The organism is Bradyrhizobium sp. HKCCYLRH3097, assembly GCF_051167875.1.
GTDB lineage: Bacteria > Pseudomonadota > Alphaproteobacteria > Rhizobiales > Xanthobacteraceae > Bradyrhizobium.
The window spans coordinates 57,672-172,034 of record NZ_JBNPTX010000010.1 but is presented as its reverse complement, the minus strand read 5'-3'; the positions used below and the strand labels follow the sequence as shown (position 1 = coordinate 172,034).

At 64.2% G+C, this 114,363-nt stretch carries 107 protein-coding genes (2 of these 107 running past the window's edge); 63 read left to right on the top strand and 44 right to left on the bottom strand.

Annotation, left to right across the window (positions count from 1 at the left end; translation table 11 throughout):
• The 17 genes from ACQR0U_RS23215 to ACQR0U_RS23135 all read left to right on the top strand — a co-directional run.
• A protein-coding gene (locus tag ACQR0U_RS23215; protein WP_434844921.1) for a hypothetical protein crosses the window boundary here: on the top strand, positions 1-524 show its 3' portion. 55 nt of this gene lie to the left of the window's left edge; the window shows 524 of its 579 coding nt (coding positions 56-579); its start codon lies beyond the left edge, outside the window; the stop codon is at positions 522-524.
• Positions 525-1,379: 855 nt separating this feature from the next.
• Positions 1,380-2,342: a DUF5309 domain-containing protein gene (locus ACQR0U_RS23210; protein ID WP_434844923.1), complete on the top strand. Its 963-nt coding sequence runs from the start codon at positions 1,380-1,382 to the stop codon at positions 2,340-2,342.
• Between the two features lie 67 nt (positions 2,343-2,409).
• A complete protein-coding gene (locus tag ACQR0U_RS23205; protein WP_434872275.1) occupies positions 2,410-2,772 on the top strand; it encodes a hypothetical protein in 363 nt (120 codons plus the stop codon).
• A 1-nt stretch (position 2,773) separates the two neighbouring features.
• Positions 2,774-3,085 (top strand): hypothetical protein, encoded by a 312-nt coding sequence (locus tag ACQR0U_RS23200; protein WP_434872274.1) that lies wholly within the window; start codon positions 2,774-2,776, stop codon positions 3,083-3,085.
• Entirely contained in the window at positions 3,085-3,423 is a 339-nt protein-coding gene (locus tag ACQR0U_RS23195) for a hypothetical protein (RefSeq protein ID WP_434872273.1), read from the top strand. The genes ACQR0U_RS23200 and ACQR0U_RS23195 overlap by 1 nt, the downstream gene beginning before the upstream one ends.
• Entirely contained in the window at positions 3,414-4,067 is a 654-nt protein-coding gene (locus ACQR0U_RS23190) for a phage adaptor protein (protein ID WP_434872272.1), read from the top strand. The genes ACQR0U_RS23195 and ACQR0U_RS23190 overlap by 10 nt, the downstream gene beginning before the upstream one ends.
• 25 nt (positions 4,068-4,092) lie before the next feature.
• On the top strand, positions 4,093-4,524 hold the full coding sequence (locus ACQR0U_RS23185) for a hypothetical protein (protein ID WP_434872271.1): 432 nt from the start codon (positions 4,093-4,095) through the stop codon (positions 4,522-4,524).
• 1 nt (position 4,525) lies between these two features.
• Positions 4,526-5,542: a hypothetical protein gene (locus ACQR0U_RS23180; protein ID WP_434872270.1), complete on the top strand. Its 1,017-nt coding sequence runs from the start codon at positions 4,526-4,528 to the stop codon at positions 5,540-5,542.
• Positions 5,542-6,153 (top strand): hypothetical protein, encoded by a 612-nt coding sequence (locus ACQR0U_RS23175; protein WP_434844930.1) that lies wholly within the window; start codon positions 5,542-5,544, stop codon positions 6,151-6,153. The genes ACQR0U_RS23180 and ACQR0U_RS23175 overlap by 1 nt, the downstream gene beginning before the upstream one ends.
• A gap of 143 nt (positions 6,154-6,296) precedes the next feature.
• The gene (locus ACQR0U_RS23170) at positions 6,297-7,769 is read left to right on the top strand and encodes a hypothetical protein (RefSeq protein WP_434844931.1); all 1,473 of its coding nucleotides are present in this window, start codon (positions 6,297-6,299) and stop codon (positions 7,767-7,769) included.
• Positions 7,766-8,077 carry a hypothetical protein gene (locus ACQR0U_RS23165; RefSeq protein WP_316180235.1) on the top strand — a complete coding sequence of 104 codons (312 nt, stop codon included), beginning with the start codon at positions 7,766-7,768 and terminating at the stop codon, positions 8,075-8,077. The genes ACQR0U_RS23170 and ACQR0U_RS23165 overlap by 4 nt, the downstream gene beginning before the upstream one ends.
• Entirely contained in the window at positions 8,061-8,486 is a 426-nt protein-coding gene (locus tag ACQR0U_RS23160; protein ID WP_315739059.1) for a hypothetical protein, read from the top strand. Before ACQR0U_RS23165 ends, ACQR0U_RS23160 begins: the two co-directional genes overlap by 17 nt.
• Positions 8,487-8,681: 195 nt before the next feature.
• Positions 8,682-9,536: a hypothetical protein gene (locus ACQR0U_RS23155; protein WP_315739058.1), complete on the top strand. Its 855-nt coding sequence runs from the start codon at positions 8,682-8,684 to the stop codon at positions 9,534-9,536.
• An 812-nt stretch (positions 9,537-10,348) separates the two neighbouring features.
• A complete protein-coding gene (locus tag ACQR0U_RS23150; RefSeq protein ID WP_434872269.1) occupies positions 10,349-11,215 on the top strand; it encodes a tail fiber domain-containing protein in 867 nt (288 codons plus the stop codon).
• Positions 11,216-11,316: 101 nt separating this feature from the next.
• Positions 11,317-12,402, top strand: a complete 1,086-nt coding sequence (locus tag ACQR0U_RS23145; RefSeq protein ID WP_434844934.1) for a hypothetical protein — start codon at positions 11,317-11,319, stop codon at positions 12,400-12,402.
• Positions 12,403-12,411: 9 nt separating this feature from the next.
• Positions 12,412-12,933 carry a hypothetical protein gene (locus ACQR0U_RS23140; protein ID WP_434872268.1) on the top strand — a complete coding sequence of 174 codons (522 nt, stop codon included), beginning with the start codon at positions 12,412-12,414 and terminating at the stop codon, positions 12,931-12,933.
• 257 nt (positions 12,934-13,190) lie between these two features.
• On the top strand, positions 13,191-14,165 hold the full coding sequence (locus ACQR0U_RS23135) for a phage tail protein (RefSeq protein WP_434872267.1): 975 nt from the start codon (positions 13,191-13,193) through the stop codon (positions 14,163-14,165).
• On the opposite strand, the gene ACQR0U_RS23130 is transcribed toward ACQR0U_RS23135, so the two are convergent.
• Positions 14,119-14,883 carry a methyltransferase domain-containing protein gene (locus ACQR0U_RS23130; RefSeq protein WP_434872266.1) on the bottom strand — a complete coding sequence of 255 codons (765 nt, stop codon included), beginning with the start codon at positions 14,881-14,883 and terminating at the stop codon, positions 14,119-14,121. The two genes, ACQR0U_RS23135 and ACQR0U_RS23130, sit on opposite strands and share 47 nt — an antisense overlap.
• Positions 14,884-14,975: 92 nt before the next feature.
• On the opposite strand from ACQR0U_RS23130, the gene ACQR0U_RS23125 reads away from it, so the two are divergent.
• From ACQR0U_RS23125 to ACQR0U_RS23100, 6 genes are all read left to right on the top strand, one after another.
• Positions 14,976-15,668, top strand: a complete 693-nt coding sequence (locus ACQR0U_RS23125; protein ID WP_434872265.1) for a hypothetical protein — start codon at positions 14,976-14,978, stop codon at positions 15,666-15,668.
• Positions 15,669-15,801: 133 nt separating this feature from the next.
• Positions 15,802-16,044, top strand: a complete 243-nt coding sequence (locus ACQR0U_RS23120) for a hypothetical protein (RefSeq protein WP_434872264.1) — start codon at positions 15,802-15,804, stop codon at positions 16,042-16,044.
• Position 16,045: 1 nt separating this feature from the next.
• The gene (locus ACQR0U_RS23115; RefSeq protein WP_315739049.1) at positions 16,046-16,429 is read left to right on the top strand and encodes a hypothetical protein; all 384 of its coding nucleotides are present in this window, start codon (positions 16,046-16,048) and stop codon (positions 16,427-16,429) included.
• Entirely contained in the window at positions 16,426-16,725 is a 300-nt protein-coding gene (locus ACQR0U_RS23110) for a hypothetical protein (protein WP_316216926.1), read from the top strand. Before ACQR0U_RS23115 ends, ACQR0U_RS23110 begins: the two co-directional genes overlap by 4 nt.
• Positions 16,726-16,729: 4 nt before the next feature.
• A complete protein-coding gene (locus ACQR0U_RS23105) occupies positions 16,730-17,191 on the top strand; it encodes a GNAT family N-acetyltransferase (RefSeq protein ID WP_315712959.1) in 462 nt (153 codons plus the stop codon).
• A 192-nt stretch (positions 17,192-17,383) separates the two neighbouring features.
• On the top strand, positions 17,384-18,646 hold the full coding sequence (locus tag ACQR0U_RS23100) for a CaiB/BaiF CoA transferase family protein (protein WP_434843995.1): 1,263 nt from the start codon (positions 17,384-17,386) through the stop codon (positions 18,644-18,646).
• 55 nt (positions 18,647-18,701) lie between these two features.
• On the opposite strand, the gene ACQR0U_RS23095 is transcribed toward ACQR0U_RS23100, so the two are convergent.
• Positions 18,702-19,430: a CBS domain-containing protein gene (locus tag ACQR0U_RS23095; protein ID WP_315753506.1), complete on the bottom strand. Its 729-nt coding sequence runs from the start codon at positions 19,428-19,430 to the stop codon at positions 18,702-18,704.
• Positions 19,431-19,592: 162 nt separating this feature from the next.
• Here ACQR0U_RS23095 and ACQR0U_RS23090 point away from each other — a divergent pair, with 162 nt between their 5' ends.
• Both ACQR0U_RS23090 and ACQR0U_RS23085 read left to right on the top strand, forming a co-directional pair.
• A complete protein-coding gene (locus ACQR0U_RS23090; RefSeq protein ID WP_434843994.1) occupies positions 19,593-19,955 on the top strand; it encodes a hypothetical protein in 363 nt (120 codons plus the stop codon).
• A 209-nt stretch (positions 19,956-20,164) separates the two neighbouring features.
• Entirely contained in the window at positions 20,165-21,838 is a 1,674-nt protein-coding gene (locus ACQR0U_RS23085; RefSeq protein ID WP_434844004.1) for a PHA/PHB synthase family protein, read from the top strand.
• 40 nt (positions 21,839-21,878) lie between these two features.
• Here ACQR0U_RS23085 and ACQR0U_RS23080 read toward each other — a convergent pair whose 3' ends face one another.
• A complete protein-coding gene (locus tag ACQR0U_RS23080; RefSeq protein WP_434843993.1) occupies positions 21,879-23,423 on the bottom strand; it encodes an AAA family ATPase in 1,545 nt (514 codons plus the stop codon).
• A 22-nt stretch (positions 23,424-23,445) separates the two neighbouring features.
• Positions 23,446-24,435, bottom strand: coding sequence for a zinc-dependent alcohol dehydrogenase family protein (locus ACQR0U_RS23075; protein ID WP_315825129.1), 990 nt, complete (start codon positions 24,433-24,435; stop codon positions 23,446-23,448).
• A 251-nt stretch (positions 24,436-24,686) separates the two neighbouring features.
• On the opposite strand from ACQR0U_RS23075, the gene ACQR0U_RS23070 reads away from it, so the two are divergent.
• Positions 24,687-27,380, top strand: coding sequence for a bifunctional acetate--CoA ligase family protein/GNAT family N-acetyltransferase (locus tag ACQR0U_RS23070; RefSeq protein WP_316169726.1), 2,694 nt, complete (start codon positions 24,687-24,689; stop codon positions 27,378-27,380).
• A 38-nt stretch (positions 27,381-27,418) separates the two neighbouring features.
• Here the strand turns inward: ACQR0U_RS23070 and ACQR0U_RS23065 are convergent, their stop codons facing one another.
• A complete protein-coding gene (locus ACQR0U_RS23065; RefSeq protein WP_315712946.1) occupies positions 27,419-27,925 on the bottom strand; it encodes a phage holin family protein in 507 nt (168 codons plus the stop codon).
• Positions 27,926-28,195, bottom strand: a complete 270-nt coding sequence (locus ACQR0U_RS23060; protein ID WP_316169725.1) for a hypothetical protein — start codon at positions 28,193-28,195, stop codon at positions 27,926-27,928.
• Between the two features lie 161 nt (positions 28,196-28,356).
• On the opposite strand from ACQR0U_RS23060, the gene ACQR0U_RS23055 reads away from it, so the two are divergent.
• The 3 genes from ACQR0U_RS23055 to ACQR0U_RS23045 are packed head-to-tail and all read left to right on the top strand — an operon-like array spanning position 28,357 to position 31,379.
• On the top strand, positions 28,357-29,493 hold the full coding sequence (locus tag ACQR0U_RS23055; RefSeq protein WP_316169724.1) for an MlaE family ABC transporter permease: 1,137 nt from the start codon (positions 28,357-28,359) through the stop codon (positions 29,491-29,493).
• A gap of 2 nt (positions 29,494-29,495) precedes the next feature.
• Entirely contained in the window at positions 29,496-30,275 is a 780-nt protein-coding gene (locus tag ACQR0U_RS23050) for an ABC transporter ATP-binding protein (RefSeq protein ID WP_315712944.1), read from the top strand.
• Between the two features lie 3 nt (positions 30,276-30,278).
• On the top strand, positions 30,279-31,379 hold the full coding sequence (locus ACQR0U_RS23045) for an ABC-type transport auxiliary lipoprotein family protein (protein ID WP_316201812.1): 1,101 nt from the start codon (positions 30,279-30,281) through the stop codon (positions 31,377-31,379).
• A 10-nt stretch (positions 31,380-31,389) separates the two neighbouring features.
• Here the strand turns inward: ACQR0U_RS23045 and ACQR0U_RS23040 are convergent, their stop codons facing one another.
• Positions 31,390-31,707, bottom strand: coding sequence for a c-type cytochrome (locus ACQR0U_RS23040; RefSeq protein ID WP_315712942.1), 318 nt, complete (start codon positions 31,705-31,707; stop codon positions 31,390-31,392).
• A gap of 138 nt (positions 31,708-31,845) precedes the next feature.
• On the opposite strand from ACQR0U_RS23040, the gene ACQR0U_RS23035 reads away from it, so the two are divergent.
• Complete coding sequence (locus ACQR0U_RS23035; protein WP_315712941.1) at positions 31,846-32,559, top strand: helix-turn-helix domain-containing protein; 714 nt, start codon at positions 31,846-31,848, stop codon at positions 32,557-32,559.
• Between the two features lie 570 nt (positions 32,560-33,129).
• Positions 33,130-33,861, top strand: a complete 732-nt coding sequence (locus tag ACQR0U_RS23030; RefSeq protein ID WP_315753521.1) for a Crp/Fnr family transcriptional regulator — start codon at positions 33,130-33,132, stop codon at positions 33,859-33,861.
• Between the two features lie 29 nt (positions 33,862-33,890).
• Here ACQR0U_RS23030 and ACQR0U_RS23025 read toward each other — a convergent pair whose 3' ends face one another.
• From ACQR0U_RS23025 to ACQR0U_RS23015, 3 genes are all read right to left on the bottom strand, one after another.
• Positions 33,891-34,085 (bottom strand): TRAP transporter large permease subunit, encoded by a 195-nt coding sequence (locus tag ACQR0U_RS23025; RefSeq protein ID WP_434872263.1) that lies wholly within the window; start codon positions 34,083-34,085, stop codon positions 33,891-33,893.
• Between the two features lie 200 nt (positions 34,086-34,285).
• Complete coding sequence (locus ACQR0U_RS23020) at positions 34,286-35,284, bottom strand: TRAP transporter substrate-binding protein (RefSeq protein ID WP_316201813.1); 999 nt, start codon at positions 35,282-35,284, stop codon at positions 34,286-34,288.
• A 55-nt stretch (positions 35,285-35,339) separates the two neighbouring features.
• Complete coding sequence (locus tag ACQR0U_RS23015; RefSeq protein WP_315713634.1) at positions 35,340-36,026, bottom strand: GntR family transcriptional regulator; 687 nt, start codon at positions 36,024-36,026, stop codon at positions 35,340-35,342.
• Between the two features lie 361 nt (positions 36,027-36,387).
• On the opposite strand from ACQR0U_RS23015, the gene ACQR0U_RS23010 reads away from it, so the two are divergent.
• The 5 genes from ACQR0U_RS23010 to ACQR0U_RS22990 all read left to right on the top strand — a co-directional run bounded on the left by ACQR0U_RS23010 (position 36,388) and on the right by ACQR0U_RS22990 (position 44,212).
• Positions 36,388-38,475, top strand: coding sequence for a molybdopterin oxidoreductase family protein (locus ACQR0U_RS23010; protein ID WP_434843992.1), 2,088 nt, complete (start codon positions 36,388-36,390; stop codon positions 38,473-38,475).
• A 187-nt stretch (positions 38,476-38,662) separates the two neighbouring features.
• A complete protein-coding gene (locus ACQR0U_RS23005; RefSeq protein WP_315753528.1) occupies positions 38,663-38,929 on the top strand; it encodes a hypothetical protein in 267 nt (88 codons plus the stop codon).
• 268 nt (positions 38,930-39,197) lie between these two features.
• A complete protein-coding gene (locus ACQR0U_RS23000; RefSeq protein WP_434843991.1) occupies positions 39,198-42,623 on the top strand; it encodes an acyl-[ACP]--phospholipid O-acyltransferase in 3,426 nt (1,141 codons plus the stop codon).
• Entirely contained in the window at positions 42,623-43,360 is a 738-nt protein-coding gene (locus tag ACQR0U_RS22995) for an esterase/lipase family protein (RefSeq protein ID WP_315753624.1), read from the top strand. Before ACQR0U_RS23000 ends, ACQR0U_RS22995 begins: the two co-directional genes overlap by 1 nt.
• 72 nt (positions 43,361-43,432) lie before the next feature.
• Entirely contained in the window at positions 43,433-44,212 is a 780-nt protein-coding gene (locus tag ACQR0U_RS22990) for an enoyl-CoA hydratase/isomerase family protein (RefSeq protein ID WP_434843990.1), read from the top strand.
• 697 nt (positions 44,213-44,909) lie between these two features.
• Here the strand turns inward: ACQR0U_RS22990 and ACQR0U_RS22985 are convergent.
• Both ACQR0U_RS22985 and ACQR0U_RS22980 read right to left on the bottom strand, forming a co-directional pair.
• Positions 44,910-46,019 (bottom strand): DUF418 domain-containing protein, encoded by a 1,110-nt coding sequence (locus ACQR0U_RS22985; protein WP_315825119.1) that lies wholly within the window; start codon positions 46,017-46,019, stop codon positions 44,910-44,912.
• A 145-nt stretch (positions 46,020-46,164) separates the two neighbouring features.
• Positions 46,165-46,653, bottom strand: coding sequence for a hypothetical protein (locus tag ACQR0U_RS22980; RefSeq protein WP_434872262.1), 489 nt, complete (start codon positions 46,651-46,653; stop codon positions 46,165-46,167).
• A 159-nt stretch (positions 46,654-46,812) separates the two neighbouring features.
• On the opposite strand from ACQR0U_RS22980, the gene ACQR0U_RS22975 reads away from it, so the two are divergent.
• On the top strand, positions 46,813-47,685 hold the full coding sequence (locus tag ACQR0U_RS22975; RefSeq protein WP_434843989.1) for a GNAT family N-acetyltransferase: 873 nt from the start codon (positions 46,813-46,815) through the stop codon (positions 47,683-47,685).
• 1 nt (position 47,686) lies between these two features.
• Here ACQR0U_RS22975 and ACQR0U_RS22970 read toward each other — a convergent pair whose 3' ends face one another.
• The 5 genes from ACQR0U_RS22970 to ACQR0U_RS22950 form a co-directional block, all read right to left on the bottom strand.
• Positions 47,687-48,049 carry a VOC family protein gene (locus ACQR0U_RS22970; protein ID WP_316201819.1) on the bottom strand — a complete coding sequence of 121 codons (363 nt, stop codon included), beginning with the start codon at positions 48,047-48,049 and terminating at the stop codon, positions 47,687-47,689.
• 87 nt (positions 48,050-48,136) lie between these two features.
• Entirely contained in the window at positions 48,137-49,141 is a 1,005-nt protein-coding gene (locus ACQR0U_RS22965; RefSeq protein WP_315753542.1) for an SDR family oxidoreductase, read from the bottom strand.
• 206 nt (positions 49,142-49,347) lie between these two features.
• Positions 49,348-49,776, bottom strand: coding sequence for a GlcG/HbpS family heme-binding protein (locus tag ACQR0U_RS22960; RefSeq protein ID WP_315753544.1), 429 nt, complete (start codon positions 49,774-49,776; stop codon positions 49,348-49,350).
• A gap of 167 nt (positions 49,777-49,943) precedes the next feature.
• A complete protein-coding gene (locus ACQR0U_RS22955; protein WP_315753546.1) occupies positions 49,944-52,901 on the bottom strand; it encodes an FAD-binding and (Fe-S)-binding domain-containing protein in 2,958 nt (985 codons plus the stop codon).
• 113 nt (positions 52,902-53,014) lie between these two features.
• A complete protein-coding gene (locus tag ACQR0U_RS22950) occupies positions 53,015-53,773 on the bottom strand; it encodes a GntR family transcriptional regulator (protein WP_315825116.1) in 759 nt (252 codons plus the stop codon).
• Positions 53,774-53,900: 127 nt separating this feature from the next.
• Here ACQR0U_RS22950 and ACQR0U_RS22945 point away from each other — a divergent pair, with 127 nt between their 5' ends.
• The 6 genes from ACQR0U_RS22945 to ACQR0U_RS22920 all read left to right on the top strand — a co-directional run bounded on the left by ACQR0U_RS22945 (position 53,901) and on the right by ACQR0U_RS22920 (position 60,638).
• Positions 53,901-55,106, top strand: coding sequence for a pyridoxal-phosphate-dependent aminotransferase family protein (locus tag ACQR0U_RS22945; RefSeq protein ID WP_316186986.1), 1,206 nt, complete (start codon positions 53,901-53,903; stop codon positions 55,104-55,106).
• A gap of 208 nt (positions 55,107-55,314) precedes the next feature.
• Positions 55,315-56,508 (top strand): pyridoxal-phosphate-dependent aminotransferase family protein, encoded by a 1,194-nt coding sequence (locus ACQR0U_RS22940; protein WP_315753552.1) that lies wholly within the window; start codon positions 55,315-55,317, stop codon positions 56,506-56,508.
• A complete protein-coding gene (locus ACQR0U_RS22935; protein ID WP_315753554.1) occupies positions 56,508-57,305 on the top strand; it encodes an enoyl-CoA hydratase/isomerase family protein in 798 nt (265 codons plus the stop codon). Before ACQR0U_RS22940 ends, ACQR0U_RS22935 begins: the two co-directional genes overlap by 1 nt.
• 133 nt (positions 57,306-57,438) lie before the next feature.
• Positions 57,439-58,425 carry a tripartite tricarboxylate transporter substrate binding protein gene (locus tag ACQR0U_RS22930; RefSeq protein WP_315825115.1) on the top strand — a complete coding sequence of 329 codons (987 nt, stop codon included), beginning with the start codon at positions 57,439-57,441 and terminating at the stop codon, positions 58,423-58,425.
• A 30-nt stretch (positions 58,426-58,455) separates the two neighbouring features.
• Complete coding sequence (locus tag ACQR0U_RS22925; protein WP_315712922.1) at positions 58,456-58,998, top strand: tripartite tricarboxylate transporter TctB family protein; 543 nt, start codon at positions 58,456-58,458, stop codon at positions 58,996-58,998.
• A gap of 119 nt (positions 58,999-59,117) precedes the next feature.
• A complete protein-coding gene (locus tag ACQR0U_RS22920) occupies positions 59,118-60,638 on the top strand; it encodes a tripartite tricarboxylate transporter permease (protein WP_316183848.1) in 1,521 nt (506 codons plus the stop codon).
• A gap of 66 nt (positions 60,639-60,704) precedes the next feature.
• Here the strand turns inward: ACQR0U_RS22920 and ACQR0U_RS22915 are convergent, their stop codons facing one another.
• The 10 genes from ACQR0U_RS22915 to ACQR0U_RS22870 all read right to left on the bottom strand — a co-directional run bounded on the left by ACQR0U_RS22915 (position 60,705) and on the right by ACQR0U_RS22870 (position 74,853).
• On the bottom strand, positions 60,705-63,764 hold the full coding sequence (locus ACQR0U_RS22915; protein WP_434843988.1) for an autotransporter outer membrane beta-barrel domain-containing protein: 3,060 nt from the start codon (positions 63,762-63,764) through the stop codon (positions 60,705-60,707).
• 896 nt (positions 63,765-64,660) lie between these two features.
• On the bottom strand, positions 64,661-64,822 hold the full coding sequence (locus ACQR0U_RS22910) for a hypothetical protein (protein WP_315712919.1): 162 nt from the start codon (positions 64,820-64,822) through the stop codon (positions 64,661-64,663).
• A 167-nt stretch (positions 64,823-64,989) separates the two neighbouring features.
• Positions 64,990-66,180, bottom strand: coding sequence for a CaiB/BaiF CoA transferase family protein (locus tag ACQR0U_RS22905; protein WP_316191404.1), 1,191 nt, complete (start codon positions 66,178-66,180; stop codon positions 64,990-64,992).
• A gap of 136 nt (positions 66,181-66,316) precedes the next feature.
• Positions 66,317-67,537, bottom strand: coding sequence for a phenylacetate--CoA ligase family protein (locus tag ACQR0U_RS22900; RefSeq protein WP_316225787.1), 1,221 nt, complete (start codon positions 67,535-67,537; stop codon positions 66,317-66,319).
• A gap of 126 nt (positions 67,538-67,663) precedes the next feature.
• Entirely contained in the window at positions 67,664-68,500 is an 837-nt protein-coding gene (locus tag ACQR0U_RS22895; protein ID WP_315753566.1) for an ABC transporter ATP-binding protein, read from the bottom strand.
• Positions 68,501-68,666: 166 nt separating this feature from the next.
• Complete coding sequence (locus tag ACQR0U_RS22890; protein ID WP_315753568.1) at positions 68,667-69,953, bottom strand: ABC transporter substrate-binding protein; 1,287 nt, start codon at positions 69,951-69,953, stop codon at positions 68,667-68,669.
• 58 nt (positions 69,954-70,011) lie between these two features.
• Complete coding sequence (locus ACQR0U_RS22885) at positions 70,012-71,085, bottom strand: branched-chain amino acid ABC transporter permease (RefSeq protein WP_434843987.1); 1,074 nt, start codon at positions 71,083-71,085, stop codon at positions 70,012-70,014.
• Positions 71,086-71,088: 3 nt separating this feature from the next.
• Positions 71,089-71,982, bottom strand: coding sequence for a branched-chain amino acid ABC transporter permease (locus tag ACQR0U_RS22880; RefSeq protein ID WP_315712914.1), 894 nt, complete (start codon positions 71,980-71,982; stop codon positions 71,089-71,091).
• Positions 71,983-72,103: 121 nt separating this feature from the next.
• On the bottom strand, positions 72,104-74,035 hold the full coding sequence (locus ACQR0U_RS22875; protein WP_315712913.1) for a long-chain fatty acid--CoA ligase: 1,932 nt from the start codon (positions 74,033-74,035) through the stop codon (positions 72,104-72,106).
• Positions 74,032-74,853: an ABC transporter ATP-binding protein gene (locus tag ACQR0U_RS22870; protein ID WP_434843986.1), complete on the bottom strand. Its 822-nt coding sequence runs from the start codon at positions 74,851-74,853 to the stop codon at positions 74,032-74,034. Before ACQR0U_RS22870 ends, ACQR0U_RS22875 begins: the two co-directional genes overlap by 4 nt.
• A 327-nt stretch (positions 74,854-75,180) precedes the next feature.
• Between ACQR0U_RS22870 and ACQR0U_RS22865 the strand changes: the two genes are divergently transcribed.
• The 3 genes from ACQR0U_RS22865 (at position 75,181) to fcl (ending at position 78,007) form a co-directional block, all read left to right on the top strand.
• Positions 75,181-75,855 carry a Crp/Fnr family transcriptional regulator gene (locus ACQR0U_RS22865; RefSeq protein WP_434843985.1) on the top strand — a complete coding sequence of 225 codons (675 nt, stop codon included), beginning with the start codon at positions 75,181-75,183 and terminating at the stop codon, positions 75,853-75,855.
• Between the two features lie 132 nt (positions 75,856-75,987).
• Positions 75,988-77,070: a GDP-mannose 4,6-dehydratase gene (gene gmd / locus ACQR0U_RS22860; protein ID WP_315712910.1), complete on the top strand. Its 1,083-nt coding sequence runs from the start codon at positions 75,988-75,990 to the stop codon at positions 77,068-77,070.
• Positions 77,054-78,007 (top strand): GDP-L-fucose synthase, encoded by a 954-nt coding sequence (fcl, locus tag ACQR0U_RS22855; RefSeq protein WP_434843984.1) that lies wholly within the window; start codon positions 77,054-77,056, stop codon positions 78,005-78,007. Before gmd ends, fcl begins: the two co-directional genes overlap by 17 nt.
• Positions 78,008-78,137: 130 nt before the next feature.
• On the opposite strand, the gene ACQR0U_RS22850 is transcribed toward fcl, so the two are convergent.
• Complete coding sequence (locus ACQR0U_RS22850) at positions 78,138-78,980, bottom strand: uroporphyrinogen-III synthase (protein ID WP_434843983.1); 843 nt, start codon at positions 78,978-78,980, stop codon at positions 78,138-78,140.
• Positions 78,981-79,135: 155 nt separating this feature from the next.
• Between ACQR0U_RS22850 and purU the strand changes: the two genes are divergently transcribed.
• The gene (gene purU / locus ACQR0U_RS22845) at positions 79,136-79,999 is read left to right on the top strand and encodes a formyltetrahydrofolate deformylase (RefSeq protein ID WP_434843982.1); all 864 of its coding nucleotides are present in this window, start codon (positions 79,136-79,138) and stop codon (positions 79,997-79,999) included.
• A gap of 15 nt (positions 80,000-80,014) precedes the next feature.
• Here purU and ACQR0U_RS22840 read toward each other — a convergent pair whose 3' ends face one another.
• Positions 80,015-80,254, bottom strand: coding sequence for a hypothetical protein (locus tag ACQR0U_RS22840; protein WP_434843981.1), 240 nt, complete (start codon positions 80,252-80,254; stop codon positions 80,015-80,017).
• A gap of 344 nt (positions 80,255-80,598) precedes the next feature.
• On the opposite strand from ACQR0U_RS22840, the gene ACQR0U_RS22835 reads away from it, so the two are divergent.
• From ACQR0U_RS22835 to ACQR0U_RS22810, 6 genes are all read left to right on the top strand, one after another.
• Positions 80,599-81,777, top strand: a complete 1,179-nt coding sequence (locus tag ACQR0U_RS22835) for an ABC transporter substrate-binding protein (RefSeq protein WP_315753584.1) — start codon at positions 80,599-80,601, stop codon at positions 81,775-81,777.
• A gap of 244 nt (positions 81,778-82,021) precedes the next feature.
• On the top strand, positions 82,022-82,891 hold the full coding sequence (locus ACQR0U_RS22830) for a branched-chain amino acid ABC transporter permease (protein WP_315753586.1): 870 nt from the start codon (positions 82,022-82,024) through the stop codon (positions 82,889-82,891).
• 7 nt (positions 82,892-82,898) lie between these two features.
• Positions 82,899-83,936 carry a branched-chain amino acid ABC transporter permease gene (locus ACQR0U_RS22825; RefSeq protein WP_315712904.1) on the top strand — a complete coding sequence of 346 codons (1,038 nt, stop codon included), beginning with the start codon at positions 82,899-82,901 and terminating at the stop codon, positions 83,934-83,936.
• Positions 83,933-84,679, top strand: coding sequence for an ABC transporter ATP-binding protein (locus tag ACQR0U_RS22820; protein WP_315712902.1), 747 nt, complete (start codon positions 83,933-83,935; stop codon positions 84,677-84,679). Before ACQR0U_RS22825 ends, ACQR0U_RS22820 begins: the two co-directional genes overlap by 4 nt.
• Positions 84,679-85,395 carry an ABC transporter ATP-binding protein gene (locus ACQR0U_RS22815; protein ID WP_315712901.1) on the top strand — a complete coding sequence of 239 codons (717 nt, stop codon included), beginning with the start codon at positions 84,679-84,681 and terminating at the stop codon, positions 85,393-85,395. Before ACQR0U_RS22820 ends, ACQR0U_RS22815 begins: the two co-directional genes overlap by 1 nt.
• 448 nt (positions 85,396-85,843) lie before the next feature.
• Entirely contained in the window at positions 85,844-86,962 is a 1,119-nt protein-coding gene (locus tag ACQR0U_RS22810; RefSeq protein ID WP_434872261.1) for a cobalamin-independent methionine synthase II family protein, read from the top strand.
• A 42-nt stretch (positions 86,963-87,004) separates the two neighbouring features.
• Here ACQR0U_RS22810 and ACQR0U_RS22805 read toward each other — a convergent pair whose 3' ends face one another.
• The 4 genes from ACQR0U_RS22805 to ACQR0U_RS22790 all read right to left on the bottom strand — a co-directional run bounded on the left by ACQR0U_RS22805 (position 87,005) and on the right by ACQR0U_RS22790 (position 91,199).
• Positions 87,005-88,135 carry an acyltransferase family protein gene (locus tag ACQR0U_RS22805; protein WP_315753592.1) on the bottom strand — a complete coding sequence of 377 codons (1,131 nt, stop codon included), beginning with the start codon at positions 88,133-88,135 and terminating at the stop codon, positions 87,005-87,007.
• 85 nt (positions 88,136-88,220) lie between these two features.
• Complete coding sequence (locus ACQR0U_RS22800) at positions 88,221-88,913, bottom strand: SGNH/GDSL hydrolase family protein (RefSeq protein ID WP_316191402.1); 693 nt, start codon at positions 88,911-88,913, stop codon at positions 88,221-88,223.
• 57 nt (positions 88,914-88,970) lie between these two features.
• Positions 88,971-89,348, bottom strand: coding sequence for a DUF2147 domain-containing protein (locus tag ACQR0U_RS22795; protein ID WP_315712895.1), 378 nt, complete (start codon positions 89,346-89,348; stop codon positions 88,971-88,973).
• Between the two features lie 183 nt (positions 89,349-89,531).
• The gene (locus tag ACQR0U_RS22790) at positions 89,532-91,199 is read right to left on the bottom strand and encodes a caspase family protein (protein ID WP_434863253.1); all 1,668 of its coding nucleotides are present in this window, start codon (positions 91,197-91,199) and stop codon (positions 89,532-89,534) included.
• Between the two features lie 155 nt (positions 91,200-91,354).
• Here ACQR0U_RS22790 and ACQR0U_RS22785 point away from each other — a divergent pair, with 155 nt between their 5' ends.
• The 3 genes from ACQR0U_RS22785 to ahcY all read left to right on the top strand — a co-directional run bounded on the left by ACQR0U_RS22785 (position 91,355) and on the right by ahcY (position 95,501).
• The gene (locus ACQR0U_RS22785) at positions 91,355-92,704 is read left to right on the top strand and encodes a hypothetical protein (RefSeq protein ID WP_172112675.1); all 1,350 of its coding nucleotides are present in this window, start codon (positions 91,355-91,357) and stop codon (positions 92,702-92,704) included.
• A gap of 57 nt (positions 92,705-92,761) precedes the next feature.
• Positions 92,762-93,958, top strand: coding sequence for a methionine adenosyltransferase (gene metK, locus ACQR0U_RS22780; protein ID WP_315712890.1), 1,197 nt, complete (start codon positions 92,762-92,764; stop codon positions 93,956-93,958).
• A 121-nt stretch (positions 93,959-94,079) separates the two neighbouring features.
• Entirely contained in the window at positions 94,080-95,501 is a 1,422-nt protein-coding gene (gene ahcY, locus ACQR0U_RS22775; RefSeq protein ID WP_315712889.1) for an adenosylhomocysteinase, read from the top strand.
• A 282-nt stretch (positions 95,502-95,783) separates the two neighbouring features.
• Here the strand turns inward: ahcY and ACQR0U_RS22770 are convergent, their stop codons facing one another.
• Positions 95,784-96,806, bottom strand: a complete 1,023-nt coding sequence (locus ACQR0U_RS22770) for a hypothetical protein (RefSeq protein WP_434843978.1) — start codon at positions 96,804-96,806, stop codon at positions 95,784-95,786.
• A gap of 294 nt (positions 96,807-97,100) precedes the next feature.
• Here ACQR0U_RS22770 and ACQR0U_RS22765 point away from each other — a divergent pair, with 294 nt between their 5' ends.
• A complete protein-coding gene (locus tag ACQR0U_RS22765; RefSeq protein ID WP_315753598.1) occupies positions 97,101-97,280 on the top strand; it encodes a hypothetical protein in 180 nt (59 codons plus the stop codon).
• A 9-nt stretch (positions 97,281-97,289) separates the two neighbouring features.
• Here the strand turns inward: ACQR0U_RS22765 and ACQR0U_RS22760 are convergent, their stop codons facing one another.
• The 4 genes from ACQR0U_RS22760 to ACQR0U_RS22745 all read right to left on the bottom strand — a co-directional run bounded on the left by ACQR0U_RS22760 (position 97,290) and on the right by ACQR0U_RS22745 (position 101,519).
• Positions 97,290-97,865 (bottom strand): cytochrome b/b6 domain-containing protein, encoded by a 576-nt coding sequence (locus tag ACQR0U_RS22760; protein WP_434841808.1) that lies wholly within the window; start codon positions 97,863-97,865, stop codon positions 97,290-97,292.
• 47 nt (positions 97,866-97,912) lie between these two features.
• The gene (locus tag ACQR0U_RS22755; protein ID WP_316173051.1) at positions 97,913-98,191 is read right to left on the bottom strand and encodes a PepSY domain-containing protein; all 279 of its coding nucleotides are present in this window, start codon (positions 98,189-98,191) and stop codon (positions 97,913-97,915) included.
• 267 nt (positions 98,192-98,458) lie between these two features.
• Entirely contained in the window at positions 98,459-100,927 is a 2,469-nt protein-coding gene (locus ACQR0U_RS22750; protein WP_434872260.1) for a TonB-dependent receptor, read from the bottom strand.
• A 211-nt stretch (positions 100,928-101,138) separates the two neighbouring features.
• On the bottom strand, positions 101,139-101,519 hold the full coding sequence (locus ACQR0U_RS22745) for a hypothetical protein (RefSeq protein ID WP_315768748.1): 381 nt from the start codon (positions 101,517-101,519) through the stop codon (positions 101,139-101,141).
• A gap of 466 nt (positions 101,520-101,985) precedes the next feature.
• Here ACQR0U_RS22745 and ACQR0U_RS22740 point away from each other — a divergent pair, with 466 nt between their 5' ends.
• Positions 101,986-102,477 (top strand): AAA family ATPase, encoded by a 492-nt coding sequence (locus ACQR0U_RS22740; RefSeq protein WP_316192907.1) that lies wholly within the window; start codon positions 101,986-101,988, stop codon positions 102,475-102,477.
• Positions 102,478-102,588: 111 nt separating this feature from the next.
• Here ACQR0U_RS22740 and ACQR0U_RS22735 read toward each other — a convergent pair whose 3' ends face one another.
• Together ACQR0U_RS22735 and ACQR0U_RS22730 are read right to left on the bottom strand one after the other, a co-directional pair.
• The gene (locus ACQR0U_RS22735) at positions 102,589-102,843 is read right to left on the bottom strand and encodes a hypothetical protein (protein ID WP_315825097.1); all 255 of its coding nucleotides are present in this window, start codon (positions 102,841-102,843) and stop codon (positions 102,589-102,591) included.
• Between the two features lie 92 nt (positions 102,844-102,935).
• Positions 102,936-104,621, bottom strand: coding sequence for a methyl-accepting chemotaxis protein (locus ACQR0U_RS22730; protein ID WP_315712876.1), 1,686 nt, complete (start codon positions 104,619-104,621; stop codon positions 102,936-102,938).
• Positions 104,622-105,091: 470 nt separating this feature from the next.
• Between ACQR0U_RS22730 and ACQR0U_RS22725 the strand changes: the two genes are divergently transcribed.
• On the top strand, positions 105,092-106,084 hold the full coding sequence (locus tag ACQR0U_RS22725; protein WP_315713629.1) for a helix-turn-helix transcriptional regulator: 993 nt from the start codon (positions 105,092-105,094) through the stop codon (positions 106,082-106,084).
• 118 nt (positions 106,085-106,202) lie between these two features.
• On the opposite strand, the gene ACQR0U_RS22720 is transcribed toward ACQR0U_RS22725, so the two are convergent.
• The gene (locus ACQR0U_RS22720) at positions 106,203-106,934 is read right to left on the bottom strand and encodes an alanyl-tRNA editing protein (RefSeq protein WP_315712875.1); all 732 of its coding nucleotides are present in this window, start codon (positions 106,932-106,934) and stop codon (positions 106,203-106,205) included.
• Positions 106,935-107,109: 175 nt separating this feature from the next.
• On the bottom strand, positions 107,110-107,835 hold the full coding sequence (locus tag ACQR0U_RS22715; protein ID WP_316192908.1) for a hypothetical protein: 726 nt from the start codon (positions 107,833-107,835) through the stop codon (positions 107,110-107,112).
• 60 nt (positions 107,836-107,895) lie between these two features.
• Between ACQR0U_RS22715 and ACQR0U_RS22710 the strand changes: the two genes are divergently transcribed.
• Positions 107,896-109,446: a flavin-containing monooxygenase gene (locus ACQR0U_RS22710; RefSeq protein ID WP_410052253.1), complete on the top strand. Its 1,551-nt coding sequence runs from the start codon at positions 107,896-107,898 to the stop codon at positions 109,444-109,446.
• Positions 109,447-109,619: 173 nt separating this feature from the next.
• Here ACQR0U_RS22710 and ACQR0U_RS22705 read toward each other — a convergent pair whose 3' ends face one another.
• Positions 109,620-110,072, bottom strand: a complete 453-nt coding sequence (locus ACQR0U_RS22705; RefSeq protein ID WP_434844003.1) for a MarR family winged helix-turn-helix transcriptional regulator — start codon at positions 110,070-110,072, stop codon at positions 109,620-109,622.
• Between the two features lie 100 nt (positions 110,073-110,172).
• Between ACQR0U_RS22705 and ACQR0U_RS22700 the strand changes: the two genes are divergently transcribed.
• The 3 genes from ACQR0U_RS22700 to ACQR0U_RS22690 all read left to right on the top strand — a co-directional run bounded on the left by ACQR0U_RS22700 (position 110,173) and on the right by ACQR0U_RS22690 (position 113,431).
• Positions 110,173-112,095, top strand: a complete 1,923-nt coding sequence (locus ACQR0U_RS22700; RefSeq protein ID WP_434843976.1) for an FAD-binding monooxygenase — start codon at positions 110,173-110,175, stop codon at positions 112,093-112,095.
• Between the two features lie 136 nt (positions 112,096-112,231).
• On the top strand, positions 112,232-112,477 hold the full coding sequence (locus ACQR0U_RS22695; RefSeq protein WP_315712872.1) for a PilZ domain-containing protein: 246 nt from the start codon (positions 112,232-112,234) through the stop codon (positions 112,475-112,477).
• Positions 112,478-112,561: 84 nt separating this feature from the next.
• Positions 112,562-113,431, top strand: coding sequence for a tetratricopeptide repeat protein (locus tag ACQR0U_RS22690; RefSeq protein ID WP_316183838.1), 870 nt, complete (start codon positions 112,562-112,564; stop codon positions 113,429-113,431).
• A gap of 132 nt (positions 113,432-113,563) precedes the next feature.
• Here ACQR0U_RS22690 and ACQR0U_RS22685 read toward each other — a convergent pair whose 3' ends face one another.
• Positions 113,564-114,363 carry the 3' portion of an AAA family ATPase gene (locus ACQR0U_RS22685; protein WP_315712868.1) on the bottom strand. It continues 469 nt past the right edge of the window, so 800 of the gene's 1,269 nt are visible here — the last part of the coding sequence; its start codon lies beyond the right edge, outside the window; the stop codon is at positions 113,564-113,566.

Here is a 114,363-nt window from a genome sequence, read left to right as displayed (position 1 = left end):
CCAAAATGAGGGATAGAGCTGCATTAGACTCCATGCCGATTGTGTCGGATCCCAACTATTCAGGCCAGTTGCGAGGGTACCGCCAGCAGTGGACTGTACCAAGTGTCGAGGACCTCGCTCGAAACCGGCCGCCCCGCTATCTTCCCGGCGATGATCCGGCCGGGGACAATCCCACCAATTCGCCTTGGCTGCCGAACTATCGAAGGGAGACGCCGCGCTCACTTGATCCACAGTCGTCATTGCCTGAATCGATGTTCTCTCCGTGGGCCTGGCCTGCTTCGTCATCGGCCCTGAAAGCACTGATGGCGCATGCCGCGCTTGGCGACGCGTCGGGAGCAAGCGGCGTAGCCGGACGAGGCTCAGGCGCGTTGGCCTCGCGCCCCAGGGGGCCGGCTGTTCTGTTCGGCCTCGGCGCTTCGTCGCAGGCGCCCAGCTACGGCGAACAGACCCGAGGCGGCGGTCTGCTCGGCTTGCTGGCCGAGCTCATGGCTGCCAATCCCGACGATCGATCGTCCCGAAGGTGAAATCGAGGGGCGATGTCGGATGCAATCGCGCTCTGGCATCTTGGCGATCGCACGCCGGTCGCTCGCACTGGCCTTGGTCCTGGGCGTTGCCATTGTTGCAGGAAGCGGCGACGCGCAGCAACGAGACGGCGCCTGGGACCTTTATCATCTCGCCGTGATTTATTGCCGTGGACCGTTGCACCGCCCACTGGCCCAGGGCCCTGACAAGCGGATCGTATGTTTCGAGGCTGGGTAGTCAGGAATCCCTACGATCAGTTCGGTGTCGATCCGAAGATCGCTTGGAGCCTCAACCCCAGGTACAACATCTTCTTCAAGGCGAAGATCATCTACGAAGCCTATCCCGAAAGTCAGGACGAGTTCGACGCGCTCGTCGCACGGCATCGTATCGGGCAGCTGATCCATGATCGGATCAGGCGGCGATCAACTGATCAACAAGAATACAGCTCGCAACGATCACCCATTGACACGTCGGGCAAATCACCGTCATAAAGGCAACATCACAGGACTTACACGAGCCCGCGCCGGACACACCGCCGCGGGCTTTTTCGTGAGCCATCACGTCGTCCGGCTCTCGACACATGGACCATGCTGTTGAACGTCACCGCGCCAAACGAGGTGAGGTCATGACAGTCGGTCCTGCCGACCCCGTTCGCAACGGGCGCCACGGCATCGGTATCTCGTATGAGCCGAACCGAGAGTGATCTCTCGCGCCATCGTGCCGGCGGGACCTGAACGCCTCAGACCATCTTCAGAACTGCGCAGCGTCGATCGGCGCAACGCACGGTCGTGACCTCCAAGCGGCGGCACGATCTCGGCGAAGGCCGCGCGCCGTGCAAGCAACACGAGGGATCATCGATGACCACACCCACGTCCACTTTCGTCACCTACCAGGCGGTCGGCAACCGCGAAGATCTCAGCGATATGATCTATCGCATCGACCCGGTCGACACGCCGTTCATGAGCGGCGTCGACAAGGAAAAGGCGACGGCCGTCAATCACGAATGGCAGACCCAGGCGCTGGCGCCGGCGGATGGCAGCAACGCCCAGCTCGAAGGCGACGACCCCAACACCAACGTGACCACGCCGACTGTTCGCCTCGGCAACCAGTGCCAGATCTCCTACAAGGTCGCGCGCGTCTCCGGCACCCAGCAGGCGGTCGACCATGCCGGCCGCGACAACGAGCTCGCCTATCAGGAAATGCTGAAGGGCCTCGAGCTCAAGCGCGATCTCGAGACCATTCTTTGCGGTACGAACCAGGCCAAGCTGATCGGCAACACGACGACGCCGCGCAAGACGGCTTCGATCCTGTCATGGATCGTCTCCAACACGTCGAAGGGCAGCGCCGGCGGCGCGGCCGATCCGGCCGCGGCCGACGGCTCGGGCACGCGCACCGACGGCACTCAGATCGCCTTCACCGAGGCGCGGCTGAAGACGGTGCTGTCGTCGATCTGGATCAACGGCGGCAAGCCGGGCACGATCCTGACCGGTGCGTTCAACAAGCAGGTGTTCTCGACCTTCACCGGCCGCTCGACCGCGATCGAAGAGGCCAAATCGAAGAAGATCGTCGCCTCGGTCGATGCCTACGAATCCGATTTCGGCAAGCTCAAGGTGGTCGCCAGCCGCTTCCAGCGGCCGCGTGACGTGCTCGTGCTCGAAATGGACAAGTGGGCCGTGGCCTATCTCAACGGCCGCAACATGATCTCCATCCCGCTCGCCAAGACCGGCGATTCCGACCGGCGCCAGATCCTCGCCGAATACGCGCTGGTCGCGCGCAACGAGAAGGCCAGCGGCGGCATCTTCGACAACACCACCGCATAGTCCGATCTTTCACCACCCTGACCCGCAGGCGGCTCTCGGGCCGCCTGTTTCTTTTGGAGGTTCATTCATGCCGCTTCCCGGCAATCGTCCCCTGAACACGGCCGATCTGACGGCCTACACGCCTTCCTGCGGCGCGAGTCCCGTCGCCGCCTATGTCCGTGCGCCCTTCCGCGGCCGGCTGCTCAAGGTGGCCGGCATTCTCGGCGGTGCCATCACCACGGCCGACGGCACCGTCACCGTGACGGTGAACGGGACGTCGGTCGCAAGCTTCACGGTGCCGCAATCAGGCTCCGCGGCGGGGCAGCTGTTCTCGGTGGTGCCGGCGTCGCCGGTCTACCTCAACGAAGACGATGTCGTTGCACTGACACCCTCCGGTGCGTCGGGCACATCAGTGCCGATGTATTTTTCGCTTGCAGTCAGGGGAGCCTGAGATGTCGTTCTTTCCCAAACAGCCATCATCCCGGATCGGCGGCACGCAGACCATCGCCTTTGATGGCAGCGTCGGGGCCACCAACAAGTTCGGTCCGGGCACGTTCCAGCTTCGACTCGCCGCGAGCTCGGCCTGCTGCTACCGGATCGGCGACGGCGCCCAGACGGCGACCACGGCCGACGTCTTTCTCCCCGCCAACGTGGTCGAATACGTCACCGTCACTCCCGGACAGAACATCGCGGCCATCAAGGCCGCCAGCAACGGCCTGGTCACGGCGACGGCCGGCACGCTGTGGATCACGGAGCTGTCGTGATGGATGGGCTGACCATTCGCCCGCATCTCGACCGCGATGGCTCCGGTCTCGTGATCGAGCATCTCCAGGATGTCGCGCCCATCCTGGACTGGAACAGCGAAGCGCGCCGCGACGAGCAGCACAGCGACTGGGGCCGCCACGTCGCGCGCATTCCGAACGTCATCTACGTCAAATGGCTGAACGAGGAATATGCCAGGGGCAACACCCGGCTTCGCCTGTTCACGCCCGAGTTCGACGCGATCGTGCAGACGAAGCTGAATGATCCCGATTGGGCCTATCTGCGCACCGACACGCCTGCGCTGCTGAGCGGATGGAGGGCGAAGCCGTCATGCCGTTGATCTCGAACTATTCATCGTTGCAGTCCGCAGTGACCGAATACCTGGCGCGCGACCAGGACACCACCTTGGTAGCTCGGATACCGAGCTTCATCCAGCTGGCCGAGGCCAAGTTCAACCGGCAGCTGTTCGTGCGGCAGATGGAACAGCGGGCGATTGCGGTCGTCGATCTCGGCGCCAGCGAGCCGGAGTTCATCGCGTTGCCGTCCGACTTTCAGTCGATGCGGCGGATACGGCTGACCAGCGTGCGCGGCCAGCCTGCGCTGGAGTTCAGGTCCGGCGTGCAACTCGACGAGTATCGCTTTCGTGTCTCGGACGTCGCGGGCCAGCCGCGCTACTTCTCGGTCTTCGGCGACCAGATCGAGCTCGCGCCGCGGCCTGACGCGGCCTACACGATCGAGATGGTCTACCGACGGACCATCCCGCCGCTGGCATCGAACGATTCGAACTGGCTGCTCACGCTGGCACCCGATCTCTATCTCTACGGCGCTCTGCTGGAGTCGGCGCCGTATCTCAAAGAGGACGGACGGATTCAGACCTGGGGCCTCGGCTTCACCAGCGCTCTCGCCGATCTCAATGCTCTCGGCCTGACGTCGACCTTCAACGCCGGTCCGATGACGATGCGGCTCTCCGGCCAGGCCGTCTGAGACACCGTCCAACACAGAGGATCACATGGCTGCCTTCAACAAGTTCAATTGCTTCGTCCAGGACGTCGCGCATGCCCTGCACGACATGCTCACGGGAACGTCGCATGTCTACAGGATCTATCTCACCAGCACGGCGCCGGTCGCGACCAATACGGTCTACAACACGCCCGCCGACCTGACGACCGGGAATGGCTACACGGCAGGTGGCGTCTCGATCGGCACGATCACCGGCGGGCAGACCTCCGGCACCTTCCGATTCATCGGCGGCAGCGACCCGTCGTGGACCGCGGCCGGCGGCTCGATCGGGCCCTTTCAGTACGCCGTACTCTACAACGCGACATCGGCCACCAAGCCGCTGATCGGCTGGTGGGACTACGGCACCTCCGTCACCCTGACCAACGGCAACACGTTCACGGTCGACCTCGACCAGGTGAACGGCATCCTGACGATCACCTGACATGGCAGCTTTTCTCGACATCTGCAGGTTCCTGCCCACAACCGGCGGCACGACGGACTGGACCTATGCCGCCGCCGTCCAGGGCTATCAGAGCCCGGCCGCGGCCGGCGCGGTCAATGGCCGGCTGTACAAATACAGGGCCGAGAGTGCCGACCTGACGCAATGGGAAGTTGGCGAGGGCGCCTACGCCTCGTCGACCGGCACATTGGCTCGGACGACGATCCTGTTCACCTCGGCCGGCACGACGGCGAAGGTCAATTTTTCCGCTGCGCCGCAAGTCGCGATCGTCGCGCTGAAGGAGGATCTCGTTTCGATCGAGGAGGCCAACGTCTTCACCAGCACGCAGCAGGCGCAGGCGCGGAGCAATATCGCCGCGGCTGCAGGCCCCGGCAACTGGACGCGCTCCGTCCTGACGTCAGGATCCGGCACCTACACCCTCAAAGCCGGATGCAAGGCGCTGCTGGTCCGGATGGTTGGCGGCGGGGGCGGTGGGGGTGGCGGTGGCACGACGGGAGCGACATTTGGCGGTGTCGGCGGCGACACAACGTTCGGCTCGTCGTTCCTGACCGCCTCGGGAGGAGCAAACGGCGGCCCGTACGGCAACGCTTACGCGAGTGGTGGCGGTGCGGCGGGCGGTGATCTCAATATCAGAGGGAGTCACAGCACGCCGACCGATGGTGCGGGCGGTTCGACAGGCGCGGCGCTTCAAGGAAGGAATGGCGCCAACTCTGCATTCGGCGGCTGCGGAGCAGGCGGATGGATTGGCTCTGCAGGAAGTGCCGCGGCGACAAATAGCGGCAGCGGCGGCGGAGGAGGCGGAGGCACTGACGGCGGTTCGGGCGGGCGCGGTGCTGCCGGCGGTGGCGCCGGAGGGTACGTGGAGAAGTACATTGCTGCTCCGGCCGCGACATACGCGTATTCGGTCGGCGCAGCGGGCAGCGGCGGTTCTGCGGGGGCGAACGGCACGACTGGCGGCGCCGGTGGCTCCGGCATCATCATCATCGACGAGTACTACTGATGTCACTGCTCGGATTCGACGCCGTCGGTAGTCTGGCGATCGCGCAACTCCCGCGCGGCTCCGCAACGAATACGATCTTCCTCGCGAGTCCGGCCGCCGTCACGCTTGCAGGTCGAACAACCAGCTTCCAATCTGCGCTCACTCAGATCACCGCGGCGCTCGTCTATGCCGGCGGCTCGGCGGTTGCGCGCATCGGTCTTCTCAGTGCGCAGAACGGCTGGCTGACGGCGGGCACCACGGTCCTGTATTCGTTCGGTGCTTTCGCCGCCCGCGGCGATTTCGTCGCGGCGGGGAACTCCATCACGACGGTCGGCAAGATGCAGGCCGCGGGGCGGACTCATATCGTCAGCGGCCAATCATCGGCCTTCGTCGGCGCAATGACCGGCGACAAGTCCTCATATCAGCTCGTCGGATACGACGTCGGCTACGGTCGCGGCTTCGAGGCCTGGTATCCTCTCGGCACCGGGACAATCGGCTGGAGCGGCAGCAACGCTCCTGAGCAGTCCTGGTCGCCGCAGCCAAGTATAGCCGACCATTGGCTGGGTGTCCCGGCATTGTCATTTTCGTGGAATGCGGTGCCTCCATCGACGCCGCCCTGGACGAGCGATTGATGTCCTCGTCGTGGCCATCATCTGTTCGAGCCTGATGCGCGCGGCCGTTTGAAGGCCCGGGCACCATCGACGTTGTCGATCTTTTCTGTTTCCTCTTGACCGCGGCGGAGGTCCGCCGGCGGCAATCGATGATTGGAGGTGACATGCCTCTTCTTGCCTTTGGCGAATATCGGCCCGACGTGAGCGACTACGAAGGTCAGGCTACCCGGAACATCCAGAACGTCGTGCCGCGTGGCGACGGCTATGGCCCCTTTCCGTCCTTCTCGGCCTACACATCCGCTCTGCCTGACCCGTGCCGCGGTGCGTTCTACGCCTTGAAATCGGACGGCACCGTCGTGACATTCGCCGCGACCGCGACGAAGCTCTACCGCCTCAACAACACGGACTTCACCTGGCTGGATGTCTCGAGGGGCGGCGCCAGCTATTCGCAGCTCTCCGCGGCAGCGCAGTGGCAGTTCGCACAGACCGGCAATCTCGTGTTCGCCACGCAGGCGAATGCGCTACTGCAGGTGTTCGATCTGACGTCGTCGACCGCGTTCGACAATGCCCTGGGCTCGCCGCCGCAGGCCGCCTATATCAGCGTGGTCGGACGCTTCCTGGTGCTCTCCGGCCTGCTGTCGACGCCCTATCGCATCCAATGGTCGGGTCTCAACAACTTCAATTCGGCGACGTCCTGGGATGGCCTGACGGCAGGGTCCGATCATCAGGACTTTCCGGACGGCGGCATCGTCCGCGGCGTTGCCGGCGGGGAAGCCGGGATCATCTTCCAGGATCAGGCGATCCGGCGCATGTCCTACGTCCCGGGATCGCCGATCATCTTCCAGATCGATCGCATCACCCAGGACAAGGGTCTCTATGCGCCGTACTCGATCATCCGTGCCGGCGAGCGGATCTTCTTCTATGCCGGCCAGGGCTTTCACAAGATCGAGCCCGGCGGCCTGCCGCAGCCGATCGGCCGCGAGAAGGTCGACCGCACATTCCTTGCCGATCTCGACAAGGGCAATCTGCAATTGCTGATCGGGGCGGCAGATCCGCGCTCGACGCGGGTGTTCTGGTCCTACAGGTCGATTTCCGGCGCGATCGGCACCTATGACAAGCTGTTGGGCTACGATTTCCTGCTCGACCGCTTCTTTTCGATCGCGGCAACCGGCGAATACCTGCTCGGCATGTCGCAGACGGGCCTCACGCTCGAGAATCTCGACAGCATCTCGTCGTCGATCGACGCGATGACCTTGAGCCTCGACGCCTACGCGACGGCCGTCCAGCCGGAGATCGCGCAGTTCTCCGCAAATCATGTGCTGGGCTTCTTCCGTGGCAACAATCTCGAGGCGACGATGGAGAGCGCAGAGCAGGGCACCGACGACAGCCGGATCATGATCCGTGGCTTTCGGCCGGTCACCGACGCGACGACGCTGTTCGGATCGGTCTCCTCGCGCGACAGGCCATCGGCGGCCGCCGCCGCAGGGGTAGAGGTGTCGGTCAACACGCGGACGGGTCGCTGCGACCTTCGCAAGGACACGCGCTATGCCCGCTTCAAGGTCCGGATTCCGGCCGACGCGTCATGGAGCTTCTGTGCAGGCGTTGTGCCTGACCTCACCCCGAGCGGCACGCTATGACAGCCTATGTTCCTGGTATCACCGAGACCGATCTCAAGAAGATCATCCTGGCGCTGCAGCAGCTCGCCGCCGGGCGATCCAACGCTGTCGGCAGCGTCACCCTATTGCCGGGGGGCGCGACCACCGTGGTTGCCGACATGAACTGCTCTGCCGCGTCGACCCCGATTCTGACGGCGGCGAGCCCCGGCGCCGCGGTGGAGCTCGGCAACGGCACCATCCATGTCAGCGCCGTGACCAACGGATCGTTCACGCTCACGCACGCCAACAGCGCGGCGGCGCGGACGTTTCTCTATGCATTGCTCGGCTGAACTCGCCTGCGTCGATCCCGGTCAGGTTGGACTTATCTGGCCCAAGGTCGCGCCGCGGCTGCGGCGGGCGATCCTGCGGACCGGTCTGTCTGCCTTCGCCGATGTGGAGCGCGACGTTCTCGACGGCCGCGCGCTGTTGTGGCTGGCGCTGAGCCAGGAGGGCGACATAATCGCGATCGATGCGGTGGCCACGACACGGCTCGAACTGACGGACGCCGGCAAAGTGTGCGTCATCGTCGCCTGTGAGGGCAGGGGGCGATACCGTTGGCTCCCGCTGATCGGCGGCATCGAAACTTACGCGAAGACAGAAAGCTGTCGCGGCATGCGCATCTACGGCCGTAAAGGCTGGCTGCGCGCGCTCGCCGACTATCGGCACACGCATGTGATTATCCAGAAGGAGTTGAGGTGACAATCAGCGTTGATGGTCTCGATAGCGCTTTTCATACGCTGATCAGACAAGATGATCCTATCACGGATAAAATCAGCTCTGCCCCCGGCACGCGCAAAGGCGACCTTTGCACTTGACAGGATGTTCTTGATATGTTCCTTTTTAATTCAGAGGGCATGTTGCGTCCCCAAATTGCGCAGTTGCCGGACAAAACGCATGTTTTATCAGACAAGTGCAGATCGCACCAAAACAGCAAGAGTCTTAGCAGGCTTTGTGCAGTCGGGAGCAAAAGCCGCTCTCGTGGCGCTGGCACTCACGATGAGAATGGACTCGACTCGTGCCGAGCAGATTGACTTCAGCCCTTATCGCGCTGCTGCAGAATACTGCGCTCGCGAAGTCGCGGGTCCGCTGGCACTTTCGCCGGATCAGCGGATTCTTTGCTTTGACGGCCATCTCTATGCCCATCAGGATCTGTCGCTCGTCGACGAATTGCAAGTCGGCGGACTAGTCGTTATCCGCAGTTTTGGTGGTGACGACGTTGCAATGATGGAGCTTGCGGAGCGCCTACGTGGTCGGAATGCGACCGTCGTAGTTCGTAGCTACTGCTTGCTTGGGTGCGCCAGTTATATCGTGGTTGCCTCCGGGATGACGATTATACTGAAAGATGCGTTGGTTGCATGGGGACCTTTGGTGGTGGACGGATTCTGCTTAGGTCTTCGGAATGCACTCGACGAAGGTTTGCCACGCCTTGACATCGGCCCCTGTGGGAAACCGCTTCTGCGGACGCCAGGTCCAATCTATGAACTGAGGCTGGGATTCATGAGCGTACGGCGCGTCAATGATAATTTCGAGGAACCGCCGGAGAGTACATTTATCAGGAGAGCTCTAAGGAATATCGATTGGAAAAGGGCGACCGAGACAACTGGTCTGATGTGGACGTGGCATCCTCGCTATCAACAAAGTTCAGTCAAGACCAAGATCGTTTACGAACGCTATCCCGATAGCCAGGAGGAAGTTGCGGCTCTTGCCGAGCGATTGCGGCTCCGTGCTCGAGTTGTTTACGATCCATGAGGGCTATTTCCGAAATGTCAGCCGAGCTGTTCTGACACCCGAAAAAGCCTTGATAGTTGACGGCGCGCTGACGTGGCGCGCTTTTTTTTACCTCGGGGAATGAAGATATGGTGGGAAATCCAAGAGAGAAATCAAGTGATTGGCCAAATATAGTGCGTGAGGGGATCGAGCCAGAAGTATTGCGTGTGCCTGATTGGAGACGTTATCTTGATGGCAGAGATTATACCCGTCCTTTCCAGGGTATTCCGCTGCCAGGGTCGAGGACGCCAAGCTCGCCACCAAGATTGCCCTCCTGGTTCGAAGATCCATCACAGCCGGGCCTGCCGCCATCGTTGAAATATCCGGCACCCGGCAATCCTAGCCCGGGTTTTCCTCCTATTCCGGCACCAGTTCCCGCACCGTCACCCATCCCTGGAAGGCCGATCCGCGACTGGCTGTTTGATTATCTGCTCGGAAACAATCTTCTGGACCAACGGCCATTTCAGCAGACCTCACAGTCGGCATTGAGAAAAGATGCCAGTCGCACCGGACTTGATCCGGACATGAGACTTGCTGCCGCACAGCAGGCCGATCAGGGTCATCCGACCCGCGCATCGCAAACGGGTTCAAGCGAAGAACCATCGAAGCCGCAGAAGCGCTTCTTGAGATCGCGCGTTGAGTAACGTTGATCTGCACGAGGACGACTGAACTCTCCGTGTGCCGCTGCCTCCTCCGGACGGATCGCAGACTTGCTCACGGCGACGCCTTGTTCGAGGACTGCGATCTTGCAGTTGCGCAAACTCTTAGCATTGTCAAATCAAGGAACGTGCCCAATGGGCGGACAATCATCCAGCACCCAGACTCAACAATCCCAGACGCAGCCGTGGCAGCCGGCGCAGCCGATGTTGCAGAACATCCTGTCTCAGGTCGGCAACGGCCTGAACAATACCGTGCTGACCAGCGCCGAGACCGGCGCGCTCGATACGCTCAAGCAGAATGCGGCGTTGGGCAATCCCTATGCCGGCGGTATCGGGGCCTATGCGCAGTCGCTGCTCAATGGCGGCAACGCACAGGCGCAGGCGCCGGCTGCCCAGGCCAATCTGCAGACGTTGCAGGGCCAGCTAACGCCCTACGCCAATGGCAGCATGATCGGCAACAATCCTGCGCTGGCGGCGCAACTGGCGCAGCTCCAGAACGACGTCGGCACCTCCATCAACGGCCAGTTCGCGGCCGCCGGACGCGATTTCAGCGGCGCCAACCAGATGGCGTATGGCCGCGGCGTGGCGGCGGCGGAAGCGCCTGTGATCGCGGCTCAGTACAACCAGGACGTCCAGAACCAGCTGAGCGCGGCCAATGCGTTGTACGGTGCCGGCAACACGACGGCCAACATGCTGGGCGGCATGCAGCAGCAGTACCTCACCAATCAGGGGCAGGGGCTGACGGCGTCACAGGCCGCGCTAGATGCGCAGAATTATGGAGCCAATGCCACGTTGGCGGAGGAGGCGCAGCGCCGCGGCATCCCGGTGCAGGCGCTCGGACTGCTGGCGCAGATCGGAACGCCGATCGCACAGCTCGGTCAGCAGACCAACGGCACCATGACGGGAACACAGGAGATGTCCGGTGCCGACCAGTTTGCGAAGATCGCCGGCGGCATCGGCAGTCTTCTACAGCCGTTCAGCGGCGCGTTCGGCAAGAAGTAGTTCGGTGCAGCGTCTCGAGGGAGTGGTCGTGAATGTCAGATGAATCAGAGCATCTCGTGACGGGTGCAGCATTCGAGCTGGAGAATGCCGGCTATCGGCCGATGCCGGATCCGGAGGAGCGGCCGGAGCGCGAGGCGCTCGGCGGCGACGTTGCGTCGCTGCGCGACGCTGCCGAGCAGCGCACCGATCCCCGTCCGCCGGTGATGGTCCGGGAGTATGTCGACGAAGCCGGCAACCTGGTCGATCGCGGCGAGTCGGTCACGCTCGAACGCGCGGCGCGTGATCACGCGCGCGTCCGGGCCGCTGAGGTGGGTGAGGCATCTCGCGGGACGCCGGATTCCGATTCGAGCGACCACTTGGGTTCGCCGGCAAATGGTGAGCCCGACGGTTTCGAGCCGGCTTCAGGCGAAGCCGAGTCCACTGCCGAGACCGGCTCGACGCAGCACGATGCTTCGTCGCGGCTTGCGCCGGAGTTGGAGAGAGCCCTGCAGCATCCGCAGGTGCTGCAGGCGATCGAGGAGAAGATCGGCGAAGCAGAGCAGGCCCGCCAATCCTACCGAGAAGGCCTGGCATCGGCCGTCCAGATTGCCCAGGCGAGCTTCCTCAGCCAGTTTCCTGAATTTGCCGGCATGCCCGCGGAGCAGGTCCCCGCCGCGCTCGAACGGATGTCGCGCGAGGATCCCGGAAGGTTCGGGCGCATCCAGGCGGCTGTCGCGATGTCGGATCAGTTGCTGGCACAGCAGGCCGAGGCGCAGCGCCAGCACGCCGAATTGGCTCAGCGGAGCTTCCAGTCCTTCGCGCAGGAGCAGGACGACCAGCTCGAGGGCATGCTGAAGAGCGAGCCGCGCGCCATGCGCCAGGCCGTTGCCGCAGAGATCGTGGCGTCGGCAAATGAGAGCGGGATCCCGGCGTCCGAACTCAACCGGCTGTTCCAGACCGAGCCGTTGATGCGCCACGCCACGTTCCAGCGGATGATGTACGACGCGGCGCGATATCGCCTGATGATGCGGGCAAAGGACGCTGCGGTGACGAAGGCTGTCCCGCCCGTGGTGCGGCCGGGGGTCTCAGTCTCGTCGGGGGAGCGGGGACGGACGGATCTGCGGGCGCTCAACGCCCGCTTGACATCGTCGGGTGATCTCAAGGACGCGGTCGCCCTCTATCAGGCCCGCATGTCCAGACGGCCGTGAGGCCGGTCGATGACAAACCCCGTTCTGGCTGCGCTTGCCGAGGCGCGCAGGCAGCGCGCTCCGCTGTTCGCACGCTGGTGTGAGCGGGAGCACGAGACGTTCTGCCCGGCCTCGCCGGCGGCGGTCGCCCGCTTTGCCAGAGAACACGCCGGCCTGGGTGTCGAGCAGGTCTGGGAGGCGATTCTCGACGTCTCCAGAACTCACGCCTCGTTGGGGCTGGCTGATCCCACAGCGGCAGAGCCGGTCGCGATCGTCGTCGACGACATCGCCAACCTATCGCCCCCGCAATCCTGGCCGGGTCCCTGGAAGGAGCGCTTCAGGCTTTTGCCGCACGATCTGAAGCGCTTCATCGCGGACCACGAGACGAGGCGCGAAAAGAGCCTGAGACGCACACAGAACGCCCTGGCGCATACGAACAAGATGCTCGCACGCCTCCGATCGGCGGAGCGTACGATGAAGGAGGATCAGACCGATGAAGCAGAATCGCAGCAATCCGACCATCGAAGAGAGGATTCAGGAGCTTCGGGGTGAGATCGAGCGTGCCGTGCAGACTCGCGTGGACGCGATCGCAAGAGAGAGCCCCGGAGTGCCCAAGGGGGTGATCCGCAATCTGCTGATCGCCAGGGCGCCGTCCTGTGCCTGTGAGCAATATCTGACGCTACGGCGAGAAACTTAGCCATGCACGCGTGATCGATCATCGGGCACGAGCCACGATGCGCCCGCATCGACGAGCCAGAACTAGGTCCCCGGCAGCCCCGCGCGGCTGCCATTTTCATGTGAGGAGCAGAATGACACTCTATCGATGGTCGCAGACCGCCTCGGCCGATGCCACGGCCGATCCGACGATCAACTGGTCCGAAGGACAGGTCCCGTCGAGCATCAACGACTCCGCTCGGGCCATGATGGCCGCGACCGCAAAATATCGCGACGACATCGCGGGGGCGATCGCAACGAGCGGCACGAGCACAGCCTATACCGTAACGAGCAATCAGCAATTCGATTCGTTGCCGCATCTCAACGGCCAGATCATCGCGTTCACGCCGCACGTCACCAATACTGGCACGTGCACTCTAAACGTCGATAGTCTTGGTGCGAAAGCACTAAGGTCCGCCCCAAATATCGAGCTGCCAGCCGGCACAATCATCCAGGGCACTCCATATGTGGCCGCTTACAACAATAGCGATGGCGCCTTTTATCTGCATGGGTTCTTCGGCAACCCTTACAATGTTCCGATCGGAGCGAGTCTAGAGTTTTGGGGGGCTACCGCGCCGAACAGCTCGTTCGTTTTTCCGTATGGGCAACCGATTAGCCGCACGGCTTATTCCGTCTTATTTGCACTTATGGGGACTACGTTTGGAACGGGGGACGGATCAACCACATTTAATCTTCCCGATCTTCGAGGGCGCGTGACCGCTTGCGTGGACAACATGGGCGGAACGACGGCCAATCGTCTAGTAAGTGGCGGGCTTGCTAGCGTACGCCACAGCATTGGTGGATTTGGTGGCGAAGACGCGCACGTCCTCGTTACTAGTGAGATGCCGAGCCATGCTCACGGAGTGAACGATCCCGGCCATAGTCATACCGTTCAGAGTTACGCGCCTGGTGGAAATGTCAACGCTGTTGCGGGCAATTTCGCAAGTTTGGCTACTTTGACCACAAGTTCTGCGCTTAGCGGAATTAGCATTCAGAACGCCGGTGGTGGAGCGGCACACAACATCATGCAGCCAACGATTTTGTGCAATCGTATCCTGCGGGTGATTTAGTCGTACGCCAGACGATGCCTGCCCGCTTTTGGCATATAAAGGAAGTTATTGGCTTAAGTATCGGCGCACTGACAATTCGCGAGAATGAACGCAGTCGCGGCGAACACGATAGTCTGTGGAGCATGAAATCGTGCTCGGTAGCAACTGGATTGCTGCCGAAGGCGCTGGTCCACCATCGTTTGAGATCAGCCGGCGAATGGTAGAAAACGTCCGTTTCGAGCTGGTTGAGCATAAAGTCTGCCCACTCACGGGCAGATTTGCCCTCGCGATAGTAGCCGAATCCTAACCGATGACAGATCACAAGATAGGCTTTGGCTAGGTCTCGATACATTCGGTGCACGAAATAAACACCTACATGACCTTCAAACCACACCGCTTTCGATGGGAACAGAGCGATAAACACCCCACCCGGTTTCAGCACGCGTGCGATCTCCGACAAGGCGGCTGGCGGATCAGCCACGTGTTCGAAAACTTGGTTCGAAATCACCACGTCGAAAAACGCATCCTCGAACTGGATATGCGTCCCATCAAGTGGCTGAAAATGGCTGGGACGTTCCGAGGCAGGAGCATCACGGTCGACTCCGAAAAACTCATACCCCATCGACCGGCCAAAGGTCACGACCTCTCCGCGACCACAGCCGTAATCCAGGACTTTCGGGTTAGCGGCTCCCGAGGCTGAGACGGCGCGATCAAACACATAACGATAATTCGGATTCATAGGCCTCATCTCAAAGCTGCAGCGAGTATCGGAAGACAATCACGCGACCCCTTCAATCGCAAGATTATCCAACCATATTTTTCGGACCTCAGATGCCCGACGTCAGAACGCTAATCCCGATGAACGCCAAAAAATGGCAAGTCGCAAGGCTCACCCGCAACATCGATGCCGTAGCCCAACGCCTCATTGTGGCCAAGCCCCGATATCAGGCCGTGACCAAGCGTACCGGCGTCCCCTGGCCGATCATCGCCGTCATCCACGAGCGCGAATCGTCGCAGAGCTGGTCCCGGTCGCTGGCACAGGGGGATCCCTGGGACCGAGTGTCGGTCCACGTGCCTGCGGGACGAGGACCATTCGCCTCCTGGGAGGACGCCGCGGTGGACGCGCTCGTCAACTGCGCGCCGCACGCGGCGCGGTGGCGGGACTGGTCGATTGGCGGCGCCCTGACGCTTCTCGAGCAGTATAATGGGCTCGGTTATGCGCGCCGGGGCGTGCCGTCTCCCTATGTCTGGGCCGGAACCGATCAATATCGTGCCGGCAAGTATGTCCGTGACGGAGTCTACGATCCCCAGGCGGTCGACCGGCAGCCGGGGTGCGCCGGGCTGCTCAAGGCCATGATGCAGATCGATGCGACCATCAGCTTCCCGACCGGCCTTGTGGAGACGGGGTGGCCGCCCGACACGGGGCCTCCGGCGCCAACTCCCGCATCCATCAGGCATCCGGCAAAGGGCTCCATTGGGGCCCTTTTTGCTGCCCTGGTGAAGCGCCTTCTCGGCAATCGCTGACCGCCGGAACGTCCTGCTTCTTGCCGGCGTACCAACGGGCGTCGGTCTCGGGCAAAACACAACGATCTGCAGCGCACCGAGCGCGGCTCGTGAGAGCCGGCGGCGCGTCTGCGCTTTTTGGAAAGGATTCATCATGTGGACGAAAGTCAAGGCCGCGTGCCGTCATTCGCTGACGATCGCCTGGGGTTACGCGCTGGCTGTCATCGGGTTTCTGTTGTCGATCGTCGACAACGTCAGCGACGCGCTTGGAGACCCAAGCCTGAAGGATCAGATCAGCGCCGCCGTGGGCGATGCCCGCGCCGTGGGCCGGATTTTTCTCGCGATCTCGCTGATCACGATTCTCGCACGGCTGCGCTCGCTCAAGAGGGCGTCGTGACATGTGGATGAGCATTCTGGGCTTTCTGGGCGGGCCCGTGATCAAGGGGCTGATCGACGCCTACCAGGCGAAGCTGAGGGCGGGCAACGCGGATGCCAAGATCGCGGCAGACCTCGCGGCGACGGAGATCGCCGCGCAGGTCTCCGAAAGCGACGCGCAACTTCGGCTGCGTGCGGCGGAAATCGGCTGCTGGTACGAGCCGGACAAGCTGATCGGCTACTGCGTCTCGATCTACTTTGCCAAGCTGCTGGTGTGGGACAAGGTGCTCGGGCTCGGCTCGACGGATCCGCTCGCGGGCTTCGCGTCGACGACCGCGAATCTCGTCATCTCCTTCTATTTTGCCAAGCGCGGCTTCGAAAACGTAGCGAGGATCATCAGGCGATGAACATCACCCATGACGAAATCACGGCCGTCGTCGCCGAGACCCTGGCCAAGCAGAGCCAGCTTCAGCGCGACGAGATCGATGCTGTCGTGATGAGGGCGATCGCGACCATTCTCACCTCCTTCGGTATCGAGGAGGAGGATCGGAAGGAGCTGAGAGCCGATTTCCAGCACCTGCGGCGCTGGCGCAAGAGCGTGGAGCAGGCTCAGAGCTATACGTTCAAGGCGGTCATCACGGTCATCGCGACCGGTCTGATCGGTGCGATCTGGCTCGGCATCAAAGTCGTGCTCGGAAGGTGATGCCGTGCCAGCCAGGATCTCACGGCGAGGCCGCCGCTTCCGCATCAGGGAGGTCGACGCTTGCGAGCCTGACGTCCTCGACACCTTGAAGGAGCTCCATGCGCGCACATTCCTCGATTGCGCGCCTCTGCCCGATTTCGAAAGCGGACAATGGTGGATATCGACCGAGCTCGGACGGCCCGTCGCCTTTGCCGGAATGGTGCCGTCATCCCTCGGCAAAGGCATAGCCTATCTTTCGAGGGTTGGTGTTCTCCAAGAGCGCTGTGGTTACGGCCTGCAGCGGCGGCTGATGCGTGCGATCGAGCTGCGCGCGCGTCGCTCGGGCCTGGATTGCATCGTTTCGGACACGACCTGCAACATCGTCTCCGCGAACAATTTCATTCGGTGCGGATATGTGTTGTTCCAACCGGGCCGGCCCTGGGCCTGGGGGAACTCGCTCTATTGGCGCAAGATGATCGGGCGGTGAGCTGTCGACCGACGCCTCATGCAGATCGCGTTGCGCTGCAGCAGAATTAGGCCGGCCCGACAGCTCCGACCCGGGCTTTTTTTGCAGCTGCCGTTGAGCTAACCATGCGTTGTCGGACGTTGGAGACAAGCCGCGCCCGGCAGTGAATGGAAGATCGCTTCAGACGATCAAAGCAGCGGGAAGGACTCTGGGATGCCGGCCGAGGTCACCCTGCCAGAGCGTGCGCCACGGCCGCCTGACGCGCCAACCGCGCTGGCGGGTCTGCTGGTGATCGACTTCACACGTGTCGTCGCAGGCCCGGCGTGCACACAGACGCTGGCCGATTTCGGCGCCGAGGTGATCAAGATCGAGCAGCCGCTCACGGGAGACGATACCCGCGCATACGAGCACGCCGAGCTCGGCGGAGAGAGCGCGGCGTTCCTCAGCCTCAACCGGAACAAGCGCGGCATGGTATTGGATCTCACGGTACCGCAGGCCAGAGACGTCGCGCGCGCGCTGATCGCCAAGGCCGACATCGTCGTGGAGAATTTCTCGTCGTCCGTCATGGAGAGGTTCGGGCTGGACTATCAGACGCTGTCCAGCACCAATCCCGGGCTGATCTATTGCTCGATCTCGGCCTACGGACGCTCCGGTCCATTCGCGTGGCGATCAGGGTTCGATCCAATCACCCAGGCGGAAAGTGGGTTCATGTCCCTCAACGGTTTCGCCGACGGTCCGCCGGTGCGGACCGGTCCTCCGATCGTTGATCTGGCCACCGGCATGTCCGCCTGCAATGCCATCCTGCTGGCACTTGCCGCCCGGCAGCGGCTCGGTCGCGGGCAGCACGTCGAGGTGGCGCTGTTCGACATCGCCTTGGCGATGACGGGCTTCTCCGGAATGGCGTATTTGATGAGCGGCGTGAACCCCACGCGAACGGGCAATTCGCCGAACGACTCTCCGACGGTCGGCGTCTTTGAAGCGTCAGATGGTCCGCTCTACATCGCATGTGCCAACGATCGACTCTACCGCCGGTTGGCAACGGAGGTACTTGGTCGTCCGGATCTCCTGAGCGATCCTCGCTTTGCCACGCGAAGAGCGAGATGGGTCAACCGTGCGCAACTGCGCGGCCTCATCGCCGACATCCTTGCCGCGGAACGGATGGATGTCTGGATATCTCGGATGAACCAGGCTGGAGTTCCGGTTGGACACGTTCGAACGGTCGAGCAGGCGTTCAACGCTGCCGAGGTCCGGATGCGCGACCGCACCTGTCGTATTCCGCACCCGACGGCAGGCTCGATACCCAACGTCGAGCCGGCAATCACCATGGAGCTCACACCGACGGTCGAGCCGACGGCGGCGCCGCGGCTGGGAGAGCATACGGCCGCAATTCTGCGCGACAGGCTTCGGTACACCGAGCAGGAGATCGAAGCCCTGCGTCAGGTAGGGGCGTTCGGACGCAACGATCCGGGAACCTAAGGCATCGTCACTGGTGCCGGACGCGGAAAAAGAGCGGCAGCGTCCTCAGCAGCCATCAGCCGGCTTTGGCCATCTCATCGTCTTCCGGCGAGTTCAGATACATGCCCGACATGGTGTCGACCCAGCACAGATGATCATGCACCTTCTTGACGCCAGAGATGTTCTCGGTGGCAACGATTGCCGCCTGCCGCGACCGCTCTTCGGTAATGACGCCGCTCAGATGAACGATGCCGTCCTTAACGATGACGGACAATCCGAACGGGCACCAGTCGTTCTTCTCGAGGGCGTCGATCACGCGGTTGCGGATGTGATCGTCGTCGGCCGTTGGATCCGGAACCTGCCGCCCGAGCGCGGCGACCGCTTGCAGCAGGTTCGCACGTGACACGATGCCGATCACCCGATCTCCCTTGACCACGGGCAATCGCTTCACATGGTTCTTTTCCATCAGTTCCACGATCTCAGCCAGCGCGGCGTCTTCGGTGATCGTCAAGGGAGACTTGGTCATCACCTCTGACACTTTGCGACCATGCTCGTGGACGAAGTCGGCGGCCGACTTTCCGGGCCCGAGAATGAATCGCAGCCAACGGCCGCGCTTTCGCCCAGTGCCGATCTCCGTTCGGCGAATGAAATCGCCTTCCGAGACGACGCCCACCAGCTTTCCGCCGGGGTCGACCACTGGAAGGCCGCTGACGTGCCGTTGAAGCATGATATTTGCCGCATCCACGATGGAAGTGTCAGGGGTGACAGTGATGACGGGACGGGTCATGATCTGATGGGCGCGCATGGCGAACTCCAATGTCAAAAGCTGAGAAAAAGTAACCCGCTGCGACGGTCTTGAATTGACGCAGGTCAAAGGAGATGCCGCCGCCATCATTGACGCAGCTCAAGGTCTTGGCGTTGAATCGCAGCTATAAGGCATTCTGATCCAGCGAGAGGAGAGGTGCCCATGTCCGAGTTCTCCGGGACCAAGATTCTGGCCGACGAAACGGCCGAACTGTCCGAACGTGTCGCTCTCTCTAACAAGCACGCACTTGAGCTGCTAGTTGGTTCGCAGCAGATCGTCATGGAGGAGATTCTGTTTGCCAGCAACGAAGTGCTGGATCGCGCGCGCACGGAGACGCATCTGCTGGCCGAGTTCGTGTCGAAGCTGGCTGGCGTGCATTCCGTGATGGGAATCCAGGCGATGGTTCAGGAATGTGGACGGCATCAGATTGATTTCGTCAGGCGGGATTGCGATCGACTCTTCAAGCACGGGCAACGCCTGATTGATGCCAGCGTGAATCTTATGGGGCAACGGTGGCGAAACTGAAGAGTGCGGGTGTGTCGCGTCTCGAGGCGCGGGAGCGTGAAAGAACAACCGACAACGACCGGAGCAAGGCCGTTGTCTCCGTAGAGACCTCTTTGAAGCCGGCGGGGGGGCTCGCTGCATCGAACGCAAGGTCGCTCTGTCAGGAAGCCGACGCGGGCTCCGGGGCATTTCGGCGCGAGGACCACGAGCTGGACAAGGCGTTCAGCGCGATGCTGGCTCGACTCACCGCGGGGATATCGCCGGCTGCACTGTCGATGGCGTATCTGGATTGGGTGTGCCATCTGGCGGCTGCGCCTCAGCGTCAAATCGAGATCGTCCGAGACGCCTGGAACGGCGCGAAGCTGGTTGCCGAACGGTCATTGCATTTTGCGGATCCCAATCGCGGTCCTTGGGATCTGATCAGGCCGCAGGCCAACGATCATCGCTTTTCCAAGCCGCAATGGACGGCCCAACCGTTCAACTTGTTCGCCCAGGCGTTCCTGCTCGGAGAAGATTGGTGGCACAAGGCGACGACCGGCATTCGTGGTGTCGACCCGGCCAACGAAGCCGTCGTCGACTTTTCAATTCGTCAACTGCTCGACATTTTAGCGCCATCGAACTTTGCAGCGACCAACCCGGAAGTTCTGGAAAGGACGTTTCAAAGCGGTGGCGAGAACCTGATCTTCGGCTGGCAGAACTGGCTCGCCGATATCATGCAGGTGATGCAGCCGGGTAAGATATCGAGCAATGGCGAGTTCGTCGTCGGCAAGACTGTCGCGACCGCACCGGGCAAGGTTGTGCTTCGCAATCAGTTGATTGAGCTGATTCAATACATGCCGACGACCGAGAAGGTGCGACCAGAGCCGGTCCTGATCGTACCGGCTTGGATCATGAAATATTACATCTTGGATCTGTCGCCGCACAATTCGCTGGTCCGATACCTGACCGACCAGGGCTTTACGGTTTTCATGATCTCCTGGCGAAACCCCGGAGCGGAAGACCGGGATCTTGCGTTTGACGACTACCGCTCGCTGGGCGTCATGGCTGCCCTGGACATGATCGGAACGATCATTCCGAATACGCTGGTTCATGCCGCAGGCTATTGTCTCGGGGGGACACTTCTTTCGATCACGGCGGCAGCCATGGCACGGGATGGTGACCAGCGTCTGAAGACAATCACGCTGTTTGCGGCCCAGACCGATTTCACGGAAGCGGGAGAGCTGACGCTCTTCATCAATGAAAGCCAGGTCGCCTTTCTCGAAGACATGATGTGGGAGCGTGGATATCTCGATACCACCCAGATGGCGGGCGCATTTCAATTGCTGCGCTCCAACGATCTGATCTGGTCTCGTGTCTCGCGTGACTATCTTCTCGGCGAGCGCGCAAACCCGAGCGACTTGATGGCATGGAACGCAGATGCGACGCGGCTGCCGTATCGGATGCACTCCGAATATCTGCGCAAGCTCTTCCTGAACAACGATCTCGCCGAGGGGCGGTATCGGGTCGAGGGGAAGCCTGTTTCGCTCTCCGATATCCACACGCCGATGTTCGTCGTCGGGACGTTGCGTGATCACGTTGCGCCTTGGAAATCGACGTACAAGGTCCATTACGAGGTTGATGCTGACGTCACTTTCGTGCTCGCGAGCGGCGGCCACAATGCCGGCATCGTGTCGCCGCCGGGCGAGCAGGGGCGCTCCCATCAGATGCGGACCAAGGCTGCCGACGCTCCTTATCTCGGGCCGGACGAGTGGCAGAGCAGCTCTCCAAAGCTGGAGGGATCGTGGTGGCCGGCCTGGACAGCATGGCTCGGACAGCAGTCGGGAGCGCCGGGCGCGCCGCCGCAAGTCGGGACAGATCGTTCGAATGATCTTGGAGACGCGCCGGGCGACTACGTGCATACGTGATCGCCGCATGTTGCGGCCAAGGAGCACCATCCCGTCGGACTTAGGCGCTGGCCCGGAGCAATGAAAGGCTTCGGTCCAATGTCGTCTCAGCCGTGCCTGACGCATCGACCTGGAGCCAATCGAGACCGCCGATATCGTAGTGTTCCTGATCCTCGGCAACCCCGACCGTTGCATCGGACGCATCGGCGACTCGATGGTGAATCCGCTCCTGCCGGCTGCGCAAATCTGCAACGAGGAAGAGGCCGGCAAAGGGCACCTTCAGCCGTTTCGCGAGATCATGGATCTTCTGCCGTTCATCCGAACGTGCAAACACGGCGTCGACGATCACCGTGAAACCTTGTGAGAGCACGCGGCTGGCCCGCGTCGTCAACTCTCGATAGACTCGTGCACTCGATTCCGGCGTATAGGCCTCAGCTGGGAGGCGTTCGGTTTCCTTCACGCCAGACAGTTGCTTGCGCAACACGTCGCTGCGCAACACGATTGCTCCCGGTGGAGGAACCAAGAGAGGAGCGAGAGCCCGGGCGAGCGCAGATTTCCCCGTTCCCGACAGGCCTCCGACCGCGATCATCCTCGGCTCCGCCGGCCGAATCAGGCTGCGCGCAAGTTGAAAGTAGCTCTCTGCGGTCTCGATCGTTGCGGAGCGATCTGCGTCCGAGTGTTCAGCATCAAGGCGGTCGAACCTTGCGACAAAGACTTGTGCACGGATGGCGGCCCGGATCGCCATGAACAGAGGCAGAGCAGCCAATCCTCCGGTCTGGTCGGGCGCCGCGGTCGAGAGGTAGCGGTTCAGGAGGTGGCTTGCAGCGACCGGCTGCGCGAAGTGCAAGAGGTCCATCAGTGGAAAGGCGAGGTCGTACAGGACGTCGATCGTGGCTATTCGGTCGTCGAACTCGATGGCGTCGAACAGCACCGGCTTGTCGTCAATGAGGACAATGTTGGCCAGATGGAGGTCGCCATGGCAGCGTTTCACGTGCCCGTCCTTTGCACGTTGCTCGAGCAGGGGGCGGAGCCGCGCGAAGGCCGAGTGGCAAAGGACGCGGAGTTCTTCGACCTCCGTTTCGCCAAATCGCGAGACTGTCCGAAAGCTGGCGACGAATGCGTCGATCCAGATTGGAATGGAGTCCGTCCACAGATTGGAGGAGCTCCGAACGGCGACTGCATGCGACGCTGCGATCGTCTCTGCCAGACGCTCGCCCAATCCGACGTCCAACTGCTGGCGGCGAGAAAGATGATCAAGCGTCTGGCTGTCATCGAAGCGACGCATCTCGACGGCATATTCGACCGGAGTGCCGGATCCACCGACATCGAATGACCCGTCTGGCGCCTTGGTGATGGCGACGACACGCAGATAGATGTCCGGAGCAAACGGGTGATTGATCTCCATTTCCTTTACGCACGCGGCCTTGCGCCGATCGAGCGTCGAATAGTCCAGAAATGGCAGCCGAACGGCGCGCTTGATCTTCAGAGCGCGGTCGCCGATCAGAAACACGGAAGCCGCGTGCGTGTCGATCCGGCGGACACCTGGATGTCGGGCGGTATTGCCCAAGAAGGAGAAGACCAGTTCCTGATCGGATGGTGATGCCATGGGCGGTCTTGCCACGTTCAATTCAAAAGTCCGGGATGAGCACCGCCGCGCCGACGACGTCACCCCGCCTCAGGCGGGCCAGAACGTCATTTGCGTCGGACAGCGGATAGGGCGTCGTATGGGTCCGTATTTGAGCCTGCTGCGCGACTCGCAGGAAATCGAGACCGTCTTGCCGCGTCAGGTTGGCGACGGACACCACCTGGCGTTCTCCCCAGAGGAGGGAATACGGGAACGTCGGAATGTCGCTCATATGGATACCTGCGCAGACCACCCGGCCGCCCTTCCGAACAGCCCGCAGAGCGGCCGGAACAAGCTCGCCAGCCGGCGCGTAGATGACGGCCGCGTCCAGAGCAACATCGGGACGCTGGCCCGCCGCTCCGGCCCATGTGGCGCCAAGTTGGCGCGCCAAATCCTGCGCAGCCTCGTCGTGCTCGCGGGTGAACGCATAGATCTGGCGCCCCTGCCAGCGGGCCACCTGGGCAACGATGTGACCGGCCGCGCCGAATCCGTAGATGCCAAGCCTCTCGGCGTTCCCTGCCATGACCAGGGATCGCCAGCCGATCAGGCCGGCGCACAACAGCGGTGCGGTGGCGATGTCGTCCTCCAGACCTCCGAGCGGGAACGCATAATTTGCGTCGACGACGGTGTGGGTCGCATAGCCGCCATCGCGCGTATAGCCGGTAAACGTCGGCTGGTCGCAGAGATTTTCCATACCAAGTGCGCAGAACGTGCAGTGGCCGCATGTATGCCCCAGCCATGGAATTCCGACCCGCTCGCCGAGCCTGTGCGTCGTCACACCAGGACCAATCTGATCGACATGACCGACGATCTCGTGTCCGGGGATGATCGGATACCGGATGTCGGGAAGCTCACCGTCGAACACATGCAGGTCAGTGCGACACACACCGCATGCCCTGACCTTGACGCGGATCTCACCGGGACCAGGATCGGGGTCCGCGAGTGTCTCGGGCTGCAGAGGCGCTCCAGGCTTTCGCAGAACCATCGCTCGCATCGGAGATGCCTCCCGGACGAATTTGCAGGGTAATAAGATAATCAGCCCGGCAATCGTTTGATGCTCATCAAGGACTTGGTTCGAATACTGCGGCCTACCGAGCAGAGCCGGCAGGTGCGGTCGGGGAACGGAGCGGTATTGCATCCGTCACTATGCTGGGATGATAAGTCGCGCTAGACCCGCTGCGGATTGAAACTAAGATCAATCTCCGGGATTCACCCGCCTTTCACCAACTGATGTTGGACGTGCAAATGTCGACCTACCGATTGCGGAACCTGCTTTTGCCTCGCTCCATCGCTCTGATCGGAGGGAGTCCGCGACCGAACTCGGTAGGGAAGGCCATTCTCGACAATATCGTCAAGGCGCGGTTCGAGGGCAAGCTTGGCCTGGTCAATTCCCGCTATCGGGAAATATCCAACATCGCAGCCGTTGGCAGTCTCGCCGAATTGGCGTTTGTGCCGGAACTTGTGGTGATCACGACGCCACCCCCTTCGATCCCGGATCTCATTCATCGCGCAGGCGCGTTGGGGACGGCAGGGGCTCTGATCATTACCTCGGGTCTCGGGCATGGAGAGGGGTCGCTCGCTGACCAGGCCGAGAAGGCAGCGCAGAAATACGGCATGCGTCTCATTGGGCCGAACTGTCTCGGCATCATGATGCCGACCATCAAGCTCAATGCGAGCTTTTCGGCGCACATGCCGGTTGCAGGCAGCCTGGCGCTCATTTCACAGTCCGGCGCTATCGCGGCGGGGATGGTAGATTGGGCTGCTCAGCGCGGTGTTGGGTTTTCTGGAATCGTCTCGATCGGCGATCAGTTGGACGTCGATCTCGCAGATCTACTGGACCACTTCGCGCTGGACGGTGGGACCCGCGCGATCCTGCTCTACATCGAAGCCGTCAAGGACGCTCGAAAGTTCATGTCCGCGGCGCGAGCGGCGGCAAGGGTCAAGCCGGTTGTGGTTGTGAAATCGGGCCGCGGTGCCGTCGGTGCGCAAGCTGCGGCGACACATACGGGCGCGCTGGCGGGAGCGGATGCCGTCTACGATGCGGCTTTTCGCCGGGCCGGCGTTCTGCGGGTCTCCGATCTGCGCGAGTTGTTCGACTGCGCCGAAACGCTGGGGCGGGTGGAGTCGCCCATGGGCAAGAGGCTCGCCATTCTCACGAATGGCGGCGGGATCGGCGTGCTCGCCGTGGATCGACTGGTCGAGCTCGGAGGCGTGCCTGCCGCACTTTCGCCGGTCATCCACGACAAACTCGACGCCATCCTGCCGCCGACCTGGTCCGGATCCAACCCGGTCGACATTGTCGGCGATGCCGACGCCGCACGCTACACGCTCGCGCTCGAGGCGCTGCTCGCCGATCGAGCGAACGATGCAATTCTCGTCATGAACGTTCAGACCGCGATTGCATCCGCGAGCGCCATTGCCACGGCTGTCACCGAGTTCGTCAGTACCTATCGAAAGCAACACCGGCGCTGGGCAAAGCCGGTTCTGGCGGCATGGGTCGGTGCGGAGCAGTCGGTCATCGAGACCTTGAGCGGGGCAGGAATTCCGAACTACCCAACGGAGGATGATGCCGTTCGCGGCTTCATGCATCTCGTTCGTCATCGGGAGGTGGTCGAATCGCTTGCCGCTGTGCCGCCGGCCATGCCGAGCTCTTTTGCGCCCGACGTCGAGGCAGCCCGCAGAATTGTAGCGACAGCCCTCGCCGACGGGCGGACCTGGCTCGATCCGGTCGAGATCAGTCGCCTGCTGGAGGCCTATGATATTGCGATGGTGCCGACGTTCGCTGCGTCCTCGGTCGACGAGGCGGTCGGATATGCGGAGCAGTTGTTCGCTCAAGGCACAACTGTCGTGCTCAAGATCTTGTCGAGAGATATCATTCACAAATCCGACGTCGGCGGTGTCGTGCTCAATCTCACTACGGCCGAGGCCGTGCGTAACGCCGCGAACGAGATCATGGCCCGCGCGAAGGCCGTTCGGCCCGACGCACGGATTTCCGGCGTGATCGTGCAAGCCATGATCGTCCGCGCCAAGGCGAGGGAGCTGATCATGGGCATTGCCGACGATCCGACCTTTGGAACCGTGATCGTGTTCGGCAGGGGCGGTACCGCCGTCGAGATCATCAACGACAAGGCGCTCGGTCTGCCTCCGCTCGATCTCCATCTGGCGCGAAACCTCATCGAGCGGACGCGCGTCTCACGATTGCTGCGCGCCTATCGTGATGTCCCAGCGGTCAAGCCCGATGCAGTCGCACTGGTGCTGGTCAAGCTTGCGCAGCTTGCAGCAGACGTTCCGGAGATTCGCGAACTCGATATCAATCCGCTGCTCGCCGACGAGAGCGGCGTCATGGCCGTCGATGCGCGCGTCGCCGTCGGCAGGGTTCCGCCGAAATTCAAAGGCTCTGGTCCGTCGAATTTCGCCGTTCGGCCCTATCCGAGCCAATGGGAACGGCATCTCCAGGTCAAGGACGGCTGGCGGATCCTTGCGCGGCCGATCCGACCCGAGGATGAGCCAACCATTCATGAGTTCCTCAAGCATGTCACTGCGGAAGACCTGCGTCTTCGATTCTTTGCTCCAATGAAGGAGTTCACGCACGAGTTCATCGCGCGCCTGACGCAGCTCGACTATGCGCGCGCGATGGCTTTTGTGGCTCTCGATGAAGCGACAAACGAACTGGTCGGCGTCGTGAGGATTCACTCCGACTCGGTCTACGAGAGCGGGGAATACGCGATCCTGTTGCGGTCGGATCTCAAGGGACGCGGACTCGGCTGGGCATTGATGCAGCTGATCATCGAATACGCCAAGTCGGAGGGCCTGAAGATGATCTCCGGCGACGTCCTGCAGGAGAATGTCGTCATGCTGGAGATGTGTAGGAATCTCGGTTTCGAGGTCAAAACCGATCCAACCGAGCGCGACCTTTGCAATGTCAAACTCAGGCTCTAAGCTCAGATCTTCGGTGTCCTCTCACCCGGTCCATCGGTTCAGGTCGGATGGTGGTCGTCATTGGACGGCGGACTCGCCGCCTCGCCTTCGGAAGCGCCATGCGAGCGGAGAGTTCTGATGATCATCGTCGCAATGGGAACGATGAGCAGCGGAATGAGGCTGTTGAGCGGATGGTTGACCACGCTCGAGATTCGGGACTGCAAAGCTCGTGCTTCCAATTGCAGCGAGTCCATCGCCGAGGAGTGAATCTCGTTGGCTAGTTCGAGTTCCCGGCCGGACGGTGCACGGGATGCGATGATCAGCAGGATCGCCGCAATCGCGATATTGCAGGCTCCGAGTGCCGCGGCTGCCACGACCGCGGAGGTGACCTGGACCAATGCAAGATAAGCCGCCAGCTCGAACATCAGGAGGCCAAAGACGGCGATCAGCGCCGCAAAGGCCCGGAGGCCAAGCCCGACGAGCAAGTGCCGAAGCCTGATGTCGGCAATGACCCGGTCCGTCCGCCAGAGAAGGCGTAAATGTTTAACGACATTTTCGGTATCCACTTAAGTTCTCCGCAGCAGGAGGCCAACGGCAAGCCCGAGGGCGAAGGCCGAAGCCGTCGCCACGATCGGACGATCCCTGATCATTCGTTCCACCTGAACGTCTGTCTCGCTTAGACGCATGTCTAGCGCCTCGATCGCTGCAGCGAGCATTCCGGCGGCTGGTTGCGCGTCCGGGTTGTCACGCGGCGTACCCGCGCCCCGCAACAGCTGGCTTAGCTCTCGCGTCAGGCTCTCCAGCTCGGTCCGGAGGGTCGTCGGGTCGATGGCCATGTTTTGTCCTTGCGTCAAAATCACTGTAGAACGTAGCTCGGCACGATGCTTGATTTCGCTCAACCCGTTGCGCTGACGGGATTGACGCAGATCAAGCGAGGCAGATCGGCGCGATTTAGGAACGGGTGTGCCTCGGCACGCCGACTGAGGGAGACATCCAATTGCGTGCTCATCCGGGACTGACCGCGGCGACGACGGAGGATGTGCTCGAGCTTCGTCCGAGCGGATCATGGGTGTCCCTGAACGTGGCAGAGCTCGAGAGCTTGACCAGCTCTGTCGGCAACAGCATCAACAGCGCGACCGCCGTGAAGCTCGATCTTGGGGCCGTCAGCGAAATCGATACCGTCGGTGCTTGGTTGCTTGAGAAGCTCGGCCGCCGGGCTGCTGCGGGCGATCGTCGGGTCGAGATGATCGGGGTAGCAGAAAACTACATCGGCCTCGTCGAGGAGGTCCGGCAGGTCAATCGACGAGTCGTCGAGCCGGCACCGAGACTGAACCCGATCCTCGCCAAACTCACCGACCTCGGTCGTTCGAGTCTGGGGGCCGCCCAGGACATCAAGGTGTTTCTGGACATGTTGGCCGCGCTGTTCTTTGCGCTGCTGCGCACGCTGCGCCGGCCTCAATCTCTGCGCGTGACCTCCCTCGTCTATCAGATGTACCGCATCGGGTGGCAGGCCATTCCAATCGTGGTGTTGATCACATTCCTGATCGGCGCCATCATCGCCCAGCAGGGGATCTTCCATTTTCGACGTTTCGGTGCCGAGTCTTACGTCGTCGACATGGTCGGAATTCTGGTCCTGCGCGAGCTTGGCGTTCTGATCGTCGCGATCATGGTGGCAGGGCGGTCGGGAAGCGCCTACACGGCCGAGCTTGGATCGATGAAGATGCGCGAGGAGATCGACGCGCTGGTGACGATGGGACTTGATCCTGTCGAGGTGCTGATTCTGCCCCGTATCGTTGCGTTGATCTTGACCTTGCCAATTCTCGCCTTCATCGGCTCGATGGCTGGCCTGTATGGAGGAGGGCTGGTGGCCCAGCTCTATGGCGGCATGGGACCGGCAATCTTCATCGCCCGGCTACACGATGCCATCTCGGTGACGCACTTCGAAGTGGGAATATTGAAGGCGCCGTTCATGGCCCTGGTGATCGGCATTGTTGCCTGCAGTGAGGGACTTCGTGTGAAAGGTAGTGCCGAATCGCTGGGGCAACAGACTACGACATCCGTGGTGAAATCCATTTTCCTGGTCATCGTGCTCGATGGTCTTTTCGCCGTGTTTTTTGCGTCCATTGGAATGTAGCGATGGATGATCTTGGCGTGTCCAGCGCGATCCGCGTGACCGATCTCGTTGTCGGGTTCGGCCGGCAGCTCGTTCTGAACAATCTTTCGCTCGACGTTCGTCGCGGTGAGATTCTCGGGTTGGTTGGCGCGTCAGGCGGCGGAAAATCCGTCCTGATGCGGACGATCATCGGACTCATTCCTCGGCGCAGCGGGACCATTGAGGTCATGGGGACAACCGTTGGGGGCGCCGAGGAGCGGACGACGCAGGCTGCAGCGAAGCGCTGGGGAATTCTGTTCCAGCAGGGTGCTCTGTTCTCGTCACTGACGGTCAAACAGAACGTACAGTTTCCGCTGCGCGAGAGCCTGCAGATGTCGCAGGAGTTGATGGATGAGATCGCGATAGCCAAGCTCGAAATGGTCGGCCTTCGCGCAGAGGACGGTGATAAATTCCCAGCCGAGCTATCCGGCGGCATGACGAAGCGCGCCGCGCTGGCGCGCGCCCTCGCTCTCGATCCGGCGATCGTATTTCTTGATGAGCCGACCTCCGGCCTCGATCCGATCTCCGCCGGCGACTTCGACGCCCTGATCAAGACGCTCCAGCTGACGTTGGGATTGACGGTGTTCATGGTGACCCATGACCTCGCCAGCCTCAACACGGTCTGCGACCGTGTCGCTGCGTTGGCCGATGGCAGGATCGTGGCGATTGGTCCTATGAGCGACCTCCTCCGATCAGAACATCCATGGGTCAAAGCCTATTTTCACGGCAAGCGATCCCAGATGCTGCAACCAAAAGCGAGTTGAAAGATGGAAACCCGTGCGCCCTTCGCTGTAATCGGCGGCTTCGTGCTGGCGGCCATCGTCGCGATCTTTGGCTTCGTTTACTGGCTCAACAACACCGGAGGACTCGGGCCTCGCACGACCTATCACGTGCAGTTCGAGGGCTCGGTGCCCGGCCTGCTGGTCGGGGCTGCCGTTCTGTTCAACGGAATCCGGGTCGGCGAGGTGACTGAGCTCGGTCTGGCGCCGAACGATCCGCGTCGGGTCAACGCAACGATTTCCGTGGCGTCGACGACCCCGGTGCGCTCCGACACCAAAGTAGGGTTGGAATTTCAGGGGCTGACCGGAGTGCCGGTGATCGCGCTGGAGGGCGGCGCGTCTGCAGGAGCGGCGAGTGCCGTATCGACCTTGATTGCAGAACCAGGCGCCGGACAAAGCATGACGCAGGCCGCCCGGGACGCCCTGCGGCGTGTCGACGCAGTTCTTGCGGAGAATGCCGGGCCGCTCAAAGATACGATCGCCAACCTCAAGACATTCTCGGACGGCCTCGCGCGGAATACCGGCAAGCTCGATGGAATCGTCTCGGGTCTGGAGAAAATGACGGGAGGCGGTGCTCCAGCACAGAAAGTCACCTATGATCTGAGCGCGCCAAGAGAACTGGGGCCGGTCAACAAGACCATCAAGGGTCAGCTCTCGATACCTGAGCCCACGGCCGTGGCGATGCTGCAGACTCAGCGCATGCTGTTCACGCCCACAAAGGACTACCCCGGGTTCGGTGATTTCCTGTGGGCTGACAGCATCCCCAAGTTGTTGCAATCACGTCTGATCGATGCCTTCGAGAACTACGATGTGGCCCACGCTCCGCTGCGGACATCCGATCTGGGCCAGCCGGATTTTCAGCTGCTGATCGATGTCCGCCGTTTCCGGATCAATGGCGATACCGCCGCGGTGGAAATTGGCCTGTCGGCTCGCCTCGTCGACAAGAACGGCAAGGCCATCGCGTCTCGGCTGTTTGACGAAAGCCAGCCCGTTGCCCGGCTTGATCCTGCTGATGCCGTGTCCGCCTTCGATGAGGCCTTCGGCCGGATTGCCAAATCGATTCTGACCTGGACGATACAGGCGCTCTGAATCGATCGGGCTATTCCAAGCTCTTCAAATACGAGAGCAGATCGTGGATCTGCGGCGGCGCAAGCTGGAATTGGGGCATGGCCGGGTGACCAGTCATGATCCCCTCCGCGAGCGCTTCGCCCAAAGATTCGATCGGGTAGCGGAGATGGAGGCTTCGGAACGGAGGAGCCGGTTCGAACGGGCTATCTCCCGTTCGACCAATGGCGTGACATCGTGCGCAGTGGGCCTTCGCGAAAGCCTGTCCGCGTTGCTGCGCCGTCGACGCCGCGTATGACGGGGTCGCTAACGCAATCGCGGCGAGAAGGTGGCACAGAACAAGCCGCTGCATTCACGATATCCATTGGTTGGGAGTGGCGGCCACGATAGGGCCCGGATTGTTGGTTCGTTTGATTTGAATCAATCGGAACTTCGAGCGTCCGTTAGAATGCAATCATTCTCTTTGCGCTTGGCCCACCGGAGCCCCCGTATGAAGACGTCTCTTGTTGCAATCGATTTCCACGGGCAGGCCTGTGCCGATTGTGCCGTGCGGGGATTCAGTGTCTGTGCGTCGCTCGACCAGTTCGAAATGCGCGAATTCGAGCACCTCAGCCGCCGAGCGCATTTTGCGACCTGCGAGACGGTTTTCGCGCAGGAAGACACGTCGTCCTGCTTCTACAATTTATTGGATGGGGTCATGAGGCTCTACAAGCTTCTCCCCGACGGACGCAGGCAGATCGTCGGATTTGCGCTCCCCGGTGACTTCGTCGGCATGACGACGGAGGAACGGCACGGATTTTCGGCTGACGCGATTGGTCCCGTCACCGTCTGCCAGTTCGCGAAGGGACCGTTCGGACGCTTTGCCGAGGACAAGCCGAATCTGCTGCGCCGGATGAACGAACTGGCCGTGCAGGAGCTGAATCAGGCGCGTGATCACATGGTACTTCTTGGGCGCCGATCAGCCGAGGAGAAGGTCGCGACATTCCTCGTTGGCTGGAGGGATCGGCTGGTGGAGCTTCGGGGACCCTCTAACATGGTACCGTTGCCGATGAGTCGGCAGGATATCGCCGACTATCTCGGGCTCACCATCGAGACCGTCAGTCGAACGTTCACGAAGCTCGAACGGGAGGGCATCATCGCGATCCTGCCCGGGGGCGTCTCGCTTCGGGACTCGGCGCGAGCCGAAGCAATGGCTGCTGCCTGACATCGTTGGCGAAATCCGCATTGCATTGATCTGGATCAAGGACTGTCGCGCAGCCGGTAGGGAACTGTGTCTCAAACTCGAACAGGGGAGAGAGACATGCCGCTCGACGCTATGATCGTCAGCTTTGCAGTTGTGGGGGTTTTTGTCGGGTTCGCTGCGGTCCTGCTTTGGGCTGATTCACAGACAAGGCATCGGGTGTGAGGTACAGGCTGCCCTTGGACTGCGGCATCTTGCGCTCAGAAGAGTAGCGCTGCTGGTCCGACGGGGCGGCTGGACGACGCTCACGCGTTGCACAATGTATGCCGGCCCCGTCTCGGCGGCGGAAACGCCCCCGGCGTCGATTGGCACTGGCTTCGCCGTTGAGCGTTCGCCGCATTTTCCTGGACAATCCGCCGATCTGCCGTATTCCGAGGTGCAATGAAATCGAGGATCGGTGGTCGCAAGTCCGAGGGATCGTCTTTGCTGGTGGCTGTAGGCGTGTCCATAGTCCCCTGACATTTGCGGGGCCTTGGCCACCGGCTTTGGACCTCTCCCTTGGGCGGCGGTATTCGGACGCCTGGGAGATGCGGTGTGGCTGAGGAAAAGCGGGCGAGCGTCCGACCTACCAACAACGGCAAGCTGTCGGTGCTGCGTCAGCACCCGATTTTTTGTGAACTCGAGGCTGATGCGGTCGATCAGCTCTGCCGCTACGCCAAGCCGACATCGCTCAAGCGCGGTGCAACCATCTTCTCAAAAGGCGATCCCGGCTCGAGCTTGTATGCCGTGATCAGTGGCACCGTCAAAATCAGTGTCTCGTCGCCCGACGGTCGCAATGCAATCCTGAACCTGATCAGCGCCGGCGAGATATTCGGCGAAGTCGCCGTGCTCGACGGACGAGAACGTACAGCCGATGCAACGGCCAATACGAACTGCGAGATCCTGGTCATCGATCGGCGCGAATTCCTGCCGTTCGTAAAGAGCCAGCCGGTGCTGGCAATGAAGTTCATCGAGCTGCTTTGCGATCGGCTGCGCTGGACCAGCGACCAGGTCGAGCAGGTCATCCTTCAGGATCTTCCCCGCCGCCTTGCCAGTGCGCTGCTCGGCCTGACCGACAAGCGCAAGCTGGATGCCGCGAGCCGCACCATAGCCATCACGCAGCAGGAGATCAGCGAAATGGTCGGCATGACGCGGGAGAGCATCAACAAGCAGTTGCGTGCATGGGCCGCGCGGGACTGGGTCCGCCTCGAGCACGGGGCGATCGTGCTTCTGAACCCCGAGCCGCTACGCGGATTGGCGGAGGCTGGTCAAGACGAAGACGAGTAGGGGCGGCGCGGCAGTTTCCGGCGTCCTACCTAGCCGATGATGGCCGGACCCGCTGGCCGTGGGGGATGGCCCTCACGATAGGCGATCACGATGCAGAGCAGGATCAGCGAGAGGCCGAGCAGTGGCCCCGGGAATACACCCGCCATGAACAGTGCGCTGATCGAGATCGTTCCGCCGGGCGCGAGCGCGTGAAGGACGGCGTTATGGCTTGGTGGCACCAGCACAACAGGACGGCCATCGCTTCGGGCCAGGAAGCGGCGCCGTTCTGGACGTAGCGGGTGAAGACCGCCCAAGGGATGACGGCTGAGATCAGCACGAGCGCCGTTACGCCCACGATGACGCAAGCGGGATACAGTGCATCGATCGCCCGGCGATAGAGTCCGGCCATCGTAAGCCTCCTGATCGTCCGAACCGAGCATGCGGTCTATGCGATGTCCTGAATGCGCTTGATCATTTCTTGGTACTTCGGACCGTATTTGTCCCAGACCGGCTTCACGGCCTTCTGGAACGGCGCCTTGTCGGCGATTTCGACGATCTCGGAGCCACCGGCCTTGGCCTTCTCAATCGCTTCCCGCTCGTAGGCCTTCCAGAGTTCGCGCTCCTCCATCTGCGCTTCGCGCGCGAACTTCTTGATCAAGGTCTGGTCGTCGGTCGACAGGTTTGCCCAGGACCGCTTCGAGAACACGAGGATTTCCGGAATGACGAGATGCTGGGTGAGCGAATAGTACTTCGCGGCCGTATAATGATTGCTGGAGACGTAGCTCGGCGGATTGTTTTCGGCCCCGTCGATCACGCCGGTCTGCAGCGCGCTGAAGACCTGATCGTAGCCCATCGCGACGCCGTTGCCGCCGAGCGCGTTCATCATGTCGATGAAGATGGGATTGCCGATCACGCGGATCTTGAGCCCCTTGACGTCCTCGACCGTCCTGATGGGCTTCTTGGTGTTGTAGATGCTGCGCGCGCCAGAATTCATCCAGCAGAGTGCGACGAGATTTGCGCTGGCATTGGCGCTGACGCGGTCCAGAAGGTCCTGACCGATCGGACCGTCCATCATCTTTTCAGAATGTTCGATGCTCTTGAACAGGAATGGCATGTTGACGACGTTGACGTCGTCGACGATCGGACCGAGCGCGCCGGCGCTGACCCGCAGTATCTGGATCGCCCCGATCTGGGTCTGCTCGATAGTCTCTTTCTCGCCGCCGAGCTGAGCGGCGGGATACATCTGGATCGACAGCCTGCCGTTGGTTGCCGCTGCAAGCTTCTTGCCGAGGTTTTCTGTTGCTGCAACCGTCGGATAACCCGGCGGCTGAACGTCGGATGCCTTGAACACCGCCTTCGATTGCGCAAGGGCGGCCGAGATCGGCGGCAGCGTTGCAACGCCCGCAAAGCCCACGCTCAGTCTGATGAAATCGCGTCTTTTCATGGCGTCTCTCCGACGGAATGATCGTGTCGCCGCAAGGTTCGATGCGATCATCTCGTTAGCCTGGTTGATCGAAATACTCTGGATTCTTGGTCTGAATTTCAGAGATGTCGTCGAGCAGGCGTTCCAGATGACTCGCCATGGCAGCCCTGGCACGATCCGGATCGCGCCGTTCGATGGCCTGGAGAATTGGTTCGTGCTCTGCGATCACTTCGGCCATCCGTCCGATCTGCGGCAGGGTCAGTCGACGATAGCGGTCGACGTGAACCTTGACCTGAACGATCAGCTTCCAGATCCCGGGATAGCCGGCGACCTCGGCGATGCCAGCGTGAAACATCTCGTCCGCCTGGTGGAAGGCTTCGCGATCCTTTGCGGCGCAGGCCTCGCGCTGACGTTCGAGGGTCGCATGCAGGTTGAGCAACTGGCTCGATGTCGCATGCTCGGCCGCCATCCGTGCGGTCGTCTCCTCGAGAGACTTTCGGATGATGATGGTCTCGGGGAGTGCTGCGACCGGAATGCGCGAGACGAAGATGCCGGACTGCGGAAAGATCTCGACCAGCCCTTCGTCCGCGAGTTTCAGAATGGCCTCGCGGACCGGTGTCCTGCTGACGCCATAGGCCGTCGCGATCTGCGCTTCCGAAATCGGTTCGCCCGGCAGGCGCACGAGCGACACGAGTTCCGACCTGAGATCGGTGTAGATGCGTGACGCTGCTGTCGCGCCGCGGGGGCGACCATTGCGGCGCATGCGGGCGACCACGGGCCGTGGCGCTGCGGCCAATTTCCTCGGGGGTCGACCGGACATCTTCGTTTCCTCAGCTGATATATTAATATATGAAACTGGCTTTGCAATCGAAATTGCCGTCAGCTGAGGACTCGTGATGGTGCACTGCGCTGTACGCAGGCAGCAACCACGAGCACGCAACAGAGCCTATCGTCTTTTCTTGCTGTCTTCATCTCGCCCCTAACGCCGGATCGGCCGTTGTCGGCGGCGACTTGTCCACATCCAGAAGCAAATCTGCGGTGGAGCAGACATGCACGAATCTCGTTCGTGCGAATGCCTCGCGAATGCTCTCGGCGGATGCATTCTTTGATGCTACCAATCGGGCATGAACCAGCAGACTCGGGTCGATATCCGCCATTCTACCTGCCCGCACGATTGTCCGTCGGCCTGCGCGCTCGACGTCGAAGTGCTCGATCGGAAGACGATCGGCCGCGTTCGCGGCTCGAAACGGCAGACCTATACGGCTGGCGTGGTTTGCGCCAAGGTCGCGAGATATGCCGAGCGGATTCATCATCCTGAAAGGCTGATGCATCCGATGCGTCGCATCGGTCCGAAGGGCTCAGGGCAATTCGCACGCATGTCCTGGGACGAGGCATTGGACGAGATCGCGGAGCGGTTTCTCCAGGCGGAGCGCGACTTTGGCGCTCAGTCGGTCTGGCCGTATTATTACGCGGGCACGATGGGGCTCGTGATGCGCGATGGCCTCAACCGTCTCACCCATGTGAAGAAGTATTCGCGGTTCTACTCGACGATCTGCGCCAATGTCGCGCGTATCGGCTTTGCCATCGGCACTGGGAAGATCGCCGGCGTCGATCCGCGGGAGATGGCGCTTTCGGACCTGGTCGTGATCTGGGGCACGAACCCGGTGAACACGCAGGTCAATGTCATGACTCATGCCGCGCGCGCCCGAAAAGAGCGGGCCGCCAAGATCGCGGCGATCGATGTCTACGACAATGAGACGATGAAGCAGGCCGACATCAAGATCATCCTGCGCCCGGGCACAGACGGCGCCTTTGCCTGCGGCGTGATGCACGTGCTGTTTCGCGATGGCTTTGCCGACCGCGCCTATATGGAGACGTACACGGATTGTCCTGCGGAACTCGAAGCGCATCTGCAGACGCGGACGCCGCAATGGGCATCGCAAATCTCCGGCGTTCCCGTGGCCGAGATCGAGGCGTTCGCCCGTCTGGTCGGAGAGACGAAGCGGACCTTCTTCCGACTGGGTTATGGCTTCACCCGCAGCAGGAACGGCGCGACGCAGATGCATGCGGCATCCTGCATTCCCGCGGTGACGGGCGCCTGGCAATACGAAGGAGGCGGTGCCTTCTTCAACAACGCGGCGCTGTGGCATTTCGACGAGTCCATCATCGAGGGCCACGACGCCGTGGATCATTCCACTCGCTTTCTCGATCAGTCCCAGATCGGGCGCATCCTAACGGGAGACGCGGTGGCCCTCTGTGGCGGCCCGCCAGTCAAGGCGATGCTGATCCAGAACACCAATCCGATGACGGTGGCACCCGAGCAGGAGCTGGTTCGCAACGGATTTGCGCGCGAAGACCTTTTCGTCGCCGTCCACGAGCAGTTCATGACCGAGACGGCGCAGATGGCGGACATCGTGCTGCCCGCCACGATGTTCATGGAGCATGACGATCTCTATTACGGCGGCGGCCATCAGCACATTTCGGTCGGACCGAAGCTGATCGACCCGCCCGGCGAGTGCCGGTCCAATCATGAGGTGCTGCAGGGCCTGGCGCGCCGGTTGCGGGCGGTGCATCCGGGCTTCGAGATGTCGCCGCGCGAGCTGATCGATGCGACGTTGAAGAAGAGCGGCCATGGCGATATCGCCGGGCTCGAGGCCGATGTCTGGCGTGACCTTCAGCCGGACTTTCGCACCTCGCACTATCTCGACGGTTTCGCGCACAGGGACGGTAAATTCCACTTCAAGGCCGACTGGGCTCATCCGCCATTCGGCCGCGTCATGGGCAATCCGGAGCGCATGCCGTCATTGCCCGACCATTGGGCGGTGACCGAAGAGGTCGATCAGCAGCATCCGTTCCGGCTTGCGACAAGTCCGGCTCGCTCGTTCCTCAACACCTCCTTCAACGAGACGCCATCGTCGCAGGCGCGGGAAGGGGGCCCCTCCGTCATGATCCATCCACTGGATGCAGCCCCGCTCGGCATTGTCGACGGCGACATCGTCACGCTCGGCAATGAGCGCGGACAGACCTCGCTTGCCGCCCGGCTGTTCGACGGAGTTCAACGCGGGGTGCTGATCGCCGAATCGATCCATCCCAATCGCGCCCATATCGGTGGACGGGGCATCAACGTGCTCACCGCAGCCGACACCGTCGCTCCGATCGGGGGCGCTGCCTTCCACGACAACAAGGTCTGGCTGCGCAAATCGGCGGGCTGACCAGCTCGGCAAAGCCGAGTTATCAACATCCCTTTTGATTCCAAGGCGTTATTCACCTCTCACGCCTATGAGCGGGCCGTTCACAGGATTATTTTACCTTTATCGGGCCTCTTGCATTCCCCGCTTGAGCGTCGCTCAAATTTGTTGTAAACATTTTGAGCAACGCTCAAAAAAGGGGAGAAGTCCCATGCAGGTTCTCAGCTCTCGCGCTCCGCAACTTTTTTCGATCAATCCCATGGTGATGCTGAACGGTCTGGCCCGGTCCGCGTCTCACCTTTTGACGGCGCGCGTCGAGCGCATCGCAAATGCCTGTGATGTTGCCGGTCTGCTCGCTGCGCGACGAGCGAGGCGGCTGGCCGGACAACGTCTTTTTCGTGCCGCCGGGCGCGAAGGGCGCCGGCTTCGCCGTGGCGGCCTATTCGGCTGCTTCCGCTACCTGAGCGAACTGACCTGACCTTGTCTCGAATCCCCATCTCAGGCGCAACGAAGCGGTCACCATGTCCTTGCGTTCCATACATCCCCTCCAGCTCCTACAGGTCTGGATAAGCCTTTTGCACACGACCTACGCGCTACTCTTCGTGCTGGTCGGCGACCAACAGCAGAACGCGAAACCGCATGACCGCGTCTAACGGGATGCATCACCGGCACCACTTCATTTCATCACCAACCCAGGCTCTTGCGGTCCTTGCGGCCAAGCCGCTGCAGCACACCAGGAATCGATCATGATCAAGCAGTTGATGTCGTCGCGTCGTTTTGCCCCGCTGTTCTGGGCCCAATTCTCCTCGGCGCTGAACGACAACGTTTTGAAGAATGCGTTGGTCATCATGCTGCTCTACGGCGCCGTGGCAACGCATGGCGACGCGCTTGTGACCGTGGCGGGCGCCGTCTTCATCTTCCCATTCTTCATCCTGTCCGGGCTCGGCGGCGAGCTGGCGGATCGATACGTCAAGGGAATCGTGGCGCGCCGGCTCAAGTTCGCGGAAATCTTTGCCGCAGGCTTCGCGGCGCTGGGCTTCTTTCTGCATTCGATCCCGCTTCTGTTCGTCGCCCTCGGCATGTTCGGTGTCATCGCCGCGCTGTTCGGCCCCGTGAAATACGCGATGCTGCCGGATCAACTGACGGTCGGTGAACTCGCTACTGGCAACGCGCTGGTAGAAGGTGCGACCTTCATGGCCATCCTGATCGGCACCATCGCCGGCGGCCAGCTCGTCTCCGGCTCGTCGCATATGGGATGGGTCGCTCTCGCCGTCATCGGCCTCGCGGTGATCTCCTGGGCTTCGGCGTCGCGCATTCCGCACACTTCGCCGTCGGCACCGGATCTGCGCATCACGGCCAACCCTTGGACATCGACCTCGCACCTTCTGAAGTCGTTGCATGCCATGCCCCGGCTGTGGGACGGCATGGTGATCGTGTCGTGGTTCTGGCTGGTCGGCGCCGTCGTGCTGTCGCTGCTGCCCGCGCTGGTCAAGGATGTCGTCGGCGGCACCGAGGGGGTGGTCACCTTGTGCCTCGCCGTCTTCGCGATCGGCATCGCCATCGGCTCGCTGTTCGCGGCGCATCTCAGCCACGTCAGGCCGAATCTCGCGCTGGTGCCGATCGGCGCAATCCTCATGGGCGTGCTCGGTCTCGATCTGTCCTGGACGATCGGGACGACAGCGACCGCGAAGGACCTCTCGCCGCTCGCCTTCGTCGGCTCCTGGGCGGGAGCGCGCATGCTGATTGATTTCGCGGTGTTCGCCTTTGGTGGCGGCCTGTTCGTGGTTCCTGCCTTCGCCGCGGTGCAGGCCTGGTCGGAGCCGACTGAGCGCGCCCGGGTCATCGCTGCCGGCAACGTGCTGCAGGCCGCCTTCATGGTGGTCGGCTCGCTGGGCGTGGCCGGTCTGCAGGCCGCAGGCGTCTCGATCGCCTGGATCTTCTTCGGTCTGGCTTTGGCGAGCTTCGGCGCCGTCTGGTTCGTGCTCAACAAATGGGGCAGGGAGGGCGTGCGCGACTTCGGCGCGATGCTGTTCCGCGCGCTGTTCCGCACTGAGGTGCGTGGGCTGGAGAACCTGCCGCCGGTCGGCACCCGCATGCTGATCGCGCCGAACCATGTCAGCCTGATCGACGGTCCGCTGCTCCACGCGGTGCTGCCGATCGATACCACCTTTGCCGTCGACACCGGGATCTCCAAGGCCTGGTGGGCGAAGATCTTCCTGAAACTGGTGAGCCACATCACGATCGACCCGACCAAGCCGCTCGGCGCGCGCGACCTGATCAAGCTGGTCGCCAGCCAGGAACCGGTGGTGATCTTCCCGGAGGGCCGCATCACGGTGTCGGGCTCGCTGATGAAGGTCTATGACGGCACCGCGATGATCGCCGACAAGGCCGATGCCGTCGTGGTGCCCGTCCGCATCGAGGGCGCGCAGCGCTCGCATCTCAGCTATCTCAAGGATGGCCAGATCAAGCGCTCGTGGTTTCCCAAGGTGACGGTGACGATCCTGCCGCCGGTGAAGCTCACCATCGATGCAGCTCTCAAGGGCAAGACCCGCCGCAACGCGGCTGGCGCTGCGCTGCAGGACGTGATGATCGAAGCCATGGTCAAGAACGCCATGCTGGATCGGACACTGTTCGAGGCGCTCGCCCATGCCCATCGCGACCACGACACCGGCAAGGTGATGATCGAGGATCCGCTCGGCACCAAGCTGACCTATCGCAAGCTGCTGCTTGGCTCGCAGGTGCTCAGCCGCAAGCTCGAGCAGGGCACGATGGTGGGCGAGAACATCGGCCTGTTGCTGCCGAACTCCGCCGGCGTCGCCGTGGTCTTCATGGCGCTGCAGTCGATCGGCCGCGTGCCGGCAATGCTGAATTTCTCTGCCGGCCCGGTGAACGTGCTGGCGGCGATGAAGGCGGCGCAGGTCACGACCGTTCTGACGTCGCGGGCCTTCATCGAGAAGGGCAAGCTCGACAAGCTGATCGCGGCGATCGAGGGGCAGGCCCGTCTGGTCTATCTCGAGGACGTCAAGGCCTCGGTCAGCCTGGCCGACAAGATCAAGGGAATGATCGACGGCACCAGGCCGCGCGTCGCCCGCAATGCCGACCACCCCGCCGTGATTCTGTTCACGTCCGGCTCCGAAGGCACGCCAAAGGGCGTCGTCCTGTCCCATCGCAACATTCTCGCGAACGCCGCCCAGGCATTGGCGAGGGTCGATGCCAACGCTAACGATCTTGTGTTCAATGTTTTGCCGGTGTTCCACTCCTTCGGCCTCACCGGCGGCATGATGATGCCCATGTTGGCGGGCATTCCGATCTATATGTACCCGTCGCCGCTGCATTACCGGATCGTGCCCGAACTGATCTATCAGACTGGCGCCACGATCTTGTTCGGCACCGACACCTTCCTGACTGGTTACGCACACTCCGCTCATGCCTATGATTTCCGCACGCTGCGGCTGGTCATCGCCGGCGCCGAGCCGGTCAAGGATCGGACACGGCAGATCTACATGGAGCGTTATGGCATCCGCCTGCTCGAAGGCTATGGCGTCACCGAGACCGCGCCGGTGCTGGCGATGAACACGCCGATGGCCAACCGGGTCGGCACCGTCGGGCGCCTGTCGCCGCTGATGGAGTACCGGCTCGACAAGGTGCCGGGCATCGAGGAGGGCGGGCGGCTTTCGGTCCGGGGGCCCAATGTCATGCTCGGCTATGTCAGGGCCGAAAATCCCGGCGTGCTCGAGGCGCTGCCGGAGGGCTGGCACGACACCGGCGACATCGTCACCATCGACGCGCAGGGCTTCATCACGATCAAGGGCCGCGCCAAGCGCTTTGCCAAGATCGCCGGTGAGATGGTGTCGCTGACGGTGGTCGAGCAGATCGCCGCGACCTTGTGGCCGCAGGCGGCTTCGGTCGCGGTGTCGATCCCCGATCAGCGCAAGGGCGAGCGCATCGTGCTGATCACGACGCAGAAGGATGCCGAACGCTCCGCGATGCAGCGCCAGGCCAAAGGCCAAGGTGCGCCGGAGCTTGCGGTGCCGGCCGTCGTGATGGTGGTCGACAAGATCCCGCTGCTCGGTTCCGGCAAGACCGACTATGTCGGCGCCAAGGCACTTGCCGAGGCGAGTGCGGCAACCGCTACGACGGAGCGTGAGCCGGAGGAGCGGGAAGTCGCGTGATCGCATCGCTGCGCCGGCGTTCTCAGCACAGTGGCCCCCGCGGCGCGGGGGTTGTGCTGCTGCATGGCATCGCCGGCCGATCATTGATGCTGCGTCCACTGGAAAAGCGGTTGCAGCGCGCAGGTTTTGCGACGCTGAACCTCGACTATGAAAGCCGCAAGAAACCGCTCGAGTTTCTTGCCGACGACATCCGCCCGGCGATCGCCGATTTCACAGCCAGGATCGACGGTCCGATCCACTTCGTCACCCACTCGATGGGCGGGCTGCTGGCACGGGTCGCGATTGCGAAGCATCGGCCGGCGCGGCTCGGCCGTGTCGTCATGTTGGGAACGCCCAATGGCGGCAGCGAGCTTGCCGACCGGCTGCAGAACGTCGGGCTCTATCGCGCTTATTTCGGTCCAGCCGGCCTGCAATTGGTGACCACGAAGGACGTCACGCTCGCCTCTCTGCCACCCGCCGACTACGAGATCGGCGTGATCGCCGGCAACCGCTTCCTCGATCCGATCGCCGGGCTGTTCCTGCTGCCGTGGCCGAACGACGGCCGCGTCTCCGTCGAGAGCTGCAAGCTCGCCGGGATGACGGACCACACCACCATCAAGGCGTCGCACATGGGCCTGCTGGTGCATCCGACGTCGTTCCGGCAGACCATCGCGTTCCTGCGCACTGGCCAGTTCGAGCCGGTGCGTCCGCTGCTGCACGGGGTCATCGCCGAGATCGGCCGCCGCGCGGCCTCTTGACGCAAGTTTTCCTTGCCCGCGGCAGCTATCCCGCGACAATCTCGCATCCGACATCAAGCGACAGGCAAGGCGATGACCGACGACAGCGTGATTCTCGACAAGCGCGGGCAGGCCCTCTGGATCACCATCAATCGTCCGGAGAAGCGCAACGCGCTGAATGGCGACGTGATCGCCGGGATCTCGCGCGGCTATCGCACGGCGCATGACGATCCCGAGGTGCGCGTGATCGTGCTGACCGGCGCAGGAGACAAGGCGTTCTGCGCCGGCGCCGACCTGCAGAACTCCGGCGCGGCCTTCGCGATGGATTTCTCCCGCCCGAATGTCGATTACGCGGACTTGCTCCGGCTGTCGCAGAATTCCACCAAGCCGGCGATTGCGCGCGTCGGCGGCGTCTGTATGGCCGGCGGCATGGGCTTGCTGTGCATGACCGACATGGCGGTCGCAGCCGATCACGTTGTCTTCGGCCTGCCGGAGGTGAAGGTCGGCGTGTTCCCGATGCAGGTCCTGAGCCTCTTGCAGAGTATCGCGCCGCCGCGTCTCGTCAACGAATGGGCGCTCACGGGCGAGCCGTTCGACGCCAAGACTGCACAGGCTGCCGGGCTGCTCAACCATGTCGTTCCCGCCGCCGAGCTCGACGGCAAGATCGACTGGCTGATCGGCCGTCTCGTCGACAAGTCGCCGACCGCCATCCGCCGCGGCAAATACGCCATGCGCGCCATCGCCTCGATGTCGTTCGACGAGTCCATCGCCTATCTCGAAAGCCAGATCGCGCTCCTGGCGATGACCGAGGACGCCAAGGAGGGCCTGAGGGCGTTTGCCGAGAAGCGCAAGCCGGTGTGGCCGGGGAAGTAGCTCGCTGCGGGTAGAGTGTGTGACGGCGGCTCTGTTGTTGCCGCTGTCATGCTCCGCGAAGGCGGAGCATCCAGTACGCCGAGGCCTCCCGGTTCGATGACTACGGCCTCTGGAATACTGGATAGCCGGCTTTCGCGGGCGATGACAGTGGAGGGGTGGAAAGGTTCTTTGCTCCAACAATATTTGTCCACATAGGGTGATACATGGATCCGCGATCTCGCGACGCTTCGCGTCCGAGTCTTGCGTCAGATTTCGCCCTCTGAACGAAGAGGGCGCAGGGAAGGCCGGGCGCTCGCCGCCCCCATGCCCGCCTGCAGGAAGAAAAGCAGGCGGCAGTGACCACAGGTTTGGCCGCAACTACCGGCCTTCCCTGCGCGACGGGCTTACGGCTTATACGTGATCTCCCTGGTGCGCCGGGCTTTCTGGCCACCATCCCCGCGCGAAGCAAAGCCTCGTCGCGAGTTGACATCAGCGTCGGGATGTCAGGACCACACGATTTCGCCGTCCGCCACGCCACCAGTCGTCTTGCGCAAACGCGCCTGATGCCGCGACGGCCATCGCATCACCGGCCCAACGCTTGTGACGATCGCGAGGCGCCCCTCTCGTAAGCCGCGACGCCGTGAAATGTGCAGCTGATTTGCCCGACAAGACAACACCCACCGGGGTGCGACATAGTAACCCGACGGGCAAAGTCGTGTCAGGAGTGCGGCCGAAGCCGCATCGGCTGCAGCTTGTTGTACATCAGGCTGCGCCACAGCCATTCGATGGGGCCGAACTGAAACAGCCTCAGCCAGCACCAGCTCGCGATCACCTGGAGCACATAGACGACCACGCCGATGCCAAGTGCGAGCGAGACGCTGAGCCGGCCGAACAGGCCGAGGCCATAGCCGTAGAACACGACGCCGAAGATGACGGACTGCATGAGATAGTTGGTGAAGGCCATCCGGCCGACGAGAGCCGCCCAGCCGAGCAGGCGGGCGCCCCAGATGGTGCTTGCAGCCGAAAGGATCAGCGCACCATAGGCAAGCGCCAGGCTCACAGTCGCAAGCGATGCGCCGGCGTCGATCGTGACAGCGAGTGCGGCCAGGGCCGTCAGCAGCAGCATGACGCGGTGATGCGGCATATCGCGCAGAAGGCCGGATCGCCAGATGACGATGCCGGCGAGGAAAAGTCCGAGCGTGCGCGGAAAGATCCACAAATGCAGCGGCGCGATGGCGCTGATTTCGGACAGCCGGAACACCAGGATCTGCGAGAAGTTGCCGTTGGCATAGATGCGATTGGCATCGACAACATGCTGCATCATCCAGGAGGAGCTTAGTAGCGGCAGCACGGGAATAAGCCAGCTGGTGAAGTACAGCCCGAGCAGGGTGAGGCTGCTCGCGATCACCAGCCAGCTTGGCGCGAACAGGAACGGCAGCACGAGCAGTCCGGCAAGCGCATATTCGGTCAGGATGTCACCATTCCACAGCAGCGTCAGGTGCAAAATGCCGATCGCGAGCAGGACGAGCAGCCGCCGGAGCAGCAGGGGGATACGTCGCTCCGGAGCGATCCGGTCGAACTGCATGGCCAGCCCGATGCCGAACAGCAGCGAGAACAGGGCAAGCGCCTTCATGGAGACGGCGCGCGCGAGACCATCTTCGATGGCGCGATTGAAGGGCGAGTCTCCGACGATGGCCCACAAAAGCTTGACCGTCTCCGGTGATGACGATCCGGCGAAGAAGGTCGTGCCCGCTTCGTGCGCTCTCGGCGTCGGCAGAAATTGCTGGAAGATCGAGATACGGAACTCAAATACGACGTTGATGGCCATGACGCCAAAGAGGGCGAGGCCCCGGAGGATGTCGATGGCTGGCAGCCGGTCGCCACCAGAGGCAGGCCCCGTCGGATTAGCTGATCCGATCGTCGCAGTCATAGGGCTGAGAACTCATAAGCAGGGAATGGACTGACTTCCGCGTTCACAGGCAGGCGTCATGATGGCTTGCTGTCACCTCTGTGATCGCTCCTGCATCGTCTGACTTCCAGGTCACGTCGATCGTCTGCACACAGGCTGGATTGCCCCATCGATAGAAATGGACATTGGCGGTCTCGGACGTTCGGCATGGTGCATGAATCTCTCCCAGCCGCACCACGATATGTCCGTCGCGGACGCAATCCGGGAACGGTTCGAATCCTTGCTTCAGCAGCGTTGCTGTCAACATCGCGGCTGGTGTTCCGGATGGGAATTCCGCCTGAAGGTGGCCGTGAGCCGTTTTCCGCTCTCCACTGATTTGAGCCAGGAGTCCGCAACGTCGTTCTCGAACATCGGAGGTGGCCGTGTATTCATGAACAGCGGCGAGGTGAGTATTGAAAGAAATAGAACGGCGGCCGGTGGATTGAAGATGGCGATGAAAGCTGACCCCGTCGCGAGCAATGCGGCACTGGCCATGAGGCCACGCAGCATCCATGTCAGCCACCGAGGGCGCATGCGATCGGTTTGTGCGTTTCGTCGTATCATGGGAGATGAACGTTAGCCCTGCGCAGCGTTGTGCGCAACGATCGCAATATTCCCGCCCAAGGGCATCTTTGTTGCTGCGAAGGACGGCAGTTGGCGCTAGCGTTGTGAGATGATGCAAAGTGGCCCAATTGCAACCGACGGCCTTCTCATCCGGCCGATGCGGCCGGAAGAGATTCCGCTGGCCATCGACTGGGCGGCGGCCGAGGGCTGGAATCCCGGCCTGTCCGACGCCGCGTGCTTTTCCGTGGTCGATCCGCAGGGATTTCTCATCGCCGAACGTGACGGTGTGCCGGTCGCGACGGTGTCCTGCGTCAACTACGACGAACGCTTCGCGTTTCTGGGCTTCTACATCGTACGTCCTGGTCTGCGCGGGCATGGCTACGGGCTGCGGCTCTGGCAGGCTGCGATGGGGCATGCGGGATCGCGTGTCGTCGGCCTCGACGGTGTCGTCGCGCAGCAGGACAATTATCGAAAGTCCGGCTTCAAATATGCCTATGCCAATGTCCGCTACGGCGGGAAGGCCGCTACGGTGCTGCCGGCTGCTGCGCGATCGGACTTCGTTGCGCTGAGCGACGTGCCGCTGGCCGATATCGAGGCCTCCGATGCGGCTGTGTTTCCGGCGCCGCGCCGCGCGTTCCTGCGGGCCTGGATCGGAGCCCCCGGCCATGTCGGCCGCGCTGTCATCCGCGATGGCGCGCTTGCCGCCTGGGGCGTGATCCGGCCATGCCGCACCGGCTCTAAGATCGGTCCGCTGGTCGCGCACAGCCGGGCCGATGCCGAGGCCATCGTCTCGGCGCTGCTGAGCGAGATCGGCGGCTCCGAGGTCTTCCTCGATGTGCCGGCGATCAACCCGGAGGCGGTGGCGCTGGCGGAGAGTCTCGGGCTGAAGCCGGTGTTCGAGACCGCGCGGATGTACACCGGCCCGATCGCGCCACTACGCATCGAGCGGCTGTTCGGCGTCACCACTTTCGAACTCGGCTAGCTCATTTGCCGAGCGGCCGCGCGAAGCTCAATTCGTGACCGTCGGGATCGGTGAGATGGAAGTAGCGCTCGCCCCATTCGGCGTCGCGCGGCGCGGTGGAGGGCGAGAAGCCGGCAGCCAGCGCCTTGGCGTAGACGGCGTCGACGTCCGAGACATGAAAGATGATGCGGCCCCACCAGCTCCACTGCTTGTCCTCCGGCGTGGCGATCAGGTTGAGATAGCCCGCGCCGACTCGGAAGGTCGTGAACGGGGTGTCGGCGCCGCCATACGGGATGTCGTCGAAGCCGAGCGCGCGATAGAAGGCGACCGCGCGGGCCATGTCATGGGTGGCAATGGTGATCGCGCTGATGCTTTCGATGGTCATGCAGGCGCTCCGGACGGGAATGGATAGCACGGAGCAGAAAAGCGCATCTCGCCGGTGTCACGCAAGCACCGCGTTGCAACGCGCGGCCTAGCGCCTCCCCCGCCGGCTCAGCGTCGCTCCCAGCGCAAAGAAGACAGCGGCCCCGATTGCGACGGTCGCGGCGCGGGCCACATCGCCGGGCACGAGCATCGCGTGCAGGGCCGCGCCACGGCTGAACGAGCCGCGGGTACGGTGCAGGCGTGTAACCGGGTGATCGAGATTGTCGGTGCGGTCGGGCACCAGCGGCACGTCGGTCTGCTGCCCGGCGATCGCCTTGGCGGCGAGGTAGCGGTCGAGCAAAGCCGGGGCGATGGCGTTGCCGAGGATGGTCAGCAGCGTCGGCCAGCCGATCCAATATTCGCGGAAGCCGCCATCGGCAACGCGATAGACGGCGTCAGCGATCACCTCAGGCTCCACCGGCCGGCCCATTGGCCGTGGCGTATGCGCAAGGTGCGCGCGAGCCCAGTCGAATTGCGGTGTGTTCACCGCGGGCAGATCGACGATGCAGAGCGTGATGCCTGAGCGCTCGTGCATCAGCTCGGCCCGCAGCGAGTCGGTGAAGCCCCGGATCGCATGTTTGGCGCCGCAATAGGCCGCCTGTAGCGGAATGCCGCGATAGGCGAGCGCCGAACCGATCTGGATGATGCGGCCTTCGCCGCGTCGGCGCATCGATCGCAGCGCCGCCATCGTGCCGTGCACGAAACCGAGATAGGTCACCTCGGTGACGCGGCGGAATTCCTCCGGTGTGATGTCGGCCACGGTCGAGAACACCGTTTCCATGGCGTCATTGATCCAGATGTCGACCGGACCCAGGCGCTGCTCGAGCCGCTCGGCAGCGTCGAACAGGGCCTGCGCATCGGCGACATCGACGGCCTCGTATTCGGCATGGGCAAACCGCGCCTGCAGCTCGCGCTGGACGTCGCGCAGCGCATGCTCATCGCGCGCGATCAGGCCGATGCGATCGCCGGCCTCGCCGAAGCGGTTCGCGATGGCACGGCCGACGCCGGCGGAGGCGCCAGTGATGATGATGGTGCGAGCTCGTCTGCGAGGCATGTCCGGTTCTCCACGCGCCCCGTCGTACAAACGTGCAGCAGCCGGCAATGTTTCGGGCCGGTCAAGCCGGCCGAATGAATTCTCCGTCAGCCGCGATCTGAGCCGTGGAATTCGACGCATGATCGATCAGGCTTCGAGAGGGCGGCCAGCCCCCTCGAGATTGTGGGACGGAAAAGCTCGCTGAGCTTTGCAGGTGCGACCGGAGCTCAGCCCGGATTGGCCTTGAGGCCGGCGGCCTCGATACCGGCGACGGCGCAGATCTCGTCATTGTCGGAGCTGTCGCCGGAGACGCCGACGGCGCCGACGAGCGTCGTGCCGTCCATGATCAGCACGCCGCCGGGCACCGGGACCATGCGGCCCTGGGCCAGCGTGTTCACGGCGTCGATGAAATAGGCCTGCTCCTGGGCGCGCTGGAACAGGGCGCGGGAGCCGAGGCCGAGCGCCAGCGCGCCATAAGCCTTGCCATGCGCGACCTCGGCCCGCATCAGGCTGGTGCCGTCCTGGGCGGCGGCCGCCTTCAGGCAGCCGCGGGCGTCGAGCACCATCACGGCGAGCGGCTTGAGCTTCTTCTCGATGCCCTTCGCGAGCGTGGCATCCAGAATCTTGCGAGCGGCGTCGAGCTTGAGATCGGCCATGTCGGTGTCCTTTGCGATTTGTGATGAAAAGTCGGCTCTATCATCCGTCATTGCGAGCGAAGCGAAGCAATCCAGGACGAAAGAAAAGGTCTGGATTGCTTCGTCGCTACGCTCCTCGCAATGACGAACATTGAGGTCGCGCTCCGCGGCGTCCGGTCTCTCGTGACCTACGTTGATGCTTGCGCCCGCTCCAGGCTCATCGCCAGGAGCTGCGCGGCGTGAACGGCACCGCGGGCGGCGCCGTCCTGGATCTGGTGGCGGCAGGAGGTGCCGTCGGCAACGATGAACGTTGCGGCGTCGGCGTTGCGCACGGCGGGCAGCAGCGACGCCTCCGCCATCTGCTGCGAGACCTCGTAGGTCTCCGCGCCATAGCCGAACGCGCCGGCCATGCCGCAGCAGGAGGATTCGATGGTCTCGACCGTGAGCTCCGGAATGAGTCGTAGCACCTGCTCGACAGGCTTGAAAGCGGCGAAGGATTTCTGATGGCAATGGCCGTGCAACAAGGCCTTACCGGGCAGGGGGGCGAGCGGCAGCGCCAGCCTGCCGCTCTCGGCCTCGCGCGCCAGAAACTCTTCCAGCAGCAGCGCGTGTGCGCTGATCGTTTTCGCGGTGGCGTCGTTGCGCAGCGACAGCAGTTCGTCGCGCAGCGTCAGCAGACAGCTTGGCTCGAGGCCAATGATCGGCACGCCGCGCGAGGCGAACGGCGCGTAGGTCTCGACCAGGCGCTGCAGCTCGGACTGGGCCTCGTCGACGAGGCCGGCGGAGAGGAAGGTGCGGCCGCAGCACAGGGCGCGGCCGCCATCGGCCGGCTTGGGCACGTAGACGCGATAGCCGCCGGCGATCAGCACGCGCAGCGCGGCGTCGAGATTTTCGCGCTCATAGACGCGGTTGAAGGTGTCGCCGAACAGCACGACCTCGCGGCCATCAGCCGGACCGAACGCGTCGGCGTCGACGCGGAAGGTGTCGGTGCGGAAGGCCGGAAGCTTGCGCTTGGCGCTGATGCCCGCAACGCGCTCCATCAGCACGCGCAGGGGCGCAACATGATTGCGCAGGTTCACGAGCGGCGCGATGCGGGCAGCCATATCGGCATAGCGCGGCAGATAGGCGACGAGCCGGTCGCGCAGCGTGAGGCCATGCGTCGTCGCCCGGGCCGCCAGCACCTCGATCTTCATCTTGGCCATGTCAACGCCGGTCGGGCACTCGCGGCGGCAGGCCTTGCAGGAGACGCAGAGCTTCAAGGTCTCCATCATCTCGTCGGACGACAGCGCGCCGGGACCGAGCTGGCCGGAGATCGCGAGCCGCAAGGTATTGGCACGGCCGCGCGTGACATCCTTCTCGTCGCGGGTGGCGCGATAGGACGGGCACATCACGCCGCCGTCGAGCTTGCGGCAGGCGCCGTTGTTGTTGCACATCTCGACCGCGCCCTGGAAGCCGCCGGCGGCACCCGGATAGGCCGACCAGTCGAGCACCGGCTTGATGTCGTCGACGATGCGGTAGTCCGGCGGATAGCGGAACAGCGAGCGGTCGTCCATCCTGGGTGGATCGACGATGCGGCCAGGATTGAGCACGTTCGCCGGATCGAAGCGCTGCTTGACCTCCTTGAAGTCGGCGACGATGCGGCTGCCGAACATCTGCTCGTGGAATTCCGAGCGCACGATGCCATCGCCATGCTCGCCGGAATGCGAACCCTTGTACTCGCGCACCATGGCGAAAGCTTCCTCGGCGATGGCGCGCATCGCCTTGACGTCCTTCTCCAGCTTCAGGTTCAGCACCGGGCGCACATGCAGGCAGCCCTCGGAGGCGTGCGCGTACATCGTGCCGCGCGTGCCGTGCCTGGCGAACACCTCGTTGAGCCGCGCGGTGTAGTCGGCGAGGTGGGGCAGCGGCACGGCGCAGTCCTCGACGAACGACACCGGCTTGCCGGCCTCCTTCATCGACATCATCACGTTGAGGCCGGCGGCGCGGAAGTCGGCGACGGCGGTCTGAAGCGCAGGGTCTGATATCTCGACGACGCCGCCCCATTTGCAGATCTCGTTGCTCCAGGAGAAGCCGAGATCACCCATCAACTCGGAGAGCTGCTTCAGCTTGGCGAGGTTCTCGTCCTTCGTCTCCTCCGCGAACTCGACCACCAGGATCGCGTCGGGATCGCCGCGCACCGCCGCCGCGATCACCGGCTGGAACATCGCGATGTCGCGGCCCAGCCCGATCATGGTGCGGTCGACCAGCTCGACCGCGATCGGCTTCAGCTTGACCAGATGCTGGGCCGCATCCATCGCCTGATAGAAGCTGCCGAAATGACAGACGCCGAGCACCTTGGTGCGGATCAGCGGCCACAGCTTGAGCTCGATCCGGGTGGAGAAGGCCAGCGTGCCCTCGGAGCCGACCAGCAGATGCGCCAGGTTGTTGGCGGCGTTGCGCGGCGTCAGTGCGTCGAGATTGTAGCCGCCGACGCGGCGCTGCACCTTGGGAAACCTGTCGGCGATCTCCGCGGCCTCGCGCTCGCCCAGCGCCAGCATGTCGCGAAACAACCTGCGCGCGCTGTCCGGCGCGCTGACGTCACGAAGGTCTCGCGCCACCTCGCCGAAATGCGCCAGCGTGCCGTCGGCCAGCGCGGCGTCGATGGCGATGGTGTTGTCGCGCATCGTGCCGTAGCGCAGCGAGCGGCCGCCGCAGGAATTGTTGCCGGCCATGCCGCCGATCGTGGCGCGGGACGCCGTGGAGACGTCGACCGGAAACCAAAGGCCGTGCTTCTTGAGCTGGCGATTGAGGTCGTCGAGCACGATGCCCGGCTCGACCACGCAGGTCCGCCCCTCGACATCGAGCGAGACGATGCGGTTCAGGTGCTTGGAGAAGTCGACGACGATCCCCTCGTTGACCGTCTGGCCGCATTGCGAGGTGCCGCCGCCGCGGGGCGTGACGATGCGGCCGTCGTCGCGGGCGATGGCGAGCGCACGCAGCGCCTCGTCCATCGTGCGCGGCACGACCACGCCCGCCGGAATGACTTGGTAGAACGAGGCGTCTGTGGCGTAGCGGCCGCGGTTGAAGCGGTCGAAGAAGACGTCGCCTGTCATCTCGGCGCGGAGCTTCTGTTCGAGCCTGGACGGACCGGCTTTGGCGTTCGGCATGGTGATCCCTGGTCGGGCCCGGCTGTCGTCCGGCGGGCGCTGTTCCGCCCGGTGTCATTCATTTCCGCAAATGCGTCAATCTGATTGCATGCAAATTTGCGCAATCCCCGGCGTTATTCGACCTTGTCTGGCTTGGCTGCCGCCAGCGGCGGCTGGCTCTCGGCGAAGTACGCGATCGCAGCCGCGCCCTTGTTGCGCAGATGCTGGAACAGGATGTCGGACAACTCGCTTCCGGCACGCCGGCGCAGGGCATCGAGGATCAACTCATGCTCGCGCATGGCCTCGCTCCAGCGTTCGCGCTTGCGGGCGAAATTGGCCGAGAAGCGAACCCGGCGGATGCGGCCCGCCAGGCTCTCATAGGTCGCATGAAGGGTGGTGTTGGCGGCGGCGTCGACGATCGCCCGGTGGATCAACTGGTTCATGCGGAAATAGCCCTGCATGTCCTGCCGCATGTAGAATCCGTACATATCATGATGAAATTGCTCGATTTCCGCGATCGCTTCATCTGAAATCTTCTCGCAGGCGAGGCGTCCGGCGAGGCCTTCCAGGCCTCCCATCAGGTCGAACAGTTCGTGGATGTCGGCGGCGCTGAGCGGGCGCACCCGGGCGCCGCGATTGGGCAGCAGCTCGACCAGCCCCTCGGCTGCGAGCACCTTGAGCGCTTCGCGCAAGGGGGTGCGGGACACCCCCAGCATTTCGCAAAGCTGCCGCTCGGACAGGCGTCCGCCGTCGGCGACATGGCCCTCGACGATGTAGTCGCGCAGCCGCGCCAGGATCTCGTCATGCAGCGAGGTTTCGTCCCGCGCAGGCACGGATCGACCGCTTGGCCCGGTCAAGGGTGGCGTCTCGATATCGGGAATCGTGGAATTCATCTTACGCATTGTAGCGGTAGTTACAGATGTGGTCGACCTCGTGCGTGCATGCGATTGAGCTCTTGCATGCTGAAGAATTGAATGCAATCATGGGTGCCAGAATGCCGTCGTCGCCCGGAGCTCTGTCGTGACCCGTCCCCAAGGCCGTCATTTCTTGCATATTCCGGGCCCGAGTCCGGTGCCCGAGCGGGTGCTGCGGGCGATGGATATGCCGGTGATCGATCACCGCAGCGCCGAGTTCGCCGAACTCGGCAAGGCCGTGCTCGGCGGCTCGCAGGCGATCTTCAAGACCACGAGCCCGGTGATCATCTATCCGTCCTCGGGCACCGGCGCATGGGAGGCTGCCATCGTCAACACGTTGTCGCCGGGCGACAAGGTGCTGATGGTCGAGACCGGCCACTTCGCCACGCTGTGGCGGCAGATGGCGGCGCGGTGGGGAATCGAGGTCGACTTCATTCCCGGCGACTGGCGCCGTGGCGTCGACCCTGCCGTCATCGAGGAGACGTTGGTCGCCGACGCCGGTCATCGGCTCAAGGCGGTGATGGTCGTGCACAACGAAACCTCGACCGGCGCGACCAGCCGGATCGGTGAGGTGCGCGCCGCGATGGACCGCGCCAAGCATCCGGCGCTGCTGATGGTCGACACCATCTCCGGTCTCGCCTCGGCCGACTTCCGCTTCGACGAGTGGAAGGTCGATGTCGCCGTGTCCTGCTCGCAGAAGGGCTTCATGCTGCCGCCGGGGCTCGGCTTCAACGCCGTCTCGGACAAGGCGCGCCTTGTTGCCAAGGCCAACAAGATGCCGCGCTCGTTCTGGGACTGGGAGGACATGCTGAAGCTGAACGCGAACGGCTTCTTCCCCTATACCCCGGCGACGAACCTGCTCTATGGCCTGCGCGAAGCGATTGCGATGCTGCTCGAGGAGGGGCTCGACCAGGTGTTCGCGCGCCACCAGCGGCTTGCGGCCGCGACCCGCGCCGCGGTCGAGCATTGGGGCCTCGAGGTGCTGTGCCAGGAGCCGAAGGATTTTTCCCCGGTGCTGACCGCCGTGCTGATGCCGCCGGGCCATGACGCCGATCAGTTCCGCCAGGTCGTGCTCGACAATTACAACATGTCGCTCGGCTCGGGCCTGTCCAAGGTCGCGGGCAAGGTGTTTCGCATCGGCCATCTCGGCGAGTGCAATGCGCTGACCCTGATGGCGGCGCTGAGTGGAGTCGAGATGGGGCTGCGTGCGGTCGGCGTGCCGCATCGCGCGGGCGGTGTCGATGCCGCGATGGTGCTGCTGGATGAGCCATCGCAGGGCAATGCGCCGCGCCAGCTTGCGGCGGTGAAATGAGGCCAAACCGCGTGCAGCAAGCTGGGGCGTCCCGCTATGCCGCACTGCACAGAAGAAGGGGATTTGTGTGCATCTGAGGGATGTCAGTCCGGAGCGATCGGTGCTTGCGTCTTCTTTATTGACGCCAGCGGTCTGGCGGGAGAAAAGCGCGGCCAGCGCGTGGGATGCCACGTCCGCGCACCAACCAAATGACCGGGGATGGACGCCAATGACTGTGCACACGGGACGGCATTTTCTTCAGATTCCGGGACCGACCAACGTGCCCGACCGCGTGCTGCGCGCGATGGACATGCCGACCTTGGACCATCGCGGTCCGGAGTTCGCGGAGCTCGGCTTCGCCGTGCTGGCGGCCAGCCAGCGCATCTTCCGCACCAAGCAGCCGGTGATCATCTATCCGTCGTCGGGCACCGGCGCGTGGGAAGCCGCGATCGTCAACGCGCTCGCGCCCGGCGACAGGGTGCTGATGGTTGAGACCGGCCAGTTCGCTGTGCTGTGGCGGGGCATCGCCGACAAGTTCAAGCTCGACGTCGACTTCATCCCCGGCGACTGGCGTCATGGCGCCGACATCGCGGCGATCGAGCAGCGTCTGGTCGACGACAAGGCGCACAAGATCAAGGCCGTCTGCGTCGTGCACAACGAGACCTCGACCGGCTGCCTAACGCCGCCGCTCGAGGTGCGCAAGGCGCTCGACCGGTCCGGCCACCCGGCACTCCTGATGGTCGACACCATCTCCGGCCTCGGCTCGATGGAGTATGAGCACGACGCGTGGGGCATCGACGTCTCCGTTGCGGGCTCGCAGAAGGGCCTGATGCTGCCGCCGGGCCTCGGCTTCAACGCCGTCTCGGAGAAGGCGCTCGCCGCCGCCAAGGCCAATCCCGGCATGCGCTCCTACTGGGACTGGCAGGAGATCATCACCTTCAACAAGCTCGGCACCTTCCCGTACACGCCGGCCTGCAATCTGCTGATGGGCCTCAACGAGGCGCTGAAGATGCTGGAGGAGGAGGGGCACGAGAACGTGTTCGCCCGCCACCGCCGCCACAGCCTTGCGACGCGCGCCGCCGTGAAGGCGTGGGGCCTCGACACGCAATGCGCCGATCCGCAGGCGCATTCGCCGGCGCTGACCGGCGTGGTCATGCCCGAAGGCCATGACGCCGATCAGTTCCGCAAGACCGTGCTGGAAAACTTCGACATGTCGCTCGGCACCGGCCTCAACAAGATCAAGGGCAAGGTGTTCCGCATCGGCCACATCGGTCATTTCAACGACCTGATGCTGATGGGGACGCTCGCCGGCGTCGAGATGGGCCTTGCGCTCGCCAATGTGCCGCATCGTGCCGGTGGCGTGCTCGCGGCAATGGACGTCCTGAAGGCGCGCGAGGCGGCGCCAATCCCGAAGGTGGCCTGATGACCGCGCCTGTGACCGGCTCCGACGATCTGATCTATGCCGTCGACGACGGCATCGCCAAGATCACCTTCAACCGGCCGCAGGCGCGCAACGCGATGACCTTCGCGATGTACGACCGGATGGCCTCGATCTGCGAGGCCATCAACGCCGATCGGTCGATCAAGGCGCTGATCCTGACCGGTGCGGGCGACAAGGCGTTTGCCTCCGGCACCGATATCTCGCAATTCCGCGCCTTCAAGACCGCGCAGGATGCGCTCGACTACGAGGCGCGGATCGACCGCGTGCTCGGCACGCTGGAGCTGTGCCGTGTGCCGGTGATTGCGGCGATTGCGGGCGCCTGCACCGGCGGCGGCGCCGGCATTGCCGCCTGCTGCGACATTCGCATCGGCACCGAGACGGCACGTATCGGTTTTCCGATCGCGCGCACGCTCGGCAACTGCCTGTCGATGTCGAACATCTCGCGCGTGGTCTCCTTGATCGGACCGGCGCGCACCAAGGATCTGATCTTCAAGGCACGGTTGGTCGAGGCGCCGGAGGCGCTCGCGCTCGGTCTGCTCAACGAGATCGTGCCTGACGTCGAGACGCTGCAGACACGCGCGCTGGAGACCGCGAGGCTCATCGCCTCGCACGCGCCGATCACCCTCGAGGTGACCAAGGAGGCGGTGCGCCGCATTCGCCGGACCCTGTCGCGGGACGAGGGCGAGGATTTGATCCTGCGCGCCTATATGAGTGAGGATTTCCGCGAGGGCATGGAGGCGTTCCTCAACAAGCGGACGCCGAACTGGAAAGGCAAGTAGTCCAATGCCGTGCTTGCGACCTTATGCCGAGGAACATGAGGCCGCATCATGCTTGTGTTCTTGAACTGACCACAATAAGCCAGCAGTATCCTGGTAGGATGTAAGCTGGCGCTTCGAACGGGGAAGAAAACACGTGCGCAAACTCATCAAGATCGCGGCCGCAACGGCGGCCTTTTTTGCAACTGCGCCCGCCTTTGCCGGCTGGGAGCCGACCAAGCCGGTCGAGATTGTCGTCGCCGCAGGCGCTGGCGGTGCATCAGACCAGATGGCGCGGATGATGCAGGCTGCCATTCAGAAGAACAATCTTCTGAAGCAGCCGGTTGTCGTGTCGCTGAAGGGCGGCGCGTCGGGCGCCGAAGCCCTGATGTACATGAAGTCCAGCGACGGCGATCCGAACAAGATCCTGATCGCCTATTCGCTGATCTACATGCTGCCGCTGTCGGCCAAGCTGCCGTTCGACTGGCACGAGCTGTCGCCGGTCGCGGTGATCGCACTCGATCAGTTCGTGCTGTGGGACAACGTCAACGGCCCCAAGACGGTGAAGGAGTTCATCGAGGCTGCCAAGGCGTCGAGCTCGCCGTTCAAGTTGGGCGGCACCGGCTCCAAGCGCGAAGATCACGTGCTCACGGTCTTCATGGAGAAGAAGACCGGAGCCAAGTTCTCCTATCTGCCCTACAAGTCGGGCGGCGAGGCTGCGACCCAACTGGTCGGCGGGCACACCGAAGCGAACGTCAACAATCCGTCCGAGAATCTCGAAGTCTGGCGCGCCGGCCAGGTGCGTCCGCTCTGCGTGTTCGACAAGGAGCGCATCTCCTACACGACCAAGGTCACGGAGACGCAGTCCTGGAACGACATTCCGACCTGCAAGGAGGAGGGGCTGGACGTGCAATACCTGATGCTGCGCGCGATGTTCCTGCCGGGCAAGGTGACGCAGGAACAGCAGGAGTTCTACGTCGACCTGTTCAGCAAGCTGGTGCAGACACCGGAGTACAAGGACTACATGGAGAAGCAGGCGCTGAAGCCGATCTTCCTCACCGGCAAGGACATGCTGCAGTTCCTCGAAGAGGACGGCTCGCTCAACAAGCAACTGATGACGGAAGCCGGCTTCGTCGCCAAGTGAGCTGGGCGGGCGAGGGGATGAGGAGGATCGATGTCCAACGCTGAGCTCGAGATTGCCGTCGACGATCCGACCGCGCCTGAGGAGAATTCTCCGGCCGTCACCTCCACCCGGACCGTCGACGTCGCGGTGTCGCTGCTGCTGCTCGCGCTCGCGGCCGTACTCGCCTGGGACAATTGGCGGACCGGCGCGTCCTGGGACTCGACCGGTCCGGAGCCCGGCTACTTTCCGTTCTATCTGTCGGTGATCCTCGGCGGCGCCAGCCTTTACGGGATCGGTGCCGCCTTCCTGTCGAGCAAGGAAGCGGTCGAGACTTTCGTGACGCGCGCGCAGCTGCGCCGTGTGATGGCCGTGTTCGTGCCGACCTTGTTGTTCTGCATCGCGATGCAGTTTCTCGGCATCTATGTCGCGAGCTTCCTGCTCATCGCCGGGTTCATGCGTCTCGTCGGCAAGATCGCGATCTGGAAATCGCTGCTCACGGCGTTCCTGTTCAGCGCCGTGATGTTCGTGACGTTCGATGTCGTGTTCGACGTGATCATGCCGAAGGGCCCGCTCGAAGCGGCGTTCGGGTACTGACACCGGTCTCTCCCCCGTCATTGCGAGGAGCAACGCGACGACGCAATCCAGGGCTGCGCACTCGACTCTGGATTGCTTCGCTGCGCTCGCAATGACGAGGAAACAGTTGGAATGAAATCATGGAAGCCTTGGGTCTGCTGCTGCACGGGTTCGCGGTCCTCCTGACCTGGAAGACGCTGCTGCTGATGATGGTTGGGCTCGTGCTCGGCGTCTTCGTCGGCGTGCTGCCCGGGCTGGGGGGGCCCAACGGCGTCGCCATCCTGCTGCCGCTGACCTTCTCGATGGACCCGACCTCGGCCATCGTGATGCTGTCCTGCATCTACTGGGGCGCGCTGTTCGGCGGCGCCATCACCTCGATCCTGTTCAACATTCCCGGCGAGGCGTGGTCGGTGGCGACCACTTTCGACGGCTATCCCATGGCGCAGCAGGGCAAGGCAGCGGAGGCGCTGACGGCCGCCTTCACCTCGTCGTTCATCGGCTCGCTGGTCGCGGTGATGCTGATCACCTTCCTGGCGCCCTGGATCTCGTCGTTTGCGCTGAAGTTCGGTCCGCCTGAATTCTTCGCCGTGTATCTCCTGACCTTCTGCTCGTTCGTGGGCTTGGGACGCGAGGACAAGCACAAGACGGTCATTGCGATGGCGCTCGGCCTGCTGCTTGCCGGCGTCGGCATGGACACCGTGTCCGGTCAGTTGCGGATGACCTTCGGCTCGACCGATCTGTTGCGCGGCATCAACTTCCTGGTCGCGGTCATCGGCCTGTTCGGCATCAGCGAGATCCTGCTGACGATGGAGGAGCGCCTGGCGCTGCGCGGTCACGCCGCAGCGATCTCCTTGCGCACGGTGCTCGCCGTCTGGAAGGACCTGCCGAAATACTGGATGACCCTGCTGCGTTCCTCAGTGATCGGCTGCTGGCTCGGCATCACGCCGGGCGGAGCGATCGCAGCCTCCTTCATGGGCTACAACCTCGCCAAGCGCTTCTCCAAGAATCCGGACAGTTTTGGCAAGGGACGCATCGAGGGCGTGTTCGCGCCTGAGACGGCCGCGCATGCCTCGGGTACCGCGGCGCTGCTGCCGATGCTGGCGCTCGGCATCCCCGGCTCGGGCACCGCGGCGATCCTGCTCGGCGGCCTGATGGTGTGGGGCCTCAATCCCGGCCCGCTGCTGTTCGTGGAGCACAAGGACTTCGTCTGGGGCCTGATCGCCTCGATGTATCTCGGCAATGTCGTCGGCCTCGTGCTCGTGCTTTCCACCGTGCCGATCTTCGCCTCGATCCTGCGCGTGCCGTTCGCGGCCGTGGCGCCGATGATCGTGGTGTCCTGCGCGATCGGCGCCTACGCGATCCAGAACGCGATGTTCGACGTCTGGCTGATGCTCGGCTTCGGCGTCGTCGGCTATGTCTTCAAGAAGATCAAGATCCCGCTGGCGCCGTTCACCTTGGCGCTGGTGCTCGGCAGCCGTGCCGAGGACGCGTTCCGGCAGTCGATGATCATCTCCGGCGGCAACATGAAGGTGTTCTGGGCGAACGGGCTGGTGGGCACCATCACGACGCTGGCGATCGTGCTGCTGTTCTGGCCGCTGATCGATCGTGTGATCGCGAGCTTCAGCAAGTCGGGAGCGCCGGCCGCGAAGGCCGAGGCTTAGTACGGTTGTCGCTGATCACCCGTGCCCTGCCAGCTGGATGCCTGCGCTCGATCGGCTACGCCGTTCCTACCACGAGTAGCGCACGCTGCCCTTGCCGGCATAGGAACGGGTGACGCTCGAGAACTCGCCTTCGAACGTCGCCATGGCGCTCCAGCCGTTCTGCCAGCTCATCTCGACCGAGGTCGTCGTCAGCGCGGAGTCGCGCGCCTGCGCGGCGCCGTTGACGACGAAGCTTGCGCCCGGCAGCGTCTGGAACGTCGCCGCGACCGAACGATCGGGATTGAAGTCATGCGCCCAGGCGAGGCGGCCGCGCAAGGTGAGGGCGCCGTCTGCCAGCGCGTAGGACTTGTCGGTGCGTAGGCCGAACTCGGTGCGTGTGTCGGTGACGGTCTTGCCGGTGTAGCTCAGTGCGAAGGTCGACGTGCCGGAGATGGCCTGCTCCACATAGGCCGGTAGGCGCAGGCTCGTCACCTGCGCAGCCGCGTAAGGCGTCAGGCCGATGCCGCCTATGGGAGCGACGAAGCGCGTGCCGCCCTCGATGCGGCCGATCCAGGCATTGGCTTGATAGGTCGCGCGCAGCCGGTCGACACCGGAGATGGTGACGGTGCGATCCGCGGTGACGTCCTGCCAGCCATAGGCCAGGGCCGCTCTCAGATAGCTCGGGCCGATATGATGATGCAGATAGGCGCCGGCCTGGAACAGGTCGGAGCGGCCGGAGCCGAGGCCGTTGACGCTGAAGCTGGTGCCGCCGCCGCCGAGCGCGAAGCCCGCAATCGTGCGCGGTGCGATCCGGTAGTCGGCGCCGACGGCGGTGCCGGCGATGCGGCTGGTGGTATCGTTGGAGCCGACGACTGCATTGCCGCTGGTCGTTTGCGAGCCGCCGAAGCCCGCCGCCCAGACATTCCAGCGCTGCGCAAAGTCGGCCGGCCTGTCGTCAGTCAGCATCGCGAAAGCATCGGTGCGCTTGCGGGATGTGTCAGCATAGCTGATCGCGCTCCCGCCGCTGGCTTGACGTTGTGCGAAGGGATCGGTCAGCAGGCTGGCGAACTGGCTCATGGCGTTGAACGTGGTCTGTTGCACGCCGGTGGCGCTCTCGCCGGACGCCTGCGTGAGGCCCGCCTGGTTCAACTTGCCGAACACGACGGGAATATCGCCGGTGCGATCGAAGAACGCCGACAGCGTATCGCCGACCGTCTTCTGATTGCCGTTGAGTCCGCCGGGCACGGCGAAGGCGAGGATCAGATCGAGATAGACGTTGTTGGCGTCGTAGCTCAGGCTGGTCTTGAAGCCGGAGGGCAGGTTGGTCTTCACCACCGATCCGAAGCCGCCCGAGATGCCGCCGCTCGTGGTCAGGATGGTGTAGCGCTTGTCGATATAACCGCCGCCGGTGCCGAACACGGCGTTGACGGTGGCGCCGCCGAGGGTGGCCGTTCCGGTGACGCTCGCGAATGAGGCCGTGGTCGGATCGAGCTGCACCAGATAGTACGCACCGGACTGGAAGGCGAGATTGCCGACGATGGTCATCGACGAGCCGGCGGTGCCATTGCCCGGCGCCAGCGTGCCGCCGGCATTGATGCCGACCGTCATCGGCGGATCGACGAGACCCGCACCCGTCAGGGTGCCGCCGGCATTCACGGTCACCCCAGAGGTGTTCGTGATCGCACCTTCGACGTCGAGCACGCCGCCGTCGATGGTCGTCGCCCCGGTGTAGCTGCTGGTGCCTGACAAGGTCAGGATGCCTACGCCGACCTTGGTGAGCCCCCCCGTGCCCGAAATCGTCCCGCTGAGTGTCGCGTTGTTGCCGTTGGTATCGAACGTGCCGCCGCCGGCATTGAGGGTCACGGTCCGGCTGGAGCTGAAGCCGGCGAGATATTGCAGCGTGCCGCCACCGAACGACATGCTGCCGGAAGCATCGCCGAGATTGGCATCTGATGACACCGCGAGCGCGCCCTGGTTGATGCTCCACGGCGTAACCGCGGTCGTCGTGCCGGCCAGCGTCCAGGTCGCGGTGCCCGTCTTCACGAAACTCGAGAAGCCCTGGAATTGTGCGGTCGCGCCGATCGTGGAAACGTCGAAGCTGCCGTTCGCGGCGCCACCGAGCCGGAACGTATCGGTGCCGGTGCCGACGACGTTGCCATTGATGATCGAGCTCGCCCAGATCTCCAGCACGTTGCTGCCGCCGGTGAAGCTGATGGCGGCGGGGGCTGCGAACAATCCGAAGCCGTTACCGCGCGAGATCGTGCCGCTGTTGATGATCGCGAGATTGGCGCCGATGACGCCCGCACCGGCCGTTCCAGCCGTGCCGGAGTGACTGGTATCCGTCGCGCCGGCCACGCCTGCGTCGCCGCCGGTGATGGTGCCGGAGTTGATCAGCGTGCCGCCCGCGGCGAAGGCGACGCCGGCGGCACCACTACCACCGTCGCCACTCGCATTCGGTTGGGTGCTGGATGGCGCGTCACCACCATTTCCGCCGCCACCGCCTTTGATGGTGCCGGCGTTGTTCAGCACGACGCTGCTTCCCGTCAGAAAGATACCGTAACCGCCCTGGCCGCCATTGCCGCCCCAGCCATTCACGACGACATTTAGCGAGGCAGCCGCGCCGCCATTGCCGCCCTTGCCTCCCGTGATGCTGCTGCCATTGCTGTAGGTGAGCCCGTTGCCATCGACGACCACCCCGTATCCGCCGGCGCCGCCGCCGCCACCGCCGAAATCCCCGGTGGTGGCGCCGCCACGTCCACCATTGCCGCCGGACAGCGCTGCGGAGTTGCTCGTGTCCGTGGTTACGACGGCGCCATGTGCGCCACCGCCACCTCCGCCTCCGCTGTGAATCGAGAAGCCGCTTTGACCGCTTAGTCCGTTGGCGCCCGGACCGATCCCGCCGCTGCCACCCGGTGCGGCACCGGTCGAATCGCTGCCGCCGGCCCCGCCGAGTGTGCCGGCGCCGCCACCGCCGCCGCCTCGGGTAGGAATAGGTGCATTGGCGCCGACATTTCCAACGGCCGTGGCCGAGCTGGCGCCGCCATTGGCGAAGGTGTCCTGGCTGCTGCCGCCGGCGCCGCCTCTGGTGGCCTGCGCAACGGCTGGCGCCGCCGCAAGCACCGGGGTGACCAGCGCGGCCGCTGACAACCAGCACAACCGCCTCGAGCGCGAGACCGTATGGGGACCGGATCGGTTTGCGATCAGCACGTCAGCCTTTGCATCTTCGCGATTGAATCCATGTCGTGCAGGCGCCGTCAGGCGCCTCCAATCGTGCCAGACGGCATATCGCAGCCAAGATCGCCTCGGCGGGTACTGTGATTTTTTGGGTGGATTTCGAGACGGCCTAAGTTCGTCGCTGCCTGTGACCGTCGTGCAACATTCGATACGAACCAGCCTCCGCCTCCGGTTGTGCGTGGTCGTTCCGCAACCGAATGGCGCGCATGCGGCGGGCTTGTGCAGCATGGGCTGTGGCATCAGCGATCCTGCCTCGGACGCTGCGGATAGACCGCGACGAGCACCTGAATTGCCCAGATTCTCCCTGCGCGTCAGCCTCGCGGACCGAGCAGACCAAACGCGGCGGGTGAACAGGCCACACGCTGAGGCTCCCACGACCATCGGCATCAGTTGCGAGTTTCTGATTGGGACCATGCCGTAATTGGTTCGCGGATTGTGGTGGATAGGACTTGGCTGGGAACACCAAAACAATCGTACCGATGTTCGAAGCCGTCCGGTGCTTCTCCAGAGGTTGTGTCTTTGCGATGACAGCATTTTAGGCAGAGCGGTGATAGGCTCCATTCATGGGCAGATATCGTTCTGCTCACGCGCGGTGCCTGATCTCTGGTCATCGCGCCCTGATGTTTCCTCCCGAGACGATCACCTTGCCCGGCGCGTGCGTCGGGCTTTTTTTTGCGTTCGGTGGATCAGAGTTCGCAGCTCATCCCGTCGCCCTCGAAAAGAAAAAGCCTCCGTCCGGCTTTCGGAACGAAGGCTTCGAGCAAAGATGATGCAGGTCAGCGGGCGCGCGGACCCGAGGCGAGTCAGCCTCAGTGGGCCTTCTCCGCAACCGGCATGTGGTACCAGTCGGACTCGTTGTCGAGCATCGTTTCGTCGAACGGCAGAACGCCGACGTGATTCAGAGCGGCCGCGTTGACGTCGCGCACCATGTCCATCGCCGTCAGAAACTCGTTCAATTCCGTCGCGCTCATGGAAGGCTACTCCTCACACGCGCGGGCCGAAGGGGTCCGCGATCAACTGATGCGAAGAGATTAACGCGGTCTCCCTCTGGCCTCAATCCCGCCCAGGTCGAAGTTCCAACGTGGTGACATCTGGGCCACAGCGGCGGGATGCCGCAGCTTGGTCATATTGCACCTGCTCACACGACGCGGTGCAGCCGGAGATCGGCGATCTCGCCATCGGTGAAGCCGAACTCGGAGAGGATCTCCTCGGTCTGCTCGCCGAACTCCGGCGGCCGTGCCGCCATCCGGCTCGGCGTGCGCGACAAGGTGAAGGGCTGCGCCACCAGCGTGATGTCGCGGCCGTCGTCGCTGGCGACCTGCTGCGCCATGCCGAGATGCTTCACCTGCGGGTCCTCGAACATCTGATCGATCGCGTAGATCGGCCCGCAGGGCACGCCGGCGGCATTGAGCTCGGCGACCCATTGCTCGCTCGTCTTCGCCAGCGTGCGCGCATTGATCTCGGCGTTGAGCGCATCGCGGTTCTTGGAGCGCGCCGGCGCGGTCGCGTAGTCCGGATTGTCGATCCATTCGGGCGCGCCGAGCGTCTGGCACAGCCGCTCCCAGATCCGCCCCCCCGTGGCGGCGATGTTGATGTAGCCGTCGGAAGTCTTGAACACGCCGGTCGGAATGCTGGTCGGATGGTTGTTGCCGGCTTGAGGGGCGACCTCCTTCTCCATCAGCCAGCGTGCGGCCTGGAAGTCGAGCATGAAGATCTGCGCCTGCAACAACGACGTCTGCACCCACTGGCCCTCACCGGAGACCTCGCGCTCGAGCAGCGCGGTGAGGATGCCCATCGCGCAGGACAGGCCTGCGGAGAGATCGGCGATCGGGATGCCCGCGCGCATCGGGCCCTCGCCGGGCGCGCCGGTGATCGACATCAGCCCGCCCATGCCCTGCGCGATCTGATCGAAGCCCGGCCGCTTCGCATAGGGGCCGTCCTGGCCGAAACCGGAGATGCTGCCATAGACGATGCGCGGATTGACGTTGCGCACGGCCTCGTAGTCGATGCCGAGCTTGGTCTTCACATCAGGGCGATAGTTCTCGATCACGACATCGGCCCGCTTGGCCAGTCGCATGAACACGTCGACGCCCTTTGGGTCTTTCAAGTTGAGCGTCATCGCGCGCTTGTTGCGATGCAGGTTTTGGAAGTCGGAACCGCGGCGCGGGCCGCCCAGGGCCTCGCCACCATCCTCCATCATGGCGTCGATCTTGATGACGTTGGCGCCCCAATCGGCGAACTGCCGCGCGCAGGTCGGGCCGGCGCGCACCCGCGTCAAATCGAGGACAGTGAAGCGGGACAGGGCTTTGGACGCGCGCGGAAAGGCCATGCGACGAACTCCGAGAGAACGTGACATGGCTGTATAGGAGAGCGCGCGGGAGGCGACAATTGCGTGCGGGTGGTGCGGGCCGCCCCGCTCATGCCGCTGGCGCAGGGCTTCCTGCTACGGGAACAACGCGAGGACTTCACCGCTCGTCGGCGATCACCTTGCCGTCGTTGGGCAGCGTGCCTGGTGCGATCAGCTCGATGCTGCCGCCGAGCTTGGTGATGTTGCGCAGGCTGGCGGCGAGCGCGTCCTGCAGGCCATCTGATGGCGAGGCGCATTCCGCCTTCAGCGTCATCGCATCGGTCTCGTCGGCGCGGGTGACGACCAGGCGGAGGCGGCCGAGCTCCGGGTGGCGCTTGCCGATCTCGGCGACCTGCTCGGGGCGCACGAACATGCCCTTGATCTTGGTCGTCTGGTCGGCGCGGCCCATCCAGCCCTTGATGCGCATGTTGGTGCGGCCGCAGGCGCTGGTGCCGGGCAGGGCGGCGGTGAGGTCGCCGAGGGCAAGGCGAATCCAGGGATGGTGGGGATCGAGCGAGGTGACGACGATCTCGCCGACATCGCCTGGCGCCACCGGATCGCCGGTGCCGGGGCGGACAATCTCCAAGATCAGGTCCTCGTTGACGACCATGCCGTCGCGCGCTGCGGTCTCATAGGCGACGATGCCGAGATCGGCGGTGCCGAACGCCTGATAGGCATCGATGCCGCGCGCCTTCATCTCGGCCTGCAGTGACGGCGGGAACGCCGCGCCCGACACCAGCGCGCGCTTGAGCGAGGACACGTCGCGGCCGGCGCTGGCGGCGCTGTCGAGCAGGATCTTCAGGAAGTCGGGCGTGCCGCTGTAGCCGATCGGGCGATAGGCCTCGATCAGCTCGAACTGCGCCTCGGTGTTGCCCGGGCCAGCCGGGATCACCGCGCAGCCGAGCGCGCGCGCTGAGGCGTCGAAGATGAAGCCGCCTGGCGTGAGGTGATAGCTGAAGGTATTGAGCACGATATCGCCGCTGCGGAAGCCCGAGGCGAACAGGGCGCGGGCGCCGCGCCAGGGATCGCTGTGCGCCGCCTCCGGTTCGAAGATCGGCCCCGGCGACGTGAACAGACGCGAGAACGCGCCGGGCGCCTGCGCGACGAAGCCGCCGAATGGCGGGGCCGCCTTGTGCAGGGCAGGCAGCTCGGATTTGCGCAGCACCGGCAGTTGCGCGAGCGCAGCGCGCGTCGTGATGTCCTGGGGATCGATGTCCTGCAGCAGCGCGGCATAGGCCGGCGCCTTCATCGCCGCGTGCAGCACGTCGGGCAGGCGGCCGAACAGATCCTGCTCGCGGGCTGCGGGATCACGGGTTTCGAGGGCGTCGTAGTGGGTCATCGTACCCAGTCCTTGAATCTTGCGGTCGTCATGCCCGGGCTTGTCCTGGGCATCCACGTCGTTCATCGTTGCGGCTCGTGCGTGGATGGCCGGGTCAAGCCCGGCCATGACGAGGAGAGAGTTCGGCTACAGCCACCGCTTCCGCCGCTTGAAGCTCTTCAGGTTCTTGAAGCTCTTGCGCTGGTCGCCGGCGCCGCCGAGGTAGAATTCCTTGACGTCCTCGTTGTCGCGCAAGCTGTCGGCGGTGCCGTCGAGCACCACCTTTCCCTGTTCCATGATGTAGCCGTGGCTGGCCACCGACAGCGCCGCGCGCGCATTCTGTTCGACCAGCAGGATGGTGACGCCGAGATCCCTGTTGATCTCCTTGATGATCGCGAACACTTCCTTCACCAGCAGCGGCGACAGGCCCATCGACGGCTCATCCATCAGGATCATCTTCGGCCGCGCCATCAGCGCCCGTCCGATCGCCAGCATCTGCTGTTCGCCGCCGGAAAGATAACCCGCAAGGCCGGTGCGTTCCTTCAGCCGCGGGAAATAGTTGAACACCATCTCGATGTCACGGTTGACCTCGCGATCGGATCGCGTGAACGCCCCGAGCTTGAGGTTCTCCAGCGACGTCATGTCGGAGACGATGCGGCGGCCCTCCATGACCTGGAAGATGCCGCGGCGGACGATCTTCTCCGGATCGATGCCGTCGATGCGCGTGCCGTCGAACATGATCTCGCCGCGCGTGACCTCGCCGTCCTCGGTCTTCAACAGGCCGGAGATCGCCTTCAGCGTCGTCGACTTGCCGGCGCCGTTGGCGCCGAGCAGCGCAACGATCGCGCCCTTGGGCACGTCGAGGCTGAGGCCGCGCAGCACCAGGATGACGTCGTCATAGACGACCTCGATGTTGCGGACGGAGAGCAGGGGGGCTGCGCTCGCGGTCGCATTTGCATTGGGCTTATCGAGGGTCTCAACCATATCCGTTCACCTCACTGTCGTCCCCCGCGGTAGGCGGGGGGCCCAGTATTCCAGAGCCGCCGATGCTCGGTGGAGAAGCCGCGGCGTACCGGATCCCCCGCTTTCGCGGGGGATGACGATGGCGTGCGGAGCGGCTGCTGAGTTGATTCAGCGGCCGCCTGGCAACCTACCAACCCGCCCATTCCGCCTTGCGCGGCAGCTCGATGGTCTTGACCTTCTCGAGCTTGATCGTGCCCTTGGCCATGAGATCGTTGAGGTCGCCATCGGTCGGGCCGGTCACCTTGGCGCGATAGAGGTCGACCTTCATCGTGCCGCGGTGATCCTTGTCGGTCCAGGTCGAGGGGCTGCAGACGCCTTCCATCCCTGCGGGCACCCAGTCCTTCTTCTGGTAGAAGCCCTTGGCGACGTTCTCGCCGGTGGCGCCGCCATTCTTCGCAGCCCACTCGATCGCCTCCTTCATGTAGAGCGACGAGCAGACCGCGGCGACATAGTGCACCGGTCGATAGACCTTGCCGGTCGGGTCGGACATCTTGGAGATCTCCTGCACCGTCTTCATGCCCGGCGCATCGCCGCCCCAGGCCACCGAGGTGCGCAGCGGAAAGACGACGCCGTCGGCGGCATCGCCCGCGGTCTTGGCGGCGTTCTCGTCCATGCCCCAGACGTTGGACAGGAATTGGACGTCGACGCCGGCATTCTTGCAGGCCTTCATCACCGAGATGTTGGAGGCCGCGGTGTTGCCCAGATAGGCGTAGTTGGCGCCGGAGCTCTTCAGGCTCAGGCACTGCGCGCTGTAGTCGCCGGGCGCCAGCGCGAACACCAGCGGCGGCAGCACCTCGAAGCCGAGCTCGGTGGCGAGCGCTTCGCCCGCGGCCTTCGGCGCGTTGGGATAGGGATGGTTGGCGCCCATGTGCACGAATTTCGGCTTGCCGGGCTTGCCCTTCGACTTCCAGTCCTCGGCCGCCCAGGTCAGCTCGGCGCGCAGTGCGTCCGAGTAGCTTGGGCCGTAGAAGAAGTTGTACGGCGCGGCCTTGGCCTTGCCGCTGGTGCCTTCAGGGTCGGTCAGCGCGGCGGCGTAGGAGCCGGACATGTCAGGGATCTTGTCGTTGGCGAGGAAGCCGGTCAGCGCCTCGGTGTCCGCGGTGCCCCAGCCCATGATCGCCGCGACCTTGTTGTCCGGGGCCGACCACTTCTTGTACAGCGCGATCGCGCGCGGCACCTGGTAGCCGTAGTCGTTGCTGTCGACCGCGAGCTGCTTGCCGCCGATGCCGCCGTTCTTGTTGACCCAGGCGAAGGTGTCCATCACGGCCTGGCCATAGGGCGTGCCGACGTCGGACGTGCCGCCCGAGAGATCCTGCAGATGCCCGATTGCGATCTGCTGCGCCTGCGCGGTTGAGGCGAAGGCGCCTGCGAGCAGCGCCAGCGCCGCCGAGCCGAGCAATGATTTCATCGTCATAGTGCTTCCTCCTGTGATGCGTTCGGGCCGGATTGTCGCCGGTCCCTGTTGGTTGAGTTCAATGTGAGAACGGATAGAGCTTCCAGTATGTCTTGATCTGGCGCCAGCGATGCGCCAGCCCGTCGGGCTCGAACATCAGGAAGGCGATGATGATCAGGCCGATCGCGATCTCGCGCAAAAAAGTGATGTTGTTGTTGAGCGCGAGCGCCTTGTCGATCGCGCCGCCCTTGAGGTGGTGGCTCAGCCATTCCATCGATTCCGGCAGCAGAACGACGAATGCTGTTCCCATCAGGGTGCCCATGATCGAACCGGTGCCGCCGATGATGATCATGGCGAGAAACAGGATCGAGCGCTCGATGCCAAAGCCTTCCTGCGAGATCACCAGCTGGTAGTGCGCGTAGAGCGCGCCGGCAATGCCGGCGAAGAACGCGGCGAGGCCGAACGACAGCGTCCGGTACTTCGTCAGGTTGATGCCCATGATCTCGGCCGAGAGATAGTGGTCGCGGATTGCGATCAGCGCGCGGCCGTCGCGGGTGCGCATCAGGTTGGTGACCAGGAGGTAGCAGGCCACGACATAGGCTAGCACGACGTAGAAATATTGCCGGTCGCCGCGCAGCGTATAGCCGAAGATCGAGAACGGATTGGCGGAGGCCGGCACCGAGCCGCCGGAGAACCACTCGGCGCGAGAGAAGAAGTCGAGCAGGATGTATTGCGCGGCGAGGGTGGCGATGACGAGATAGAGACCCTTCAGCCGCGCCGCCGGAAGTCCGAAAATCAGCCCGACGAGTGCTGTGATCACCCCGGCGAGCGGGATCGCGAAGAACACCGGGATCGCGTAGGTGTTGTTGATATAGGCCGAGGTGAAGGCGCCGAGCAGGAAGAAGCCGGCCTGTCCGATCGAGATCTGGCCGGTGAAGCCGACCAGGATGTTGAGGCCTAGCGCGGCGATGGCGAAGATGCCGATCTGGATCGAGACCGACAGCCAGTATTCGGAAAACACCTGCGGCGCGAAGCACAGGAGGATCACGCCGGCGATCGCGAAATTGCGGCTGGTTCTGGTCGGGAAGATCGTGGTGTCGGCCGCGTAAGAGGTGCGGAAGTCGCCGGCGGGTATCGTGGAGCGCGCAACCATGATTCAGATCCGCTCGATGTCTTTGGTGCCGAACAGGCCGTAGGGCTTGATCATCAGGATGATGATCAGCACGTAGAACGGCGCGATCTCGTACAGATTGCCCCAGTGCAGATACTGGCTGTCGACATACTGCGCGATGTTCTCGAGGAGGCCGATGATGATGCCGCCGAGCACGGCGCCTCCGACCGAGTCGAGGCCGCCGAGGATCGCCGCCGGAAAAACCTTGATGCCGTAGGCCGACAGGCCGGAGGAGACGCCGTTGACCACGGCGACGACAACACCGGCCACGGCCGAGACCGTTGCCGAGATGGCCCAGGCCATCGCGAACACGTTCTTGACGGAGATGCCGAGCGATTGCGCGACCTGCTGGTTGAAGGCGGTCGCCCGCATCGCCAGGCCATATTTGGAGGCCTTGAAGAACCACGCCATGCCGAGCATCATCAGGATCGATACCACGAGGCTCATGACGTAGACCGTCTGGATTTGAAGTCCGAAGAGGTCGACGGACGTGCTGGCGAACACTGGCGGGAACGGCTGCGGGTTGACGCCGAACATCCATTTCAGCGCCGCCTGGAACACGGTCGAAAGGCCGATCGTGACCATGATGACGGAGATGATCGGCTCCCCGATCATCGGACGGAGGATCACGACCTGGATCGCGATGCCGAACGCGAACATGAAGACCAGCGTCAGCGGCATGCCGACCCAGAACGGCACCTGATATTTCGTCAGCAATGCCCAGCACACCCAGGCGCCGATCAGCAGCAGCTCGCCTTGCGCGAAATTGACGACCTGGGTCGCCTTGTAGATCAGCACGAACGACATCGCGACCACGCCATAGAGCGTTCCGACGACGAGGCCATTGACGAGGAGCTGGATGAGGAAGGCGGTGTTCATGATCGTTCTCACTCGTCATCGCCGGGCTTGACCCGGCGATCCATCGCGAAGGAGGTTTTCGGAAGAGGATGGATGCGCGGGTCAAGCCCGCGCATGACGACCTCATGTGGCAGAAGGCGCATCACTCCGCGGCCTCCGCCATGGCGCCATGTCCACCCAGATCCACCACCTTCAGCGTCGTGCGGATGCGCTGGGTGGTGCCGTCCTGGAAGCGGATGACGGTATCGACGGGGATGGCAGGCTTGCCGCCATAGATGCCGTCGATGATATCGGCGTACTTCTCGTTGATGACGCTGCGACGCACCTTGCGCGTACGTGTGAGCTCACCGTCGTCGGCGTCGAGCTCCTTGTAGAGCAGGAGGAAGCGGGCGATGCGCTGCGCCGGCGGCAGGTGGGCGTTGACGGTCTCGACCTCCTTCTGCAACAGCGCGTAGACCTCGTTGCGCGAGGCGAGATCGGAGTAGGTGGTGAACGCGATGCGGTTCTTCTCCGCCCATTTCGAGATGATCGAGTAGCGGATGCAGATCATCGCGGCGAGATGCTCGCGGCCGGCGCCGAGCACGACGGCCTCGGCAATATACGGTGAGAACTTCAGCTTGTTCTCGATATATTGCGGCGAGAAGCGTTCGCCGCGCGCGGTCTCGGCGAGGTCCTTGATGCGGTCGATGACGACGAGCTGCTTCGCCTCGTTGAAATAGCCGGCGTCGCCCGAATGCATCCAACCGTCCTTGACGTCGGCGGCCGAGGCTTCCGGGGCCTTGTAGTAGCCCAGGAACATGTTCGGATGGCGTACCAGGATCTCGCCGATCCCCTGGCTGTCGGGCTGGTCGATCTTGATCTCGATGTCCTCAGCCATCGGCACGCCCGTCGTGTCCGGATCGACCTTGTCGGCCGGGTGCAGCGTGTAGGCCCCGAGCAGCTCGGTCTGGCCGTAGAGCGTGCGCAAGGGCACGCCCATGGCGCGGAAGAACTTGAACGTGTCGGGCCCGAGCGCGGCGCCGCCGGTGGCGGCCGAGCGCAACCGGGTGAAGCCGAGCCGGTCGCGCAGCGCACGGAACAGCAGCATGTCGGCAAGGCTCGAATGCTGGCCCCTCTCCAGCGCGGCAAGGCCGGTCGACATGCCCAGATGATAGAGCCGCTGCTTCAGCGGCGAGGCGTCCATGACGGCGGCACGGACGTCGGCCGCGATCTGCTCCCACACCCTCGGTGCAAACAGCACGAAGGTCGGCGCGATCTCGCGGAAGTCGTTCATCATCGTATCGGGTTCTTCGACGAAGTTGACCTTCATCCGGCAGAGCAGACCTTTGCCGAGCACATAGACCTGTTCCATGATCCAGGGCAGCGGCAGCACCGAGACGTATTCGTCCTGCGGTCCCTTGGGGTCGAAGGCGAGATAGGTGGCGCAATGCTTGAGCACGCGCGCGGCCGAAAGCATCGCGAGCTTTGGATGCGAGGTCGTGCCCGAGGTGGTGCAGAGGATGGCGACGTCGTCGCCGACGGTTGCATCGACCATGCGGTCGTAGAGATCGGGCTCGCGCGCCGCCCGGTTGCGGCCGAGCTCGGCGAGCTTGTCCGCCGGCAGCAGCCTGGGATCGTCATATTTGCGCATGCCGCGCGGATCGGAATAGACGATGTGCTTGAGCGCCGGCACGCGCTCGGCGAGGTTGAGCAGCTTGTCGACCTGCTCCTCATCCTCAGCGAACACCAGTCGTGCCTCGCCGTAATTGAGCAGGTAGGCGGCCTCGTCGTCGAGCACGTCCCGATAGAGCCCGAGGCTCATGGCCCGGATCGCATGCGTCGCGACCTCCGCGGCAACCCAGTCCGGCCGGTTGTCGCCGATGATGCCGATCACGTCGTCCTTGCCGAGGCCGAGCTCCACCATGCCGAGCGCGAAATCGCGCACGCGCGCCTGGTAGTTGGCCCAGGTGAAGGTGCGCCACAGCCCGAGATTCTTCTCGCGCAGCGCGATCTCCGTCCCGTGCTCTTTCGCGTTCAGCCGTAGCAGCTTCGGATAGGTGTCGGCCTGCTTGACGCGACCCGCATAGTCCATCATGCCGCGTCCTCCGCGATGGACGGCGCCTCGTCGGGATCGACCAGCAGTTCGTCCTCCTCGCCGAGATAGGCACGCTTGACGTGAGGATCGGCGAGCACGGCGGCCGGGTCGCCCTCGGCAATCTTGCGGCCGAAATCGAGCACCATGACGCGATGGGAGATGTCCATGACCACGCCCATGTCGTGTTCGATCATCACGACCGTCATGCCGAATTCCTCGTTGAGGTCGACGATGTACCGCGCCATGTCCTCCTTTTCCTCGAAGTTCATGCCGGCCATCGGCTCGTCGAGGAGGATCAGATGCGGCTCCAGCGCCATGGCGCGCGCCAGTTCGACGCGCTTGCGCAAACCGTAGGAGAGGGTGCCGGCGGGCGCCTTGCGCACCGACTGCAGGTCGAGAAAGTCGATGATCTGCTCGACCTTCTCGCGATGCTTCAGCTCCTCGCGCCGCGCGCCGGTGAGCCAATACAGAGAGCCGGTGAGGAAATTGTTCTTCAGCAGGTGATGGCGCCCGACCATGATGTTGTCGAGCACGCTCATGTGGTGGAACAGCGCGAGGTTCTGGAAGGTGCGGCCGATGCCGATGTTGGCGCGCGCGCTCGGTGGCAGGCCGGTGATGTCGCGGCCGCGATGGAACAGGCGGCCCTCGGTCGGCTTGTAGCGGCCGGAGATGCAGTTGACGATCGAGGTCTTGCCGGCGCCGTTCGGGCCGATGATCGAGAACAACTCGCCCTCGCGCACGCCGAAGCTGACGTCGGTCAGGGCTCGCACCCCACCGAAACGCAGCGACACTCCGCGCCCTTCCAACGTATAGTCCAAGTCGTCCTCCCGAACTGTCTTCGGCGCTTGGTGCGCTCTTCAGGCATCGTGTCGTGCGACGTTGAGTTCGTCGCATTGGTGCAATCCTATCCCGGGCATCGGTTCCGCGCCATCCGACGAATGACGGGCCGCCCGGGCGGGCGCATTTTGCCGCATCTCGATGCGCCTCGTCCGTGTCCAGAGGCGCGAGTCGAAGACGGTGGTCCTCGATAGGGGAAAGCGCTATCAGGAATTGTCTTGCGCCTGACAATTCCCAGGCAAAATTCACTGCAGGATTGTTGCGATGCAATATGGTCGCCGCGAGCTTCGACGAGACGAGATGCCGGCTTGATCTCTCCCGATACCCTTCTGCGCATCGCGCCCTGGTCCCGCCATCTGAAGCCCGAGGAAATCGACACGGCTGCGGCCGGCATCGTCGAGCGGTCGTTTGCGGCCAACGAGCACATCTTCCTTCGCGGCGATCAATTCGACTACTGGACCGGCATCGTTACCGGTCTGGCACGCATGAGCACGGTGTCACGCGGCGGCAAGGCCACCACCTTCGCCGGCATGTCGGCGGGCGCCTGGTTCGGCGAGGGCAGCGTGCTGAAGAACGAGCCGCGCCGCTATGATGTCGTGGCGCTGCGCGATACGCGCGTCGCGCTGATGGAGCGGCCGACCTTCATGTGGCTGTTCGAGAACAGCGTCGGCTTCAACCGATTCCTCGTCACCCAGCTCAACGAGCGGCTTGGCCAGTTCATTGGCCTCGTCGAGGTCGGCCGCACGCTGGATGCGACGGCGCGGCTCGCTCGCAGCATTGCCTCGCTGTTCAATCCGATCCTCTACCCGAATACGACCCGCCATCTGGAGATCACCCAGGAGGAGATCGGCGCGCTGTCGGGCCTGTCGCGGCAGAACGCCAATCAGTGTCTCAAGACGCTGGAGCGCGAGGGCCTGCTGCGGGTGGAGTATGGCGGGGTGACGGTGCTCGATCTCGACCGCCTGCGCTGCTACGGGGATTAGGTCCTGCTTTTCGTTGCGCCGATACGGGATTGATCCAACGCCTGTTTTCCGTCGAGCTTGACCGGCGGCTTCGGCTGTGGACTGCTCGCCGGGAACTTCGGCCCGAGGGGGCGCGACGGTGTTGGAGTGAGCATGGTGGGGAAGGACTGCAGCGGCCGCGTGGCGCTGATCACGGGCGTCACGGGCCAGGACGGCGCGTATCTGGCCGAATATCTGCTCGGTCTCGGCTACACCGTGCACGGGATCAAGCGGCGGTCATCGTCCTTCAATACCGCGCGGATCGACCATCTCTACCAGGATCCGCACGAAGGCAACGTGCCGTTCCTGCTGCACTACGGCGACATGACCGATTCCACCAACCTGATCCGGCTGGTGCAGCAGATCCGCCCCGACGAGATCTACAATCTCGCCGCCCAGAGCCACGTCGGCGTCAGCTTCGAGAGTCCGGAATACACCGCCAATGCCGACGCGCTCGGGGTCCTGCGCTTGTTGGAAGCCATTCGCATTCTCGGCATGGAGAAGCAGACGCGCTTCTACCAGGCCTCGACCTCGGAGCTGTACGGCCTGGTCCAGGAGATTCCGCAACGGGAGACCACGCCGTTCTATCCGCGCTCGCCCTATGGCTGCGCCAAGCTCTACGGCTACTGGATCACGGTGAACTATCGCGAGGCCTACGGGATGTTCGCCTGCAACGGCATCCTGTTCAACCACGAGAGCCCGATCCGTGGCGAGACCTTCGTGACCCGCAAGATCACCCGCGGCGTCGCCCGCATCGAAACCGGCCTGGAGGAGACGATCTATCTCGGCAATCTCGAGGCCAAACGCGACTGGGGCCATGCGCGCGACTATGTCGAGGGCATGCATCGCATCCTGCAGGCCGATACGCCCGACGATTTCGTACTGGCGACCGGTGAGACCCATTCGGTGCGCGAACTGGTCGAACTCGCCTTCGCCGAGGTCGGTCGCCGCATCGAATGGCGCGGCGAGGGGGTCGAGGAGACCGGGATCGACGCCAAATCCGGCAAGGCGGTGGTGCGGATCGACCCGACCTATTTCCGCCCGACCGAGGTCGACCTCTTGATCGGCGATTGCAGCAAGGCGCGCGACAAGCTCGGATGGAAACCAAGGACGAGCTTCGCCCAACTGGTCAAGGAGATGGTCGCCAGCGATCTGTGCGCCGCGCGGCGGGAGGCGAGCAGTGGCCACGCCGTTTGATCTCCACGGCAAGCGTGTCTTCGTCGCCGGCCATCGCGGGATGGTCGGCAGCGCGCTGGTGCGGCGGTTGGCGAGCGAAGGCGTCGAGTTGCTGACGGTGCCGCGCAGCGAGGTCGATCTGCGCGACCAGGCGGCGGTGTTCGCATGGTTCGCGCGCGCCAGGCCGCAGGTCGTGTTCCTCGCTGCGGCGAAGGTCGGCGGCATCGTCGCCAACAACACGCTGCGCGCCGAGTTCATCTACGACAACATTGCCATTGCTGCCAATGTCATCCACGCCGCGCATGTGAACGGCGCCGAGAAGCTGATGTTTCTCGGTTCCTCCTGCATCTATCCGAAGCTTGCCGCGCAGCCACTGCGCGAGGACGCCATGCTGACCGGGCCGCTGGAGCCGACCAACGAGCCCTATGCGATCGCCAAGATCGCCGGCATCAAGATGGTCGAGGCCTATCGCAGCCAGTACGGCGCCGACTTCATCAACGTGATGCCGACCAATCTCTATGGTCCGGGCGACAACTATCATCCCGAATACAGCCACGTGGTCGCGGCGCTGATCCGCCGCTTCCACGAGGCCAGGCTCGCCGATGCGCCCGAGGTGGTCGTCTGGGGCACGGGAACGCCGCGGCGCGAATTCCTCTATGTCGACGACATGGCGGATGCCTGCGTGCACCTGATGAAGACCTATTCGGACACCGGGCTGGTCAACATCGGCACCGGTGAGGACATCACCATTGCCGATTTCGCGCGCGTGGTCGCGGCCACCGTCGGCTATCAGGGACGGATCAGCTTCGACGCCTCGCGGCCTGACGGCACGCCGCGCAAGCTGCTCGACGTGTCGCGCCTCGCCGCGCTCGGCTGGCGCGCGACGACGTCGCTGAAGGACGGCATCGCGCGCGCGTATCAAGCGTTCCTGCAGGAGAGGGGACACGCGCAAGCGTAACCCTCCGCTGTCGTCCCGGCCTTGAGCCGCGACCCATAACCACCGAATGCTGTGAGACGCGCGGAATGTGCCGTTTGCCCATGTCAGACATCACGCGGTACGGGTCCCGGCGTTCGCCGGGACGACACCATTAGTTTGGTGAAGCGCGTGGCACTTTCACACCCAGCGCCGTGGCCATCGCCGAAATCAGCGGCTTCATGAAATAGGCCTCGCCCGCCGGCGTGATCGACGGCGCAAGCCCATGCGCAGCCAGCTCCTCCGTCACCACGGGCCCGACCGAGGCGATCGGCGTACGCGCCAAGCCCTGCCGCAGTCGATCCTCCACGCCGTGCGCCTTGGCGACGTCGAACAGCCGCCGCGGCTGGCCCGAACTCGTCAGCGCGATCGCATCGACATGGCCGGCGATCATCTCGTCGATCGCGATGAGGATGTTCGCATCCGCCGCCTTGGCGTCATAGACATAGGGCAGCACCGGATCGACCTCGGCGCCACCAGCCTTGATTGCACCGATCAGCGCGGAATGATCTTTGTCGGGATAGAGCTGCAGGCCGAGCCGATGGCCCTTGAGGTCGTAGCTTGCCAGTAGTTCGGCAACACCTTCCGAGGTCGGCTTCTCCGTGGTGACCTGCGCCTCCAAGCCGAGCTCGCGCAAGGCACGCCCTGGCTTGGGGCCGCGGGTGAACTTCCGGGCCTTGCCGAGCGCGGCGATGAACTCGGCCTCGACGCCGATCCGGCGCACCACGGTCATCAGCCGCCTGAGACCCTCGCCGGTCATCAGCACGAGATCATCCAACGGCCGCTCGATGCAGCGGCGGATCCAGGCCTCGATCGGCGCGGGGTCCGGCGCATCCTGGATCGTGAACATCGGACATTGCAGCACGTCGGCGCCTTGCTCGGCGAGCAGTCGCGAGAACTGCGCCTCCTCGCGGGTTTCCAGGATCAGGATGCGGTTGCCGGTCAGCCTGTCAGCCATGGCGATGCTCGAAGTTTGAGAGTTGATGTTTTGTTCATCCTGCCCCCGCGCCGAGCGTTGGCGCAAGGGCGCGGAGGGTGGTAGAGCAGGGCCCGAACGGGCGCCAAGCCTGCCGCATCATTCCCCTCATATCATCCGCCCGGTACGTCATCGCCATGTCCGACCACCAATATGTCCTGACCCTGTCCTGCCCGGATCGTCCCGGGATCGTCTCGGCCGTTTCGACCTTCCTCGCCCACAATGGCCAGAACATTCTCGATGCCCAGCAGTTCGGCGACTTCGAGACGGGTCACTTCTTCATGCGGGTGGTGTTCACGGCCGCCGATCTCGCGGTCAACCTGCCGGCGCTGCAGACCGGCTTCGCCGCGATCGCCGAGCGCTTTGCGATGGACTGGCAGATGCGCGACCGCGCCGGGCTGCGCCGGGTGATGCTGCTGGTGTCGAAGTTCGACCATTGTCTGGTCGACATCCTCTATCGCTGGCGCACCCGCGACCTGGCGATGATTCCGACCGCCATCGTCTCCAACCATCCGCGCGAGACCTATGCCGGGCTCGATTTCGGCGACATCCCGTTCCACCACATGCCGGTGACCAAGGACACCAAGCGCGACCAGGAGCAGGCGATCCTGAAGCTGGTCGAGGAGACCAGGACCGATCTCGTCGTGCTGGCGCGCTACATGCAGATCCTGTCGGACGAGATGTCGGCCAGCCTGTCGGGCCGCTGTATCAACATCCATCATTCGTTTCTGCCGGGCTTCAAGGGCGCAAAACCCTATCACCAGGCCTATGAGCGCGGCGTCAAGCTGATCGGCGCCACAGCTCATTACGTGACCCGGGATCTCGACGAGGGTCCGATCATCGACCAGGATGTCGAGCGCATCAGCCATCGCGACACGCCGGAGGACCTCGTGCGCAAGGGCCGCGACATCGAGCGGCGCGTGCTGGCGCGGGCGATCCGCTATCACCTCGAGGATCGCGTCATCCTCAACGGGCGCAAGACCGTCGTCTTCATGGATTGATGTCGCGACCGCCCGTCAGCGGCCGGGGACGGTCGCCTGCGCGTTGGCGTTGGACTGCGTCTCCTTGTCGCGTTCGGCGGCCGGCATCTGCCGCTGCCGCTCGCGCTCCTGCATGAAACGGTCGTATTCCGGGGTTCCTGGACGGGGCGGCGCACCGGCCGGCAGGCCGCCGGCCCATTGCGGCATCAGGTCGCCCATCCCCGCGCCGACCTTCTCATTGATCGACGAGCAGCCGGAAAGGATCGGCCCGGCCATGGCCAGAAGCATCATCGCGGCCGGAAACAGTCTGGTCCGGTGGGGGTGTCTGGCCGGCATTGACGGGGGACCTTTCGTGCTGCGGGCGATCCGCGGCCCGGACCCTAACGACTTGCCATCAATTGGCAAAATTTGGCCGTTCGATGATTGGGGTATTAATATACCTATCACGGATTGGTGGTCCGTTGCGGAAACCTACCGTTCACGAAGCCTCCCATGATCGCCATTGACAACGCGGTCCCGAGTCCGCAGCGATGCGCCCGCGATATCGCGAACGAGATCGCACGGTTAAGACAACAATGGCCGGGGGCTGCGGTCCTGATCCGACCAGGGAGGTAGTTTCAATGTTCGTGCGAAACAAGACACTGACGCTCGCCAGTGCGGCTCTTGCCGCGGCTGCGCTCGCGTCGGGTGCGGCGCGGGCCGAAGACGTGTTCAAGATCGGCCTGATCGTGCCGATGACCGGCGGCCAGGCGTCGACCGGCAAGCAGATCGACAATGCCATCAAGCTCTACATGCAGCAGAACGGCGACACCGTCGCCGGCAAGAAGATCCAGGTCATCCTCAAGGACGACGCGGCGCTGCCCGACAATACCAAGCGTCTGGCGCAGGAACTGATCGTCAACGACAAGGTCAACGTGATCGCCGGCTTTGGCGTGACGCCGGCGGCCTTCGCCGCCGCGCCGCTCGCCACCCAGGGCAAGATCCCGGAAGTCGTCATGGCGGCCGGCACCTCCATCATCACCGAGAAGTCGCCCTACATCGTCCGCACCAGCTTCACGCTGCCGCAGTCCTCCACCATCATCGGCGACTGGGCGGTCAAGAACGGCATCAAGAAGGTCGCCACGCTGACCTCGGACTACGCGCCCGGCAACGACGCGCTGGCCTCGTTCAAGGAGCATTTCACCGCTGGCGGTGGCGAGATCGTCGAGGAAATCAAGGTTCCGCTGGCGAACCCCGACTTCGCTCCCTTCCTGCAGCGCATGAAGGACGCCAAGCCGGACGCCATGTTCGTGTTCGTGCCGGCCGGCCAAGGCGGCAACTTCATGAAACAATATGCCGAGCGCGGCCTCGACAAGAGCGGCATCAAGGTGATCGGACCGGGTGACGTCACCGACGACGACCTGCTCAACGACATGGGCGACGCCGTGCTCGGCGCCGTCACCGCGCACATCTATTCGGCGGCGCATCCGTCGGCGAAGAACAAGGAGTTCGTCGCGGCCTACAAGAAGGCGTTCAACAGCCGTCCAGGCTTCATGGCGGTCGGCGGCTACGACGGCATCCATCTGATCTACGAGGCGCTGAAGAAGACCGGTGGCAAGACCGACGGCGATTCCCTGATTGCTGCGATGAAGGGCATGGCGTGGGAGAGCCCGCGCGGTCCCATCTCGATCGATCCGGAGACGCGCGACATCGTTCAGAACGTCTACATCCGCAAGGTCGAGAAGGTCGACGGCGAGCTCTACAACGTCGAGTTCCAGACCTTCGACGCCGTCAAGGATCCGGGCAAGGCCAAGAAGTGACGCGATAGGCGTCATCGAGGGACGCGCGGCACGACAGGTGCCGCTCCCTCTCCCGCTTGCGGGGGAGGGCTGGGGTGGGGGCGCCCCGCGGCGCGCTGGTCGTGTGCAGAGAGTTCCCCCACCCGGATCGCATCTTCGATGCGATCCGACCTCCCCCGCACGCGGGGGAGGCGCAGACCGAGCGAAGCGTGACATGTGTGCCCTTCCCTGGAAGGGATAGGACCGGGGACCGACGTACACTTCAATGACCGCCATCCTCACCAACCTGTTCGACGGCGTCGCCTACGGCATGCTGCTGTTCGTGCTGGCCTGCGGGCTCGCCGTGACGCTCGGCCTGATGAACTTCGTCAACCTCGCCCATGGCGCCTTCGCCATGGCCGGCGGCTATGTCTGCGCCGTGCTCGTCAACCGGATGGGATGGCCGTTCTTCGCGGCGCTGCCGCTGGCCTTCGTCGCGAGCGCCATGATCGGCGCGCTGCTGGAGCGGACGCTCTATCAGCATCTCTATGCGCGCAGCCATCTCGACCAGGTGCTGTTCTCGATCGGGCTCGTCTTCATGACGGTGGCCGCGGTCGACTACATCATGGGCTCCTCGCGAATCTTCATCAATCTGCCCGATGTGTTGCAGGGCCAGTTCGACATCTTCGGCGTTGGCATCGGCCGCTATCGGCTGATGATCATCGTGATCTGCGGGCTGCTCACGGTGGGGCTGCAGCTGGTGCTCTCCAAGACCCGGTTCGGCAGCCGACTGCGCGCCGCCGTCGATGATCCCCGCGCGGCGAGCGGCCTCGGCATCAACGTGCCGCAGGTGTTCGCCTTCACCTTCGCGTTCGGCTGCGGGCTCGCTGGCCTGGGCGGCGCGCTCAGCGCCGAGATTCTCGGCCTCGATCCGTATTTCCCGCTGAAGTTCATGATCTACTTCCTGATCGTGGTCACCGTGGGCGGCTCGTCCTCGATCACCGGGCCGTTCCTGGCCTCGCTGCTGCTCGGCATCGGCGACGTCGCCGGCAAATACTACGTGCCGAAGCTCGGCCCCTTCGTCATCTACACCATCATGATCGTGATCCTGATCTGGCGTCCGAACGGCCTGTTCGGTCGCACGGCGACGCGGTGAGGATCGCATGACCACGAACGCACAAGCCGAGGTCGGATTTCACGCCAGGCAGCATGGCCGCTGGCACTGGAGCGAGTTCGCCTTCTGGATCGTCGTGCTGGCGGTTGGCCTCGCGTTTCCCTCGCGCTACCTGATCATGACCGAGATCCTGCGGCTGGCGTTGTTCGCGCTGTCGCTCGACCTGATCCTCGGCTATGCCGGCATCGTCTCGCTCGGCCACGCCGCCTTCTTCGGCGTCGGAGCCTATTGCGCGGGCCTGCTCTCGGTGCACGGCATCATCAACGAGCCGGTGCTGGCGCTGATCGTGGCCGGCCTCGCCGCCACCGTGCTTGGCTTCGCCACCAGCTTCCTGGTCATCCGCGGCGTCGACCTGACGCGGCTGATGGTGACGCTCGGCATCGCGCTGTTGATGGAGGCGCTGGCGGAGCGCTTCTCCAACATCACCGGCGGTACCGACGGTCTCCAGGGCATCGACATCCAGCCGATCTTCGGCGTGTTCGCCTTCGACATGTTCGGCAGGACCGGCTTCTTCTATTCGCTTGCGGTGCTGTTCGTGCTGTTCCTGCTGGCGCGGACCATCGTACACTCGCCGTTCGGCTTGTCGCTGCGCGCGATCAAGAACAATCCGTTGCGCGCGGCCGCTGTCGGCATTCCCGTCAACAAACGCCTGATCGCGATCTACACCGTCGCGGCGTTCTATGCCGGCATTGCGGGGGCGCTGTTCACCCAGACCACGGCGCTCGCCTCGCTGGACGTGTTCGCGTTCGAGCGCTCGGCCGATCTGGTGCTGATGCTGGTCATCGGCGGCTCCGGCTATCTCTATGGCGGGCTGATCGGCGCCGCCGTGTTCCGGATGTTGCAGGAACTGTTCCAGTGGATCACGCCGCAGTACTGGATGTTCTGGATCGGCCTCGTGCTGGTCGTCATCGTGCTGGTCGGCCGCCACCGCATCCACGCCTATGCGCTGTGGCTGCCCAACCTCGTCCTGCGCCAGATCGCCGGCCGCAAGGCCGCGGTGGCCCTCACCGATAACGAGGCGCCATGACCTACGCATTGGAAACCCGCGGCCTCGACAAGCATTTCGGCGGCCTTCACGTCACCCGCGACCTGTCGCTGCAGATCGCGCCCGGCGCGCGCCACGCGCTGATCGGTCCGAACGGCGCCGGCAAGACCACGGTCATCAATCAGCTCACCGGCGTGCTGGAGCCGAGCGCGGGCCGCATCCTGCTCGAAGGCCAGGACATCACCGATCTGCCGGTGCACAAGCGCGTGCTGCGCGGCCTGTCGCGCACCTTCCAGATCAACCAGCTGTATCCCGACCTGACGCCGTTGGAGACCATCGGGCTTGCGGTCTCCGAGCGGCTCGGCGGCGGCGGCAATTGGTGGCGGCGCATGGGCACGCGCGACGACATCAATGCCGAGATCGCCGAGACGCTCGAGCGCTTCCGGCTGCTCGACGTGATGAACGACCGTACCTCGACCTTGCCCTATGGCAAGCAGCGCCTGCTGGAGATCGCGGTCGCGATCGCCGCGCGCCCGCGCGTGCTGCTGCTCGACGAGCCCGCCGCCGGCGTGCCCGAGGGCGAGCGCAAGGACATCCTCGCCGCGGTCGCCGCGCTGCCGCGCGACGTCACGGTGCTGCTGATCGAGCACGACATGGACCTCGTCTTCTCCTTCGCCGACCGCATCTCGGTCCTGGTCTCCGGCGCTCTGCTGGTCGAAGGCACGCCCGACGAGGTCGCGCGTGATCCGCAGGTCAAGGCGGTCTATCTCGGCGAGGCTGCGTGATGACCGATCTGCTCGCGATTGAAAATCTTCGCGCCGGCTACGGCCAGGCGGTCGTGCTGCCGAACATGTCGCTCAAGCTGCCCGAGGGCCAGGTGCTGGCGCTGCTCGGCCGCAATGGCACTGGCAAGACCACGTTGATCAACTCCATCGTCGGCGTCACCCGCCGCTTCTCCGGCAAGCTCGCGCTCGCCGGCACCGACATCACGGCTCTTCGCGCCGACCAGCGCGCCCGCGCCGGCATCGGCTGGGTGCCGCAGGAGCGCAACATCTTCCGCTCGCTCACGGTGGAGGAGAACATGACGGCGGTGGCGCAGCCGGGACCCTGGACGATCGAGCGCGTCTACCAGATGTTTCCGCGGCTCAAGGAGCGACGCAACAATTTCGGCAATCAGCTCTCCGGCGGCGAGCAGCAGATGCTGGCGATCGGCCGCGCGCTCACCCTGAATCCCAAGGTGCTGCTGCTCGACGAGCCGACCGAGGGCCTCGCGCCGATCATCGTCGAGGAGCTGCTGGCCGCGATCGGCACCATCAGTCGCGCCGGCGGCCTGTGCTCCGTGATCGTCGAGCAGCACGCGCAGAAGCTGCTCGCGCTGGCTGACCGCGTCGTCATCCTGGAGCGTGGCACCATCGTGCATGACGCGCCGTCGAGCGCCTTGAAGGCCGATCCGGCGCCATTGGAGCGGCACCTCGGCGTCGCGAGCGCGGCGGCGCATTGACCTGATCGTCGGGCTTGAACGCTACAGGGCGAAGCGTCATCCTTGGTTTCAGGGACGGTGTGGCTCGCGCAGTCAGCGTGAAGGCCATGCCGGAAGATCCGGCGGTATGGTGCGGCCGCCGTGGACACCGGTATGCAGGATCCGGTCGTTACAGCAGGAAGGCTGGCCAGCGCCGTTGTCGCGATGGCACTTCACCTGGAGGCGGATTTGATGGGTTCACCTCAGGATGCCCCATTGAACGAGGTCAGGGTAGGTCAGCCCATTGCTCGGGCCATGGATTGCGCCATGCCCCTCCACGATCTCTCCTCGATAGAATTGTATACCGACCGGATACGGGGTAGGGGATGGACCCAGTCCATCACGCTTTGCCCAGGTAACCAGCCAGGACAGATCGCAGCCGGTCCAACAACCCTATCCAACGAATCGACGCCTTCCAAGGAGTGAGCACATGCAACGCACCAAGCCCCCATTCCGCGCCGACGAAGTCGGCAGCCTCTTGCGGCCGCAGAAGATCAAGGAAGCCCGCGCCAAGCTCGAGAAGGGCGAGATCTCGGCCGACGATCTCCGAAAGATCGAGGACATGGAGATTGAGAAGGTCGTGCATCGCCAGGCCTCGACCGGTCTCAAGCTCGCCACCGACGGAGAGTTCCGTCGCTCCTGGTGGCACTTCGACTTTCTCGCCAAGCTGACCGGATGCGAGCTGTTTCACCCGGACACCGGCATCCAGTTCACCGGCGTGCAGACTCGTCATGACGCGGTGCGCGTGATCGGCAAGCTCGACTTCCCGGATAGTCATCCGATGCTCGACCACTTCCGCTTCCTCAAGAGGCACGCCGACACCGCGCATGTCACGGCGAAGATGACGATCCCGTCACCGGCGGTGCTGCACTTCCGTGGCGGCCGCAAGTCGATCTCCAAGGACGTCTATCCCGATCTCGACGCCTTCTACGAGGATCTCGGCAAGACCTATCGCAAGGCCGTGAAGGCCTTCTACGACGCCGGCTGCCGCTACCTGCAGTTCGACGATACGGTCTGGGCTTATCTGTGCTCGCAGGACGAGCTCAAGAAGGCGCGCGAGCGCGGCGACAATCCCGACGGTCTGCAGCAGATCTATTCGCGCATCATCAACTACGCGATCGCCGAGCGGCCCGCCGACATGACGATCACCACGCATGTCTGCCGCGGCAATTTCCGTTCGACCTGGATCTCCTCGGGCGGCTACGAGCCGGTCGCCGAGACCATGCTCGCCAATACCAACTACGACGGCTATTTCCTGGAGTATGACAGCGAGCGCGCCGGCGGCTTCGAGCCGCTGCGCTTCCTGCCCAAGGGCAACAAGGTCGTCGTCGTCGGTCTCGTGACCTCGAAGGTCGGCGAGCTCGAGAAGAAGGACGACATCAAGCGCCGCCTGGAAGAGGCCTCGAAGTTCGCCCCGCTCGACCAGCTCGCGCTGTCGCCGCAATGCGGCTTCGCCTCGACCGAGGAGGGCAACATCCTCTCCGAGGAAGAGCAGTGGGCCAAGCTGCGCCTCTGCGTCGAGCTTGCCGAGGAGATCTGGGGGAAGTAAGCGCGCCGTGAACACTGCACGCCTCGACATGGGGCGTGCTGATCAGTGATGCGGAAGCGGGGCCGGAGCAATCCGCTCCGCTTCTTTTTTGCGCAGCAGCGCGCGGCGGATCAGCCGCTGTGCCGGGGCCTCGAACCCGGAATAGGTGAGATACGCCGCGGTCAGGGTCAGCCCCATGAAGCCGACCCAGAACGAGGGGCTGCCGTAGGGCATCGCTCGTCCAAGCGCGCCGAAAGCCAGCGCGATCGTGAGCTGGATCGGGAAGTGCAACAGGTAGCACGAATAAGTCATGTTGCCGGCGGCCTGCAGCAGGACTTCGGTGCGCCGTGGAAGCGTGATGGGCGTCGCGCAGACGAACAAGAGGATGGGTGTATAAACGAGCAGGAGCGCTGCGGAGCGCTCGGCAAGCTCAACGCCGGAGAGCCAGAGGGCCGGCGGAATTGTAACGACGGCGCACGCGGCGAACGCTTCCAGCCGCGCGCGGTACGGGGCATCGGCGACGCCCTGCCGCGCCATGGCGGCCAGTCCGCCGGCATAGAAGAACACGAAACACTTGCCGACCAGTGTCCCGCTCGCGATGCCGGCCAGGATCATCGCCAGGTTCAACAGCGGTGATGTGGTGACGAAACGCAGCGCCAGGAAGAAGGCCGCATAGACCAGAACCTCGATCGAGACCGACCAGATCGGGCCGTTGAAGCTGACCCCGGTCGGCGGCAGCCAGTCGCTCGCCATGAAAAGCTGGGTGACGAAATGAGCGAGATCGTTGCTCTGGTAGACGAAGAAGACGCCGTGCTGCGCGGCATAGAGGGCCTGCAGCCCCGCGACCAGCAGCAGCGTTGCGAGATGCAGCGGATAGAGCCGCGACACCCGGTTGACGAAGAAGGTCCAGCCATCGACCGTGCCATCCGGGATGATCGCGCTGTACTTCCAGAAGAAGATGAAGCCCGAGATGCACCAGAAGATCACCACGCCGTATTCGCCGAGCTCATAGAACGGAAACAGGACATTGTAGAACGGCAGCTCGCTGCGGACGAGATCGACAGGGGCATCGGCGATGTAGGCGAAGTGCGGGTAGTGCCACAGCAGCACCGAGATCGTGGCGAGGAAACGCAGCAGCTCCAGTCCGAGCAGCTTGTGAGTCCCAGGCGATGTCGATGTGTGAAGCGGGGCCATGCGGTGATCGTTAACCGTCTCGACGGGATGTGCGCCCCCATCCTAGCCGGCGCGAAGTGAAGGATTGTTTTCGCAGCCTGCGGGATCAGCGGCAGGCGAGCTCGGTTCCCTGCAGGATCGCCTGGTCCCAGGACCGATAGCCCATGGCATTCAGGTGGATGCCTTCGAGCGTGAACGGCGATTCCATCGGCGGCAGGGGCAGGAAGGTCGCGCCGGTGCGCCTCGCGAGGTCCGGCAGCATGGCGCGATAGCCGGTGATGTTCGCCATGGCGGCCTTCTCCATGGCCGGCGTGAATGGCCCGCGCGCCTCGACGGAGGGAAACTCGGTGACGAAGATGCGCGTGGTGAGGTTTGACAGCTCGCGCAGCAGGGCCTCGTAGCGCCCGGCGAAGGCCTCGCCGGAGTCGGACTTGGCGGTCAGCGCATCGTTCACGCCGAGGGAGACGATGATCGCGAACGGCCGTTTCGGGCCGAGTGCGGGCTTGAGCCAGCCGGCCAGGTCGCTGCGCGTCCCGGCGCCGGCGAGACCGGCGTTGACGATCGGATGTCCGCAGGCGCTGGCCGGCAGCGTCGCCGCCTCGACGATGCTGTCGCCGAGCACGACGATCGGGTCATCGGAGCGCGCCATCAGGTTGTAGTGGACGATGAGCTGGCGAACCGTGCGGTGGTCGCTGCCCGACGGCGTCGCGGAGCGGCGCGCCAGCACGAACGTCGCGGCTGCTGCGGCAATCACCGCAAACAGCACGAATCCCAGCCGCGCCTGCGTCTTTGCTGCCATATGGACGATCGATGCCTTGATGCGACCCGACCGTAGTCTGAATTCGCAAACGGAGCTCTAATTCGCCCGCGTCCAGGTCGAGGAACGGCAGATGACGCCGCCAAAGGCGCAACCGGCGGTCGTCAGGGTGCCGCCGGTGAGCGTCATCTTGGCATCATAGGTCTTGCCGTCATCGGGATTGCTGTAGCTGCCGGCCCAGGCATTGGGGCCGGTCGGCTTCATCCCGGAGAACAGCCGCTGTCCGACCTTGGCGGGAGTGTCGGTGCCTTCCTTGATCCAGACCAGCGTGCCGCAGACGGCGCCGCCGCAAGGCGCGAATTTGACCTTGGAGGCGCCGCTTTCGCGCAGCCAGACGCCGGTGACATCGTCGGCGAGCGCCGGGCCTGCGGCCAGCACGACTGACAGACCAAGTCCAACAACGAAACGACCGATCATGCGAGCCTCCCTGATCCTTCGAGACGAGCTTGTTGCTGGCGGATCGTGTCGGCGATTGGGCGGGCCGACGGCGATACGCTTCGTCTCCATTGTGCGGCAGCATATCAGGATTCGGGCATGCTGCACCTGACTCCCCGAGGGCCGTGACGGTCGGGCTGGAGCAGCGCCTGCCCAGCCGCAGGTCTATCTCGCCGCCAGATAGACCTCACCGAGCAGCGAGGAGTTCGACCACGGCACCTGCTTGTTCTTGGTGCCGGCCACGACCTCGGCGCGAACGCGCGTCAGCATCTGCTGCACCTCGAGACCGGGCGTGCCGATGTGGCGGGTCAGCGCCGCCGAGAACGGGCTGTTGTCGCCGTCGCCGTCGAGCGCGACCTTGCCCGGCGCCGTCGCGAACGCGATCAGCGTGCCGGCCCCGGACGTCGCGCCGGTACCGAGCGACGTTGGTGCGGCGAGCCCGCTGGCGCTGAGACCCCGGCCGGGGCCGGCGCCTGCCGTCTCCGGCGGGGCGAACGGATTGTTGCGGCAGGCATCGAGGATCAGGATGTTGGTGCGGACCTGGTCGTCGAGCCCGGCCAGGATCTGGTCCATGTCGACCATCGCCGTGACCACGTCGCTGCCTGCAGACGGCGCAATGTCGGTGGGGACGAGATAGTTGCGGCCGTCGATCTGCACGCCGTGGCCGGCATAGAACACCACGGCGACCTGCGCCCGCGCCGCCTCGCGCAGGAAGTCGCGCGTCTTCGCCTGCATCGCCGCGCGGTCGAGATCGAGGCCCTCCGTCACCGTGAAGCCGATGTCGCGCAGGCTCCTGGCGATGGCTCGCGCGTCGCGCGGCGGATTGGGCAGCGGCTGCACGTGCGTGTAGGCGCCGTTGCCGATGACCAGCGCCATGCGCTGCCCGGTCGGCACCGCTGCGGCCGAGGAGGGGGCCGGGGATTCCGGCCGCTGCTGGGGGCGCGCCGCCGGCTCCGACAGCAGCGACAGCCGCACCCTGGCGGTGGCCTGGCTGGCCTTGCTGCCGGCATCGGATGCGGTGGGCTTCAGCGCCGCGGCGTAATCCGCCTTGGCCGCATCGAACTCGCCCTTGGCCTCATAGGCCAGCGCGCGATGCACGTGGGCTGAGATGACGACGCTGCCCGGCGGTGTCATCACGTTGGCCGGCGGATTCTGCGCCAGCCGGACCGCCTCGGAGGCGTCGGCAACGGCGCGGTCGAGATGGCCCTTGGCGCGCCAGATCACGCTGCGGTTGATCAGCGGCGAGGCCAGCGCCGGATCGAGCCGGATCGCCTCGTTGATGTCGCCGAGCGCGCCGTCGAGGTCGCCGGTCGCTTCCTTGGAGATGCCGCGATTCTGCCAGGACAGCGCGGATTTCGGCGTCAGCCTGATCGCCTGGTCATAGTCGGCAATCGCCCTGGCGTAGTCGCCGGTGCCGCGATAGGCGTTGCCGCGGTTGTGGAAGAGCGTGCCGCTCGGCGCGCCGATCTTGATGGCGTCGTTGAAGTCGGCGATCGCGATCTCGTACTCGCCCTTGTCGTAATAGGCCGAGCCGCGCAGATTGTAGATCGCCTGCGCCGGCTGCAGCCGCAGCGCCTCGGTGGCATCGGCGATGACGTGGGTGTAGTCGCCCTTCTTGTTCCAGCCGACCGCGCGCCAGAAATAGATCGTGGCGAGCTGGCTGCCGGAGAACACCTTCAGCGCGATGATCTTGGTGCAGGCGGCGATCATCTGGTCGGCCGGCGTCGTCTCGGTGGTACAGAGGGGGCCAAGCTGGGACTTCGACTGGGCGAGGCCGGGAGACGCCCAGAGGGCAGCCAGCAGCGGTATCAGCAGCAGGAGGGAGCGGCGCATCGGCACGGACCGTGGGGGACGAGAGGCGGGAACCTATCCGGTTTGTTGCGTCCGGAAGGTTCCGGGTTCAGGCTCTTTCCAATGGTGGGCAGATGGTGCTAGGAGGTTGGGCCAAGGGCGCGTTGCCCACTCCTGTTTCCCACCCGTCGAGCCGAATGAAGAACGACCAGCTGCTCGCCCAGATCACGGAGTTCTGCCGCCAGTCGGACATGGCGGAATCGACGTTCGGCCGGCGCGCCGTGAACGACGGCAAGCTCGTGCAGCGGCTGCGCGAGGGCAAGCGCATCACCATCGACACGCTGGATCGCATCCAGGCCTATATCGCGGCCTCGACTGGCACGCTGCCGCCGCCGCGGCTCGACGTCGTGCCCGAAAAGCGCGATCCCAAGAGCAATTTCCGCTTCTTCGAGAACCGTCAGAAATACCTGCTGTTCGTGCACACCTGCAGCGAGAAGCGGGTGGTGGCCGAGCGCGTCGGTCTCGAACTCGCCAGCATCCATCCGCGGCCGCCGGCGCTGCGGCTGTTCGACGCCGGCGTCGGCGACGGCACCGTGCTGTCGAAGGTCCTGCGCACCATGCACGGCCGTTTTCCACACATTCCGTTCTATGTGGCCGGCAAGGAGCTGAGCCTCGAGGATGTCAGGCTGACACTGGAGAAGGTCCCGGACCGGCTGTTCGAGCATCCGGCCAGCGTGTTCGTGTTCACCAACATGAACTATGCCGAGGCGCCCTGGCTGACGCCGGCGTCGCCTTCGGTAGCCGCCTCGATGATCTGGCACGAGGTCGTGCTGCAGGGCGATTCGTCCGGGGATTTCGAGGCCCAGATCACGGCGCTGAAGCCGTTTCTGGAGCAGAACTGGCGCGCCAACGTCTCCCAGCGCACCGGCATGCCGGTCTATGAGCGGCCGATCGCCCTGGTGCTGTATCGCGAGGATCACCGCTTCCTGCTCGACGGCATCATCCCGCGGGCCGGTCGGGTCGAGGCCAATTTCGACCTGATCATCGCCTCGCAGCCCTACCGGGCCCGGTCCTCGGTCAATTTCCGCGCCAAGCGCATCATCGCACCGCTGGCGCGGGCGCTGAAGCCGGGCGGCCGGCTGATCGGAATCCACTCCCACGGCCAGGATCCGGGCCTGGACATCATCCAGGCGGTCTGGCCGGGAGAAAATCCTTTCTCGGTGAGCCGCCATGAGCTATTGCGCGCCGTGAAATACGAGCTCGGCTCCAGTGGGCGGGACTTAAATTTTAACGCCTATGCGGACAATCGCTCGATTTTCAGGTATGAGATGGAGGCTCTGCCCAACGAGGTCACCGGTGCGATCGGAACCTCGACGGCCTTTGCAGCCTGGAACGCGGCGGTGTATGTCGCGCAGATCGAGGAAGACCGCCTGACCGAGGTGGCCCACTCGTCCCGCGCGCTCGACGCCGCCAGAGAGGTTCTGCGAAAGCACAACGGGCTGTGGTTCTACGATGAATCCTACGTCATCTCGCGGCGTCGCGACTGACATTCCTTAGGGATCAATACAAACGACCGCCGTGGGCGGCGAAGAAGGGGTTGCTTGATGCGCGCGTCATATCTGTTCACCTCGGAGTCGGTGTCCGAAGGCCACCCGGACAAGGTCTGCGACCGTATTTCCGACGAGATCGTCGACCTGTTCTACCGTGAAGGGCCGAAGGCCGGCATCGACCCCTGGCAGATCCGCGCCGCCTGCGAGACGCTCGCCACCACCAACAAGGTCGTGATCGCCGGTGAGACCCGCGGCCCGGCTTCGGTCACCAACGAGCACATCGAGCACGTCGTCCGCGAGGCCATCAAGGACATCGGCTACGAGCAGGAAGGTTTTCACTGGAAGACCTGCGACATCGAGATCCTGCTGCATCCGCAGTCGGCCGACATCGCCCAGGGCGTCGACGCGCTGCAGCCCGGCGAAGTCAAGGAAGAGGGCGCCGGCGACCAGGGCATCATGTTCGGTTACGCGACCAATGAAACGCCGGATTTGATGCCGGCGCCGATCTTCTATGCCCACAAGATCCTGCGGCTGATCTCGGAAGCCCGCCACGCCGGTGTCGAGAAGGTGCTCGGTCCGGATTCCAAGAGCCAGGTCACCGTGCAGTATGAGAACGGCAAGCCGGTCGGCGTGCGCGAGATCGTGGTGTCGCACCAGCATCTGGTCGAGGACATGACTTCGGCGCAGGTCCGCGAGCGCGTCGAGCCCTATGTGCGCAAGGCGCTGCCGGAAGGCTGGATCACGCCGAAGACGATCTGGCACATCAACCCGACCGGCAAGTTCTACATCGGCGGTCCCGATGGCGACGCTGGTCTGACCGGCCGCAAGATCATCGTCGATACCTATGGCGGTGCTGCCCCGCATGGCGGCGGCGCGTTCTCCGGCAAGGATCCGACCAAGGTCGACCGCTCCGCCGCCTATGCCGCGCGCTACGTCGCAAAGAACATCGTCGCCGCTGGTCTCGCCGACCGCTGCACCCTGCAGCTCGCCTATGCGATCGGCGTGGCGCGGCCGCTGTCGATCTATATCGACACCCACGGCACCGGCAAGGTGCCGGAGGAGGTGCTCGAGAAGGCGGCCGCTCAGGCGATGGACCTGACCCCGCGCGGCATTCGCACCCACCTCGACCTCAATCGCCCGATCTATGCGCGCACCTCGTCCTACGGCCATTTCGGCCGTACGCCGGACAATGAGGGCGGCTTCTCCTGGGAGAAGACCGACCTCGTCGAGGCGCTCAAGCGTGCGGTGTAGCTCTTAGTGCCGTCATTCCGGGGCCGCGCGACAGCGCTGAACCCGGAATCTCGAAGTGATGGATTCCGGGTTCGCGCTGACGCGCGCCCGGAATGACGCCTTTTACAGACAGGAACCCCACATGACCGCCAAGCCAGGTTTCAACGACTACATCGTCAAGGACATTTCGCTCGCCGAGTTCGGACGCAAGGAGATCTCGCTCGCTGAGACCGAGATGCCCGGCCTGATGGCGACGCGCGAGGAGTATGGCCCGAAGCAGCCGCTGAAGGGCGCGCGCATCGCAGGCTCGCTGCACATGACCATCCAGACCGCGGTGCTGATCGAGACGCTGAAGGCGCTCGGCGCCGACATCCGCTGGGTCTCCTGCAACATCTATTCGACCCAGGACCACGCGGCGGCCGCGATCGCCGCCGCCGGAATTCCGGTGTTCGCCGTCAAGGGCGAGACGCTTGTCGACTATTGGGACTACACCGCCAAGCTGTTCGACTGGCACGGCGGCGGCCATCCCAACATGATCCTCGATGACGGTGGCGACGCCACCATGTATGTCCATCTCGGCCTGCGCGCCGAGAACGGCGACACGGCGTTCCTCGACAAGCCGGCGTCCGAGGAAGAGGAGGTGTTCTTCGCGCTGCTGAAGAAGCAGCTCAAGGAGAAGCCGAAGGGCTACTTCGCCGAGATCGCCAAGTCGATCAAGGGCGTCTCGGAAGAGACCACCACGGGCGTGCACCGCCTGTACGACATGCAGAAGGCCGGCACGCTGCTGTGGCCCGCGATCAACGTCAACGACAGCGTCACCAAGTCGAAGTTCGACAACCTCTATGGCTGCCGCGAGTCGCTGGTCGACGGCATCCGCCGCGGTACCGACGTGATGATGTCGGGCAAGGTCGCGATGGTCGCCGGCTTCGGCGACGTCGGCAAGGGCTCGGCCGCCTCGCTGCGCCAGGCCGGCTGCCGCGTCATGGTGTCCGAGATCGACCCGATCTGTGCGCTGCAGGCGGCAATGGAGGGCTATGAGGTGGTGACGATGGAGGACGCCGCGCCGCGCGCCGACATCTTCGTGACCGCCACCGGCAACAAGGACATCATCACCATCGAGCACATGCGCGCGATGAAGGATCGCGCCATCGTCTGCAACATCGGCCACTTCGACAACGAGATCCAGGTCGCCTCGCTGAAGAACCTGAAGTGGACCAACATCAAGCCGCAGGTCGACGAGATCACCTTCCCCGACGGCAAGCGCATGATCCTGCTGTCCGAAGGCCGCCTCGTGAACCTCGGCAATGCGATGGGCCACCCGTCCTTCGTGATGTCGGCGTCCTTCACCAACCAGACCTTGGCCCAGATCGAGCTCTACGCCAACAACAAGGACGGCAAGTACAAGAAGGAAGTCTACGTGCTGCCGAAGTCGCTGGACGAGAAGGTGGCGATGCTGCATCTCGCCAAGATCGGCGTGAATCTCACCAAGCTGCGCCCCGACCAGGCCTCCTACATCGGCGTCAAGCCGGAAGGCCCGTTCAAGTCGGACCACTACCGCTACTGATATCCGGCGCACCGCGCGGCTGACATGGCGAAGGCCGGGGCATTGCCCCGGCCTTTTGCTTGCTTCGGCGTAGTTGTGAGTTGAATCTGCGCCTGCCTCCGATCGGCATTGCGAGCCACCTTGTCCCCGCAGGTGCGCGGCCCGATGACAAGCTCCGCGAAGCAATCCAGAGTCGTGGACGGGACTCTGGATTGCTTCGTCGCTTTGCTCCTCGCAATGACGGAGATCGCGGCGCGCTCTATGAAATCAGCGGAACGCCGCGACCTGCGGTGAACGTGACAATCAGCTCGTTCGCCGCGAGGCCAGCGCCGACGCGCGGATCGCCTTCGTACGCTTCGCCGCATGATGCTCAGGCCGTGCCGCGATCCGCTTGTGCTTCTTCGTCTCCGCCGCTGCCACCTTCACGGCCGGCGCGCGATGCTTGGCATATTCCTCGCCGTCGACCGGGCCGACATGCGGCGGGTCGTGATCGAGATAGGGCCGGCCGATGCCGAACGTCTTGCCGTTGGCATCGACCCATTTCCACAGCGCCTCGGTCGCCACCCAGCGCTGTGCGCGCGTCGCGCCGTTGACGCTGACGATGTCGGCCGCGAGTCCGTGGCCGTAGCCGCCGCGCAGGCTGCCGCCGTGATAGGAGCGGTTGCTGGCGGCCTTCAGGCCGCTCGCGATCTCCTGCCGGTAGTCGTCGCGGAAGCCGCTGGTGATGCCGGGCGCGAGCCCTGCGGCCTCGGCGGCATGCAAGGTGTGGAACAGCTTCAGCTTGAAGCCGCGGTCCATGCCGCCGATCACATACTCCATCATGCTGCGGCCGATGCGCTCGGCCGCCTTCGGATCCTTCCAGGTGAAGTCGTTGTCGACGAGCTTGGTGAAGCTGCGCGTCACCTTCACCATGCGTCCCTTGCGCTTGACCGTGACGACGCGGCGCTCGGTCTCGCGGATCTTGTCGAGCTTCGGCGCGCGCTCGTACAGCGCCCACAGATAGCGATCGATGCAGGCATCGATGTCGGGGCACTCGTCGAGGATCTCGATGCGGTCGGCGCTGGCGACAGTGGGCCGGGGCGGTTCGGTCGCCGCGCCGGGCGCGGCCTGTTCGTCCGCCGGCAGGACAGCCGATGGAGTGATCGACGCGGTCGTCAGCGCAGTCTCGGCTGCGGTCGGCTGCCGCGACGTCGCGATCGGCTCCGCGGCGACGGGCGGCGTCGCTGCCTCGATCTCGGCGGCGGCCGCGGGCCATGCCGCCGCACAAGCTACCAGGACAACGGACCGACACAACGCACGCGCCAAAAGCTGCTGCGAGCTCATCATCCGGCCTCCCCAAAATCCGAGCCCCTGCTGGTGAGGGGCGGTCAGGCATCCGATACCTGCGATTGTTCGGCGCAAGACGGCCCGGCGCAATAACGCATCTCCGCGCCCGCGCAGCTTTTGCGAGAACTGTGGCCTGCGTGCAACGCTCGTGAGTTCCGTGTGTGGCGCGATTCGCCGCGAACGATCGTTCGGCGATGACAGATGCTGGAGACCGCAGGGCCTCTGGCTGACGCTCGGTTGCCACCGCCAGCCGCGCCGCGTACTCTCTTGAAACTGGTTCGTGGAGCTGACGTCATGAGCACCATCGAGATCATCGTCGGCGGCACGAGGTTGATCCGGGACTACGCGCCCGAGGACTCGATCTGGTCGCTGCCCGAGGAAAAGCGCGAACGCAAGGCGCTGGCCGATGCGCAGCGCGATCTCGCCGTGGGGGCCGACCGTCTGGCGCAGACGCCCTACGCCGTGCGCGGCTGAGCCGCCCGGTCAGCGCGAGCCGCGCCGCAGCAGCTTGCGCCCCGTCAGCATGGCGCGGGCGAGATTCTCGCGCTGCAGGCGGCTCACCAGCACGACGCCGGCGACATGCAGCACCACCAGCGGGATCAGGAGATATGACGTCACCTCGTGGGTGTCCTCGACCCACCAGATGCCGAAGAAGCGCACGGTCACCTGCATCGCGCCGGTCATCGCGGAGACGATGAGCAGAAGCAGCAGTGCGAGCTGCATCGCCGTGCCCGCGGGATTCAGCCCGAGATAGCGCCCGGTCTTGCCGCGCCGCAGATTCCACAGGTAGGCCGGCGTCGCGCGCAGCCGGAGCTTGAGACTGCGGAAGCGCGAATGGCGGGTACCGATGATGCCCCAGATCAGGCGAAAGGCGAGCAAGCCGAGGATCGCGTAGCCCGCGATCCGGTGCAGGCCGTCATGGACGTTCGGCGTCACCCAGGCGATGAGCACCAGCACGACCAGCATCCAGTGCCACAGCCGCAGCGGCAGGTCCCAGACCTGCACGGTGTCGGCGGTGTCCTGGCGTTTCAGGCTGGCTCGGGGGGCTGTGCCGTGCATGGCTCTCACGTCACGTCGTCCAGCACGCTGGGCGACGCTTGCGCCAACTACTTGGCGATCGTGTGCTTCAGGCTGAGATCCTCCGGGCTGTAGAACAGCTCATACAGCTTGCCGCCCTTGACGCCGTAGACCTCGTAGCAGGAGCCTTCGACCTTCGAGCGGCGCACCTCGTAGCCCGCTTCCTTGGCCTTGGCTTCCGCCTCGGCGGCCGGCTTCCACTGGGCCTTGTCGAGCTTGGTGCAATCCTTGTAGCCGTCGGCCATGGCCGGCGAGATGGCGAAGCCGGCGAGTGCGGCACCGATCACGGCCGCGATGGTCAGTCTCATCAATCCCTCCAATGAGCAAATTCAAATACGATGCATCGTGGGATCAGTGGAGACGGCAACCGCCCCGATGTGTCAACGGAGCGGCGGCTGGAATCGCTCTTAGAGCTTTTCCAAGTTCGTGAGAGCGGCGATTTCGGCCGAGAATCGCAGACGGCGTGATGCGCGACGTTACGTCTCGCTCGTGCCGCTCGTCGCGACGCCGTGTCGTCTGGCGCCCGCTCTCGCCCTGTCCCGCTGGCGGGACAGGGCGAGATGCGAATGCCGGCGTCAGAATTCCAGGTTCGCACCCAGATAGAACGAACGTCCGGGGCCGGGAACGGCGGTGCCCCACATCGTCGCGGTGCCCGATACGCCGCCGCCGGTGGCCGCGACGGTGCCGGCCTCCTTGTTGAACGACATCGATGCGCCCTCGCCGATATAGGCGCCGCCGAGCGGCAGGTAGTAGAGCTTGTTGAACAGGTTCTCGACGCCGAAGCTGATGCGCAGCCTCTGCCAGGTGTAGTTGCTGCGCAGGTTCACCAGGCTGTAGCCCGGGGTCTTGAGCTCGTTGCGCGCGACGGAGACGTCGGACTTGCGGCCCACCATCACCAGCTCGAGGCCGCTGTCCCAGCCGTCGAGCCGGTGCGTGAGCGTCAGTCTGCCGTTGATCGGCATGATGTTGTAGAGACCGCTTCCGGTGTCGAGATTCCGGCCGTTGGTATAGCTCAGGACTCCCTTCAGGCCGAAATCGCCGATCGACGTCGTGCCCAGCGGCACTTTGCCGGACAGATCGAACCCGTACAGCCGCGCCTGCTGGTTCATGTATTTCATGATCACGAACTGGTTGGCGACGGCAGGCACGGCGGCGGTGTTGGTGGCGGCCTTCCACTGCACCGCATCGATGTAGTCGCGTACATGGGTGTAGTAGGGCGTGAGCCGGATCTCGGCCTCATGGTCGGCGCTGTGCCAGGCGCCGGTGAAGCTCACGGTATGGGCGACCTCGGGTCTCAGATTGGGGTTTCCGAGATAGCCGTTGCCGTCGCCGACGAAGTTGTTCATCTCCAGCGCCATGGTGTTGCGCGACCAGGAATAGCGCTCGTAGAGATTCGGCGAGCGGGTCTTCTGCATCGCGCCGAACTCGAAGGTGAGATGGGCGCTCGGCGTGTTTCGGAACAGCGCCGTCAGATCGACATTGTTGTCCTTTCGCGAGCGATCCATGGCGTTGAACGCCGCGCGGGAGCCGACCGAACTCGTCTCGTACATGCCGGACATGAACCCCGATGTCAGCGGCGTGGTGCTGGTGTTGTAGCCGACGACCGGTCCGGTGTCGGTCTCGACGCGTTCGAACCGCACGCCCAGCAGCGACAGCCAGGACGGGCTCCACTTCGCCTCCCACTCGCTGAACACGCCGGCCCGGTCGCGCTTGCCGCCGTTGATGTTCCAGAACGTCAGCGGCGCCATGCCGCCGATGCAGTTGCCGACGCCGCAATCGGGGGCCGGCGGCCACCAGTCGTCGAGACGGTAGGTCTGCAGGTCGACGCCGACGCGGACCACGTCGCGGGGCGACAGCGTGATGTCGGCCTTGGAGGTCAGGCCGTTGGTCTTGGTGCGCGTATACATCGGCATGCCGTTGACCGGATAGCGCGCACCCGTCGTGTTCGGCGGGCTCAGCGTGCCATACGAGAACAGCCGATCACCGCCGAAGTTCATGTAGTGATCGACGGACTGGTGATAGAGGCGGGTGTCCAGATCGCCCCAGTCGAACCGGCCGAGATGGTGCAGGTTGAAGCTGTAGGCATCGTTGCCCAGCATGTCCATGCGCTGGTTCGGGTAGAGCTGATAGGGCACCTCCTGCACTCCCGCCTTCAGCTCGATGAGCTGGCCGTCCTTGCTCCAGGCGATGCCCATCAGATGATTCCTGGTCTCGTAGGCGGATGAGCCGACCTGATCGAGGGGAAGCACCGGCGTGATGGAGCTCCTCAGGGTGAAGTTCTTGAAGTTGCCGCCGGCCGTATAGTTGTCGGCCTTGACCGCAGCGCCGCTGTAGCTGACGCTGTAGTTCTCGGTGGCCATGGTGGCCGACAGGTTGACGCCGCGCACGTTGCCGTTGCTGCGGTAGAAGGTGCCGACGCTGCCTTTGGTCAGCAGGCTCTGCCCCGGCGCCGCGAACAGAGCCGCCGGCGAGCTGACGGCGACGGTGCCGCCGATCGAATCGCCGCCGACGCTCACGGGCGTGATGCCCGCCCAGACCTTGGCCGCGGCGACCTGGGCCGGATCGATGTAGGACAGCGCCGGATTCATGTGATTGGGACATGAGGCGATGGTGTCCATGCCGTCGACCTTGACGCGCAGGCGGTCGTCGGCGAGGCCATGGATCGCCGGCAGGCTCGAGGCCCCGCCGGCCGAATAGAGGCTGACGCCGGGCACATCGGCAAACAGCGCAGCGGTGTCGTTCGTGATGGCGCGCTTCGCCAGGATGTCACCCGGCGCAACCGAAGTGGCGCCGGGAGGCGCGTCGACGGCGTCGGATGAGGCCGCCTGCGGCGGTGGCGCAACTGCCGGATTGGTCGCCGCCGCATGCGCGCCCCTGCGGCGGACTGTCGTTCGCGCGGCCGGGCGGGGCTTCGGGACAGCGACCGTCACCTGCGGCAGCGTGGCGGCGGAGCGAGCCTGCGATGGGTCCTGCGCGAGCACGGGACTCGAAAGGGCGAATGCCAGCAGCGCCGGCGATGTGAGCACGGTGGTTGAGCGGAGCAACCGCCGCCGGACGGGTGTCGAACAATGGTCCATGATGGATCTCGGAATAGGAATGGGAGAGGCGCCCGGCTGCGAGCGCGCCGTGGCCTCGTGAACATGTCGCGACGAGGCGGCTGCGGGCACGGCTGCGGCGACCGCCGGACGGCAGCCCACAGCGCGCGCGGACGAGACCGGCCGCATCGTGACGGGATGAGATGTCTGGAGTATCGGCCTAGAGGGCCGCCGGTGGTCCGCGAGCGACCGGCAGTTCGAGCGTAGGCCGAGGCGCCGCAACGAGGTCTGTCCGCTCGATCAGGATCGCCACGACCACCGGCATCGGCCGCGCCACGGCGGGGACGTGCGGGACAGTGACGCCGCGCCCGAGCGCACAGAACGGACAACTCGCGCATTGCTTGGCCGCAGTGCCGATGTCGTCCGACGTCGGACCGTCGACGGAGCTCTGACAGATGATGGCGACGGCATCGGGGGCCGCAACCGCAGCGCTCATCGCGGAGAGCGCCAGCGCGGACTGGAAGATCAGGGCCCATGCCGCAAACCAGACGAGAGCGCCGCCGAGCCGCGACAGCGCTGCGCGCCGCCGCGCCGAGCGCATGCGCGCCTCACGTCGTCCTGATGCGATGCCTTGTAGTTGACGCCCTTGACGAGCCACCGACTAACGCCCCCGTCCCTCGCAACTACCTACAGGAGCGGACATCCGGTTGGCAATGGACGACACGCGGCCGGCTCGACTCCCGTCGCAGTGGATCAATTCAGCCACAGTGAAGTGACTTCAACTCATTCGCGAGCGGCCGGTGCGACTGAAATGCGCGCGGGCCATTCTTGCGAGTCGAACTCAATCGCGGCGCGGTCTCGCGACGGATGACGGCCGGGCCTGGACGCCGTCAGCGACATCTGTCAAATGTATCTTCATGACCTTCCGCATTCGCATCGCAGGCGCTGCCGTCAGCAGCCGAATTACCGACCCGGCCTGATCCGTCGGGCCGGGCGCTTCCGCCTGCGAGAATTGCCTGTGAATGCTCTTGGCGCCCGAAGCGGCGCCGTATGCGAGGTCTGTATCCGTGTCTCCCAACCAACCGACGCTGCACCTCGTGTGCGGCAAGATCGCTGCCGGCAAATCGACGCTCACCGCGGAGCTCGGCCATCGCCCGGCCACCGTCGTGGTCGCCGAGGACGACTGGCTGTCGCGGCTCTATCCTGGCGAGCAGAGCAGCCTGGCGGACTACGTGCGCAATTCGTCACGGCTGCGCAGCGTGATGGGGCCGCACGTCATCGCGCTGTTGCGGGCCGGCGTTTCGGTCGTGCTCGACTTCCCCGCCAACACGCCGGCGAGCCGGGCCTGGATGCGCGGCCTGTTCGAAGCCGCGGGCGTGCCGCACCAGCTGCATCACCTCGACGTCCCCGACGAGGTCTGCAAGGCACGGCTGCGCGCGCGCAACGCAGAAGGCCGCCACGCCTTCACCGTGACCGACGAGGAGTTCGACCTGTTCACTTCATACTTCGTGGCGCCGACCCCGGAGGAAGGATTCGACGTGATCTTGCATCGGCCGTGACCTTGCGGCGGCGACTGGGACTGCTGTCGTCCCGCTGGCTTGTTGGCGGCAATCCTGGCGGTGCGCGTCGCCGCGCAACCTCAGCCGTGCCGCGGCGATCACCGCCTGGTCTCAGAAGATTGCGTCCAGCGCGCTTTCGGCAGCGGAGATGAGCTCGCGCACCTTTGCGCTTTCAGACAGTAGCGCGGCGAATGACGGGGCCGCGCCGATGTGCTGATCCAACTCATCCAAGGCGTTGCGCCACTGCTGCAACTCTTGCTGGAGGCGTTCGGTCTGGGGACGCAGGAGCGCCCGACAAGCCGCCACGGCGTGCTGTTCGACGAATCGCGAGGAATCGGGAGCAGGAAAATGAATGATGTCGGCCACGGTCTTCTCGTCAGCGCCTTCTTGTGAACGCCCGCATTCGATCGCTAATGGGGCGGCGGCCCGCCGGGCTCCGCCGCCCTGGTCGCGCGCAGCTAAGCCGCGGTCCGGGCGGCCAAGGCCTGAGCTTCGGCTGCGGCGCGGGCCATGCTGGACGACATCTCGTTCGTCACCGTGCTCTGCTCTTCCACCGCCGCCGCCGTCGAGGTGACGTATTCGCTGACGCTGTTGATCGCCTGCTTGATCGAGTTGAGCGCCGTCACGACGTCGCCCGAGATGCCGTTGAGGTTCTCGATTTCCTGGGCGATCTTGTCGGTGGCCTGCTTGGCCTGGTTGGCGAGGTTCTTGACCTCGGCGGCGACGACCGCAAAGCCACGCCCGGCTTCGCCGGCGCGGGCGGATTCGATGGTGGCGTTGAGCGCGAGCAGGTTGATCTGCCCGGTGATGTTGTTGATCATCTCGACGATGCCGCTCATCGCCTGCGTGGCTTCGGACAGCCGCTGCGCCTGGCCGTCGGCGGATGCTACCTGACCGACGGCGCCCATCGCCGTCTCGCGGGACTTGGTCATGGCTTCGGAAATCTCCCGCACAGACGCGTTCAACTCCTCGGAGCCCGCTGCGACGGATTCCATCATCGCACGGACGCGCTCGTTGCCTATGCGCACCAGCACCTGCCTGGTGACGTCGGTCGCATACTTCACGACCTTGAACGGCTTGCCGTTGAGATCGAGGATCGGATTGTACGAGGCCTGAATGTAGACCTCCTTGCCGCCCTTGCCGATGCGTTTGTATTCCGCCGCCTGATACTGCCCCCGGTTCAGGTCGGCCCAAAACTCGCGATAGGCGGCACCATCGCGCTCCGAAGGCTCCACGAACATGCTATGATGTTTGCCTTTGACCTCGGCCAGGGTGTAGCCGAGCACATGCAGGAAATTGTCATTGGCGGTGATGATCGTGCCGTCCATGTTGAACTCGATCACAGCCTGCGACTTGCCGATCGCATCGATCTGGCCGGCCAGATCCGCGTTCCTGAGCTTCTGCGCGGTGACGTCGGTCGCGAACTTGACCACGCCGAACGGCTTGCCGGCGGTATCGAGCATGGGATTGTAGGTGGCGAGAATCCAGACCTCCTTGCCTCCCTTGCCGATGCGCTTGTATTCGCCGCCTTGATATTCGCCGCGATTGAGGGCCGTCCAGAACTCGCGATACGCCGCGCTGTCGCGCTGTGACGGCTCGACGAACATGCTGTGATGCCGGCCCTGGATCTCGTCGAGCCGATAACCCAGAACGTCGCAAAAGTTCTGGTTCGCCGTCACGACCGTTCCGTCCAGCTTGAACTCGATCACGGCCTGGGCGCGATCGATGGCAGCGATCTTGGAGCCGTCCGCCATGCTGCGCAGCTTTTTCGCGGTAATGTCGGTCGCGAACTTCACCACCTTCACCGGTCGGCGGTTGCCGTCGAGAACCGGATTGTAGGACGCCTCGATCCAGACCTCGCCGCCGCCTTTGGTGATCCGCTTGAATTCTGCGGCCTGGAATTCGCCGCGGTTGAGAGCCGCCCAGAATTCGCGATAGGCCGCGCTGTCCCGCTCGGCCGGCGCCACGAACATGCTGTGATGCTTGCCCTGGATCTCATCCAGCCGGTATCCGAGCGTATCGAGGAAGTTCTTGTTTGCCGTGATGATCGTGCCGTCCATGTTGAACTCGATCACGGCCTGCGAGCGGCTGATCGCGTCGAGCATGGCCTGTGCGTCACCTTTGGCGTGTCTGCGGCCGAACATTCTCTTTCCTCTCTAGGTCTGCTCTGCCGGGGTTTCGGCACATGCACGTCTGTCGATTTCCAGGACCTTGGTTCGCTGGGGCCAAACGCCGCCGCGAGGCCCGACTCTGGTCCAGAGTGAGCGGATCGTAGTCGAATCGAATTATCCAAGTATTTGTCCGATCCCCGACAGATCGGCCGTATGCTGCCGCTCCGATGACCCCGATACCCATCGCATTTGGCCGCTTGGTACGCCGTTGTTCCGAGCGAGCCATTGGACGACCCGGCGCAGACCACGGCCAGCCCCGCGAGGCAGCATTCTGTCCGTAACAATACGGGGTGTTCGGTTATCACCGCGAAAATCGTACGCCCCCTCGCGCCGGGACGTTGTCCGAACTGTGGAACTGAATGAAATTCGTGCTTGCCACGTGTCCTAACGCACGGCCTTGTGCTCACGCGCCTGACGATTGCACAAGGGTTGACCAGGTGGTGATGCCGATCGGGCGGAGGAGCTGTTTGGGTCAAATCTCATATCTCGATCGATATCCGCTGTTTCGCTCGCGTGATCGCGAGTTCGCGCGCGATCGCTTGTTCAGCATCTACGCCGTCGATCGTTTCGACAGCTCCGACTCCAGCTTCGGCATCGAGGCCAATCTTGCGCGGCTCAGCACCGCGGGGCTGGCGTTCTGCTCATATGCGGGCGCGGCGTCGGTGTCGTTTCCGGAATCGACGATCTACAGACAGTTCTTCTCGATCCAGGGCACTGCCGGATACAGGACTGCGCGAGGCCACCAGGCGATCGTCGCCTGGAGTCCCCTGATATCCGGGGATTCAAGACTGGATCTCGAATTTCCTGCCGGCTACTGCCAACTGGTGGTCAGGGTCGAAAGCGCACCTTTGCACCAGCTGTTGAGAGCCATGATCGGCGATGACAGAGATACGAATCTGACCTTTGACGAAGGCCCAACCGATCCTGCTGTCATGGCTCTCGTCCGCCAGGACGTTTTCAGGCTTGCCGGTGAGTTGCAGATGTTCGGAGCGGACTACTCGCCGATAGCCATCGCAGAGCTCGAGCGGAGCTTGATGATCCGGCTCCTGCTTGCAAATCGGCACAGCTTTAGCAGCCGCCTGCTGAATGCGCCCCAGCGAGTCAACCGTATGGTTGTCGATACCGTCGAGTCCTATATCGAGGCACATTGGGACGAGCCTCTGGACCTTGAGAAGATCGCCGCGATCGCGGGGGTCAGCGTCCGGTCGATTTTCCGCGAGTTCTCGGAGTCGGGACGCGGATCACCCGGCCAGTTTGCCAAGCGCGTCCGACTTCAGCGGGCATCTGAACTTCTGCGACGGCCCGATGCCAACACAAGCGTCGTGTCGGTCGCCTTCAAATGCGGCTTTGGCAATCTGGGCCGCTTTGCCAGCGAGTACCGCCAGATGATGGGTGAGTTGCCCTCGGAGACGTTGCGGAACGCAAGGAAGACGTGAGCTTCCATGGGATCACGGACGCGCCTGCGCTACAATCGTATCGGACGTCGAGCGATGATATACGCGTTTGACAATGTGCATTGCGACGCTGGCCGTTTCATCGCGAGCCGCGCGATTCTCAAGCCGTGACGAATCCGATCCTCAACCGCCGATTCTGCCGGCCCTTGTTGTCGACCTTGAGAATGCGGATGCGCCGCGCTTGCGCCGTCGAGACCAGGTGCGTGCCGCCGCAGGCCTGGCGGTCGAGGCCGTCGATGTCGACGATGCGGATCAGGCCGTCGGCCTGGCGTGGCGGGGCGACCGACTTGGCGCGAAACAGGCCCGCGGTCGCCTGCGCGTCGTCATAGGGCATGTCGAAGGCACGCACCGGACGATCGTCCGAAATCGCGGCATTCACCGCATCCTCCACCGCGCGCAGCTGCTCCGGCGCCACCTTGGGCAGATCGAAATCGACGCTGAACTCGTCGGTCTCGGTCATGCGGACGCCGGTCAGCAGCGCGCCGTCGAACAGCGTGTAGACGGCGCTGTTGACGAGATGCGCCACCGTGTGCTGCTCGCTCATGCGCTGCCGGAACGCCGGATCGACGTGCAGCTCGATCGCCCCGTCCGGGATGGCGTCATCACCGATCAGGTGCCAGATGCCGTCGGCGGTCGGCTCGAACCCGGTGACGACGCGGACGATCCCGTTCCACGCGATCGTGCCGCGATCCGGCAACTGGCCGCCGCCGCCGGGATAGAACGGCGAGCGCGCCACCAGCACCGCGCCGGGGCGCGCGTCGAGCGCGGTGATGTCGAGATCCAGCACGTCGGGACGATCGACAGCGAAAGGGCGGGGCAGGAAGTCGGTCATGCAGAACGGCTCGCAATCGCATCGCCCGGATGAGCGGAGCAACATCCGGGTTCATCGAGACGGCGCGTGAGGCCCCGGATATGGCTGCGCTCATGCGGGCCACGAAGCTACGACGATACGCAGCATCGCCGCGCTGCGCAAATGGCCGTTCCTGTCTCGGCCGCAGCGCCGGGTCTCAACGGCATGCGGCCACCGTGAACCACGCCATGCGAAACGCGCCATCGCCGAGGCGCAGGCACACGGTGTCGCCCGGCTGCAACCTTTCGTACAGCGCCTGCGCAACATGTGCATCGGTGGCTCTCGCGAACGGGCCCCACGGCTCGAGCGTCACCTGATGCGTGGCGAGCCGGCTGTGGCCGAGATGCTTGGCGAGCACACGGCTGCGCAGCAGCGCCGGCGCCGAGCGGTCGAGTGCGGTGTTGAACTGGCCAAGCGTCCCGAACGCATAGGCGGCGACGAACAGAGCGGCGAGCAGCAACCGCCAGCCGCGGCGGCGGAGCTGGGTTTCGAACCGCGCCGCGACGATGAGGAAAATGATCGCGACCGCGGTCGCGAAGGCCGTCAGCGGCAGCCAGTCGACGAGGTTGATGTCCGACAGCGTGCGCGCGGCGAGCGTGCCGGCCGCCACGATGCAACCGGTGCCGAGATTGGCGCCGTAGCCGGAGCCGAGGCCGATGCGGAACCGCCCGGGAAAGCGCAAGGTGAGGATGAGCGCCAGCAGCGGGATGACGGTGACGACCGCGATCAGCTGGCCGGCCGGAAAGCTCGGGAAGAGCGACCAGGCTGCGAGCCCGATTGCGAACAGCGAAAAGCCCAGGGCGATGCGCTGCGACGGCGCGCCAATGCCGTCCCGGCTGTCGCTGTCGCCGGGCCTGTCGTCGCGCGGGTGGGGAGCGTTCATCACCGGATCCGTATCGAGGGTGTTTCCCGCTGATAGCGGAGGAGGGTTGACCGACGACGAATGCGCCGGCGATTTGACAGCGACGAGCCGGGTTGCGACTGTCCGCAGCCAGAGCAAGAAAGCCGCACCAGGAAACGCCAGGAACACCTCATGTCAACAGAGCATGTCGACGTGCTGATCGTCGGCGCCGGGCTGTCCGGCATCGCCGCCGCCTATCATCTGCAGCACAAGTGCCCGGGCAAGCGCTTCGCGATCCTGGAGGGGCGAGGCGCGATCGGCGGCACATGGGACCTGTTCCGCTATCCCGGCATCCGCTCCGACAGCGACATGTACACGCTCGGCTATTCGTTCAAGCCGTGGACCGATCCGAAGGCGATCGCCGACGGGCCGCAGATCCTGAAATACGTCCAGGACACCGCGACCGAGAACGGCATCGACCGCCACATCCGGTTCAACCATCGGGTCCGGCGCGCGTCGTGGTCGAGCGCGGACGCACGCTGGACCGTCGAGGCCGAGCGCCGGACGGAGCAGGGCACGGTCGAGACCGTGCGGATGACCTGCGGCTTCCTGTTCATGTGCTCCGGCTACTACCGCTACGAGTCGGGCTATCTGCCGGACTTCAAGGGCATGGCCGATTTCAAGGGCCGCATCGTGCATCCGCAAGCCTGGCCTGAGGATCTCGACTATGCCGGCAAGCGCGTCGTCGTGATCGGCTCCGGCGCGACCGCGGTCACATTGGTGCCGGCGATGGCCAAGTCCGCCGCGCATGTGACGATGCTGCAGCGCTCACCGACCTATGTGGTGTCGCGCCCGGCGCAGGACGCGCTCGCCAACAAGCTGCGCCGGCATCTGCCCGCTGGCCTCGCCTATCACCTGATCCGCTGGCGCAACGTGCTGTTCGGGATGTATTTCTTCCAGCTCAGCCGGCGCAAGCCGCAGCGGGTCAAGCAGCTGATCCTGGGAGGGGTGCGCGCCGCGCTGGGCCCCGATTACGACGTCGCCACCCATTTCACGCCGCGCTACAACCCGTGGGACCAGCGGTTGTGCCTGGTGCCGGATGGCGACCTGTTCAAGACCATTCGCGAGCAGCGCGCCTCGGTGGTGACGGCCGGGATCGAGACCTTCACCGAGCGCGGCTTGCGCCTTACCGACGGCCGCGAAATCGAGGCCGATATCGTGGTCACCGCGACCGGGCTGGTGCTGCAGGTGCTCGGCGGCATCGAGGTCGTCGTGGATGGCCGCACTGTCGATTTCGCCAAGACGCTCAACTACAAGGGCATGATGTATTCCGACGTGCCGAATCTGGCGGCGACGCTCGGTTACACCAACGCGTCGTGGACGCTGAAATGCGATCTCACCTGCGAATATGTCTGCCGGCTCCTGAACTACATGGACCGGCACGGCTATCGCCAATGCGTGCCGCACAATGACGATTCCACCGTTACGCCGCTGCCGTCGCTGAGCTTCAGCTCCGGCTATGTGCAGCGCGCGGTCGCCGACCTGCCGAAACAGGGCTCCAAGCGGCCGTGGCGGCTGTACCAGAACTACGCGCTGGATATCGTCTCGCTGCGCTTCGGCAAGGTCGACGACGGCGTGATGCGGTATTCGTGAGGGCAGGGGGCACGAGCGGCGCTCGCCTCTATGACGTCAGCTTGGGGCGGCTCTCTCCACATCGTCATGGCCGGGCTGGATCCGGCCATCGATGTCGTTGGGCTTGGAAGAACGCGGATGCCCGGAACCGGTCCGGGGCATGACGGGTAAGCAACCAGCAGTTTTGCTTGGGCTTACCGCTCCGCCGCCCCCTCCCGCAGCGGCGCGCGGCTGAGATCGTTGCCGGCGGCGATCGCCTTCTGCATGAGGCGGACCAACTCCTTCGCCTCGGCCTCGCTGAGGCCGCGCACCATCAGCCGCTGCGCTGCCTCGACCGCCGGCGTGATCGCCTCCAGCGTCCTTCTCCCCTCATCGGTGATAAACAGCTCCCGTGACCGGCGGTCGCGCGCGCTCGCACGGCGGACGACGAGGCCCTTCTGTGCGAGCCGGTCGATCACTCCGGTGATCGTGGTGCGGTCATAGGCGATCAGGCCAGCGAGCGTGATCTGGTCGATGGCCGGGTTGGCCGCGATCGCCGCCAGCGCCGCATATTGCACCGGCGTCAGGTCGAAGCCGGCCGCTTCCACCTCCGCCAGGAACACCGCCACGGCGATCTGCTGAAACCGGCGCGCCAGGTGCCCCGGCATGTCCCGCATCTCGGTCAATTCGAATCTCCTGTCACCAGCTTGACAAGCATACTGATGATCAGCATACTGATCAATAAGAATGGCGAGGGAGGGTGGTCACGTGCAGTTTCATCTCAACGGCTTCCAGCCGGGCGATCCCGAGATCTTCGACGCGGCCGAACGTGTCGCGAGCGCCGGCGCGACCGGCCCGCTGCCGCCCGAGGCCGATGTCCTCATCGTCGGCTGTGGCCCCGCCGGGTTGAACCTCGCTGCCCAGCTTTCCGCTTTTCCGGACATCAGGACCTGCATCGTCGAGCAGAAGCCGGGCCGGCTGCTGCTCGGCCAGGCCGACGGCATCGCCTGCCGCACCATGGAGATGTTCCAGGCCTATGGTTTTGCCGAGAAAGTGCTGAGGGAAGCGTGCTGGATCAACGAGACCACGTTCTGGAAGCCGAGCGACCAAGACAGCAAGCATATCGCGCGCAGCGGTCGCGTGCAGGACGTCGAGGACGGCCTGTCGGAGATGCCGCATGTCGTGCTCAACCAGGCTCGGGTCCACGATTTCTTCCTGGACGTGATGCGCCGTTCGGCCGCGAAGCTCGAGCCGCACTACGCGCGGCGACTGCGTGATCTGCGGATCGATCCGGCCGCGGGCATCGACGCGCACGGCGTGACAGTCAGCTTCGATCGCATTGATCCGGAGCATGAAGGCCAGGTGGAGACGGTGCGCGCGCGCTACGTCGTCGGCTGTGATGGCGCGCGCAGCGTCGTGCGCAAGGCGATCGGCCGCGAGCTGCACGGGGATTCCGCCAACCACGCCTGGGGCGTCATGGACGTGCTCGCCGTGACCGACTTTCCCGACATCCGCTTCAAGTCGCTGATCCAGTCCGCCAAGGACGGCAGCCTGCTGGTGATCCCGCGCGAGGGCGGCTATCTCGTCCGGCTGTATGTCGAGCTCGCCAAGCTCGAGGTCGGCGAGCGCGTGGCCGGGCGCAACATCACCGTCGACGAGGTGATCGCCAAGGCGCAGCGCATTCTCGCGCCTTATACGCTTCAGGTGAAGGAGGTCGCGTGGTGGTCGGTCTACGAGATCGGCCAGCGCATCACCGACAAGTTCGACGACGTGCCCGAGGCCGAGGTGGCAACGCGGCTGCCGCGCGTGTTCATCGCCGGCGACGCCTGCCACACCCACAGCCCGAAGGCGGGGCAGGGCATGAACGTGTCGATGCAGGACACGTTCAATCTCGGCTGGAAGCTCGCCGCCGTGCTGGGCAGGCGTTGCGCGCCGCAGCTCCTGCACAGCTACTCGGCCGAACGGCGGGCCATCGCCCAGGAGCTGATCGATTTCGATCGCGAATGGGCAGGAATTCTTGCCTCCGCCGCCAAGCAGGGCGGCGCCGATGCGGCCAAGACGCAGGACTATTTCGTCCGTCACGGCCGCTACACGGCGGGCACCGCCACGCACTATCGGCCCTCCGTCCTCACCGGCGACGACACCTTCCAGCCGCTCGCCACGGGCTTCGTCATCGGCAAGCGCTTTCACTCGGCGCCGGTCATCCGGCTCGGCGACGCCAAGCCGGCGCAGCTCGGTCACGTCGTCCAGGCCGACGGCCGCTTCCGCATCTTCGCTTTCGCGGCCGCGGAGGATCCGGCCGCGCCGGGGTCCGCGATCCGCCGCCTGTGCACATTCCTCAGCGAGGATTCGGCCTCGCCCGTGCGCCGCCACACCCAGGTGGGCGCCGACATCGACTCCGTGATCGATCTGCGCGCGGTGTTCCAGCAGGGGCATCGCGAACTCGCGCTCGAACGAATGCCGGAGCTGCTGCTGCCGCGGAAGGGCCGTTACGGTCTTATCGACTACGAGAAGATGTTCTGTGCCGATCTGAAGAGCGGCCAGGACATCTTTGCGATGCGCGGCATCGATCGCGCCGCGGGCTGCATCGTGATCGTGCGGCCCGATCAGTATGTCGCCGACGTCCTGCCGCTCGACGACGTCGGGAGGCTGTCGGCGTATTTCGATCGTGTGCTGCTGCCGGTCCGCTGAGGGATGCAGAGGGTAAACGAAACCCAAATCCGGTCGCCGGATTTCCGGGCTTGGCGCTAGCCAGATCCCAAGGTTTCCTCGCTACAAACGAGGTCTCCGGATTGGACGATTGAGTGGGTGAGACGTCGAAATGTTGATGTTGGCGAACCGTCGCAAGAGTGAACGTCGGCTGTGCAGGAGGATCGCGAAGATTCACTATGGCAACGGCAGCCTGCCGCGGGACTGCACGGTCACGGATATTTCCGACGGCGGCGTCAAGGTGATCGCCGAATTCGTCGAGATTCCCCCGCAGTTCACCATCGTCTTCGCGCCCGACCACCAGCGCAAGTGCCGGCTGGCCTGGCGCATCGGCTGCGAGTTCGGCGCCGAATTCATCGATTGAGCGGGCCGGCCGCGCCCGCTTAACGGGACCTTAGGGTTAATCTGCCAGCGTGCAGATCATCCGGTCCCGAAGTAGTTCAGTTGCATGCGTACGCGGCCCCTTCGCTCTCTCCCTCTGCTCCGGCCGGCCGCGTTCGCGCTGTCGTTCACGGCCGTGCTGCTCGGTCTCGGCGCCTGCCAGACCACCGATCTCAGCGAGGTCACGGGGGCACTGGGCGGCAATCCCGAAAGGAGCCGCGCGGCCGCCGCCGACCCGCGCGCCGAGATCGACCAGCTCCGCGAGCGCTTCCGCGCCAATCCCAACGATCCCGAGGTGGCGCTGCGCTATGGCAGCGCCCTGCGCGGCACCGGCCAGCGCTCGCAGGCGGTCGCCGTGCTCGAGCAGGCGACGATCGCCAATCCCGGCAACAAGGCGCTGCTGGCGGCCTTTGGCCGCGCGCTTGCCGACAATGGCAATTTCCAGCAGGCGTTCGACGTGCTCAGCCGCGCGCATTCGCCCGAGGATCCCGACTGGCGCATCCTGTCGGCGCAGGGCGCCACGCTCGACCAGATGGGGCGCAACGAGGAGGCCCGGCAATACTACATGACGGCGCTGAAGATCGCCCCTGACGATCCTTCCGTGCTGTCCAATCTCGGTCTCTCCTATGCGCTCTCGAACGAACTGCCGAAGGCCGAGGAGCAGTTGCGCAAGGCCAGCGCGCACCCCGACGCCAGCCCGCGGGTCCGGACCAATCTCGCCGTCATCGTCGGCCTGCAGGGCCGGATGAGCGAGGCCGAGAGCATCGCGCGTTCGGGGCTGCCGCCGGAGCAGGCCAGCGCCAGCGTCGCCTATGTCAAGCGCATCCTGGAGCGCCGCAAGATCGCGCAGCGCGAGCTGTCGCCGCGCCGCGACCGTCCGGTGGCCGGCGAGCCCGACAAGGCGCTGGCGCGGGCACTCAGCCGGTCCGACGACTAGAGCATGATCCGGAAAGGTTGAAACCGGTTTTCCCTCGCGACAAACGCCAAAGGCGTTTGCGCGGAGATCATGCTCAAACACGGAGATGAGATCATGATGCGAGTCCCTGGAATCGCATCATGATCTCAGGCGCTATTTCGCGCCGAGCAGTTTCGCGATCGGCGCCAGCAGCGAGCCGCGCTGCGGCTTGTGGTCGATCCGTCCGGTGAGCCGGTTCGCGATGTCCTGGAACAGTTTTGGCGTGCGGCTCAGCCCCGATATCTCCGCGATCATCTGGCCGTTGTTGGCGGCGGTGCCGAACAGCTTGCAGTCGAACGGGATGACCGCGACCGGCTCGGCCTCGACGGTCTTGGCGAAGCGCTTCAGGTCGATCTCCGGCCGCTTGGGCATGCCGACCTGGTTCAGGCAGTACAGCGGCGGCCGGTCGTTGGGACGCGAGGCCTTGAGCACGCCGAGCAGGTTCTTGGCGTTGCGCAGGTTCGCCAGATCGGGCTCGGCGACCACGAGGATGTCGTCGGCATTGATCAGCGCATGCCGCGTCCAGGCCGACCATTGGTGCGGCACGTCGAGCACGATGCATTGCTGGGTCATGCGCAGCGTGTCGAAGATCGCGTCGAATGCGTCGGCGCCGAAATCATAGACGCGGTCGAGCGTCGCGGGCGCGGCGAGCAGGTTGAGATTTTCGGTGCATTTGGCGAGCAGGCGCTCCATCAGCGCCGTATCCGGCCGGTCCGGCTGGAACACGGCGTTGGCGATGCCCTGCAGCGGATCCTGGTTGTAGTCCAGCCCCGCGGTGCCGAACGCCATGTCGAGATCGATCACGACCGAATCCAGCGTCAGGTCGCGCGCCATGCTCCAGGCGACGTTGTGGGCGACGGTGGAGGCGCCGACGCCGCCCTTGGCGCCGACCACGGCGATGATGCGGCCGGTGA

Coding starts and splice junctions, on each gene's coding strand:
- ACQR0U_RS22835 (WP_315753584.1), top strand. CDS start 80,599: ATGTTCGTGCGAAACAAGACACTGACGCTCGCCAGTGCGGCTCTTGCC.
- ACQR0U_RS22720 (WP_315712875.1), bottom strand. CDS start 106,934: ATGACCGACTTCCTGCCCCGCCCTTTCGCTGTCGATCGTCCCGACGTG.
- ACQR0U_RS22690 (WP_316183838.1), top strand. CDS start 112,562: ATGCGTACGCGGCCCCTTCGCTCTCTCCCTCTGCTCCGGCCGGCCGCG.
- ACQR0U_RS22935 (WP_315753554.1), top strand. CDS start 56,508: ATGACCGCGCCTGTGACCGGCTCCGACGATCTGATCTATGCCGTCGAC.
- ACQR0U_RS22925 (WP_315712922.1), top strand. CDS start 58,456: ATGTCCAACGCTGAGCTCGAGATTGCCGTCGACGATCCGACCGCGCCT.
- ACQR0U_RS22800 (WP_316191402.1), bottom strand. CDS start 88,913: ATGGCAGCAAAGACGCAGGCGCGGCTGGGATTCGTGCTGTTTGCGGTG.
- ACQR0U_RS23090 (WP_434843994.1), top strand. CDS start 19,593: ATGTCCGAGTTCTCCGGGACCAAGATTCTGGCCGACGAAACGGCCGAA.
- ACQR0U_RS23000 (WP_434843991.1), top strand. CDS start 39,198: ATGATCAAGCAGTTGATGTCGTCGCGTCGTTTTGCCCCGCTGTTCTGG.
- ACQR0U_RS23150 (WP_434872269.1), top strand. CDS start 10,349: ATGGGCGGACAATCATCCAGCACCCAGACTCAACAATCCCAGACGCAG.
- purU (WP_434843982.1), top strand. CDS start 79,136: ATGTCCGACCACCAATATGTCCTGACCCTGTCCTGCCCGGATCGTCCC.
- ACQR0U_RS23125 (WP_434872265.1), top strand. CDS start 14,976: ATGCCCGACGTCAGAACGCTAATCCCGATGAACGCCAAAAAATGGCAA.
- ACQR0U_RS23130 (WP_434872266.1), bottom strand. CDS start 14,883: ATGAATCCGAATTATCGTTATGTGTTTGATCGCGCCGTCTCAGCCTCG.
- ACQR0U_RS22795 (WP_315712895.1), bottom strand. CDS start 89,348: ATGATCGGTCGTTTCGTTGTTGGACTTGGTCTGTCAGTCGTGCTGGCC.
- ACQR0U_RS22960 (WP_315753544.1), bottom strand. CDS start 49,776: ATGGCCGATCTCAAGCTCGACGCCGCTCGCAAGATTCTGGATGCCACG.
- ACQR0U_RS23175 (WP_434844930.1), top strand. CDS start 5,542: ATGTCACTGCTCGGATTCGACGCCGTCGGTAGTCTGGCGATCGCGCAA.
- metK (WP_315712890.1), top strand. CDS start 92,762: ATGCGCGCGTCATATCTGTTCACCTCGGAGTCGGTGTCCGAAGGCCAC.
- ACQR0U_RS22745 (WP_315768748.1), bottom strand. CDS start 101,519: ATGCGCTCGGCGCGGCGGCGCGCAGCGCTGTCGCGGCTCGGCGGCGCT.
- ACQR0U_RS23210 (WP_434844923.1), top strand. CDS start 1,380: ATGACCACACCCACGTCCACTTTCGTCACCTACCAGGCGGTCGGCAAC.
- ACQR0U_RS23160 (WP_315739059.1), top strand. CDS start 8,061: ATGCATTGCTCGGCTGAACTCGCCTGCGTCGATCCCGGTCAGGTTGGA.
- ACQR0U_RS23195 (WP_434872273.1), top strand. CDS start 3,085: ATGGATGGGCTGACCATTCGCCCGCATCTCGACCGCGATGGCTCCGGT.
- ACQR0U_RS22730 (WP_315712876.1), bottom strand. CDS start 104,621: ATGTTCGGCCGCAGACACGCCAAAGGTGACGCACAGGCCATGCTCGAC.
- ACQR0U_RS22760 (WP_434841808.1), bottom strand. CDS start 97,865: ATGCACGGCACAGCCCCCCGAGCCAGCCTGAAACGCCAGGACACCGCC.
- ACQR0U_RS22805 (WP_315753592.1), bottom strand. CDS start 88,135: ATGGCCCCGCTTCACACATCGACATCGCCTGGGACTCACAAGCTGCTC.
- ACQR0U_RS22830 (WP_315753586.1), top strand. CDS start 82,022: ATGACCGCCATCCTCACCAACCTGTTCGACGGCGTCGCCTACGGCATG.
- ACQR0U_RS22910 (WP_315712919.1), bottom strand. CDS start 64,822: ATGAGCGCGACGGAATTGAACGAGTTTCTGACGGCGATGGACATGGTG.
- ACQR0U_RS22770 (WP_434843978.1), bottom strand. CDS start 96,806: ATGATGAGCTCGCAGCAGCTTTTGGCGCGTGCGTTGTGTCGGTCCGTT.
- ACQR0U_RS22725 (WP_315713629.1), top strand. CDS start 105,092: ATGCCGATCGGGCGGAGGAGCTGTTTGGGTCAAATCTCATATCTCGAT.
- ACQR0U_RS22890 (WP_315753568.1), bottom strand. CDS start 69,953: ATGACGATGAAATCATTGCTCGGCTCGGCGGCGCTGGCGCTGCTCGCA.
- ACQR0U_RS23185 (WP_434872271.1), top strand. CDS start 4,093: ATGGCTGCCTTCAACAAGTTCAATTGCTTCGTCCAGGACGTCGCGCAT.
- ACQR0U_RS22695 (WP_315712872.1), top strand. CDS start 112,232: ATGTTGGCGAACCGTCGCAAGAGTGAACGTCGGCTGTGCAGGAGGATC.
- ACQR0U_RS22815 (WP_315712901.1), top strand. CDS start 84,679: ATGACCGATCTGCTCGCGATTGAAAATCTTCGCGCCGGCTACGGCCAG.
- ACQR0U_RS23155 (WP_315739058.1), top strand. CDS start 8,682: ATGTTTTATCAGACAAGTGCAGATCGCACCAAAACAGCAAGAGTCTTA.
- gmd (WP_315712910.1), top strand. CDS start 75,988: ATGGTGGGGAAGGACTGCAGCGGCCGCGTGGCGCTGATCACGGGCGTC.
- ACQR0U_RS22920 (WP_316183848.1), top strand. CDS start 59,118: ATGGAAGCCTTGGGTCTGCTGCTGCACGGGTTCGCGGTCCTCCTGACC.
- ACQR0U_RS22840 (WP_434843981.1), bottom strand. CDS start 80,254: ATGGCCGGGCCGATCCTTTCCGGCTGCTCGTCGATCAATGAGAAGGTC.
- ACQR0U_RS22985 (WP_315825119.1), bottom strand. CDS start 46,019: ATGGCCATCAACGTCGTATTTGAGTTCCGTATCTCGATCTTCCAGCAA.
- ACQR0U_RS23205 (WP_434872275.1), top strand. CDS start 2,410: ATGCCGCTTCCCGGCAATCGTCCCCTGAACACGGCCGATCTGACGGCC.
- ACQR0U_RS22955 (WP_315753546.1), bottom strand. CDS start 52,901: ATGCCGAACGCCAAAGCCGGTCCGTCCAGGCTCGAACAGAAGCTCCGC.
- ACQR0U_RS22990 (WP_434843990.1), top strand. CDS start 43,433: ATGACCGACGACAGCGTGATTCTCGACAAGCGCGGGCAGGCCCTCTGG.
- ACQR0U_RS23005 (WP_315753528.1), top strand. CDS start 38,663: ATGCAGGTTCTCAGCTCTCGCGCTCCGCAACTTTTTTCGATCAATCCC.
- ACQR0U_RS23115 (WP_315739049.1), top strand. CDS start 16,046: ATGTGGATGAGCATTCTGGGCTTTCTGGGCGGGCCCGTGATCAAGGGG.
- ACQR0U_RS22755 (WP_316173051.1), bottom strand. CDS start 98,191: ATGAGACTGACCATCGCGGCCGTGATCGGTGCCGCACTCGCCGGCTTC.
- ACQR0U_RS22825 (WP_315712904.1), top strand. CDS start 82,899: ATGACCACGAACGCACAAGCCGAGGTCGGATTTCACGCCAGGCAGCAT.
- ACQR0U_RS23180 (WP_434872270.1), top strand. CDS start 4,526: ATGGCAGCTTTTCTCGACATCTGCAGGTTCCTGCCCACAACCGGCGGC.
- ACQR0U_RS23040 (WP_315712942.1), bottom strand. CDS start 31,707: ATGCAGCGGCTTGTTCTGTGCCACCTTCTCGCCGCGATTGCGTTAGCG.
- ACQR0U_RS23140 (WP_434872268.1), top strand. CDS start 12,412: ATGACAAACCCCGTTCTGGCTGCGCTTGCCGAGGCGCGCAGGCAGCGC.
- ACQR0U_RS23170 (WP_434844931.1), top strand. CDS start 6,297: ATGCCTCTTCTTGCCTTTGGCGAATATCGGCCCGACGTGAGCGACTAC.
- ACQR0U_RS22810 (WP_434872261.1), top strand. CDS start 85,844: ATGCAACGCACCAAGCCCCCATTCCGCGCCGACGAAGTCGGCAGCCTC.
- ACQR0U_RS22940 (WP_315753552.1), top strand. CDS start 55,315: ATGACTGTGCACACGGGACGGCATTTTCTTCAGATTCCGGGACCGACC.
- ACQR0U_RS23135 (WP_434872267.1), top strand. CDS start 13,191: ATGACACTCTATCGATGGTCGCAGACCGCCTCGGCCGATGCCACGGCC.
- ACQR0U_RS23085 (WP_434844004.1), top strand. CDS start 20,165: ATGCTGGCTCGACTCACCGCGGGGATATCGCCGGCTGCACTGTCGATG.
- ACQR0U_RS23095 (WP_315753506.1), bottom strand. CDS start 19,430: ATGCGCGCCCATCAGATCATGACCCGTCCCGTCATCACTGTCACCCCT.
- ACQR0U_RS23070 (WP_316169726.1), top strand. CDS start 24,687: ATGTCGACCTACCGATTGCGGAACCTGCTTTTGCCTCGCTCCATCGCT.
- ACQR0U_RS23110 (WP_316216926.1), top strand. CDS start 16,426: ATGAACATCACCCATGACGAAATCACGGCCGTCGTCGCCGAGACCCTG.
- ACQR0U_RS22715 (WP_316192908.1), bottom strand. CDS start 107,835: ATGAACGCTCCCCACCCGCGCGACGACAGGCCCGGCGACAGCGACAGC.
- ACQR0U_RS23050 (WP_315712944.1), top strand. CDS start 29,496: ATGGATGATCTTGGCGTGTCCAGCGCGATCCGCGTGACCGATCTCGTT.
- ahcY (WP_315712889.1), top strand. CDS start 94,080: ATGACCGCCAAGCCAGGTTTCAACGACTACATCGTCAAGGACATTTCG.
- ACQR0U_RS22765 (WP_315753598.1), top strand. CDS start 97,101: ATGAGCACCATCGAGATCATCGTCGGCGGCACGAGGTTGATCCGGGAC.
- ACQR0U_RS22900 (WP_316225787.1), bottom strand. CDS start 67,537: ATGACCCACTACGACGCCCTCGAAACCCGTGATCCCGCAGCCCGCGAG.
- ACQR0U_RS23035 (WP_315712941.1), top strand. CDS start 31,846: ATGAAGACGTCTCTTGTTGCAATCGATTTCCACGGGCAGGCCTGTGCC.
- ACQR0U_RS23200 (WP_434872274.1), top strand. CDS start 2,774: ATGTCGTTCTTTCCCAAACAGCCATCATCCCGGATCGGCGGCACGCAG.
- ACQR0U_RS22880 (WP_315712914.1), bottom strand. CDS start 71,982: ATGAACACCGCCTTCCTCATCCAGCTCCTCGTCAATGGCCTCGTCGTC.
- ACQR0U_RS22790 (WP_434863253.1), bottom strand. CDS start 91,199: ATGCGCCGCTCCCTCCTGCTGCTGATACCGCTGCTGGCTGCCCTCTGG.
- ACQR0U_RS23145 (WP_434844934.1), top strand. CDS start 11,317: ATGCCGGATCCGGAGGAGCGGCCGGAGCGCGAGGCGCTCGGCGGCGAC.
- ACQR0U_RS22875 (WP_315712913.1), bottom strand. CDS start 74,035: ATGATGGACTATGCGGGTCGCGTCAAGCAGGCCGACACCTATCCGAAG.
- ACQR0U_RS22850 (WP_434843983.1), bottom strand. CDS start 78,980: ATGGCTGACAGGCTGACCGGCAACCGCATCCTGATCCTGGAAACCCGC.
- ACQR0U_RS22705 (WP_434844003.1), bottom strand. CDS start 110,072: ATGCCGGGGCACCTGGCGCGCCGGTTTCAGCAGATCGCCGTGGCGGTG.
- ACQR0U_RS23165 (WP_316180235.1), top strand. CDS start 7,766: ATGACAGCCTATGTTCCTGGTATCACCGAGACCGATCTCAAGAAGATC.
- ACQR0U_RS23020 (WP_316201813.1), bottom strand. CDS start 35,284: ATGAAAAGACGCGATTTCATCAGACTGAGCGTGGGCTTTGCGGGCGTT.
- ACQR0U_RS23080 (WP_434843993.1), bottom strand. CDS start 23,423: ATGGCATCACCATCCGATCAGGAACTGGTCTTCTCCTTCTTGGGCAAT.
- ACQR0U_RS22975 (WP_434843989.1), top strand. CDS start 46,813: ATGATGCAAAGTGGCCCAATTGCAACCGACGGCCTTCTCATCCGGCCG.
- ACQR0U_RS23190 (WP_434872272.1), top strand. CDS start 3,414: ATGCCGTTGATCTCGAACTATTCATCGTTGCAGTCCGCAGTGACCGAA.
- ACQR0U_RS22785 (WP_172112675.1), top strand. CDS start 91,355: ATGAAGAACGACCAGCTGCTCGCCCAGATCACGGAGTTCTGCCGCCAG.
- ACQR0U_RS22970 (WP_316201819.1), bottom strand. CDS start 48,049: ATGACCATCGAAAGCATCAGCGCGATCACCATTGCCACCCATGACATG.
- ACQR0U_RS22965 (WP_315753542.1), bottom strand. CDS start 49,141: ATGCCTCGCAGACGAGCTCGCACCATCATCATCACTGGCGCCTCCGCC.
- ACQR0U_RS22980 (WP_434872262.1), bottom strand. CDS start 46,653: ATGGATGCTGCGTGGCCTCATGGCCAGTGCCGCATTGCTCGCGACGGG.
- ACQR0U_RS22820 (WP_315712902.1), top strand. CDS start 83,933: ATGACCTACGCATTGGAAACCCGCGGCCTCGACAAGCATTTCGGCGGC.
- ACQR0U_RS23010 (WP_434843992.1), top strand. CDS start 36,388: ATGAACCAGCAGACTCGGGTCGATATCCGCCATTCTACCTGCCCGCAC.
- ACQR0U_RS23015 (WP_315713634.1), bottom strand. CDS start 36,026: ATGCGCCGCAATGGTCGCCCCCGCGGCGCGACAGCAGCGTCACGCATC.
- ACQR0U_RS23060 (WP_316169725.1), bottom strand. CDS start 28,195: ATGGCCATCGACCCGACGACCCTCCGGACCGAGCTGGAGAGCCTGACG.
- ACQR0U_RS22895 (WP_315753566.1), bottom strand. CDS start 68,500: ATGGTTGAGACCCTCGATAAGCCCAATGCAAATGCGACCGCGAGCGCA.
- ACQR0U_RS23100 (WP_434843995.1), top strand. CDS start 17,384: ATGCCGGCCGAGGTCACCCTGCCAGAGCGTGCGCCACGGCCGCCTGAC.
- ACQR0U_RS22905 (WP_316191404.1), bottom strand. CDS start 66,180: ATGGCCTTTCCGCGCGCGTCCAAAGCCCTGTCCCGCTTCACTGTCCTC.
- ACQR0U_RS22710 (WP_410052253.1), top strand. CDS start 107,896: ATGCGCCGGCGATTTGACAGCGACGAGCCGGGTTGCGACTGTCCGCAG.
- ACQR0U_RS22885 (WP_434843987.1), bottom strand. CDS start 71,085: ATGGTTGCGCGCTCCACGATACCCGCCGGCGACTTCCGCACCTCTTAC.
- ACQR0U_RS22950 (WP_315825116.1), bottom strand. CDS start 53,773: ATGAATTCCACGATTCCCGATATCGAGACGCCACCCTTGACCGGGCCA.
- ACQR0U_RS23045 (WP_316201812.1), top strand. CDS start 30,279: ATGGAAACCCGTGCGCCCTTCGCTGTAATCGGCGGCTTCGTGCTGGCG.
- ACQR0U_RS23075 (WP_315825129.1), bottom strand. CDS start 24,435: ATGCGAGCGATGGTTCTGCGAAAGCCTGGAGCGCCTCTGCAGCCCGAG.
- ACQR0U_RS23120 (WP_434872264.1), top strand. CDS start 15,802: ATGTGGACGAAAGTCAAGGCCGCGTGCCGTCATTCGCTGACGATCGCC.